General features: G+C 37.6%; 101 protein-coding genes, 3 tRNA genes, 3 rRNA genes and 4 pseudogenes (2 of these 111 cut by a window edge). 62 read left to right on the top strand and 49 right to left on the bottom strand.

Annotation, left to right across the window (positions count from 1 at the left end):
• From IPL24_10975 to allB, 5 genes are all read right to left on the bottom strand, one after another.
• Positions 1 to 1,239 carry the 5' portion of a phosphoenolpyruvate kinase gene (locus IPL24_10975; protein MBK8364173.1) on the bottom strand. Its footprint begins 189 nt before the window's first position, so only the first 1,239 of its 1,428 coding nucleotides appear in the window; its start codon is at positions 1,237 to 1,239; the stop codon falls past the left edge of the window.
• Between the two features lie 104 nt (positions 1,240 to 1,343).
• Complete coding sequence (gene uraH / locus IPL24_10970) at positions 1,344 to 1,682, bottom strand: hydroxyisourate hydrolase (protein MBK8364172.1); 339 nt, start codon at positions 1,680 to 1,682, stop codon at positions 1,344 to 1,346.
• On the bottom strand, positions 1,679 to 2,179 hold the full coding sequence (gene uraD / locus IPL24_10965; GenBank protein MBK8364171.1) for a 2-oxo-4-hydroxy-4-carboxy-5-ureidoimidazoline decarboxylase: 501 nt from the start codon (positions 2,177 to 2,179) through the stop codon (positions 1,679 to 1,681). The genes uraH and uraD overlap by 4 nt, the downstream gene beginning before the upstream one ends.
• Positions 2,180 to 3,187, bottom strand: a complete 1,008-nt coding sequence (gene alc, locus IPL24_10960) for an allantoicase (protein ID MBK8364170.1) — start codon at positions 3,185 to 3,187, stop codon at positions 2,180 to 2,182.
• A 30-nt stretch (positions 3,188 to 3,217) separates the two neighbouring features.
• Positions 3,218 to 4,567, bottom strand: a complete 1,350-nt coding sequence (allB, locus tag IPL24_10955; protein ID MBK8364169.1) for an allantoinase AllB — start codon at positions 4,565 to 4,567, stop codon at positions 3,218 to 3,220.
• 68 nt (positions 4,568 to 4,635) lie between these two features.
• Between allB and IPL24_10950 the strand changes: the two are divergent.
• A pseudogene (locus tag IPL24_10950) lies at positions 4,636 to 5,593 on the top strand (XdhC family protein).
• Here the strand turns inward: IPL24_10950 and IPL24_10945 are convergent.
• From IPL24_10945 to IPL24_10935, 3 genes are all read right to left on the bottom strand, one after another.
• Positions 5,580 to 7,031, bottom strand: coding sequence for an NCS1 family nucleobase:cation symporter-1 (locus IPL24_10945; protein ID MBK8364168.1), 1,452 nt, complete (start codon positions 7,029 to 7,031; stop codon positions 5,580 to 5,582). The pseudogene IPL24_10950 and the gene IPL24_10945 sit on opposite strands and share 14 nt — an antisense overlap.
• A gap of 111 nt (positions 7,032 to 7,142) precedes the next feature.
• Positions 7,143 to 8,495 (bottom strand): aminotransferase class III-fold pyridoxal phosphate-dependent enzyme, encoded by a 1,353-nt coding sequence (locus IPL24_10940; GenBank protein ID MBK8364167.1) that lies wholly within the window; start codon positions 8,493 to 8,495, stop codon positions 7,143 to 7,145.
• A 164-nt stretch (positions 8,496 to 8,659) separates the two neighbouring features.
• The gene (locus IPL24_10935; protein ID MBK8364166.1) at positions 8,660 to 10,129 is read right to left on the bottom strand and encodes a CoA-acylating methylmalonate-semialdehyde dehydrogenase; all 1,470 of its coding nucleotides are present in this window, start codon (positions 10,127 to 10,129) and stop codon (positions 8,660 to 8,662) included.
• A 189-nt stretch (positions 10,130 to 10,318) separates the two neighbouring features.
• Between IPL24_10935 and IPL24_10930 the strand changes: the two genes are divergently transcribed.
• Positions 10,319 to 11,935, top strand: a complete 1,617-nt coding sequence (locus IPL24_10930; GenBank protein ID MBK8364165.1) for a T9SS type A sorting domain-containing protein — start codon at positions 10,319 to 10,321, stop codon at positions 11,933 to 11,935.
• Between the two features lie 62 nt (positions 11,936 to 11,997).
• Here the strand turns inward: IPL24_10930 and IPL24_10925 are convergent, their stop codons facing one another.
• The 7 genes from IPL24_10925 to IPL24_10895 form a co-directional block, all read right to left on the bottom strand.
• Entirely contained in the window at positions 11,998 to 14,700 is a 2,703-nt protein-coding gene (locus IPL24_10925; protein MBK8364164.1) for a hypothetical protein, read from the bottom strand.
• 312 nt (positions 14,701 to 15,012) lie between these two features.
• On the bottom strand, positions 15,013 to 15,534 hold the full coding sequence (locus tag IPL24_10920) for a hypothetical protein (protein MBK8364163.1): 522 nt from the start codon (positions 15,532 to 15,534) through the stop codon (positions 15,013 to 15,015).
• A 43-nt stretch (positions 15,535 to 15,577) separates the two neighbouring features.
• Positions 15,578 to 15,907: a hypothetical protein gene (locus tag IPL24_10915; GenBank protein MBK8364162.1), complete on the bottom strand. Its 330-nt coding sequence runs from the start codon at positions 15,905 to 15,907 to the stop codon at positions 15,578 to 15,580.
• 108 nt (positions 15,908 to 16,015) lie between these two features.
• Positions 16,016 to 16,246, bottom strand: a complete 231-nt coding sequence (locus IPL24_10910; GenBank protein ID MBK8364161.1) for a hypothetical protein — start codon at positions 16,244 to 16,246, stop codon at positions 16,016 to 16,018.
• Between the two features lie 16 nt (positions 16,247 to 16,262).
• The gene (locus IPL24_10905) at positions 16,263 to 17,327 is read right to left on the bottom strand and encodes a response regulator (protein MBK8364160.1); all 1,065 of its coding nucleotides are present in this window, start codon (positions 17,325 to 17,327) and stop codon (positions 16,263 to 16,265) included.
• A complete protein-coding gene (locus IPL24_10900) occupies positions 17,324 to 18,421 on the bottom strand; it encodes a PAS domain-containing sensor histidine kinase (protein MBK8364159.1) in 1,098 nt (365 codons plus the stop codon). Before IPL24_10900 ends, IPL24_10905 begins: the two co-directional genes overlap by 4 nt.
• Before the next feature lie 20 nt (positions 18,422 to 18,441).
• On the bottom strand, positions 18,442 to 19,224 hold the full coding sequence (locus tag IPL24_10895; GenBank protein MBK8364158.1) for a PAS domain S-box protein: 783 nt from the start codon (positions 19,222 to 19,224) through the stop codon (positions 18,442 to 18,444).
• Positions 19,225 to 19,378: 154 nt separating this feature from the next.
• On the opposite strand from IPL24_10895, the gene IPL24_10890 reads away from it, so the two are divergent.
• The 12 genes from IPL24_10890 (at position 19,379) to IPL24_10835 (ending at position 32,081) form a co-directional block, all read left to right on the top strand.
• Positions 19,379 to 20,254 carry a universal stress protein gene (locus IPL24_10890; protein ID MBK8364157.1) on the top strand — a complete coding sequence of 292 codons (876 nt, stop codon included), beginning with the start codon at positions 19,379 to 19,381 and terminating at the stop codon, positions 20,252 to 20,254.
• Positions 20,255 to 20,302: 48 nt separating this feature from the next.
• Positions 20,303 to 21,658, top strand: a complete 1,356-nt coding sequence (gene hemN / locus IPL24_10885) for an oxygen-independent coproporphyrinogen III oxidase (GenBank protein MBK8364156.1) — start codon at positions 20,303 to 20,305, stop codon at positions 21,656 to 21,658.
• Positions 21,659 to 21,727: 69 nt separating this feature from the next.
• Positions 21,728 to 22,825 (top strand): BamA/TamA family outer membrane protein, encoded by a 1,098-nt coding sequence (locus tag IPL24_10880; protein MBK8364155.1) that lies wholly within the window; start codon positions 21,728 to 21,730, stop codon positions 22,823 to 22,825.
• 108 nt (positions 22,826 to 22,933) lie between these two features.
• Entirely contained in the window at positions 22,934 to 25,333 is a 2,400-nt protein-coding gene (locus IPL24_10875) for a heavy metal translocating P-type ATPase metal-binding domain-containing protein (protein ID MBK8364154.1), read from the top strand.
• A 241-nt stretch (positions 25,334 to 25,574) separates the two neighbouring features.
• Positions 25,575 to 25,748: a cbb3-type cytochrome oxidase assembly protein CcoS gene (gene ccoS / locus IPL24_10870; GenBank protein MBK8364153.1), complete on the top strand. Its 174-nt coding sequence runs from the start codon at positions 25,575 to 25,577 to the stop codon at positions 25,746 to 25,748.
• Positions 25,745 to 27,868 carry a cytochrome-c oxidase, cbb3-type subunit I gene (gene ccoN / locus IPL24_10865; protein MBK8364152.1) on the top strand — a complete coding sequence of 708 codons (2,124 nt, stop codon included), beginning with the start codon at positions 25,745 to 25,747 and terminating at the stop codon, positions 27,866 to 27,868. Before ccoS ends, ccoN begins: the two co-directional genes overlap by 4 nt.
• Positions 27,869 to 27,886: 18 nt before the next feature.
• Positions 27,887 to 28,075 (top strand): cbb3-type cytochrome c oxidase subunit 3, encoded by a 189-nt coding sequence (locus IPL24_10860; GenBank protein MBK8364151.1) that lies wholly within the window; start codon positions 27,887 to 27,889, stop codon positions 28,073 to 28,075.
• 4 nt (positions 28,076 to 28,079) lie between these two features.
• Positions 28,080 to 29,069, top strand: a complete 990-nt coding sequence (locus tag IPL24_10855) for a c-type cytochrome (protein MBK8364150.1) — start codon at positions 28,080 to 28,082, stop codon at positions 29,067 to 29,069.
• Positions 29,070 to 29,071: 2 nt separating this feature from the next.
• Complete coding sequence (gene ccoG / locus IPL24_10850) at positions 29,072 to 30,472, top strand: cytochrome c oxidase accessory protein CcoG (GenBank protein MBK8364149.1); 1,401 nt, start codon at positions 29,072 to 29,074, stop codon at positions 30,470 to 30,472.
• A 12-nt stretch (positions 30,473 to 30,484) separates the two neighbouring features.
• Entirely contained in the window at positions 30,485 to 30,934 is a 450-nt protein-coding gene (locus IPL24_10845; GenBank protein MBK8364148.1) for a FixH family protein, read from the top strand.
• Positions 30,935 to 30,944: 10 nt separating this feature from the next.
• Positions 30,945 to 31,604: a sulfite exporter TauE/SafE family protein gene (locus IPL24_10840; GenBank protein ID MBK8364147.1), complete on the top strand. Its 660-nt coding sequence runs from the start codon at positions 30,945 to 30,947 to the stop codon at positions 31,602 to 31,604.
• Positions 31,605 to 31,667: 63 nt separating this feature from the next.
• A complete protein-coding gene (locus IPL24_10835) occupies positions 31,668 to 32,081 on the top strand; it encodes a DoxX family protein (GenBank protein ID MBK8364146.1) in 414 nt (137 codons plus the stop codon).
• Positions 32,082 to 32,207: 126 nt separating this feature from the next.
• Here IPL24_10835 and IPL24_10830 read toward each other — a convergent pair whose 3' ends face one another.
• The 11 genes from IPL24_10830 to cdd form a co-directional block, all read right to left on the bottom strand.
• Positions 32,208 to 32,771, bottom strand: coding sequence for a YceI family protein (locus IPL24_10830; GenBank protein MBK8364145.1), 564 nt, complete (start codon positions 32,769 to 32,771; stop codon positions 32,208 to 32,210).
• Between the two features lie 23 nt (positions 32,772 to 32,794).
• Positions 32,795 to 33,214 (bottom strand): hypothetical protein, encoded by a 420-nt coding sequence (locus tag IPL24_10825; GenBank protein MBK8364144.1) that lies wholly within the window; start codon positions 33,212 to 33,214, stop codon positions 32,795 to 32,797.
• 93 nt (positions 33,215 to 33,307) lie between these two features.
• The gene (locus IPL24_10820; protein MBK8364143.1) at positions 33,308 to 33,685 is read right to left on the bottom strand and encodes a hypothetical protein; all 378 of its coding nucleotides are present in this window, start codon (positions 33,683 to 33,685) and stop codon (positions 33,308 to 33,310) included.
• Positions 33,686 to 33,688: 3 nt separating this feature from the next.
• A complete protein-coding gene (locus tag IPL24_10815) occupies positions 33,689 to 34,444 on the bottom strand; it encodes a hypothetical protein (protein ID MBK8364142.1) in 756 nt (251 codons plus the stop codon).
• A gap of 225 nt (positions 34,445 to 34,669) precedes the next feature.
• A complete protein-coding gene (locus tag IPL24_10810) occupies positions 34,670 to 35,434 on the bottom strand; it encodes a response regulator transcription factor (protein ID MBK8364141.1) in 765 nt (254 codons plus the stop codon).
• On the bottom strand, positions 35,431 to 38,322 hold the full coding sequence (locus IPL24_10805; protein MBK8364140.1) for a histidine kinase: 2,892 nt from the start codon (positions 38,320 to 38,322) through the stop codon (positions 35,431 to 35,433). Before IPL24_10805 ends, IPL24_10810 begins: the two co-directional genes overlap by 4 nt.
• A complete protein-coding gene (locus IPL24_10800) occupies positions 38,319 to 38,873 on the bottom strand; it encodes a YceI family protein (GenBank protein MBK8364139.1) in 555 nt (184 codons plus the stop codon). Before IPL24_10800 ends, IPL24_10805 begins: the two co-directional genes overlap by 4 nt.
• A gap of 79 nt (positions 38,874 to 38,952) precedes the next feature.
• Entirely contained in the window at positions 38,953 to 40,251 is a 1,299-nt protein-coding gene (locus IPL24_10795; protein ID MBK8364138.1) for a 3-deoxy-D-manno-octulosonic acid transferase, read from the bottom strand.
• Positions 40,252 to 40,253: 2 nt separating this feature from the next.
• Entirely contained in the window at positions 40,254 to 41,006 is a 753-nt protein-coding gene (locus IPL24_10790; protein ID MBK8364137.1) for a hypothetical protein, read from the bottom strand.
• 8 nt (positions 41,007 to 41,014) lie between these two features.
• Complete coding sequence (locus IPL24_10785) at positions 41,015 to 41,551, bottom strand: DUF1572 family protein (GenBank protein MBK8364136.1); 537 nt, start codon at positions 41,549 to 41,551, stop codon at positions 41,015 to 41,017.
• On the bottom strand, positions 41,548 to 42,045 hold the full coding sequence (cdd, locus tag IPL24_10780) for a cytidine deaminase (GenBank protein MBK8364135.1): 498 nt from the start codon (positions 42,043 to 42,045) through the stop codon (positions 41,548 to 41,550). The genes IPL24_10785 and cdd overlap by 4 nt, the downstream gene beginning before the upstream one ends.
• A gap of 264 nt (positions 42,046 to 42,309) precedes the next feature.
• On the opposite strand from cdd, the gene IPL24_10775 reads away from it, so the two are divergent.
• From IPL24_10775 to IPL24_10755, 5 genes are read left to right on the top strand one after another with little or no spacing between them, the layout of a single operon-like run.
• The gene (locus IPL24_10775; GenBank protein MBK8364134.1) at positions 42,310 to 42,750 is read left to right on the top strand and encodes a hypothetical protein; all 441 of its coding nucleotides are present in this window, start codon (positions 42,310 to 42,312) and stop codon (positions 42,748 to 42,750) included.
• A 5-nt stretch (positions 42,751 to 42,755) separates the two neighbouring features.
• Positions 42,756 to 43,325 carry a hypothetical protein gene (locus tag IPL24_10770; protein MBK8364133.1) on the top strand — a complete coding sequence of 190 codons (570 nt, stop codon included), beginning with the start codon at positions 42,756 to 42,758 and terminating at the stop codon, positions 43,323 to 43,325.
• 1 nt (position 43,326) lies between these two features.
• Positions 43,327 to 44,082 (top strand): polyphosphate polymerase domain-containing protein, encoded by a 756-nt coding sequence (locus IPL24_10765; GenBank protein ID MBK8364132.1) that lies wholly within the window; start codon positions 43,327 to 43,329, stop codon positions 44,080 to 44,082.
• Positions 44,079 to 44,705: a DUF4956 domain-containing protein gene (locus tag IPL24_10760; GenBank protein ID MBK8364131.1), complete on the top strand. Its 627-nt coding sequence runs from the start codon at positions 44,079 to 44,081 to the stop codon at positions 44,703 to 44,705. The genes IPL24_10765 and IPL24_10760 overlap by 4 nt, the downstream gene beginning before the upstream one ends.
• On the top strand, positions 44,702 to 45,373 hold the full coding sequence (locus IPL24_10755; GenBank protein ID MBK8364130.1) for a DUF2490 domain-containing protein: 672 nt from the start codon (positions 44,702 to 44,704) through the stop codon (positions 45,371 to 45,373). The genes IPL24_10760 and IPL24_10755 overlap by 4 nt, the downstream gene beginning before the upstream one ends.
• Before the next feature lie 341 nt (positions 45,374 to 45,714).
• On the opposite strand, the gene IPL24_10750 is transcribed toward IPL24_10755, so the two are convergent.
• From IPL24_10750 to porU, 3 genes are all read right to left on the bottom strand, one after another.
• A complete protein-coding gene (locus tag IPL24_10750; GenBank protein MBK8364129.1) occupies positions 45,715 to 46,188 on the bottom strand; it encodes a 2-C-methyl-D-erythritol 2,4-cyclodiphosphate synthase in 474 nt (157 codons plus the stop codon).
• 78 nt (positions 46,189 to 46,266) lie between these two features.
• Complete coding sequence (gene porV, locus IPL24_10745) at positions 46,267 to 47,505, bottom strand: type IX secretion system outer membrane channel protein PorV (GenBank protein MBK8364128.1); 1,239 nt, start codon at positions 47,503 to 47,505, stop codon at positions 46,267 to 46,269.
• 55 nt (positions 47,506 to 47,560) lie between these two features.
• Entirely contained in the window at positions 47,561 to 51,397 is a 3,837-nt protein-coding gene (porU, locus tag IPL24_10740) for a type IX secretion system sortase PorU (GenBank protein ID MBK8364127.1), read from the bottom strand.
• Positions 51,398 to 51,727: 330 nt separating this feature from the next.
• Here porU and IPL24_10735 point away from each other — a divergent pair, with 330 nt between their 5' ends.
• From IPL24_10735 to IPL24_10725, 3 genes are all read left to right on the top strand, one after another.
• A complete protein-coding gene (locus IPL24_10735) occupies positions 51,728 to 52,684 on the top strand; it encodes a type IX secretion system membrane protein PorP/SprF (protein MBK8364126.1) in 957 nt (318 codons plus the stop codon).
• Between the two features lie 68 nt (positions 52,685 to 52,752).
• On the top strand, positions 52,753 to 54,204 hold the full coding sequence (locus IPL24_10730; GenBank protein MBK8364125.1) for an SUMF1/EgtB/PvdO family nonheme iron enzyme: 1,452 nt from the start codon (positions 52,753 to 52,755) through the stop codon (positions 54,202 to 54,204).
• A gap of 231 nt (positions 54,205 to 54,435) precedes the next feature.
• Complete coding sequence (locus IPL24_10725; GenBank protein MBK8364124.1) at positions 54,436 to 55,737, top strand: outer membrane protein transport protein; 1,302 nt, start codon at positions 54,436 to 54,438, stop codon at positions 55,735 to 55,737.
• Between the two features lie 237 nt (positions 55,738 to 55,974).
• On the opposite strand, the gene IPL24_10720 is transcribed toward IPL24_10725, so the two are convergent.
• Positions 55,975 to 57,354 (bottom strand): amino acid permease, encoded by a 1,380-nt coding sequence (locus IPL24_10720; protein ID MBK8364123.1) that lies wholly within the window; start codon positions 57,352 to 57,354, stop codon positions 55,975 to 55,977.
• Between the two features lie 60 nt (positions 57,355 to 57,414).
• Here IPL24_10720 and pyrF point away from each other — a divergent pair, with 60 nt between their 5' ends.
• The 18 genes from pyrF (at position 57,415) to IPL24_10630 (ending at position 71,658) form a co-directional block, all read left to right on the top strand.
• The gene (gene pyrF / locus IPL24_10715; GenBank protein MBK8364122.1) at positions 57,415 to 58,242 is read left to right on the top strand and encodes an orotidine-5'-phosphate decarboxylase; all 828 of its coding nucleotides are present in this window, start codon (positions 57,415 to 57,417) and stop codon (positions 58,240 to 58,242) included.
• A gap of 51 nt (positions 58,243 to 58,293) precedes the next feature.
• Positions 58,294 to 59,571 (top strand): DUF2851 family protein, encoded by a 1,278-nt coding sequence (locus tag IPL24_10710; GenBank protein MBK8364121.1) that lies wholly within the window; start codon positions 58,294 to 58,296, stop codon positions 59,569 to 59,571.
• Positions 59,568 to 59,795 (top strand): hypothetical protein, encoded by a 228-nt coding sequence (locus IPL24_10705; protein ID MBK8364120.1) that lies wholly within the window; start codon positions 59,568 to 59,570, stop codon positions 59,793 to 59,795. The genes IPL24_10710 and IPL24_10705 overlap by 4 nt, the downstream gene beginning before the upstream one ends.
• A gap of 175 nt (positions 59,796 to 59,970) precedes the next feature.
• Positions 59,971 to 60,891, top strand: coding sequence for an NAD-binding protein (locus IPL24_10700; protein MBK8364119.1), 921 nt, complete (start codon positions 59,971 to 59,973; stop codon positions 60,889 to 60,891).
• A gap of 3 nt (positions 60,892 to 60,894) precedes the next feature.
• Positions 60,895 to 61,812 (top strand): SDR family oxidoreductase, encoded by a 918-nt coding sequence (locus IPL24_10695; protein ID MBK8364118.1) that lies wholly within the window; start codon positions 60,895 to 60,897, stop codon positions 61,810 to 61,812.
• A gap of 34 nt (positions 61,813 to 61,846) precedes the next feature.
• Entirely contained in the window at positions 61,847 to 62,737 is an 891-nt protein-coding gene (locus IPL24_10690; protein ID MBK8364117.1) for a helix-hairpin-helix domain-containing protein, read from the top strand.
• Positions 62,738 to 62,792: 55 nt separating this feature from the next.
• Positions 62,793 to 63,932, top strand: a complete 1,140-nt coding sequence (locus IPL24_10685) for an acyl-CoA dehydrogenase family protein (GenBank protein ID MBK8364116.1) — start codon at positions 62,793 to 62,795, stop codon at positions 63,930 to 63,932.
• 54 nt (positions 63,933 to 63,986) lie between these two features.
• Entirely contained in the window at positions 63,987 to 64,181 is a 195-nt protein-coding gene (locus IPL24_10680) for a 30S ribosomal protein S21 (protein ID MBK8364115.1), read from the top strand.
• Positions 64,182 to 64,312: 131 nt separating this feature from the next.
• Positions 64,313 to 65,191, top strand: a complete 879-nt coding sequence (locus IPL24_10675) for a tyrosine-type recombinase/integrase (GenBank protein MBK8364114.1) — start codon at positions 64,313 to 64,315, stop codon at positions 65,189 to 65,191.
• An 18-nt stretch (positions 65,192 to 65,209) separates the two neighbouring features.
• Positions 65,210 to 65,509 (top strand): ribosome-associated translation inhibitor RaiA, encoded by a 300-nt coding sequence (gene raiA, locus IPL24_10670; protein ID MBK8364113.1) that lies wholly within the window; start codon positions 65,210 to 65,212, stop codon positions 65,507 to 65,509.
• Between the two features lie 83 nt (positions 65,510 to 65,592).
• A complete protein-coding gene (locus IPL24_10665; protein MBK8364112.1) occupies positions 65,593 to 66,990 on the top strand; it encodes a transglycosylase SLT domain-containing protein in 1,398 nt (465 codons plus the stop codon).
• Positions 66,991 to 67,073: 83 nt separating this feature from the next.
• Positions 67,074 to 69,008, top strand: a complete 1,935-nt coding sequence (locus IPL24_10660) for a hypothetical protein (protein ID MBK8364111.1) — start codon at positions 67,074 to 67,076, stop codon at positions 69,006 to 69,008.
• 36 nt (positions 69,009 to 69,044) lie between these two features.
• Positions 69,045 to 69,206 carry a hypothetical protein gene (locus IPL24_10655; GenBank protein MBK8364110.1) on the top strand — a complete coding sequence of 54 codons (162 nt, stop codon included), beginning with the start codon at positions 69,045 to 69,047 and terminating at the stop codon, positions 69,204 to 69,206.
• Positions 69,182 to 69,451 (top strand): hypothetical protein, encoded by a 270-nt coding sequence (locus IPL24_10650; protein ID MBK8364109.1) that lies wholly within the window; start codon positions 69,182 to 69,184, stop codon positions 69,449 to 69,451. The genes IPL24_10655 and IPL24_10650 overlap by 25 nt, the downstream gene beginning before the upstream one ends.
• A 5-nt stretch (positions 69,452 to 69,456) precedes the next feature.
• A complete protein-coding gene (mtgA, locus tag IPL24_10645) occupies positions 69,457 to 70,143 on the top strand; it encodes a monofunctional biosynthetic peptidoglycan transglycosylase (GenBank protein MBK8364108.1) in 687 nt (228 codons plus the stop codon).
• A gap of 101 nt (positions 70,144 to 70,244) precedes the next feature.
• Positions 70,245 to 70,964, top strand: coding sequence for a hypothetical protein (locus tag IPL24_10640; protein ID MBK8364107.1), 720 nt, complete (start codon positions 70,245 to 70,247; stop codon positions 70,962 to 70,964).
• 41 nt (positions 70,965 to 71,005) lie between these two features.
• Positions 71,006 to 71,392, top strand: coding sequence for a hypothetical protein (locus IPL24_10635; protein MBK8364106.1), 387 nt, complete (start codon positions 71,006 to 71,008; stop codon positions 71,390 to 71,392).
• 17 nt (positions 71,393 to 71,409) lie between these two features.
• Entirely contained in the window at positions 71,410 to 71,658 is a 249-nt protein-coding gene (locus tag IPL24_10630) for a hypothetical protein (protein MBK8364105.1), read from the top strand.
• A gap of 22 nt (positions 71,659 to 71,680) precedes the next feature.
• Here IPL24_10630 and IPL24_10625 read toward each other — a convergent pair whose 3' ends face one another.
• Positions 71,681 to 72,259 carry a hypothetical protein gene (locus IPL24_10625; GenBank protein MBK8364104.1) on the bottom strand — a complete coding sequence of 193 codons (579 nt, stop codon included), beginning with the start codon at positions 72,257 to 72,259 and terminating at the stop codon, positions 71,681 to 71,683.
• 81 nt (positions 72,260 to 72,340) lie between these two features.
• On the opposite strand from IPL24_10625, the gene IPL24_10620 reads away from it, so the two are divergent.
• From IPL24_10620 to IPL24_10550, 15 genes are all read left to right on the top strand, one after another.
• A complete protein-coding gene (locus tag IPL24_10620; protein MBK8364103.1) occupies positions 72,341 to 73,072 on the top strand; it encodes an SDR family oxidoreductase in 732 nt (243 codons plus the stop codon).
• Positions 73,073 to 73,882: 810 nt separating this feature from the next.
• Positions 73,883 to 75,405: ribosomal RNA gene (locus IPL24_10615) — 16S ribosomal RNA — on the top strand.
• 157 nt (positions 75,406 to 75,562) lie between these two features.
• Positions 75,563 to 75,637 (top strand) — tRNA-Ile (locus IPL24_10610).
• A gap of 18 nt (positions 75,638 to 75,655) precedes the next feature.
• Positions 75,656 to 75,729 (top strand) — tRNA-Ala (locus IPL24_10605).
• A gap of 76 nt (positions 75,730 to 75,805) precedes the next feature.
• A tRNA-Ile gene (locus tag IPL24_10600) sits at positions 75,806 to 75,877 on the top strand.
• Between the two features lie 84 nt (positions 75,878 to 75,961).
• A 23S ribosomal RNA gene (locus IPL24_10595) occupies positions 75,962 to 78,837 on the top strand.
• A 70-nt stretch (positions 78,838 to 78,907) separates the two neighbouring features.
• A 5S ribosomal RNA gene (gene rrf, locus IPL24_10590) occupies positions 78,908 to 79,019 on the top strand.
• Together the 16S, 23S and 5S rRNA genes with 3 tRNA genes alongside form the textbook arrangement of a ribosomal RNA operon.
• A gap of 235 nt (positions 79,020 to 79,254) precedes the next feature.
• Entirely contained in the window at positions 79,255 to 79,656 is a 402-nt protein-coding gene (locus IPL24_10585) for a hypothetical protein (protein ID MBK8364102.1), read from the top strand.
• A 62-nt stretch (positions 79,657 to 79,718) separates the two neighbouring features.
• Positions 79,719 to 80,480, top strand: coding sequence for a pseudouridylate synthase (locus IPL24_10580; GenBank protein MBK8364101.1), 762 nt, complete (start codon positions 79,719 to 79,721; stop codon positions 80,478 to 80,480).
• Positions 80,481 to 80,621: 141 nt separating this feature from the next.
• A complete protein-coding gene (locus tag IPL24_10575; protein MBK8364100.1) occupies positions 80,622 to 81,014 on the top strand; it encodes a hypothetical protein in 393 nt (130 codons plus the stop codon).
• 79 nt (positions 81,015 to 81,093) lie between these two features.
• Positions 81,094 to 82,008: a hypothetical protein gene (locus tag IPL24_10570; protein MBK8364099.1), complete on the top strand. Its 915-nt coding sequence runs from the start codon at positions 81,094 to 81,096 to the stop codon at positions 82,006 to 82,008.
• Between the two features lie 11 nt (positions 82,009 to 82,019).
• The gene (locus tag IPL24_10565) at positions 82,020 to 82,547 is read left to right on the top strand and encodes a DUF3267 domain-containing protein (protein MBK8364098.1); all 528 of its coding nucleotides are present in this window, start codon (positions 82,020 to 82,022) and stop codon (positions 82,545 to 82,547) included.
• Positions 82,548 to 82,762: 215 nt separating this feature from the next.
• Entirely contained in the window at positions 82,763 to 83,590 is an 828-nt protein-coding gene (locus IPL24_10560) for a methyltransferase domain-containing protein (protein MBK8364097.1), read from the top strand.
• 235 nt (positions 83,591 to 83,825) lie between these two features.
• Positions 83,826 to 85,229 (top strand): T9SS type A sorting domain-containing protein, encoded by a 1,404-nt coding sequence (locus IPL24_10555; protein MBK8364096.1) that lies wholly within the window; start codon positions 83,826 to 83,828, stop codon positions 85,227 to 85,229.
• A gap of 225 nt (positions 85,230 to 85,454) precedes the next feature.
• Positions 85,455 to 87,014: a T9SS type A sorting domain-containing protein gene (locus tag IPL24_10550; GenBank protein ID MBK8364095.1), complete on the top strand. Its 1,560-nt coding sequence runs from the start codon at positions 85,455 to 85,457 to the stop codon at positions 87,012 to 87,014.
• A gap of 83 nt (positions 87,015 to 87,097) precedes the next feature.
• Here IPL24_10550 and IPL24_10545 read toward each other — a convergent pair.
• From IPL24_10545 to IPL24_10530, 4 genes and pseudogenes are all read right to left on the bottom strand, one after another.
• Positions 87,098 to 88,191 (bottom strand): annotated as a pseudogene (locus tag IPL24_10545) (Ldh family oxidoreductase).
• A gap of 9 nt (positions 88,192 to 88,200) precedes the next feature.
• On the bottom strand, positions 88,201 to 88,764 hold the full coding sequence (locus IPL24_10540; GenBank protein ID MBK8364094.1) for a GNAT family N-acetyltransferase: 564 nt from the start codon (positions 88,762 to 88,764) through the stop codon (positions 88,201 to 88,203).
• A gap of 129 nt (positions 88,765 to 88,893) precedes the next feature.
• Positions 88,894 to 91,217, bottom strand: a pseudogene (locus tag IPL24_10535) (FdhF/YdeP family oxidoreductase).
• Entirely contained in the window at positions 91,214 to 91,588 is a 375-nt protein-coding gene (locus IPL24_10530; protein MBK8364093.1) for a hypothetical protein, read from the bottom strand. Before IPL24_10530 ends, IPL24_10535 begins: the two are co-directional and overlap by 4 nt.
• Before the next feature lie 130 nt (positions 91,589 to 91,718).
• Between IPL24_10530 and IPL24_10525 the strand changes: the two genes are divergently transcribed.
• Positions 91,719 to 93,356: a hypothetical protein gene (locus tag IPL24_10525; protein ID MBK8364092.1), complete on the top strand. Its 1,638-nt coding sequence runs from the start codon at positions 91,719 to 91,721 to the stop codon at positions 93,354 to 93,356.
• A gap of 26 nt (positions 93,357 to 93,382) precedes the next feature.
• Here IPL24_10525 and fdhD read toward each other — a convergent pair whose 3' ends face one another.
• The 7 genes from fdhD to IPL24_10490 all read right to left on the bottom strand — a co-directional run bounded on the left by fdhD (position 93,383) and on the right by IPL24_10490 (position 99,010).
• Positions 93,383 to 94,186, bottom strand: a complete 804-nt coding sequence (gene fdhD, locus IPL24_10520) for a formate dehydrogenase accessory sulfurtransferase FdhD (GenBank protein ID MBK8364091.1) — start codon at positions 94,184 to 94,186, stop codon at positions 93,383 to 93,385.
• An 81-nt stretch (positions 94,187 to 94,267) separates the two neighbouring features.
• A complete protein-coding gene (locus tag IPL24_10515; protein MBK8364090.1) occupies positions 94,268 to 94,858 on the bottom strand; it encodes a molybdenum cofactor guanylyltransferase in 591 nt (196 codons plus the stop codon).
• Positions 94,859 to 94,946: 88 nt separating this feature from the next.
• Complete coding sequence (locus tag IPL24_10510; protein MBK8364089.1) at positions 94,947 to 95,663, bottom strand: oxidoreductase; 717 nt, start codon at positions 95,661 to 95,663, stop codon at positions 94,947 to 94,949.
• A 1-nt stretch (position 95,664) separates the two neighbouring features.
• Entirely contained in the window at positions 95,665 to 96,696 is a 1,032-nt protein-coding gene (locus IPL24_10505) for an aminotransferase class I/II-fold pyridoxal phosphate-dependent enzyme (protein MBK8364088.1), read from the bottom strand.
• 167 nt (positions 96,697 to 96,863) lie between these two features.
• The gene (locus IPL24_10500) at positions 96,864 to 97,244 is read right to left on the bottom strand and encodes a hypothetical protein (protein ID MBK8364087.1); all 381 of its coding nucleotides are present in this window, start codon (positions 97,242 to 97,244) and stop codon (positions 96,864 to 96,866) included.
• A 196-nt stretch (positions 97,245 to 97,440) separates the two neighbouring features.
• Positions 97,441 to 98,094 carry a class I SAM-dependent methyltransferase gene (locus IPL24_10495; protein MBK8364086.1) on the bottom strand — a complete coding sequence of 218 codons (654 nt, stop codon included), beginning with the start codon at positions 98,092 to 98,094 and terminating at the stop codon, positions 97,441 to 97,443.
• Positions 98,095 to 98,098: 4 nt separating this feature from the next.
• Positions 98,099 to 99,010 carry a hypothetical protein gene (locus tag IPL24_10490; protein MBK8364085.1) on the bottom strand — a complete coding sequence of 304 codons (912 nt, stop codon included), beginning with the start codon at positions 99,008 to 99,010 and terminating at the stop codon, positions 98,099 to 98,101.
• A 119-nt stretch (positions 99,011 to 99,129) separates the two neighbouring features.
• Here IPL24_10490 and IPL24_10485 point away from each other — a divergent pair, with 119 nt between their 5' ends.
• Positions 99,130 to 99,726 carry an OmpH family outer membrane protein gene (locus IPL24_10485; protein MBK8364084.1) on the top strand — a complete coding sequence of 199 codons (597 nt, stop codon included), beginning with the start codon at positions 99,130 to 99,132 and terminating at the stop codon, positions 99,724 to 99,726.
• A 111-nt stretch (positions 99,727 to 99,837) separates the two neighbouring features.
• On the opposite strand, the gene IPL24_10480 is transcribed toward IPL24_10485, so the two are convergent.
• Positions 99,838 to 101,085 carry a geranylgeranyl reductase family protein gene (locus IPL24_10480; GenBank protein ID MBK8364083.1) on the bottom strand — a complete coding sequence of 416 codons (1,248 nt, stop codon included), beginning with the start codon at positions 101,083 to 101,085 and terminating at the stop codon, positions 99,838 to 99,840.
• Between the two features lie 83 nt (positions 101,086 to 101,168).
• On the opposite strand from IPL24_10480, the gene IPL24_10475 reads away from it, so the two are divergent.
• Complete coding sequence (locus IPL24_10475) at positions 101,169 to 101,630, top strand: NUDIX domain-containing protein (protein MBK8364082.1); 462 nt, start codon at positions 101,169 to 101,171, stop codon at positions 101,628 to 101,630.
• Here the strand turns inward: IPL24_10475 and IPL24_10470 are convergent.
• From IPL24_10470 to IPL24_10455, 4 genes and pseudogenes are all read right to left on the bottom strand, one after another.
• Positions 101,627 to 102,310 carry a septal ring lytic transglycosylase RlpA family protein gene (locus tag IPL24_10470; GenBank protein ID MBK8364081.1) on the bottom strand — a complete coding sequence of 228 codons (684 nt, stop codon included), beginning with the start codon at positions 102,308 to 102,310 and terminating at the stop codon, positions 101,627 to 101,629. The genes IPL24_10475 and IPL24_10470 overlap by 4 nt on opposite strands.
• 77 nt (positions 102,311 to 102,387) lie before the next feature.
• Positions 102,388 to 102,954: a hypothetical protein gene (locus tag IPL24_10465; protein MBK8364080.1), complete on the bottom strand. Its 567-nt coding sequence runs from the start codon at positions 102,952 to 102,954 to the stop codon at positions 102,388 to 102,390.
• A gap of 89 nt (positions 102,955 to 103,043) precedes the next feature.
• Complete coding sequence (locus IPL24_10460) at positions 103,044 to 103,853, bottom strand: N-acetylmuramic acid 6-phosphate etherase (GenBank protein ID MBK8364079.1); 810 nt, start codon at positions 103,851 to 103,853, stop codon at positions 103,044 to 103,046.
• Positions 103,854 to 103,900: 47 nt separating this feature from the next.
• Positions 103,901 to 106,320, bottom strand: a pseudogene (locus IPL24_10455) (transketolase).
• Positions 106,321 to 106,441: 121 nt separating this feature from the next.
• Between IPL24_10455 and IPL24_10450 the strand changes: the two are divergent.
• The 4 genes from IPL24_10450 to IPL24_10435 all read left to right on the top strand — a co-directional run bounded on the left by IPL24_10450 (position 106,442) and on the right by IPL24_10435 (position 113,757).
• Positions 106,442 to 106,717 (top strand): YHS domain-containing protein, encoded by a 276-nt coding sequence (locus IPL24_10450; protein ID MBK8364078.1) that lies wholly within the window; start codon positions 106,442 to 106,444, stop codon positions 106,715 to 106,717.
• Positions 106,714 to 107,349 (top strand): SCO family protein, encoded by a 636-nt coding sequence (locus IPL24_10445; protein ID MBK8364077.1) that lies wholly within the window; start codon positions 106,714 to 106,716, stop codon positions 107,347 to 107,349. Before IPL24_10450 ends, IPL24_10445 begins: the two co-directional genes overlap by 4 nt.
• A 37-nt stretch (positions 107,350 to 107,386) precedes the next feature.
• A complete protein-coding gene (locus IPL24_10440; GenBank protein ID MBK8364076.1) occupies positions 107,387 to 109,282 on the top strand; it encodes a T9SS type A sorting domain-containing protein in 1,896 nt (631 codons plus the stop codon).
• Positions 109,283 to 109,437: 155 nt separating this feature from the next.
• Entirely contained in the window at positions 109,438 to 113,757 is a 4,320-nt protein-coding gene (locus IPL24_10435; GenBank protein ID MBK8364075.1) for a proprotein convertase P-domain-containing protein, read from the top strand.
• Between the two features lie 57 nt (positions 113,758 to 113,814).
• On the opposite strand, the gene IPL24_10430 is transcribed toward IPL24_10435, so the two are convergent.
• Positions 113,815 to 114,663, bottom strand: a complete 849-nt coding sequence (locus tag IPL24_10430) for a UbiA family prenyltransferase (GenBank protein ID MBK8364074.1) — start codon at positions 114,661 to 114,663, stop codon at positions 113,815 to 113,817.
• Between the two features lie 132 nt (positions 114,664 to 114,795).
• Positions 114,796 to 115,343, bottom strand: the end of a protein-coding gene (locus tag IPL24_10425) for a S8 family peptidase (protein MBK8364073.1). Its footprint extends 1,666 nt past the window's final position; only the last 548 of its 2,214 coding nucleotides appear in the window; its start codon lies off the right edge, out of view; its stop codon occupies positions 114,796 to 114,798.

Raw genomic sequence — 115,343 nt, 5'->3', positions numbered from 1 at the left:
TTTGTCTACAAAGTTCTTCAAACGCAAAGCAGCATCTTCATAACTTTCAAGAAAGAATGTGTATGTAGCTGCATACCGCATCGGTAACTGTGCCGGATTCAAGTCCCAGCCCTGATAAAATCCGTTGATCAATGAATGCATAGTATGACCATAGCCAAGTTTCCATGCGCTATGTACTACAGTTCTGTTTTCGATTTCCTGATCAAGCGTGAGGTTTTCTCCACGGTGTGGACCAACAGGCATAACATTCGTTGCTCCATCAGAAAGCATAATTCCTGTTCCGCCTAAGGCAACCCTTGTCATGTGATGCGCAAAGTCGCAAACAGGATGATCCATCGTCTGGAATTTTGCTGTGATATTACATGATGCAGTATAATCGTACGTTCCAAAATGTGCAGCAATACATCTTCCTTTACCTGCTCTGATCAAACCTAGAAGTGGATTCTTTCCATTTTCATCCATGACCGCTTGTGTTGCTTCAACCATCATTTCCATTTTCAATGTGCCGGACGGAAGACTGTGAACTTTTTCAAGTGCTTCGAACAGTTTCACCAATGCTTCTATCTGTTGAGGTATTGTTACCTTCGGAAGCATTACAACAAAATTATCCGGAATTTTATTTCCTGAATTTTCAAGCAATGTAGTGATGAAAATATCAAGTGTTCTGATACCTCTTGCTTTAAGATCTTCAGTAAAAGGTTTTATCCGGATCCCAATGAAAGGAGAAACAGTTTTGTCTTTCATTCCTTTTGCAAGTTCTTTCGCCGCATTCACTGCTGTTTCATCTTCTTCTTTATCGGGACGATTTCCAAATCCATCTTCAAAATCGATCCTGAAATCTTCAACAGCTTCACGCTCCAGTTTAGCAGAGATCTTTTTATAAACTGTATATGGTAACCACGCACTTTCTTTTTTTCTGTCGTCGTCCGACATTTTATCAAGTTTGCTTTCCAGTATCTGAATATCTGAAACTGTCGTTGGTAACGATTCGTGTCCTGTTAACTCCAGAACTTTTGCCAGAACCGAAAAATTAGGTGCATTTGTTTTAAAGCTCTTCAGTGCAATCTGACCCATTTTTACAGTGGTATCAGATTTAAATAAATTCGCGCCACCATAAACTGTATGCACCGGCTGTCGGTCTGAATTTTCTCCAGGATAAACTTTCTGAAAAGCCAGGTTTGCTACCTGCAATTCATTTAATACTTTTTCTGTAGCTTCTGTAGGAATTGATAATTTCATCTTTATGGTTACTTTGATTTTGATGTACGTTTATTCGTAATTCGTATTTCGTAATTCGAGGCGCAATTCGAATCTCGAATTACGAATCTTGAATTACTTAAAGCTTAACTCCCTCTATATGTCGAATATCCAAAGGGATTCAACAATAACGGAACATGATAATGTGAATCTTCACTGATCTCAAATTCAACAGTAACACTTGGATAGAAACTTTTTATATTTTGTTTTTCAAAATAGGATTTTACTTCAAAGATCATTCTGTAATTTCCATGTGCAAGTTTTTTTTCTTTTGGTAACAGATCGCTGATTCGGCCATCATCATTTGTAACTCCCGATGCTACTGCTGACCAGTTTTCAAATGTGCTTTGTTCGAGACGGATCAGAATTCCTTTTGCAGGTTTTCCCAGTGAAGTGTCAAGAATGTGTGTAGTTATCTGACTCATGAAAATAATTTGTTTATTCTAAGATGTGTAATTTTGTTTTGCTCCCGGGCAGCGATCTTAATTTCTGTGTCCGGTGTATTAGGAAGTCTCTTGTTTAAAAGCTCCAGCATTTCGCTTGCCGACTTACCCGTTGCACAAACAATAAAAATGAATCCGAACTTTTTTTCATATTCTTCATTTCTGTTTGCAAGTTCATTCAGAATTGTATCACTCGCTTCATTCACGCCTGATTGTTCATTTGATGCCCATTCTTTTGTAGCGAATTTTTTTTGCAAAGAACTTTTATCTCCGATTTTCGGATGATGTGAAAACGCCTCTAAAAAGTCGTCTACAGAACATGCAGACCAAATTGTGTCTGATGTAATTCTCAAGTCATCAATAGTTGTAAACGGACGATTATCTGTTAATTTTATTGCCCAATTTGTACTTCCACAACATTTGAAGATCTCTGCTTGTGCTTCTTCTGATCTCAGTTGATTGAATTCTTTTATTGTCATCTATGCTTTCTTTCCAAAAATTCTCATTCTGCTTATTCCGCCATCGGGGAATATAGTTAAACGGACATGTGTAAACGGTCCGGTCGCGCTCAATGATTCGAAGTAATGTTCATGATCTGCCTGCAATTTTGTTTGTGGTAAAATTGTCGTCCATGAAATATCACCGGATTTTAATTTTTCCTCACTTGCCATATCAATATTACATCCTTCTATCATACAACTATCAGGATAATTTCCTTTGAAATGACATGTATCGACTAGAATTTTATCAACTGTTCCTTTATGAGCAAGTCTGACAATAACCCAATCTTTATTGTTTGGAGTTCTGTTTCGTTTTGTTTCCCAGCCATCGCCCATATTAATTCCTCTGCCGGGCATAATGAGATTGTCCATATGAGAAAAGAACATATCGTTGCAAAGTACGGAACGAGCGCCATTGATTGCTGCAGCAAGATCGATTTGTTCATCTGCTTTTATCAGTGACCAGTTTTTACTCACTTCACCATAAACTTTCAAACGCGCTACACCACCATCAGGATAAATATGCAAACGAATGTGAGTAAATGCTTCTGTGTTTTTTATTTCATAAAAATTCTGACTCCCGGGATTCAACGGAGATTTTGTCAGAATCTCTTTCCACTCGATTTTATTATTCAACACATCATCATCATTCATTCCTGCAGCATTGCATGCTTCAATTGATGCAAATGGCGGATGATTACCAAGAAAGAAGTTGGTGTCAATATCAACACCTGAGATCTTACCTTCGGTAGCCAGTCGTATAACACACCAGTCATGCCCCGGAACTCGCTTACGCCTTGATTCCCATCCATCCATCCATTTACCGCGATCTGTATATTTGTCTGCAATGAATATTCCTCGTCCCGGCTTTAACAGATTTTCTTTCTCAGCAAAAAAATCATCACTACAAGAAAGAGCCTTTCCACCTAATCTTTCTGCTGCCAGATCGATCATTTTTGTAAAAGCGGGTGCATTTGTTTCATTCATATTTTTCATTTTGTAAAGGCAGTAAATGTCTTAAAAATTTCCGAGCAAAATAGAACCTTTATGAGGCTTTACAAGATTTTTATTCTCATAAATAACTTCACCGGCCAGATAGGTTTTAATTACTCTTCCTGAAAAAGGTTTATTTGCGTATGGACTGATCTTATGCCTGTGGTGAATGTCTTCTGAGCTAAAAATTGTTTCACCTTCAGGGTCCCAGATGAAAATGTCGGCATCAGCGTCAACTTCAATTTTTCCCTTATTGTTTAAACCTAGAAATTCTGCAGGAGAAGATGACATCCATTTCGCTATATCCTGTGCACTGAAATTTCTTTTTTTCGCTTCTGTCCAGAGTGAACAAAGTGCAAATTGCAACCCTGCAATTCCGCCCCAGGCTTTTGATAGGTCACCGGATGATATTTCTTTAAGATCAGGTGGAGCAGGTGAGTGGTCAGTTGCAACAAAATCGATCAATCCTGATTTTAAAGCTTGCCATAACTTGTCATTATTTGCACGCTCACGTATTGGTGGAGCACATTTAAATATTGTTTCGCCGTTTGGAATATCTTCTGCATTTAAAACCAGATAATGTTGCGCAGTTTCAACTGTCAGATTCAAACCTTCTTCTTTTGCAGATGCAATCATTGGCAGTGCTTCAGCAGAAGACAAATGCACAATGTGAACACGTGAACCTGTTTCCCTGCACAGATCTATCATCATAGCAATGGCTTTGTTCTCCCATTCTTTCGGACGGGATCCAAGATACGCCATGTAGTCACTCGGATTTTTATTATGATTTTCAATTCCCGGATGATCATCTGTCAATTCGCAATGAACAAGAAGTGGTTTGTCATATTTCTTTATTATATCGAGAGCATTTTTCAAATCAGCACGTTCTGTATTTGGAAAATCATCGATGCCGGAATGTGTAAGAAATGCTTTTAATCCAAGAACACCTGCTTTCAGTAATTCATCCAATTCTTTACCATTACCGGGAATTACTCCACCCCAGAATCCAACATTTACATTAAGTTTGTTTTCAGTAGCTGCAAGTTTCAATTTAAAGTTGGCAACATTTGTAGTTACAGGAGCGGAGTTCAAAGGCATATCCACAAGTAATGTAATTCCGGAAGCAGCAGCAGCCATGGTAGCCGTTTCAAATCCCTCCCAGTTTGTCCGTCCGGGTTCATTGATATGAACATGCGGATCAATTAATCCGGGCATTACATAATTGCTTCTCACCATATCTACCTCGCCATCGAAATCGCCTGGTAATACTGAATCGATCTCAGTGATCTTACCATTTTCAATGATTACACAACCGGAAATTATTCCCGATGGAGTTACAATATGATCACTGATAATGGCTAATTTTTTCGACATCTCCTTTATAATAATTGTGATTGTAAACAAAAATAGAATTAATTTCGATTTCTGAATGTAATTCTTCTATGACAGAATTAAAACTATGGCAATTTGTTCTAAGTCAACTGGAAACAGGTGAGCCTGTCATACTCATGTGTGTCCTCGAAAGCCATGGAAGCAGCCCGGGACGAAGAGGATTCAAGATGGCAATCTCACATAACAGACTTGTCGGTTCAATCGGAGGTGGTATGATGGAACATAAGTTCGTGGATCTTGCAAAGGAAAGACTGCTTGAAGAAGATGATGATGTGATCCTTCGAAAACAAGTTCACAGCAAATCTGCCAAACTGAACCAGAGCGGAATGATCTGTTCCGGTGAACAAACAATTTATCTTGCTCCAATAAAAAGTGATGATATCGATACCGTAAAATTGCTGATCAGTTCTCTGCAAAGAAGTCAGCATGGTACATTAACATTAAGTCCGATAGGTTTTACAATTCTCAATTGTTCCTATTAAAGAGAATTATTTTTTTGAAATGAAAAGTGAGACTGAATGGAAATACAAGGAGCGGACCGGATATAAAAATATTATACACATTATTGGAGGCGGACATTGCGGACTTGCTTTATCGGAGTTAATGTCGAAGATGGATTTTTATATTCACATTTACGATGACCGCCTCGCCTTAAATACGATGTTAGAAAATGATTTTGTGCATCAGAAAACATTTTTGAAAGACTACTCTGAACTTTCTGAATTGATTTCCGGTGGTGAAAATGTTTATGTGGTAATTATGACTTTCGGATATAGAAGTGATAATCTTGCTCTTCGTTCTGTGATCAATAAAGATTTTAAATATCTGGGAGTCCTCGGAAGCCAGACAAAAATGGATGAACTTTTTAAAGAATGGAAAAAAGATGGATTGAAATTGAAACAACTCGAGAAAATTCATTCACCAATCGGTCTTTCAATAAAAAGTCAGACACCGATGGAAATTGCTGTGAGTATTGCGGGGGAGATCATTAAAATCAAGAATGCTTAAACATTGAACCTTGAACTTTTTTATTTAAAAAAAGATAAACAAAAAACGAAACCCCAAATCCCACAAACCACGCATAGTTGTAAAGTCCGGAGATCCATTCATAAACAGATTCAGTTGGAATGACGTGTATTGCTACCAGAAATCCGGGAATGTTTGGAATGATGCCAAGTAAAAGTGCTATGATAGCTGCACGGTTAAAACCATTCTGATACGTATATCGTGCTTTGGTTTCATACAACTCCTTCACAACAAGATTTTGTTTTTTAATGTAGAAATAATCTGCTATCATAATTCCGCCAACAGGGCCAAGTAAAGAAGAGTAGGCGATAAGCCATGTGAAAATATATCCGTTCGGATCAGCGATGAGCTTCCACGGAAAAATTAAAATGCCGATAATTCCTGTAATGTAGCCGCCGGTAGTAAATGAAATTCTTGAAGGGGATAAATTAGCAAAGTCGTTTGCCGGACTAACAATGTTTGCAGCAATATTTGTTGCTAATGTAGAGAGTGCAACTGCTATCATTGCAAAACTTACCAGCCACTTGCTGGTGAATTTTCCTGCAAGTACTAACGGATCCCAGATCATACTTCCGTAAATAATAACAGTAGCTGATGTTACAACTACTCCGATAAAAGAAAATAATGTCATTGATGTCGGAAGTCCAATCGCTTGTCCTACAATCTGCGCTCTCTGACTTTTTGCATATCGTGTAAAGTCAGGAATGTTCAATGACAATGTTGCCCAATATCCGACCATGCCTGTAAGCCCCGGAAAAAAATATTTCCAGAATTCAGCATTCGTTTCAAATTTTGAAGGCTGTGATAAAATTGGTCCCAGGCCATTACCTGCTGAAATTGCCCAGAACAATAATGCAAGTGCTGCAATAGGAAGAAAGAATGCTTTAAAGATCAACAATTTTTTAATACTGTCGACACCAAGTTTCACAACATACATATTGATCAGCCAGAAAATAAAAAATGTTATTGCAGGTCCTGTTTCCAGACCAAAGGATGCCGGAAAAATCTGTGGTAAATTTTCTACTGACGGCATCCAGACTTTCCACATCTGAAATAAAGCAAACCCTCCGATCCAGGTCTGTATACCAAACCATCCGCAAGCTACAATTGCACGTAACATTGCAGGAATATTAGCTCCTCTTGTACCGAAACTTGCTCTTGCTAAAACAGGAAATGGAATACCAAATTTAGCTCCGGCATGTCCATTGAGGATCATTGGAAGGAGTACTATTGTATTGCCAAGAAAGATTGTAAGAATAGCCTGCCACCAATTCATACCGCCCCCGATCAATGAACTGGCAAGCATATAAGTTGGAATACATAACGACATGCTTATCCATAAAGCAGCATAGTTCCAGGTATTCCATGATCTTTTCTCTTGTGGTATGGGAGCAAGATCTTCACTGTAGAGGTCAGACATCTCTGTTGATTTCTGGTAAGGGTTATTAAGGGTAAGAAGTTTCTATTTTAACGTTGGGGTGTAGTCTGCAGACTACACCCCAACGAAACTTGTAAACCTATCATCTACAACCTAGTTACAATATTCATCCGCAATAGAAATTGCTTTCGAAATTATATCCAACCCTTCATCCATTTCATCCTGTGTAATGCAAAGCGGTGGAGCAGTAAAAATATAATTCCACCGAACGAAAGTGAATAATCCCAACTCAAGTAATTTGGCATTCACTTTATTCATGACTTCCATTTCATTTGCATTTGCATTCCATGGAGCCATTGGTTCTTTTGTTTTTCTGTTCTTCACAATTTCAATGCAACCCAATAACCCTGTATTTCTATAGTCACCGATGCTTTGATGTTTATCCATCATTGCCGCTACGCGTTTGTCCATGTAAGCACCCATCTTTGCAGCATTTTCAATCAGCTTTTCATCTTCATAGATCTGTAATACTTCAACAGCTGCTGCACATGCTACTGCATGTCCTGAATAGGTGAGCCCTAACGGCAAAGGTTTATTATCAAAAGCGGCTATGAGTTCTTCTTTAATAATAATTCCACCTAATGGAATATACCCGCATGTGAGTCCTTTTGCAAAACACATTATATCCGGTACCACATTATGATGATTCACTCCGAACCATTTTCCTGTTCTTCCAAAGCCACTCATCACTTCATCGCAAATGAGAATTATTCCATAACGGTCTGCGATCTCTCTGATCTTTTGCCAGTAACCCGGTGGATATTTTATACATCCACTTGATCCGCTTTCGCCTTCCATTAAAATTGCTGCAACATTTCCCGGGCCTTCAAATTTGATGATCCGTTCCATATGATCAGCAGCATTCTGAGCGCACTCCTCTTTTGTTTTGCTATTCCATGGATCTCTGTAAAAATATGGATTCTCTACATGGATAAAGTTGGGTGCACCCTGTGAGTCATGTGGATTTCCTCTTGGATCTCCACTTGCACTCATCGCTCCATAAGAAGCACCATGATAACCCTGATACAATGTGATCACTTTATGACGACCGGTATAAAGTCGGGCAAACTTAATTGCATTCTCAACAGCTTCTGCTCCGGCATTTGTAAAAAATGTTTTCTTCAATGAACCGGGAGTGATCTCTGCTAATTTTTTACCTAATTCACCACGGGCTTTTGTGATCATTCCCGGATGTACAAACGATACTTCATCCATCTGACGCATCACTGCATCCTTTACTCTGGGATGTCCATGACCAATATTCATGTTCATCAGCTGGGAAGAAAAGTCAATGTATCTTTTCCCACTTCGGTCATGCAGATATACACCTTTTGCATCAGAGATATTCAATGGATTCAATCCTGATTGTTTCTGCCATGAAAAAATTGTATACTCTAAATTATTCTGAAGAATTATTTCTCTTTCGTTTAATGTTTTTGTTTCCATTTCTTTTTTCGTGATTCGTAATTCGTAATTCGATTCTTATTTAATTCTTTTCTTACTAATTTAAATTTAACCCTATGGTTCGTTCCGAGGAATGTCCCGTGACCTTTGACCTCTGACCTTTGACCTCTTAAGTTGTAGTGCGGCTAAAACCTGCATCGTCTCCACTAACTCATCCAATTCGTCTTCGCTTCCGGATTCCACTTGATAGAAGTCTTTTTAAGATTTGTCCAGAATTCAATTGATGAATCTCCTGTAATATCTCCGACACCAAATTTGGAATCATTCCATCCACCGAAAGAAAATGGCTCTCTTGGAACCGGTACTCCGATGTTAACCCCGATCATCCCGGCACTAGCTTTTTCCATCACTTGTCTTGCAATACTTCCACTTTGTGTAAAGACGCTTGCAGCATTTCCATAGCTCGATCCGTTTTCAATTGTCAGTGCTTCGTCGATCGAACTTGCACGCATAATAGCTATCACCGGACCAAAAACTTCTTCTCTTGCAATTGCCATATCAGGTGTAACAAAATCGATTACAGTTGGCCCGACATAATTTCCGTTTTCCATCCCATCAACTTTTGCATTTCTGCCATCGACAAGAATTTTTGCGCCGGCTTTTTCTGCTTCGGTGATATATCTTTCAATTCTTTCTTTCGATTCTTTTGTGATAACCGCTCCAAGATTTTTTCCCGGAATAATTTTGCGTGCTTCATCACAGATCTTCGCAATGATCGGATCAACATTTCCAACGGCTACCATTGCCGAAGCTGCCATACAACGTTGTCCGGCACAACCACTCATCGATGCTGTAACATTACTGGCAGTCATATCAGGATGTGCATCCGGCATTACGATCAGATGATTTTTTGCTCCACCTAAAGCCAGACATCTTTTAAGGTTTGAAGTTGAACGGATATAAACAAGTTTTGCAATTTTAGTTGAGCCTACAAATGATACTGCCTGAATGCCCGGATGATCACATATTGCTTCAACAATTTCTTTATCTCCATTTACAATATTGAAAACTCCATCAGGTAGTCCTGCTTCCTTCAGCATTTCTGCAATTCTCATAGAGGAAATCGGAACTTTTTCTGATGGTTTAAGGATCATGCAATTTCCCAGCACAATCGCATTTGGAATAGTCCAGTGTGGTACCATATGTGGAAAGTTGAATGGAGCAATCGATGCTACGACACCAATAGGTTTGTGATCTAATCTGCATTCAACGCCACGACTAACTTCCATTACTTTTCCTGCAACTAATTGCGGCATACTGCAAGCATACTCTGTAAGTTCTATACTTTTTTCAACTTCAGCTGTTGCTTCATCCAGTGTCTTGCCGTTTTCTTTTTGTACAAGTAAAGCAAGTTCCTTCAGATTTTTTTCCATCAGTGTTTTATACCTGTAGAAAATCTGAACTCTTTCTTTTATTGGTGTCGAGGACCATGTTTTAAATGCTGCCTGTGCAGATTCTACAGCTGCATTTAATTCCGTCATCGTGGAAAGTGGTACATTTGCTATCGTTATTCCGTCAAGTGGTGAAGTGATATCCATTGACTTTTTTGTTCCATTGGTAAATTTTCCCGAGATGTAGTTTTTGACTTCGGGCACCTGAAGTGTGGTAGTTGACATGGTCTTGATTTAAATGATTTCTTTAGATTGCCTTTTACAAATAGCGTATTTACGGCATTCAACCTTCAAATATAGCTTTAGATATTCAAAAATGCTAATTATGCATAGCCGATTTTGCATACCCACATGTTCACAATTTATGCCTTCATCACTACATTTTTGTGTACTAAAAAACTGTATTTTTATTCTATGAAAAACCTACTAACTCTTCTTTTGATCTCCTTGAGCACATTTTCGCAAGCTCAGTTTCGTTTTCAACATTTGTATGGCGGCGTTAATAATGAACGCGGACAAACACTTCTTGAAACTTTTAACAACAAATATATTTTTAATGGAGCAACAACTTCCTATGGACAGGGTAGCGCTGATGCGATTTTAATTAAAAATGATAATGATGGACAGATCATCTGGTCCAAAGTTTATGGCACTTCAGAGTATGATAATTCAGAATATGTTGTGGAAGCGACAGATTACGGATATGTTGGAGTAGGGCGGAGTATTGTAAATAATGGTAGTACTACCCATGACGCATGGATCTTCAAAACTGATTCGGCCGGTACACTTCAATGGTCGAAAACTTTTGGTAGTCCGGGTGTGAATGATGCATTTATTCACGCAATTAATACTTCAGATAATGGTTATACTTTCATTGGAAATACCCGCTCGTTAGGTCAAGGTTCGGATGATGTCTTTATGGTGCACACTGATTCCAACGGTGATACAGTCTTTACACGTACTTTCGGCTCTCCGGAATCTGAATCAGGATTAAGTGTTTTCCAGACTGCTGACGATGGGTATGTAATTTGTGGCCGTCAACAGACTTTTCCAAATGGCTTAGCAGAATCAGATGGACTGATCATTCGTACCGATGTAAATGGTGATTTGCTTTGGGCAAATTTGTATGGTGATACAATGTGGGAGGAGTTTGAATCGATAGAAGAACTTCCCAACGGAAGATTGATCCTTGCCGGATCTACAGTTTCTTTCGGAGAAGGAAATTATGATATCCTCATGATGATGACAGATGAAATGGGAGTACCTATTAATGCCTATTCTTATGGTGGTGAGAAAGGCGATGCTTCCTATAGTATAAATGTAAATCCTGATTATACTTTTACCATTTCAGGATATACTGATAATTTTGGGCATGGACATAGTCTCATGGGTGATGATAGCACCAATATATTTCTTCTGAAAACAGATACAACAGGTGCAGTTCTTTGGATGGTTGCCTACGGCGATGGATTACAAGACGAAGCTTTCCGAAGTGCAAAAAGTTCAGATGGCGGCTATTTGATAAGTGGCTTCACAGTTAGTTATACTCCTCAGGATAGTACACAAATGCTGTTCATTAAAACGGATTCAGCAGGTCTCACGGGTTGTCATGAAGAACTGGTTGCTCCTGCCACAAGTTCGGATACGATGGATTACAGAGCATCAGGATTTATTCAAAGCAGTGGTATTACCGTAACATCACTTTCGATAACGGAGACTTCAATCACCACAGTGAATAATGATGCATGCCTTTTTGCTGAAATTGAAAAGGGAATCCTAGCAAGCGAAGACCTGATTTCTGTTTATCCTGTACCTTTCACTACGGAAATAAATATTGATACAGAAAATTTAAAAGGAAATAGCTTTAACGTTCAGCTGATAAATTCAAGTGGACAAATTGTTCTCTCGGAAACTTATTCTTCCGGGATAAAAATTAAAACAACAGAACTTTCAGAGGGATTTTATTGTGTAGTTGTTTCGGGAACAGAAGATAGAGTAGTAAAAAGAATGCTAAAAGTAGCAGACAATTAATACGAATCAGAAATTTCATCTTATTTGCGATTAATACTGTTCAGGTTATTTATTTCAAGTCTCTAGTTTACTTTCGTGATAAACTGTCTGGTCGCTCCATTAGAGTTCGACAGTCTTATCATGTATTCTCCGGGCTTCAACGAACTTCCTTTGTTGTATGTAAACGTGTTGTAGCCTTTCAATGAGTATTGATAAGTCTTGAATATTGATTTTCCTTCCTTCGAAAGTATTTCAATTGCTACATCGCCATTACTCTCTGCATAATATTCTGCAGTAACCATAGAGTTGAAGGGATTTGGTCCGACACGCTGAAGATTTACAGAAGATGCTACAGATTCTCTGGCTCTTAAGTTTACTCTCTCAACATTGCTGAATGTGTTTTTTCCTTCAAAGTTTATTTGTCTCAACCGATAGTACGATGTTCCTGACATTGGTTTATAATCGACGAACTGATAGCTTTGTTGTACCTGTGAATTTCCTGCACCTTTTATTGTTGAAATTGAAGTGAAGTCGTTGCCATTATCTGATCTTTCAATTGTGAATGACTCATTGTTAATTTCACAAGCCATTTCCCAGTTAAGTTCTACACGCTGATTTTTAGATCGTGCACTGAAATAAACCATATCTGTAGGTAATGAATTCGCAGATGTAGATGTAATTCCGAAGATTCCCAATTGTGATACGTCGCGTCTGACAACAATTGGATTTTCGTTAGTGCCAAGTGCTTTCTCGTGTTTTCCAATTGCTCTCCATGGACTGGAAAGATCTTCTCGTTGACTAATGTGCAGTTTCTCGAAATTCTGAATTCCTGGAAATCCTGCAGCAGATAAACTTATATCGAAAGTTCCACCTTCGTAGCCATTTCCCGGAATTAAATTCCAATACGCATATCCTGCATTCATGCAAACATCGCCACCGTCTGTCATTGGTAATCCAATCTTATTTACATTTCCAATTCCCAGGTTGCAGAGAATTGTTCCACCTCTGGCAGGAGATATTTTGTATACGATACTTGCAGGATTCTCCGTGTTTTGATTTCCAACGGGAAATTCTACTTTGCCAATTGTAGTCGAACTGATCCATCTCCGGAAATTTCCCTGGATGTACCCATGTTCTCTTTTCAGACTTCCGATAGAAATTTCATTTTCACCAAGAGTCAGCAAATTTTTTCCTGTGATTATTCTGCCTGATTCAAGAATTAATTGGTTGCTTACAACAAGTGAAGAGTTTAATTTACAATTCTCCTCATTGCTTACATTTAGTGCATACACAACCGAAGGCAAACCGGTTCCTGTTTGTTGTTCAACACCGCCATTGTAAGTATAAGTAGCCCGTGGGCTGAAATTTCTGGCTCCTTGATTCTGTATGTTCCCACTCATTTCTGATTTTGCTATTCCTTCAGGTGAGCCAATCATTAATCCAGCTCCGGCACTTAAGTTGAAATCTCCGTTTCCTGTAAGAATATAATTGTCCATTCTTAATGTCGATCCCGGCTTTACATTGTAGTCAATTCTGTTTTTGATATTGCTGTTCGCAACAATGAACTGAACCTTTTTCATTCCTGAAAAATTTAGTTCAGCGCCCTTTGATCCTGAAATTTCAGTTATCAAACCATTTCCATTTACAGAAAGATTACCAAGTAAATTAATAATTCCTTTTGTTGCTGATGGAGAAGCATTCATATTAATTATTCCACCGGTGATATTTAAATCGCCACCAACAGTCAAACTTGAATTCATCTCTGAATTTCTGCCATTGAATGTCAATTCACCTGAATTTAAAACAACATTGCCGGCAACATTTACCTGGTTTGAACCATTTGGATTTATACATACAGTTCCACCCAGAATAAATAAATTTCCATTAAGTTTTATTTCATTTTGCTTTCCTGATTTATCAAAGAAGATATCTCTTGTTCCGGTTGAACTGATATAAATATCATTCTGAACTTTTGAAATTGTGGTTCCAAGATCTACCGGAATGTTTTGTGCAGTGCAATTCCATTTGAAGTTGCCAAAGTTTTGATCAAGGTTTTGTGGCAATAGCATACTTACACCTGTTACTTCACAATAAGAATTTTTTTCCCAGTTTGCTATTGGAAGTGCGCCACCATCGAATGTATGTTCATAGGTTGCTTTATCCTTAACTGTTATATGGTCTCCATCAACTTGCATCTTTCCGCCATTATTGACGAACTTTCCTGTGATAAAGACTTTTCCCTGAAGATCGAAAATTCCATCAGTAGCAAGTGTGCAATTATTGATCTCTGCTTGCGCGTCTTTTGATATTTCTATTTCGCTAGTAATTTCAAGGTTTCCTTTAACAATAAGATCGCTGCCTGAACCATTGGCAATTTTTAATGAACCTTTTTCAACGACCAGTTGTGCACCTTCAGAAACTAATATCTGATCAGCAGTAATTTTTGTGTTGATTATAACACTATGTCCCTCACGGATCTCTATTACATTTGAAGAAGCGGTAGGTGAGTTGTCGGAAATAACCCATTCAGATCCATCAAACGTTTCCCATATTCTTGGTGTGTGCCAGTTTCCTGAACTCACTGTCCGATAGTCACCTTGAAATGCAGCTTTTGCACTATCACTATGACCGATCTGAAAATAAATTAACAATCCTGTGATTGCAGCGGCCATTATTGAAGATGTGCCAATGAAGATCTGCTTTGCAGTTAATCGCTGACGTTGCGTTTGACGTTGTCTGCTTCTTCTGACTCTCTTTAAATCCGGATTTGTTTGGTAGGACTTCATGGTAATCTCTTATTATTTTGAGATTTTTTACGCCCATGCGCGCGGATAAATTCACTTAACTATGCGATCTCATCTCAATTGTAAGATTGTCGCACTTTCCCCCAAATACAGATAATTCCATCGGAAAAGAATACAAAACATGTATTTTTCGCTTAAAAATTGTATTCTATTTATGTAAGATATTATTCGGATTGCATCAAAAAACTCATTTTTCACAAAAAAGCCTCAAATTGTCCCTGATTTTTTTAAGCCTATTAAAGTACTATATAATTGCAATAGAGTTTTTCTGATGTAATTAAAAAAAGAAAATCATTATTCAATCAACTCATCAATCCTGTCAAACTTATCTTCCGTATACCCGCCATTGGTTCTGTAAATGATCCTGGCATCTTTGTCAAGTAAAAACAAATAAGGAATTTCCCCGCTAGTCATCTTTAATGAAGAAATTAATTGTTCTGTATTCGATTCACTGAACAGAACATGAGGTCTCAAATCTGATTGCGCAGTTTCCCTGAATTTACGTTTCATGTTTTCTGCAAACATCTGGTTACTGCCTTTAACCAGAGGAATGAAGAAGACGTTTACGTCATAAATATCATCCATAATTCCTGTCTTGGCAATAAATTTCTGATAAACCGGATCGAGCCATGTTTCCAGATCTTTTTGGGCCTTAGTTGATGATGCAAAACAAAGAAGGGTGTATTTGCCTTTTACATCCGCAGGCATTGTGATCCGTTTCTGATCTATTGTCTGCCCGGTGATATTATCTATTTCTTGTGATTTACCTTCTATTGAAAGTAGGCTCAAACCGATTACTATTAATAAATACCGCATATGATTTTTATTTAGACTATGCAGGAATCTTGCCACGGTTTTATTATTCTTTCTTAGATTTAAAATCCTTTAGCCGATCAATAAAATTTTCAGCCCATGAAAATATTTTTTTCTCCAGAACAGATTCCTGCTTGGTTATCAAACGGTGCACGATTATGGATATTGTGGCCATTATCCCACTTTTCAGAAAATCACCTTTCACAAAGTTTATTCCTGTAACATTGGAAAGAGCCCTGATTGCTATATTTTCAGGTTTAAAATCATCACGCACTTCTTTGAATTTTGCTTTCAAATTTTCTTCCTTCTTATCCAGCTCTACCTGAAGACGCAAAATTTCTTTTCTCAGCTGATTTGAGTTCTCTATCTTACTCATCTTCTTTTAACATTTTATGGATTATGGCATTTGAAATAGGTTTTTTTATCCAACTCTCCCGGGCCAGATAAACTATTAACCCTATCGTAAGATATATTCCGGCTACTGTTAAAAATCCTGTTGAATAATGTCCGGTTTTTTCTGAAAGATAAAATGCCAAAGCAACACTGCCAAACAAAAATACCATGGTGAAAAAAGTAGGAGCAATAGTCCCGTAACTGCAGAACCTGCTATCTCACTGCTTTTTTCAACAGCTTGCAATTTCGCAAGCTCAATCCTTGTTTCCAGATATTCTTTCGAATCTGCAAAAAGATCTTCAATATTTTTGTTCTCTTCCATGGATTCTAAGATAGACTTAATTTTTTAGTTTACTCAACTTTTCAAAATTCAGGATATAGATCTGCTTTTCTCTGATATCTATTAATTTCTCTTCTTTGAAATCTGACAAGGTCCTGATCACTGATTCTGTGGCTGTACCAACAATGCTCGCAAGATCTTCGCGACTTACAGAGAATGGTGTTTTCTCTCCATTTTTCTGATAACGTTCCTGCAAAACAAGCAAAGCATCGGCTACTCTTTTGCGAACAGAATTGTAAGCAAGATTGATCAGACGTTCTTCAGTTTCCTGTAAATTGTTTGAAAGCATACGAATGAATTTGGCTGCAACATCTCTGTTACTATATAATAATGCAAAAAAGTCTGTCCGGGGAATAATTGAGATCTCACATTCTTCCAGCGTTTCAGCAGACTCTTTGTATTCTGCATTCTCGATGAGATCAGAATAACCAATAAACTCACCTTGCTGATGAATTCCTGTGATCAGCTCTTTACCGTCTTCATGAGTCTTAAATGTCTTGAGCTTTCCTTTGTTGATGAAAACAATTCCATTTGGTTCATCACCGTCCATGTAAACCATTTCTTTCTTACGGAAGTGAAGCACTTTTCTGTCTTTCGAAAGTTTTTCTAATTCTCCCAAACCTTTCGCAGCCGCAAGGAATTCGTCGAGCCCTTCAACATTTTTACTGAACTCTTTTTTGAAAAGAGCATTCTTTTTTAATCTTGTGTCAACTGCATTCAGCAATTCCATTTCTTCAAATGGTTTTGTAATGTAATCGTCAGCACCCATACTCATACCTTTTCGCAAGTCAGATTTTTCTGCCTTAGCTGTAAGAAATATAAATGGAATTCCCGCAGTGGATGCATTTTTTCCTAATAGATAAAGAACTCCGTATCCATCAAGGTCCGGCATCATAATGTCGCAGACGATCAGATCCGGAATTTCTTTCAAAGCAGCTTCTACACCTGCTTTGCCGTTAGCGGCTGTTGAAACTTTATAGTTTGCCAGTTCAAGGATCTCAGCGGTGTTTTCCCGCATTTCCTGATTGTCTTCAATCAGAAGAATTTTTTTGTCAGTATTCATTTGTTTGGTAGTGTTATTTTAAAAGTAGTTCCTTCGTTTTCTGAACTCTTCAGTGAAATATTTCCGTTTAGTTTATTTACATAACGTTGAACAATATTCAGACCCAATCCCGTTCCTTGTATTGCAGTAACATTGGCAGCCCTGAAAAATCGTTCAAACAAATGTTGTTGATCGTCTTTGGGAATGCCAATTCCGTAATCAATTATTGTAATGCTGATCTCAGAATCATTTATAACTTGAAAGTCAATTTTAGAGTTCTCAGGTGAATATTTAATCGCATTGTTGATCAGGTTGATCAGAATATGACGCATCAGTGTTTTGTCAACTACTGCTTCGGTTTCTCCCGTATAGCTCAAAATTATATGCTGATCAGGTTTTGAAACAGATTGCATTTCTTCTGTAATATCCTCGCAGAATTGTTTAAAGTTTAAAGTTTCATACCTTATTTCTACTTTTCCTGCTTCAAGCTTTTCAAGAGATAGAAAGTCGTTTAAGATATCAGTCAGATTTTTTACCGAACCTTTGATACGCTCAATATGTTTTTTTCTTTTGTCCAGTAAGGAATTGTCATCATACTTGCCAATAAGTGATACGGATGTTAAAATTGTACTCAAAGGAGTCCGGAATTCATGCGAAGCAATAGAAACGAATTTCGATTTCATTTCATTCAACTCTCTTTCTTTTTCAAGTGAAATAAGAATTTCTTTTTCTGCTTTCTTTACTTCCGTTACGTTTTGAAGAACAAGCAAGATCTCTTTGATAAATCCTTTTGCGTCGGGTAGGGGGACAGCGTTGATCACATAATGTTCATCATTAAGACTTACATCGATGTGTGTGCTTTCCCAATTGAATACGTTTAAGAGTTTTGCTTTATCGACATCCGTGAAATTAAATACATCCAGCGAACTTGTTTTTTTTCCTTTCAGTGTATCTCTTTTCAAACCGAGATTGTCGAGTTCTTTTCCATCGATGAAAACAATATTGAATTCTCTGTTTGTTACACAAATTATTCCATCAGGAAAATTTCTGGCAATGGTGCTATACAATCTTTCACTGTCCCGCAAAGCTTCCTCGATCTTCCGGCGTTCGAACATTTCTTCATGAAGATTCTTATTTACTTTTCCAGTGAATTATTTGCCGATTCAAGTTCTTTTGTTCTGTCAAGAACTCTTTGCTCTAATTCTTCCTGAGCTTTGTTGATCTGGTCGTCCTGCTTCTTTCTTTCAGTAATATCAATAATAAAACTGATTACGAATAATTCATTTTTATTTCTGAATGAACTTAAACTGATCTCTACAGGAAACTCATCGCCATCTTTTTTCTTTGCAAACAAATTCATTCCTTGACCCATTGACCGGTTATGAAGTTCCTTATAATATCCCTTCCTGTGATCAGAATGTTTATGAACAAATTTTTTGGGAATCAGATCTTCAATTACCATTCCCTGAAGTTTACCTCTTTCATATCCGAATTGCTCGCAGGCACGCGGATTCGCCATTACTATCTCGCCTTTGACATTACTGATAATTATTCCTTCAGTAGCATGATTGAACATTGCATTTAAATTCTCGGTACTCTTTATTAAATTTTCCTGAGATTGTTTGTATTTGATAATTGCATATGTAAACGCCCAGATAAACAGAATCGGTAAAATGAAAAATGGTAGGCTTTCAAAAGAATATTCCAGATTGTTATTCAGAAAATAACCAAGCATGATCAAAACACTCATGATCACACTTACATCAAAAGTACTTCTGTTGCCGGGTGACCAGATCGTCAATAAAACAATCAGTGAATAGACAAATTCAATATGGTACTGTGAAGGAGTGATCAGAGATAATCCAAACAATGCCACACTGGCAATAATGCCTATTATCTGAATTTTCTTTTCTTTCATTTACTGATTCTCAAATATTAACTACAAATTAAGACCCCAAATCTAATTTTCAGTTCGCTGAATTAACATGCTATGAATCCTATACAAATATGATGAATATCATGTAATGTAGCAATAAGCAGAAGTAATTTCGTCTTTCTAATAGAATAAATTGATGACCCTTCCTATTTCAACCCAGTTAAAGAAGATTTTAGTGCCTCTTGACTTCTCTGAAACTTCACTTCATGCAATGAGATATGCAGCTTCATTGGCTTTGAAACTCAATTCGGAAATTGTATTATTTCACACTGTTGGAGTACCTGTGGTTACCAGCGGTGACATGGTTTTCACTACTGATGTTTCTGCCCTTCAGAAGGATGCTATCGTTCAATTGGAAAAAGCAAAGGCTGAATTACTGAATATTGACCATAAATTAAACGTTTCAATCAGCTTGGCAATCGGTGTTCCGGCTAATGAGATCAATCTCAAATGTAAGGAGGATGGAATCGACCTCGTTATCATGGGTTCGGATGGTACATCGGGAGTAATTGAAGTGGTTTTTGGAAGTGTCACAAGATCTGTAATTGCAAATTGCCCATGTCCGGTTCTGACAGTTCCTTTAAATGCTCCAAATACTTTTCCGGGAAAAGTTGTTTTTGCAACTAACTTCGATGATCATGAATTGCAACCTCTCTTTCTTCTGACAGAAATGCTTAAGCCACTCAGGACTGAGATCCACCTTATTCATGTTGATTCTACCGCTGATATGAAAAGTCAGGATGAACTGCTAACATATTTCAGAGGACAAGTAACTGCAAATATTAATTATGATAATATAAAGTTTCATCTTCTTAAGGGAGATGATGTTGAAGATACAATTGAAAGTTTTATTGTAGGAAACAAGATTGAATGGCTTGCAATTGCTAAGCGAAAAAGAAATTTCTTTGATTTTGTCACCTCAAAAAGTCTGACCAATAAATTACATCACCATTCATACGTGCCTTTGCTCGTCTTTCATACTGCAGTTCATTCAGGAACTCCTTTATTTTAAGTTCTGAATTTAATAATTGTCCTAACCTTGCTTCAATCATAATACTAAATGCCGGAATCAGAACTCATCAGGAAATATAATGTTGCCGGACCAAGATATACCAGTTATCCAACTGTTCCTTTTTGGAGCAATTCGCCAACAGAAGAACAATGGCTGGCTTGCATAAATAAACAAATGGAAACGGATCGCTCTATGAGCATCTATATTCATTTGCCATTTTGTGAAAGTCTGTGTACATATTGTGGATGTAATACAAGGATAACAGTTAATCACGCCGTCGAAACTCCATATATTTCAGCTTTACTTAAAGAATGGAAAATGTATGTTGATAAGATGGAAAAAATTCCACTTATCAAAGAGATTCATCTTGGAGGTGGTACACCAACATTTTTTTCTCCGGAAAATCTGGGTCGATTGCTTAATGGTATCTTTTCTTTAGCGGAAAGAGATCCGGATATCGAATGCAGCTTTGAAGCACATCCGAATAATACCGATGAAGAACATTTAAAGTTATTATACGACTGGGGATTCCAAAGAGTCTCTTTCGGTATTCAGGATTTTGATCCGGAAGTACAAAGAGTGATCAACCGGAAACAATCCTTTGAGAAAGTAAAAGAAATCACGGCGAAAGCTAAAGAAATAGGATACACTTCTGTTAATTATGATCTGATCTATGGTTTACCAAAACAAAACAAAGAAAGTGTTATTGATACAATAGAAAAAGTAAAATTATTGAACCCCGACCGTATTGCATTTTATAGCTATGCTCATGTGCCATGGATAAAACCCGGACAAAGAAGTTTTACAGAAAAAGATCTGCCCGTAGGATTGGAGAAAAGTATACTTTATGAAACTGGTCGACAACTCCTCGAAGAAAACGGGTATAAAGAAATAGGAATGGATCATTTCGCACTTGAAACAGATTCATTATACACATCAATGCTCGAAGGTAACTTGCATAGAAATTTTATGGGCTATACTTCTTCAGGAAGAAATCAACTAATGATTGGTCTGGGTGTTTCTTCAATCAGTGATTCATGGACAGCTTTCGCTCAAAATGTGAAAACGATTGAATCATATTATGAGTTGCTTGACAAAGATCGTTTCCCAATTTTCAAAGGTCATCTTTTATCACAGGAAGATCTGATCATCAGAAAACATATTTTGAATATCATGTGTAACTTCGAAACTGATTGGTCAGATGTTGCAATGCAGTTTGCAGAACTTGATCTTGTCAGAAATTCACTCATGGAACTTGAAAAGGATGAATTCATTTTGCTTACCCCATTTCATTTAAAAGTAACGGATAAAGGAAGAGCATTTTTGAGAAATATCTGCATGTCTTTCGACCTGCTTCTCTTGCGTAAACAACCGGATACAGTTATTTTCAGTACTACCGTTTAGTGAAGGAATAAGACATTACGGCTCATCTATTTCCTTGAAATTCTGTATTTTGTATATTGCGCATCCCTTATGCGGAATATTCTCGTAACAATCATATTATCAACTATTTGCGCTTTTAATTTAAAGGCGGGCGAAGCAATTCCCGATGATACACTGGCTAAGGGTCAGAATTCAAAGTTTCTTGCATTCCCATTTGTATTACGTTCGCCGGAAACCAGCTGGGGATTTGGTTTAGCTTCAGCATATTTTTTTAAGGCAAAACTGGATGATAAAGACATTAGAACTTCTGATGTGAATCTGATTTCATTGTATACATTGAAAAAGCAATTAGTCGTTGTAATTGGTTCTACAATTTATTTTCCAAAGGAGGATTATATTTTCAGGTGGCAAAGTTCATACAGTTACTATCCTGATAAATTCTGGGGAATCGGAAATGATACTAGAACCGGTGCTGAAGAAAAATATAGCATCAAGCAATTTTATTTCAATCCGCAATTTCTGGCAAGGCTATACAAGAAATTGTATATCGGGGGAAATGCAGAATTTCAAAGTGTAAGCGATTTTACTTATACTTCAAATGGTGTGTTTGATACACAAGCGATCGTAGGACGATATGGTGGCAAAGCCTCAGGACTTGGTTTTTTAATTACACTTGATTCGCGAAACAATGCTTACTCTCCCAGTAAAGGTGGATTTATTGAATTTAATCTGACAAGATTCGATAAAAAATTTAGCAGTGATTTCAACTTCACATATTACTCTCTCGAACTAAAAAAATTCTATCGTATCGGAGTTAATCGCGTTCTCGCCGTTCAATTGTATGGTAAAGTAAATGCCGGTGAAGTTCCCATTCGAAACTTATCAATGCTTGGAGGCTCTGAAATGATGCGCGGCTTTTACAAAGGTCGGTACGCTGACAAAAATATGTTTACCACACAGGCTGAAATCAGACAATATCTTTTCTGGAGAATTGGAGTAGTAGCTTTCGCAGGAAGCGGACAAGTATCAAATAGCTTTGATGATCTCCGCTGGGACAGAATGCATTTTTCATACGGCGGAGGATTACGCTTAATGGTCCAAGAAAAAGAAAAACTAAACCTCCGGATCGATTATGGAATCGGGGAAGGGAAGAGTGGGGTTTATGTTATTCTCAAAGAAGCTTTTTAATTATTCATTATTATTTAAAAATCCCTGACTTAAATCACCTCCCTCACCTGACCATCCTCATTCGAAAAAGACGCCTAAAACATGACTTTTGTTTCATAACGATATGTCATGCAAAAATTGGTAGAGACGGAAGTCAAATGTTTTCATTGCGGTGAACTTTGTGTTGATGAAATTATTTTAGTTAATGAAAAGCAATTTTGTTGTGAAGGTTGTAAACTCGTTTATGAGATACTCAATGAGAACAACTTGTGCACTTATTATAACTTCAACGAAACTCCCGGAATATCTCCTGCTAAAAGCGGTAATGATAAACGATTTGCATATCTCGATGATAACAATGTAAAACAAAAGTTACTTCAGTTTTCAGATGGTAATACAGCTTCGCTCACGTTTTTTATTCCTCAGATGCATTGCAGTAGCTGTATCTGGTTACTTGAAAATCTGACGAGGATAAATGATTCTATACTCCGGTCAAGAGTAGATTTTCTAAGAAAAGAAGTTCACATATATTATAATGAAAGTACTTTCTCGCTCCGTAAACTTGTTGAATTGCTTTCTGCAATTGGTTATGAGCCACAGATCAATCTTGATGATCTGGAGAAAGGCCGTAAAACTAAAAAAGACCGGTCAGCTGTTTACCGTATTGGAGTCGCAGGTTTTTGTTTTGGAAATATCATGCTTTTCAGTTTTCCGGAATATTTTTCTCTCGCAGATTCTGCTGAAAGACATTATGGAAATGTCTTCAACTATCTGAATTTGGTGCTTTCACTTCCTGTTTTGTTTTATTGCAGTGCGCCGTTTTTCCGGTTTGCATTTCAAAGTCTGAAACAAAAATATCTTAATATTGATGTACCCATAGCCCTGGGAATTTTTATTATGTTCGTAAGAAGTAGTTACGAAATTATCTCGGCAACAGGCGCCGGATATATGGATACTATGGCCGGACTTACATTTTTTATGTTGCTTGGCCGGCAATTTCAGAATAAAACGTATGACACTCTTTCATTCGATCGAGATTACAAATCGTTCTTTCCTATTTCCGTTATGGCCAAAAGGAATGGAATAGAAACTTCAATTCCTGTATCTGATATTAAAGTAAGTGATCGTATCATCATCAGAAATGAAGAGCTGATTCCTGCTGATTCAATTCTTATAAAAGGAGATGCTTCTATTGATTATAGTTTTGTTACAGGGGAAAGCGCTGCTGTCTATAAAAAAGCAGGCGATCTGCTATATGCCGGTGGGAAACAAAAAGGTTCAGCTATCGAAATGGAAGTTGTAAAGCAAGTCGAGCAAAGTTATCTGACACAACTCTGGAACAATGATGCTTATGTAAAAAAGCAAACTGATTCTACTTTTCAGCAATTGGTAAATAAGATCAGTCATTATTTTACAATAGTAATACTGGGAATTGCATTAGTTTCACTCGCATATTGGATCATTGCCGGACATCCTGAAATCGGTTGGAATGCTTTTACTGCTGTCCTCATTATCGCTTGTCCTTGCGCACTAGCGATCTCATCCCCATTTACTCTGGGCAATATTCTGCGGATTTTTGGAAAGAATAAATTTTATCTGAAAAACTATGCAGTAATAGAAAAACTGGCGAAAGCGGATTCTATCGTGTTTGACAAAACAGGAACTCTTACATCAAATGATCGGTCTGACATTATATTTAATGGCGATCTGACTGAAGAAATAAAGTATCTGATCTCATCAGCAACTTTTCATTCTTATCATCCATTGAGCAGAATGATCTATGATCAGACAAAGTGCGGGAAAAGAGGCAAGGCTGAAAACTATTCTGAGCAAAGTGGTAAAGGATATCAGGTAACAGTTGACGGTAAGAACATCAAAATTGGTTCTTCAACCTATGTTAAAGGAATTCCTTCTCTCTCTGCGGAAACAGAAGTTCACATTTCTATTTCAGGCAATTATATCGGATACTTCTCCTTGAAAAATGTTTACCGTTCCGGAGTAGATACCATGATCGCCTCTTTGAGAAAAGAAAAATATGATCTGTTTGTAATTTCAGGGGATCACGCAGGAGAAAAAGAAAAACTGCAACAACTTTGCGGTAAGGAAAGCATGATTTTGTTTGAACAAACCCCAACTGATAAACTTGCATTTATTCAGGACCTGCAAAAACTTGGGAAAAATGTTTTGATGATCGGCGATGGATTAAATGATGCCGGAGCACTCAGCCAGGCTGATATTGGAATTTCTGTTTCCGATAATGTAAATAATTTTTCACCGGCATGTGATGCAATTATTGATGCAAAGCGATTAAATTCATTGTCTAATATCCTCAATGTTTCCAGATCAAGTAAGCGAATCATATTCGGAAGTTTTATAATAGCTCTTATATATAATGCTTTCGGAATTTATTTTGCCGTCAGAGGTGAATTAAGTCCACTCTTTGCTGCCATATTAATGCCTATCAGCAGCGTTACGATCATTTCGTTCACAACTCTTCTGTCAAAATGGGTAGGAAGAAATAAAAACTGAAATTCAAATATTTTACAATTTTGAAGAGAGAAAAGAGTATTAAAAATAAATACCTTTTTCTCTCTTTATTTTCTCCCTTTTTTTCTCATTTTTCTCCATGTTAAAAACTGTATTTCCACATTTTGTTGACTTTTTACAATTAATCCCGCTTTTAAACTGACAAACATCATACTCGCTATTGACCCGAATCATTAGAAGTCAGAAGCCATGAAATTACTTTTATCCAAGAATTTTAAAACAAATGAGCATAATTTTCCTCCTTATTTTATTCAGTCTTCTGCTGGCAATAGCCTTCCTTTTCGCTTTTATCTGGAGCGTGAAGGATGGACAGTTCGACGACGATTATACTCCATCTGTCAGAATTCTCTTTGATGATGAAAAACAAAAGAACCAGAAAACACAAGAAGAATTATGAACATAGAAAAATTTAGTTACGACAATAAGATTGTCCGCAATTTTGCAGTTGCTACTGTCATATGGGGAGTCGTCGGAATGCTTGTTGGGTTGATCATCGCCCTTCAATTAACAAGTGCGAAATTCAACTTTGGTCCGATCGGAAACTTTGGACGTTTAAGACCATTGCATACTAATGCAGTGATCTTTGCATTTGTAGGAAATGGTATTTTTATGGGCGTTTATTACTCGCTTCAGAGATTACTGAAGGCCCGTATGTTCAGTGATGTACTTAGTAAGATACATTTCTGGGGCTGGCAACTTATCATTGTCTCCGCAGCGCTGACTCTTCCGCTTGGCATTACTACCAGTAAAGAGTACGCAGAACTTGAATGGCCGATTGATATCATGATTGCTATCGTTTGGGTGATCTTTGGTATAAACATGTTTGGAACGATCCTCAAGAGACGTGAAAGACATTTATATGTAGCGATCTGGTTTTACATTGCTACAGTTGTTACTGTTGCCGTACTTCATATCGTTAACTCTCTTGCATTACCTGTTTCATTGTTTAAAAGCTATTCAATATTTGCAGGTGTTCAGGATGCTTTGGTTCAGTGGTGGTATGGACACAACGCTGTTGCGTTTTTCCTGACTACTCCGTACTTAGGTTTGATGTATTACTTCGTTCCTAAAGCAGCTAACCGTCCGGTTTATTCATACAAACTTTCTATCATCCATTTCTGGGCTCTGATCTTTTTATATATCTGGGCAGGTCCGCATCACTTGTTATATACTTCTCTTCCTGATTGGGCACAATCTCTCGGTGTTGTATTCAGTATAATGTTGATCGCTCCTTCCTGGGGTGGTATGATCAACGGATTACTTACTCTTCGTGGTGCGTGGGATAAAGTCCGTGAAAGTACAGTACTTAAATTTATGGTCGTTGCTATTACTGCATATGGTATGTCAACTTTTGAAGGACCTATGCTTTCATTGAAAAGCGTAAATGCAATCTCTCACTTTACTGACTGGATAGTTGCACACGTTCACGTAGGTGGACTTGGATGGAATGGAATGTTGACTTTCGGTATTCTATACTGGTTGATCCCACGAATGTATAATGTAAATATCTTCTCAAAGAAACTGGCAAATTTCCATTTCTGGATTGCAACCTTAGGAATTATATTCTATGCTGTCCCATTGTATTGGGCAGGATTTGCACAGTCTCTTATGTGGAAAGAATTTACTCCGGAAGGTGTCTTAAAATATCCAAACTTCCTTGAAACAGTTGTGCAGATCGTCCCTATGTATCGTCTCCGTGCTTTCGGTGGATCTTTATACCTGATCGGTGCATTGGTGATGGTTTATAATCTTTACAAAACTGCAGCATCAGGAAAATTTGTTGCCAATGAAGAAACTTCTGCTCCTGCACTTGAGAAAAATGCTGTTGTACATAAAGGTCACTGGCATCGTTGGATTGAAAGACGTCCTGTTCAAATGCTCATCGTAAGTTTAGTTATGATTCTGATCGGAGGTATGATTGAAATAATTCCAATGTTGACTGTGAAATCAAACATCCCGACTATCGCTAGCGTGAAGCCTTATACTCCTCTTGAATTACAAGGCCGCGACATCTATATCCGTGAAGGTTGTTACACTTGTCACTCACAAATGATTCGTCCTTTCAGAAGTGAGACCGAACGTTATGGTGAATATTCTAAAGCAGGTGAATTTGTGTATGATCATCCTTTCCAATGGGGTTCTAAACGTACCGGACCTGATTTAGCTCGTGAAGGTTCAAAATATCCGAACTCATGGCATTATAATCACATGCTCGATCCAACTACAATGTCTCCCGGATCAATCATGCCTGCTTATGATTTCCTGATCGAAGATGATCTCGATACTTCATTAACTGCAGCAAAAATTAATGTAATGAGAAAACTTGGTGTTCCTTATGACAATGACTTTGATAAAATAGCAAATCAGGAATTAGTGAAACAGGAAATTCTGATCGCTGATGATCTTGCAAAAGCAGGTGTTAAGGTTGCTCCAAATAAAGAGATAGTTGCCATAATTGCATACTTGCAAAGACTTGGTACCGATATCAAGGGCGAGAAATTTTCTTCAGTTAAATAATTGTAAAAAAAGATCATCATGTTTAAAAATTATTTCAAAGGAATAGAAGGGATAGCAACTTATCCAATGTTCTCACTGCTTGTCTTCTTTATCTTCTTTATGGCTGTTTTCATCTGGGCATTAAGAACAAAGAATTCCAGTCTCGAAGAAGTAAGCAGAATACCGCTTGAATCAGAAAATAATAATAACCCTAATTCAATATTGTAAGAGTATGAAAAGGATAAATAATTCCATAAAGCTGATCGCTGCCACAACTGTTTTGCTTTTCATGCAATTCACATCATATGCTCAGGAAGTAGCAACAGAGGTTAAAAAACCTGAAGTTGTTCAGATTCCAAAAATGTTTTTTGATCCTGTAACTTATATCTGGATCTTATTAGGATTCATAGTCCTTTTAACAATCTACACTATGTCGCATACTATTCGTGCGCTGACAAAAATTGTGGAAGGTAAATATGCTCCAACAGGTAGTACTCAGGCGGAAGCCGCTGAATTGTCACCGGAAATTGTAAGGCCTTCTCTTTACTCCAGAATCATGCACAGTCTTGTGAAAGCTGTTCCTATTGAAAAGGAGAAAGATGTTATGCTGGATCATAATTACGATGGTATTCAGGAACTGGACAATCAATTACCACCATGGTGGAAGTACGGTTTCTATATCACTATCGTATTCGCATTTGTTTATCTGTTCAATTTCCACGTCTCAGGTTCAGGAAAATTGCAACTTGCTGAATACAACGAAGAAATGAAAAACGCAGAACTTGAAAGAAAAGCCAGAATGGAAAATGATGCGAACTACATTACTTCAGCTTCTGTAGTTACTTTAACTGAAGCAGGTTCTATTGCAGCAGGTAAAGAAACCTACATAAAAAGTTGTAAGGCTTGTCATGGAGATTTTGGACAAGGTAATGTTGGTCCGAATTTAACAGACGAATTCTGGATTCATGGCGGAGGTATTAAAAACATTTTTAATACCGTGACCGAAGGTGTTCCCGCAAAAGGAATGATCAGCTGGAAAACTCAGTTAACCCCAAAAGCTATACAGGAAGTAGCGAGTTATATTCTCACACTTCAGGGAACAAATCCTGCAGCTCCAAAGGAGCCTCAAGGTGACAAATGGGTTGAAGTAACTGATAGTGTAGTGGTGGCAGATTCAGTTGTCGTAGATAGTGTTCAATCAATTGCCTTAAGCAAAAAGTAGAAATGAGTAGTAATATAAAGGATGAGTCGTTTCGCGACAGCATTGCGACAATAGGTGAAGATGGGAAGCGGGCGTGGATTTATCCGAAGAAACCTCATGGTAAACTTTATAATAAGAGAACAATAGTCAGTATTATCTTACTGACTCTTCTCTTTTCAGGTCCGTTCATGAAATGGAATGGCCATGCCATGTTTCTTTTTAATGTCATTCAGAGAAAATTTATTTTATTCGGTATTCCTTTCTGGCCTCAGGATTTTTTCCTGTTTGTGCTCGCAATGCTTACCTTTTTTGTATTCATAATATTATTCACAGTTGTATTTGGGCGAGTGTGGTGTGGCTGGGCTTGTCCCCAGACGATCTTCATGGAAATGGTATTCAGAAAAATTGAATACTTTATCGAAGGGGACTCTGCTCAGCAAAAACTTCTGCACAAATCTCCATGGGATGGGACTAAAATCCGAAAGAAACTTTTAAAACACAGCATCTTTTTTGTCATTGCATTCATTATTGCAAATACATTTCTTGCCTATATCATTGGCGTTGATCAGATGAAACTTCTGGTAACAGAAGGACCAATGATGCACCTGGTTGGATTTGGAGCTTTGGTAGTTTTTACAGCTGTTTTCTATGGTGTGTATGCACGGTTCAGAGAGCAGGCGTGTATAGTAGTTTGTCCCTATGGTCGTTTACAAGGAGTTTTACTTGACAGAAATTCTGTTGTCATTGCTTATGATTATTCAAGAGGTGAACCACGTGCGAAAATACATAAGGATGAAAAGAGAACTGCCGGCGATTGCATCGATTGCCATCAATGTGTAAGCGTTTGTCCTACCGGAATTGATATCCGCAATGGAACCCAACTTGAATGTGTTAATTGCACCGCTTGTATCGATGCATGTAATTCTATCATGCAAAAAGTAAATCTGCCTGAAGGATTGATCCGTTATACAAGTGAAAACAGCATTGCTGATAAAAAGAAATTCAAAGTCACCTCAAGGATCATCGGCTATGGTGTTGTATTGCTCTTGTTGTTAACTTCCCTTATCATTTTATTGTCACTGCGTACCGATGTCGAATCTACGATCATGCGTACTCCGGGACAGCTTTACCAGATGGTAGATAGTACACATGTAAGTAATCTCTACAATATTCAACTCGTTAATAAAACTTTTGGTGATCTTAATCTTGAAATCGTTCTCGATCATCCAAAAGGCGAAATTAAATTTGTCGGTGAAAAAGTATCATTACTGAAGAAGGATGGTACTATCGATGGAGTGTTTTTTGTTATTCTTCATGCTGAAGATTTAACAAGTATAAAAACTCCTGTTCATATAAAAGTTCTTTCAAATGGTAAAGTGGTAAGTAATATTAAAACAAACTTCCTCGGACCATCACCAAATTAAAAAGCAGAGATCATGAAAATAAAATTTAACTGGGGATTTGGAATTGCAGCCTTCATAGGATTATTCATAGTATTCATTTCTACATTGGTCTATAAATGTTCTCAACACGAAGTTGATCTTGTTTCTGCGAATTATTATGACCTGGAAATTCAATATCAGAATCAGATCAATAAAATGAATAACTCCGCAGCATTAGATCAGCAAGTGCTGATTTCATCTGTTAATGATCAGGTAGTATTTCAGTTTCCTGAAAAATTTAAAGGCTCGAAGTTAGAAGGACGAATCACTTTTTTCAAACCCGATAAATCTGCCTATGATTTTGAAGTTCCTTTGCAATTGAATGAAGAACTTTCTCAAAGTCTTTCATCAAAAGAAATGGCATCCGGTCGCTGGAATGTTAAGGTGAATTATAGGGATGGACAACAGGAATACTTTACCGAAGAAAAAATTAATCTGAATTAATTAAATTGATATGTGGATCCTGACAGCATTTCTTTTTGGCTTTATGGGAAGTTTCCATTGCGCCGGTATGTGCGGACCAATTGCTCTTACGTTGCCAAAGAAAGGAACAGGTCTTGCTTTACGTGGGAAGATCTTCTATAATCTCGGACGTATCGTAACTTATTCTGTATTGGGAGCTGTTATTGGATTATTCGGAAGATCTTTATCATTGACAGGCTTTCAGAAAACTGTTTCCATTGTATCCGGAGTATCGATTTTGTTGATTGCCGGAATTCCTCTGATCAGCAAAAAGTTTAAACCCTTCAATGGTTTTTTGTACAGCCTGACAAATTCGATTAAAAAAATTTTCCGAAAAATGCTGCAATCCGATTCAAAATATTCATCACTGGGAATCGGACTTGCAAACGGAATTCTTCCATGCGGTTTTGTTTATCTTGCCTTAGGAGCATCGTTGGCAATGGGCAGCGTAGGAGGGAGCGCCGGCTATATGGCGCTGTTTGGTTTGGGAACAGTTCCGATGATGTTATTCCTGACTTTAACCGGGCAAGTGTTGAATTTTAAATTTCAGAGGTACGTGCGTCAGGCTATTCCATACATTGCACTTGTAATGGGCGTCTGGTTGATCTTCAGGGGCATCAATTATCAGCCACATTCTTGTTGCAGTCATTGAAAAGTTAATTGAGCGGGATTTAGATAAATCTTTTTTTGTAGCTTTGACTAAATCAATTTATAAATGGAAAACCTTGACATTGTAACCTTAATGCTGAGACTGGTCACAGGCTCGCTTTTTTTCTTTCAGGGTTACGACAAAATTTTCCGCATAAAAATTTCCAACGTCGTCCGCACCTTCGACGATCCGATGAATCCTACCATCTGGCCCAAGTCCTTACTAAAGCCACTGATCACCATCTCATCCTACGCAGAACTCATCGGCGGCTTATTCCTGTTCATAGGCCTCCTGAAATTCCCAACCCTCGCCATCCTCTCTGTTGATCTCCTGTTCGTAGCAATTTCATTCTCCTCCATCAAAGCTATGTGGGACATGCAACACTACTTCCCGCGTTTTATTTTTGTTCTGATGTTGTGGGCAATTCCTTTTTCGGTGGATGTTTATTCGGTTGATAGGTTAATTGGGAAGTTATTTTAATTTCTTGCAATATAATTTGTTCAGGCGTCTAAGCCGGGGTCACACTTTAATCGACATAAAAAACCCGCCCAACATTTCTGCCGAGCGGGTCAAACCACATGAACACCTAATTTGTAAACCCTGTCTTTATTTAGCAGCCATCGGCTGGAAACTTAGATCAACAGTGATCTTTGCTTCTTTTGATACTTTGTCTTTTACTACTGATGGAACTTCGATCTTATAATCTGCAAGCATTAAACTGAATTCCGATTTTGCTGCAGTGATACTTCCACCTTTTACTGTAATGTTTCCTGTTGCACTGATCTCTTTCGTTTCACCGTGAAGTGTCATTTGTCCTTTCACAGTTGCAGGATACGTCCCGTCTTTCTTCAGATCGATACTACTCATATTTGTGATCGTACCTTTGAAAGATGCTTTCGGAAATTTATCTGACTCAACATAATTCTCGTTGAAATGTTCCTGCATAAGTGCTTTTTCAAAACTAAATGCTTTCATTAATAGCGCAAATTCAATCGCACCTGTTGAAGCATCAATCACACTCATTGTTTTGTCGTTTGTAGCATCGATTTTTTCTGGAGAGTTTGGACTTGTCGCATCAAAATGAACCTTACCGTTCTTTGTCAAAACTTTCTGTCCGAAAACAGCTGATGTCGAAATTAATAATGCTATTGCAAAAATTACTTTTTTCATAGTTATATTTTAAGTTTGTTTGATTAATTATTTTCTACTACTACACAGTCTACCATTACTACATCCATCAATATGCCTGTGCAGATTCCTTTTATTCTTACTTGTTGACCTTCTGCGAGTGCTGCTGCTTTGGATTGTGCTGCCTTTTCAAATACACATCCGATTCCTGCTATATCAGCTCCCTGAAGTGTAATGTTCAGCTTGCCTTGTTCGTCTTTTGTTTTTTCGGATACGATTCCTGCTACTTCAATGACCTTGCCATTAAATTTTTTATTGGCTGCATCTTCATTCGTTTCAAATTCATTGATGATGGCAGCTGATTCAACCACGAAATCCGGTTTGTCATTCAGGATACTCTGATGCGGCTTATTGAATAAGTAAAAGCCGAATGCAGCACCGGCTAAGGCCATTATGCCTAACGCTAAAAATATTTTCTTTTTCATTGACACAAATTTAGAGTTGAAAACTGAATTAATTTTGGTTTGACCTTGACTTTTATATTATTAGACCTGTATTAAACAGGAATTCATCTTTTCTTAATTATTCTGAGAACCTTCACGAACCCATTTTTCAATCAACTTAATATTGCAAGCCGATAATTTGGGAAGATTCTGAGGCATTGCCCTGAAACCTGCTGCGTGTGTGATACTTCCAATTAACGTACCATTATCTGCAATCCGCTTAAGGTCCTGATAAGTATCGGTAATTATTCCGCCGGATGCTGATGCAGTGCTATGACAAGAACTACAATTATTCTGCATAATTGTTTTGATCTGTCCTGCATATTGTGCTACACTTGTGTCACAGATCTGTGATGCAAGCTCCGGATGAATGTCTTCCTGAATATCATAGTAGCAAGATGACAATCCGAAAACTACCAGACAAACAAATATCGTTCGATTAATGTTTTTCATAGGTTAATTGTTTGGCGCTCCCGCATCTATCCAGATCCTGATCATATCGATCTGACATGTGCTCAACTTATTTCCACCTTTTGGCATCGCCGAAAATCCTGTTGAATGATTTACACTGCCAAATAATTTTCCATTTGTAGCCTGTGTAAATACTCCTGCGTATGTATTCAGACTGATATTTCCACCCGGTGTACTTCCGCTATGACAACCAATACAAGAATTCTGAAGGATAGGAATTATACTTCCGCTGTAAGTAACATTCGTTGTATCACACGTATTCTGACAAGAGTTGTTTTGTGCTCCTTGCTGGATCCATGTTCTGATCAATGCAATTTGTGCAGATGTTAATGGACTGTGAGGCGGTGGCGGCATGATATCATCCGGATCTGTTTCTGTAATCACTTCGTATAATTCACTGTTGCCTGGGTTTCCTGCAGAAATTTCTCCATCACTCATAATAGAACTGTAAGAATTCAATACAATATCTTCTTCATGGTCTATTGAGTTATGACAACCGCTCTTTGCGCAGTTACTTACAATAATTGGCAGGATCTGTTGTTCAAAGTAAACTACATTTGGATCACAATTATTTTCGTTTCCAACTGTTCCTCCACCCGGATTTTCATTTCCTCCGGTTAAATCAGCAGGCAAAATTTGTGGCTGATGTTTACATGAACTCAATGCAAACATCATTAACACCAGCAAGAATATTACTCCTGCGAGCATGAGATCAAGAAATATTTTTTTTGTCCGTTGCATCTATTCTTTATTGATAATCTTATTTGATAGAACAAATTTACAACGACATTATTGTTCTATATTATAAATGATGCTGAACAGGAAAAATTGAGTTCCGAAGCCGATTTTCGGCGAAAATAAACTAAAAACAAAGAAAAAATATGTAATGTATAACTTGGATTAAGCAAAGAAAAAATGTCAAATTCATTTTACTTCCAGACTTGCAAACTTAATGTATGGCATTATTTATTCTTTACCTGACAACCATTCTTTAAAGAGTGGTGATCGCTCTGTACTTACGATCGTGTCCAGATTGATCGGTGGTTTCAAATTTATTTTTACTCTGGATTTCGAAAAAGAGAACATCTGATCGATCGCTTCATAATTTATTATAAACTGACGATTGATCCTGAAAAATTTTGCAGGATCTAATATGCCTTCAAGTTTATCAAGGTTATATTCTATATGATAAGAGTGATTGTCTTTTGTTCTTAAAAAATTTATTTTTTCCTCCGTATAAAAATATGCTACGTTTTCTGTTTCTACAGCTTTGATATGTTCTCCGTAACGGATCAAAAATCTTTTTTTATAAGTCGAGCCGGGATCTTTCAGATTCTCCATTATTTTACTCAGATCCGGAAGCTGTGTATTTTTATTAAAGTATGTTTTAAACTTATTTAATGCCCCAACTAATTCTTCCTGCTTGACCGGCTTCAAAAGGTATTCTACACTATTTACTTTGAATGCCTTTAGCGCGAATTCATCATATGCAGTTATGAAAATTACCGGAGCAGTAATGTTTACCAATTCAAAAATGTCAAAACTGTTGCCATCGGAAAGATGAATATCCATAAATACAAGATCCGGCTGACTGTGATTTTTAAACCAATCTACAGCTGATTTAACACTCACGATCTCATCCAGAATTATTGCCTCAGGCTCAGCTTCAAGTAATAGTTTTTTCAGTCGGGTAGAGGCAGGCTGTTCGTCTTCGATAATTAAAATTCTCATGCAGATTGTGGATTTAACATTGGCAATGATACAGTAAAGGTAGAAACTGTTTCATCAATTTCAACTTTTTCTTTTGTAAGCAATCTGTATCTGTTTACAATATTCTGAAGTCCCATTCCGGAACTTCTTTCTTTTGATATTTTTCTGTTGATATTATTTCTAATTACTAACCGGCCGTTTTCAGAAATTAAACTGATTTGAAGCGGAGTTTCTTTTGAAATAGCATTGTGCTTCAAGGCGTTTTCTGCAAGTAATTGAAGAGTCAATGGTGGAATGGTAAAAGTTGACATTGTTTTTTTATCGAGGTCGATCTTTATTTTTAAGTTATCGCCGTATCTTTCCTTTTGTATAAAAATGTAATTTTCAAGTAAAGAGATTTCTTCTTCTAAGAAAATTAAATTTTTGTCTCTGTAGTTAACTATCGAACGGAAAAACTCTGATAATTTTTGAACATACTGAACGGCCGATTTTGAATCGGTCTCTATTACATTCACTAAGGTATTGAAACTATTAAAAAGAAAGTGAGGATTTACCTGATTCTTTAATGTTTCAAATTGAAATTCTATTTTTTCTTTTTGTAAAAGGTCAAGTTTTCTTAATCTGTTTTCTCTTCTGCGAATGATCAATACCAGTAAAAGCGCAACTACAAAAGCAAAAAGACCTCTGAACCACCAGGTTTGCCAATAGGGCGGGGTTATTTCAAAAGTATATGTTATTTCTTTCGATAAATTAAAGTTGCTGTTCAAAGAAGAACGAACTTTCAATGTATAATTCCCCGGTGATAGTTTTGAAAACACAATATTCTTGTCTTTTGTATTCTCCCATTTATTGGAATATCCTTCCAGATAAAAAGAATAATTTACTCTTTGTGGATCTGAATACCATAATCCGTTTAGGTCAAACCGCAGATTATTTTCTTCATGAGAAAATTTCTTTTGATTTGTTTCGATGTTCTTTAAAAAAACGGACACACCGGAGAATGATAATGCAGGCTCTGAAATGTTCAAGTCTGAGAATGGCTGATAGTTTATCAAACCTTTTTCTGTTCCAATCCAAATTGAACTATCCGGTGATTGCGCAATTGAATTGAGATCGGAATTTATATCTGCAAGATTTTCTTCACTACTATGATAGATGATCTTTAATGTTTTTGGGTCGAGAATGTCAAAACCATTGGAATGTACAATGATCAGTTTTCCATTTTTCATTGATAAAAGAGAAACAGGAGAGGGGTCAGATAATCCATCTTTTGCAGAAAAGAAATTTATCTTGTTATCATAAAAATAACCAAGTCCGGCATCCGGCATAGAGAACCAGATCTTTCCGTAAATATCTTCAGTGAACGAATGAACCGAATTGTGATTCAAAGGAAGATTTACCACTTCGCCATCTTTTAAATAATAAAGTCCTTGCTCATCTGTTCCAAACCAAATTCTTTTTTTTGAATCAATAAACACAGAATAGACATAATCGTTGGTCAACCTTTTAGTTGACAAAGTATCCTTTACAATAACTGCTTTTTCTGAAGCGCCATCTGAAACAATTCGAAACTTGCTGACGCCGTTGAAACCACCGATCCATATTTCATCACCATCACCTGTAATAGATAAAATACTTGACTCTTCAATATTTGTCTTTTCATTAAAACGCCTTACTTTACCTGTTGCTGGGTTGAATCGATACACTCCCTCACCAAGAGAGCCAACCCAGATGAATCCGTAAATGTCTTCGTAGAGTGTAACAATATCAGCAGGTTCTTTGGATTCTATAATCTTAAAATTTTCAATTTCCCATTCTCCATTTTTATCTCTATACATATGTGAAAGCTGTCTGTCCGGACAAAACCAGATTCCACCTTTTTTATCTGTAATTACACAATGAATAAAATTGATCTTTGTATTATCAATGGAATTGATAGAAATTATTTTATCGCCACTCGTTCTTGTTAAATGAATTGATTCGGCCAACCAGATATTGTTCTCAAGGTCAGCAATAATATCTATTGCTCTGTTTTGTAAATTATTTTCGCTGACCAACCGTGAGCTTTTTCCATATTTATCATATTTCAGAATGCCATTTTCTTCAGTGTTCACCCACAAAATATCGCCGCTTGAAAGAAGAGAATTTATCTGACCTTTAGAAATCTCTTCCGGCTGGAAAGAAATTTTATTGTTTACATAATCGAAAATACAAATGCCTTTGTCCTGAAACCCGAGCCACAATCTATTTGATTTATCCATTGTTAATGAACGTACAATGTCATCCGGCAGACCTTGTGAATTTCCAAACGATGTAACTTTCTTAACTCCATTCGAAAATTCTATGAAATTAATTCCTTCATCTGTGCCAACGCAAATACGGCCATCCGGTAAGAGGATCATTGCATAACAATAATCGTCGGAAAGATTATCGTCATGGTCAATGTTGTACATTATACCTTTTTCAATACAATAAACGCCCTCACCTTTTGTTGCAAAAAATAAAACTCCGGATTTGTTTTCAGCAAATGCAGTGATCGCAGATTTTGGGAAGCCTTCCTGAGGATTATAACTTGAAATTGTTCTTCCTCCGATTTTAACGAGTTTGCCGTTATCAAAACCAACCCAGATGAGCCCGGACCGATCTTCATACATTGCAGTTACAATTCCTGGTGCTAAGCTATCACTGCCACTTAATTTGGAAAAATTAATTCCATCAAAAGTAAAGATCCCCTTGTCAGTTCCTGTCCAGATCAATCCCTTATTATCGCAAAAAAGTTTTGTGAACTTTGGCCTGACACCTTCTGTCCGGATATCAAACGATTTAGAAAGTGTGTGTTGTGCACTCGCCTGAATCGATAGAAAGGAAAATAAGATCCCTGTCAGAAATCCTTTGATATAATCGTTCAATTTGCAGTTTTTTTCTTCAGTTGTGCTGATATCTCGACACTGATCTCACTTGATACTTTTTCATGCACAACTTTTGGTACTTTTATATTGTGATCAGATAAAGCTACTGTGAAATGTGACTGGATATTAATAATTCCGTTTTTTATCGTAACCTCTGATCTGATAATTCTTTCATTCTCCACTCCATGAATCCATAATTTCCCTTTTGCCCTGATCTCAAAAACTCCATCTTTTTTAAGATCTATGTCTTCGATGATCTTGCCCATAAATGTAGCCTGAGGAAATTTTTCTGACTCTAAAAACTTTTCATTAAAATGCTCCTGTTGTAATGCACTGTTAAAGCCATTAAATGTTCTGATCTTAACCTTGAATACAAAAGTTTTTTTCTCTTCATCGATGATGCCTTGCATTTCATCAGAACTTGCCGCAATCAATTCTTGCTTGGATTCCGATTTAAAAGAGATCTTACCTGTGTTTGTATAATAGAGCGAATTTATCTGCGCATTGGCAGTGGCATGGATCAGAAATAAAAGTAAAATAATTCTACGCATGGTTTCCCTGAATTCTTCGTCTTACAAAAATACTACTTTTAAAATGAACACTCACTATCATCTCGTTTTATCATAAAAGTCAATATTCAATAATTTGTTGTGCTCCCGGCTTTTTTCTTTCTTCTGATTTTTGGAAAATATGAAAGAAAATCTTTTCTGTTGCACCAGTATTTTTTTGGACATAATCGGATGATAATTGACCAGTCTTTTCCAGCAATGACTTATCGAGTAATAACTTTTGCATTAATCGTTTTCCATCAATTGGATTCTTTACACTGAAAGCGCTCTGAATACCGATCAGATCGTGTGCTTCTCTGAACTTTTGATATTCCGGTCCAAAGAAAACTGGTTTGCCATGGGCAGCAGCTTCCAGACTATTATGTATCCCATTGTTAAATCCACCGCCAATCCATGTCAGTGTAGCGTATTTATATACTGAGGAAAGAAGCCCTATTGTATCAACGATCATAATCGAAGAATTTCTATTCAGAATTTTATCTGAATACAATGCTACACCTTTTGAATTTGCCTGACGGATAATTTTATCTTTCAGTTGTAATATTCGTTGTTCGGAAACTTCATGCGGAACCAGGATCAATTTTAAATTGTTGTCGTCTAATGAGTGAAAAATTTGTAAAAGTATTTCTTCATCATCGGGCCAGGTACTGCCTGCAACAATTGAGTTTTGGTTTCCGAGAAATTGTTCAATTGCCGGTATCGGTTTTGTTTCATGAGCAATTTTGTAAACCCTGTCAAAACGAGTATCTCCTGTTATAGAACAATTGTTTACACCCAGGTCTGATAATAGCCGCATTGAATTATTATCCTGTAAAAAGATATGGGTGATCTTTTTCAAAATACTTCTGAAAAAAGTTCCATACCATTTAAAAAAGACCTGCTGCGGCCTGAATATAGCTGATGCTATAAATAGTGGTTTGCCGGCTTTTGAAAGTTCATTTATATAGTTGTACCAGAATTCATACTTTATAAAAATTGTTTTCGATGGATTCAGAATTCTTACAAATTGTTTGGCATTTCTTTTAGTATCCAAAGGTAAGTAGCAGACGAAGTTTACATCCGGATAATTTTTTCTGATTTCGTAACCGGAAGGGGAGAAGAAGGTCAGCAAAATAAATGCGTCCGGAAATTCTTTTCTGACTTTTTCAATCAATGCTCTTCCTTGTTCAAATTCGCCTAATGAAGCACAGTGAAACCAGAACCGTTCTTTACCTGAATAGCCGGCAAGTTTTTCTTCGAGAATTTTATGCCATTTCCTGCGACCGCTGATCCATAATTTGGCCTTACTATTTCCAAACAAAGCAGCAATGGCTATTGTAAAATAATAACTCCGAATGGCCAGGCTATAAATGATCTGCATTTCTAGTCAATATAGAATTTATCTGCAACTCTTTTATAGAGTGGAAATACCCATCCTGCCTTAAAGCCAATTAAAATGTCTGTTCGGTTTTTATTGTCTTTCAAACCGGTATCGAAATTGTAATCTCTTTGATTTTTCGTAAACCCTTCTGTAAATTCAAATCCGGCAAAGAAATTGACTAGTCTTTTATTACTGAAATTTATGTAACCGACAAATTGGTTTATAAAAAGTCCACTGGACATTCTGTCAAAACCTCTGCGTTTGTCACCTTCCAGCCATGGTATTGGACTACCTGGAGTATCAATGTAAATTCTGTGTTGTAAATATCCTACACCCAGGCTTGTCAATAAACCGCTGTTCTTGTTTGGTCCGATGAAAGAAAATATTTTTCCTGCTTTCAGATTGAAGCGCATTCCTCTTTCACTCAATGTAACAGATGCAAATTGGCCTGCTCCATCAATTAAATATCCGTCCGGGGTTTTATAACTGTCAAGAATATTGTTCTCTCTCACAACATCACTGAATAAAAAATTCCCTTCAACGCCAACAAGCCAGTTAGATTTTAATTTCCATTGAAATGCTCCACCGATCGAAAAATTTGGTCCGAAACGATCCGCCATATCTCCTGCAGGAAATTCATAGCTGAATGTTGCTCCTATCATTGGAAAAGAAATCGAAGAATCACGGATACTGTATTGTGCATGTACTGACGTATAAAATACTAATACGAATATAAGTGACAATATTTTTTTCATCAGTAGAGTTATTTTTTATCAGGTGTAATCGTCTTAAATTTTTCAGATTCACCTCGTGGAATAGAAAGTGATTTGAATTCTTTCTGCTTTAAATGCTTGCAAAGAAAAACAATTTGTCCACAGTGATATGCGTAATGAGTCAGTTGACGATGAATAGCGCGTAATACTGTATGCTCTTCGTTTCTGATTGTTACAATTTTTTGAAGGTCATTCTGGTCAAGTGATTTCAGAATATTTAAAACACATGACCAGCCTTTTTCCCAATAATCCATTATTTCTTTTCTGGAAGTAAATTCGTCGATGAATTCACTGTCTCTGTTTCTGTCAGACTTCTCTCCGTCACTGGTAAGAAAATCGGTAAAACGACTTAGCATATTACCAGCTAAATGTTTTACAATAATTGCAACATTGTTCGATTCTTCATCGGGATGTTCATGAAATTGCAGATCAGAAATTTGTTCCATCGCTTTTTCAGCATTGGATTTTAAACCCTGAAAACTTTTTACTGATTCAATTAAATACAATTCTCCAACTGTTGTGTTCATGTTGTTTTGATCTTCAGATCATCAGCATTGAATTGATACGGAAGCATATTACTGATACTGTTTGCAATGAGAACTTTTCCTGCTTCACCTGCCATGATCAGTCTGATATCTTGCTTATAACGATGTTCGTATTCAGCTATTGCTTGTCTGCAAGCTCCACAAGGAGTTATAGGTTTATTGACATGGAAATGGTCGGAATTAGCAGTTATAGCAATTGCCCGGATCTTAACATTCGGGTAATTGGCGCCTGCTGCAAAGATGGCAACCCGTTCAGCACATAGTCCAATCGGATATGAAGCATTTTCTTGATTATTTCCCCGTAAAATAATTCCATTTTCAAGCATTATAGCCGCTCCAACATGGAAATGGGAGTATGGGGCGTATGCTTTATTCATACTCGCCTTTGCCTCAACCAGCAATTCCTGATCTTCTTTACTTAGTTCATCCGGGCTATCATATTCAGTCAAATTGCAATGAATTTCTACGTTTTTCATATATTTTTAATTAAAAAAGGAGTTAAATGTACAAAATAGAAATGTCTTTCCGGCTTTTGGAATAGGAATTTATATATACATCAAAGCCATTCCTGATTCAAAGGAAGATTAGATGAAATATAGCAAAAAATTACAGAAAAGGCACTGTAATTGATAAACCGGAAACAACATTTTATCCTTCTTTACGTATTGTGGAATACTCAAGTCAACAGCTCAGTTTTTAACCAAATTAATTGGCATCTTTGTGCCCTTAAATTCAAATAAATGAAATCAATAAACACATTCAGTATCCTGATTTTCATGTCTTTAGCAACAGTTTTTTTAAACGGTTGTAAGAAGGATGCCGGAGAAGGCGGAACTAGTACTATCAGGGGAAAAGTTTTAGTGTATGATTTTGATGCCAGCTTTCAGACGGTAGTCGATACTTACCCTGCTGTAGATGAGGATGTTTATATCATTTATGGGGATGATCATTCAACTTATGATGAGAACTATAAAACATCATTTGACGGATCTTTTGAATTCAAATTCTTACAAAAAGGAAAATATAAATTGTTTGCCTATTCTAAAGATTCGACCGGAGCTGCTTCCGGAAATCTCAATTCAAACAGTCCGGATATAGCCAAATTTGCCGAAATAGAAATCACAGCAAACGGTTCCATCGTCACAACTTCGGATATCATCATTTTAGATAACAATTATTGATAACTATGAAATTGAAATTTGCTGTCGCAATACTATTTGCATCTTTTGTGGTTTTGTCCGTTTCGGCTCAAAGTAAAAAAGACCTGAAAAAGAATAAAGTAAAATCTGTAAGGGAAACTGAAACAACGCTGGTTAACGGTAAAGAACTTACTGCTGATAATTCATTTTACAGATATGATTCTAATAACGAGGTCATAGAGGAAATTGATTACGATTCTGAGGGAAAAGTAAAAATGCATAATACTTATGTGTATAATAAAAATGGTGACAAGATTGAAGAAGTAGTTTACCATAGCGATGGTAAGATCAAGAAGAAGAAAGTATTCAAATATAATTCAACGGGTGATAAAACAGATGAAACGCAGTATGATGCTGCCGGTAATCTGATTCAGAAATCAACTTATGCATATAATGCAAACGGTGACAGAATTACTGAAGTAACAGTGGATGCAAAAGGAAATGTAATTGAAAAAGCATTTCTTATTTATGATAAACGCGGAATGAAAATTCAACGCAAAGCTGTTGATGGTAAAGGTACTTTGATCTCTGATAAAAAATATATTTACGAATATTAATTTGGAAAATTTAGATAACATACTTTCCGGTTTTGATCCTATCACTCTGAAACAGATGGATGGTGTTGCTCTGCAAGACAGATTGGACACCAAATTTATGTTCAAGGAGGATCTTCTTCCGGCTCTGCTCGAAAGAATGAAGAAAAATTATTTCGTACTCGAGATCAAAGAGAAACGATATAATCACTACGAGACGTTATATTTTGATACGGCTGAATTCGGACTGTATCTAAGACATCATAATGGCAGGGTAAACAGATATAAATTCCGCTCTCGTAGATATGTAGAGTCAGACCTTAATTTTTTTGAGATAAAATTCAAGAACAACAAGGGCAGGACAATAAAAGAGCGGATCAAAAATAATGAGATTGTTAAAACGATCTGCGATACATCAAGTGAGTTTGTAAAAAACATCTCCAATATAGATCCAAATACACTTGAACCAAAACTATGGGTGAACTATCGACGTATGACGTTTGTGAATAAACACTCCGCAGAACGTCTTACTATTGATACAAATCTGACTTTTATTGATGAGAGAAATAATGTATTGTATAAAGGATTGGTTATCGCTGAATTAAAGCAAGGCGGAGCGAATGAGAAAAGTCCTTTTAATACATTAATGCGGGAATATTCTGTTCAGCAGAAATCTATCAGTAAATATTGCCTTGGAGTTATCACATTAAATGAAACAATTAAGAAGAATAATTTTAAACCCACACTTTTGTACCTTAATAAACTACTGAAAGCATCATGAACGACGCAATGAATCAATTTGAATTGTTTGACAAATTGTCGGACAAATTTTTCTGGAGACTACTAATAGACGTATTATCAATGGTTGTATTGGTACGATTTATTTACTTCCGGATCTATAAGAAGAAAGATTATCTGTTTACTTTCTTCCTCTTTAATATCATCATCTTCATCATTACATATTTAATGAATAAGGTGGATATGTCATTAGGAGCTGCATTTGGTTTATTCGCTGTGTTCTCCATGTTGCGTTACAGAACAGAAGGGATCTCCACAAAAGACATGACTTACTTGTTCATAGTAATTGCAATCGGATTGATCTGTGCAGTTAGTAAAGGAACATATTTCGAACTGTCACTGATCACTGCTATTCTCATTGCATTTACTTATGCACTGGATGGAAACTGGTTAGTGCGCAACGAACTTGTGAAGACCATTCAATATGAAAACATTGAATTGATCAAACCGGAAAACTATAATTCTTTGATCGACGATCTGAAAAAACGTACCGGCTTGAATATTCACCGTGCTAGCGTAAACAGAATTGATTTTCTGAAAGATATTGCGGTAGTAAAAATTTATTACTACGAAGACAGCATGCCTAAACTTTCTGTCAAGAGATGAAATTAAAGCAATCGCTTATAGTTATTTTCTCTTTGTGCTTACTGGTGAATTCCGGTAAAGCACAGATTGACGATACGCGATTGTGGACAGGAATTACTCTAAAGCACAAATTCACAAGAAAATTATCAGCTTCAGTTACTCAGCAGTTGAGACTTGATCATGATATTTCTCAGGTTGATCAGTTATTATCTGAAGCCGGATTAGAATATGAACTGAAGAAAAATTTTAAGGTTTCTCTCAATTACAGGTTCATTAATAAGAATAAAGTTACTTACTACGGAAAGTCGCATCGGTTTTATGCAGATGTTTCCTATAAGTTTAAACCAAAGCGTATTTCATTTACACTCCGCGAAAGAATTCAGGAAGAATTTACTTCTATCAACAGTTCTGAAAACGGTAAAATTCCTGAATGGGTCCTCCGTTCGAAACTTGCAGTTTCATACGATACAGAAAAAAGGTATAAACCATATCTGTCAATGGAAATGTATTATCTGATCGATAATGCAAAAGAAGCCGGTGAAGGAATCAACAGATTAAGATATGGAGCAGGAGTGGAGTATGAATTCAATCGTATCCATGCATTAGATATCGGTATCATTTTTCAAGACTACCTGATCGACCAGTCGAATAATTTTATTTATTCTATTGGTTACACTTATACTTTGTAACTAGTAAATCTGTTGTTCGAAAATCAAAACATTCGCCCTTCGACTTCGCTCAGGGACCGTGGCTTTTGGGCAGATATGTGTGAATTTTTTGCGAAGAAAATTCCCTTAAAATTAAAGTTAAATTTTCTTCGCAAAAAATTCACACATTACCTCTTATAAGACGGTCCCCGAGCGAAGTCGAGGGGCATCCTAATCCTACTTACGTTTCAGTTTCTGCCGGATCTTTTTCTGATTCAATCAATCACATCAATCCTGCAATCCACTAATCAAGGGCTGAATGAATCTAAATCTAAATCATAAAAATCATTTGTAATCCCTTAATCCCGGTCATAATCCTAATCCTACTTACGTTCGAGCAACGTCACCGCATAGCAACATACACCTTCTTCACGCCCGATAAAGCCAAGCTTTTCATTCGTCGTTGCTTTGATTGAAATATCGTCTTCCGTGATCTCCATAACTTTTGCAAGTACAGCCTGCATCTGTGGAATGTAAGGAGCGATCTTAGGTTTCTCCAGGCACAGAGTAATATCAATATTCCCGATCTTGTAATTTTTCAGATCGATCAGTAAACATACTCTTTGCAGCAAGACTTTGCTGTCAATGTTTTTATAATCTGATGAAGTATCCGGAAAGTGTTTTCCAATATCACCCAGATTCGCTGCTCCCAACAGAGCATCGCATATCGCATGAATCATTACATCTGCATCAGAATGTCCTACTGCACCTTTGGAATGTGCAATTTTTATTCCGCCCAGACTAAAATCCCGGCCTTCTTCCAATTGATGTACATCAAATCCAAATCCAACTCGCATAGTGTGTGTTATTTATTATGCAAATAAAAAAAAAGCGGATGAATCATCATCCGCTTTTAAAATATTTTTAATTATTTTTTATTCAGTTGGTTCACTATCTTCCTTCACTGCATCGAAATCGAAAGTGAGCGTGAAACGAAGAGTGTTTTCTAACGGATTCCGTTGTGTAGTAGGGATCAGATAAGCAAAATCAAGTCCGAATACATTATAACGCAGTCCTGCACCAATAGTGAAATACTGACGATTACCTTTTGTTGCTGCTTCATGGAAGTAACCTGCACGAATTGCAAACTGATTATCATACCAGTATTCAGTACCTATTGAATAGGTAAATTCTTTGATCTCCTCTTTAAATCCTGCCGGAGCATCGCCCCAAGAACTGAATAATGCCTGAGGAACAGAAATATTATTAGGATCTTTACCTGCAGCAATTACTCTGTTTCTATCTGCATCAAGAAGGTAATTCCCTGATGAATCTTTTGCATATACAGGAGGAGTTGGAACCAGTAATTTGTTAATGTCAAATCCGAATGAAATTGTATTATACTTGTCAAGTTCCATTTTCAGGTTTGTTCCCAGACGGAAATTGGTTGGAATGAAATCTTTAGTTTTAGTATCTGTGTAAGAGATCTTTGTTCCAATATTGCTAATGTTCAAACCGAAGGCAAGAAGAGATTTCTTTTTAGAGACATCAATTTCTTTTGTGTAGTATCCTGAGATATCAGCTGCAACCGATGTTCCCGCGTGAGTGTTAATCGTTCCGTTCTGAATTGTTACTCCACCCGTAAGATTTGAATAGATGTAACGTAATGCTAAACCTCCTGAAAAATTTTCACCTAGCTTTCGGGCATAAGCAAGATCTAATGCCCATTCACTTGGACTGAAAGTATAATATTTTGTCGCAGCTTCATCTGTAAAATCTATACTTCCTAATGAGAAGTAGAGCAGGGATGCAGCAAAAGTCTGGTCCTTATTCAGTTTTTTATAACCTGATACATAAGCGAGATTGATATCACTTACCAAGGCTCTTAACCATGGAGTATAGGATATAGAGAACCCGCCATTTTTTTCTATAAAGGCTAATTTAGCAGGATTCCAATGGATTGAATTAGCATCCGGTGAGGTTGCTACACCATAATCACCCATTCCGCCTGCTCGGGAGTCCGGTGCAATCTGTAAGAAAGGGACTGCAGTTGTTATGGTATTGATTTGTCCTAAAAGAGAATCTCTGAAGGATGAAAGCTGTGAACTCGCAGATTTCGAAATCAAGATCATTGCCAATACAGGCAATACGCATTTTTTGAAGTTAAATTGCATTTTTATGTTAAATAGTATAAGCCAAATATACGGGAATTAATAAATTTTGTTCAGTTTAACGGAGAATTACAAGCTTCTCGAATTTGTCAGCATAATCACCATCGTAAGTCCTGACTCTCAGCTTGTAAACATACACACCTTTTCCGATTTTATCACCAAAATCATCCAAACCATCCCATTCCATATCATCCGAACGATATCCTGTGGGAGTTATTTTATTTGAAAGGGTTTTGATCAATTTTCCCGAAACCGTAAATACCTGTACCTGCACATCCATTGGTACAAATGGTCTGTTATGTTCAAACATAAACGTTGTATGTGTGGTAAACGGATTTGGATAATTTAAAACATGTTCCAAAGCCAGAGTTGCACTTTCACTTACGATAAAATCCGTTGACGCTTCACTGGAGTTATTGTAAACATCCCACGCTTTCAGATTCAGCGTATGAGGACCACTTGAAAGGTTCTTGAACGGATAATTCAATTTCCCTTTCTGATAACTGTTCAGATCATTCTCATAGTAATCGTTCAGGATATAACGTTTGTCTGTCTTGTTATCAAGTTCTGCACTCATATCGTGCCCGATGCCGGTACCTACAGTATTAACGCCACTCGTATCAGAGATCACTGCGTAAAGAATCGGATCTTTGTTTGTCATTCCGCCGCGAACGAAATTTTCATCGTTCATGTAAATCCGGATAACAGGTCCTTCATTATCTGCTGTTGCGTTTTGATTTACTCCACCTATAGTAACCAATGTATCACTTCCGCTTGCATCAATAGCACCATTTTGTGCGTAGTAACTTAACTTACCATTTCCATATTGATATGCAATATCTTTAGGAACATAGAAAGAGTAGGAGAAATCTCCGTTTACAACACTTGATTTTCCGGAATAAATAACATTTTTCTGAAGTGTGAATGGTTGTGGATTGGAAGGATTTGATACGTCATTGATATCGTTTCCTATTGTTGAATAAGTTGCCATCTTATCGTACACTGTCGGATAAATAATTCCATTAAAATTAGAAAGCTTAACTCCGGAATTATCCTGGACTTCACCTGAAATAGTGACCTTACTTAATGCTTTTAATGTATCGGTATTCAGTCCGATCGCAATTCCGTTTATTGTTTTTGTTTTCACAGAATATTCAGGATAAGCAAGCTTTAATGCAGGATCTCCTAAATAAAGAAAGTTTCTTACATAAGGATCAACATACATATCAGATTTCGTCTTTTCAAAAATGTCGCCTGTACGTTGATATTCACCACCAACTTTTTCGAATATGTGAGTGAAAAAACGTGTACATAAATTATTGTTTGAACTGGAATAAGCTAAACGCGAAGTTGTAAACATGCAAATTGCTCCACCATTAGGATTAAGAAAAACATATTCTCCTGACGAAACACGACCCGGATCATCAACTCTGGTAAACTCACAGGTAGCAGTTAAAAATGCCGCAAGTTTACTGAAGTTAGTCCAGCCATTGATGTCGCTGTTCTCCAAAACACGCTCATGTGCCCAACCTAACTCACCACCGTGACCAATGTAGGTCATTAATAAAGTTCCTCTCTGAATCCGGTCAGTGATGGCCTTCTTTACTTCGGGATAACGTTGTCCTCCGGGAGTAGACTCTTGTTGGTAAGCATCAAAATAGATCTTATCAATATTGAAAGTCGAATATGTATTGCGGATGCGGTTAGCAAGAGTATCAGACTGACGGAAGTGGATATTGTAATCCTGGTCATCACCAACGAAACTGATATTGTTTCTCCAACTACCCATGACCGCAGAGCCTCCCTTAACATACGATCTGATCTTATTCATGTGCTGCGCTGCTTCAGTAACTGTGCCCACAGGAATTCTTCCAACGCTCATGTCAACAATTTCACTGTTGGTCCATTCTCCTTCTGAATCATCCAGAAGCGCAAAGAAGTCATCGGAAATATAAGTTTGTGTCTGATTGATTGAACCGGGAGACTGGTAAGAGGTAACGAAATTTGTATTTGCTGCAAGTCTGTATTTGTTATCGTATGATGCATCTCCAAACAGCAATAAATATTTTGGCATATCTGCAGTAGAAGTTGCACGATCATAGAACATTTTAGCAAAATCACGGATCGCTGAGACATCCTGCGCACCGCTGCTGAATTCATTAAATACTTGTTGAGTTGTAACAACTGTTACGGACATGTTATCGTTTGCTCTGTGAAAATCTGCAAGTTCATTAGCTGCAGAAAGAAATAGCGGATTGGTAACGATCAGATAATTCGTAACAGGAAGACTATGAAGATTCTGATTTTCTATTCTTCCAATACTTTTTGGTGTAAGTAACATTGTGTTATCAAACAGTACAAACGTTTTTAATTCCGGTGTTGGAGTAGTGAAAGAAACAGTTCCATTTGAAAACGTTATTTGTTGATCAACTATATTAAACAAATCAGAAACATCCCATACGAATTTCGTATTTCCCTGAACTGCAGTAATGTTAAACTCACTGATGTTTGTACTTCCTATAGATCTTGCATCACGGAAAATCATTTGTCCTGTAACATTTGAAGCTGTTAAACCCCGACGGAATTTAAGATCAATATAATTTAACCAGCCTTGAGCTGAAGGGTCACCTGAATACATGCTGACACCAACATTGAATACAGGACTTGAACTCGAAAATGTTTTTGTAAATGCAACGAGTGAAGCATAATTATCCTGAGCCGTTGTTCCAACTCTTAAGAATGGCTGATTCCCGATCAGATTATTGTTTATATTTACAGTGAAATAATTATTAGTCGAGTTAGTCGATCTCCCTGCAAACGCTCCTGAAAAAAAAACGGTGTCGGATCCAACTATATTTGGAGAGTTAATATTAAAAGAAATTGAACTGTTTAAATTATCCATAGATTCTCCAAACCACTCACGACCTGATTTTAAAAAATTCACTGCTTCAATTTCATGTGAAGCATAATCGTCAAATGAATTAACTGTGTAATTAGCTCCGCTTACTGAATTTCTGTTTTGAATGCGCTTTCCATTTTGTTGTCCGTACGTCAGGAAGAAATAAGTTGTATCGGAATAATAATTAATTTGTCTTCTGTAAACTGCCAGGCTATCGTCATATGTCCATTTAGTCTGAGCTGTTCCATAAAATAATAAATAGTCGGTACTGTCAAACTTTGCATCACTTTCTCCATTCACAAATATTGCATTTTCTGCAAGATCATCAACTCTTGGTTTGCTGTTCAGAAACGGAAGCATTCCGCCACCATTTCCGTAAAGTTGAATAGTACGTGGATCCAGACTATCGATGTCAAGTCCCAATCCTTTTAAAAAAGCATAATCAACTTTGTAAACTCCATCCTGAACAACTCCGATCTTAAACCATTCGCCATTCGCAAGAACGCTATTTGATGCATACACTCTTGATGCAACTCTGTTCACATTATTACTTGAAGTGACAACATCAATATCAAAAGATTTCAGACGTTCAAATTGACCGGTAGAATTTTTTCTGATCGCAAGAATCAGGATAGAAGAGTAAGGCTGTTTTTTCTTAAATGAAACAGAAGCATTGATCTTAAAATCACTTGTAATTGTTTCTTGTTTCTTTATTAGGGCAACATCAGTAATCGGTTCCGTGACTACATTTTTCAATGTAACATTTATTGAAGTGGTGCCGTTTGGTAATAATTCTGTAATGAAGTATTGCGGATTGAAATTTTCATCCGGAATCGAATTGTTAAATTGAAGTGCTCTTAATGTTGATTCATCTTCAAATCTGATCACAGCCGGATCCATCCATTGAACAGAAATTGATTTCTTTGGATCAGCTGCCTGTGTACTTACAAAAAACAATAAAAAGTAGAGGCAAGGGAGAATTTTTAGTTTGCGCATGTGTGGTTAATAGAATTTCAATTGGTGCGAGTTGTTAACGAATGTTATTGACCAATATTGTAGCCTTAACTACAAAATTACCGATTTATTACAACTTAATACTACCAAATTGAACATTCCAATGTCATTTTTTGTTCAACTTAACATTTAGAAAACTTTCTTTTTCAAGTAAAACTAAATTATTTATCTTGCTGCGGGTTTTTACACTAAATTTGAAAGTGTAAAATGTGAACAAATCATACATAATACCGGAACAGCCTGAAAATAGTAACTTCTCCAACCGTAACTCTGTATCTTCACTACCGTATTACAAAGTCTAAAAAACCAATAATGCTCAGGAAGTTTCTGATTTTTATTTTCATCGGTCTTTCCGGTTCTGCTTTTGCACAGGATCCTGAGTTCACGCAGTTTTATGCGAACCCTCTCTATCTGAACCCTGCATTTGCAGGATCTGTAAGGTGTCCGCGCGTTGCATTGAATTATCGAAATCAATGGCCTGCTTTAACCGGAACTTTTGTTACCTCAAGCGCTTCATATGATCAGCATGTTGAAGCTTTAGGTGGCGGAATTGGTCTTTTGGTGATGAACGACAAAGCCGGTGAAGGAACACTTACTACAACAAATATTAGTGGAATCTATTCCTACCAACTTAACATAAATCGTGAATTCAGTGTCAAGTTTGGAATGCAGGGGACTTATGTACAGAAAAATGTTGACTGGGATAAATTAACATTTGGGGACATGATTGATCCAAGGTTTGGATTCATTTATCAGTCACAGGAAAATCGTCCGAATGAAAATAAAAGTTTCTGGGACTTCTCCGCAGGAATATTAGGTTATAGCAATCGTTATTATGGCGGAGTTGCAGTTAATCACTTGACTGAACCGGAAGAGTTTTATATTAAGGCTGCGAATGGAAGTAAGCTTCCCATGAAAATAACTGCACATGCAGGTGCTATCATTCCAATAGCCGGAAATCGGGACGGAACGACTTATATTTCTCCTAATTTTATTTACCAGCAACAACGTGACTTCAAACAATACAACATCGGATTCTATGTTGCTAAAGCTCCTCTTGTAGGAGGATTGTGGTATAGAGGCGGTGATTCATTCATTGCTTTAGTCGGAATTCAACAAGGAATCTTTAAGTTTGGTTATAGTTATGATATCACTGTAAGTAAACTTGCCAATGCATCGGCCGGTTCACATGAACTTTCTCTTGGATTACAATTTGCATGTCATCCAAAAAAGAAACGCTTCAGAACCCTTAAATGCCCTTCATTCTAATTATATTAAATAAAATAAATATATTTGGCTTTCGTTTTAGCTCAATAAATAACAACGACCTCCCGAAAATGAAAATGATCTCTCGGAATTATTTCAGCCTCATGGCATTAGCTCTTCTTCTTGCTTCGTGCGGAAAAGAGAAATCGTCTGTTACAGGCTGGAATTATAATGATCCGGCAAATGGCGGATTTGAAGTTGCTCCTTATGATGAACAAGAGACCGGTCCCGGACTTGTTTTGATCGAAGGTGGTACTTTCTCCATGGGTAGAACAGAACAAGACATTACACAAGATTGGAATAACATTCCACGTCGTGTAACGGTTTCTTCTTTCTATATCGATGAAACAGAGGTTGCAAATGTGCATTACCTTGAATACCTGTATTGGGTATCCCGTGTATTCAGCGCAGATTATCCTGAAGTCTACAAAAAAGCATTACCTGATACATTAGTATGGCGTGACCGTCTGGCTTACAATGAACCTTTGGTTGAACTTTACTTACGTCACCCTGCTTATCAGCAATATCCTGTTGTCGGTGTGAACTGGTTACAGGCATCTGATTTCTGTGCATGGAGAACTGATCGTGTAAATGAACAGATCCTTATTCGCGAAGGTATCCTCCGCGTGAATCCGAATCAGATCAATGAAGATAATTTCAATACTGATTCATATTTAAGCGGTCAATACGAAGGTTTAGTTAAAACTGATATGGCTGACTTGAATCCAAGCTCAGGTAATAACGGAACTCGTAAAGTTAGAATGGAAGATGGTATTCTTCTTCCACGTTACAGACTCCCGACAGAAGCTGAATGGGAATACGCTGCACTTTCACAAGTAGGAAATACAGTTTACGAACGCGTAACTGATCGACGTTTATATCCTTGGAATGGTCACATCACACGTAATAAAGATGAGAAGTATAAAGGTCAGATGATGGCCAACTTTAAAAGAGGACGTGGTGATAATATGGGTACTGCAGGTTTCTTAAATGATAATGCAGATATTCCTGCACCGGTTCATTCATACTGGCCAAATGATTACGGTCTTTATTGTATGGCAGGTAACGTTAACGAATGGGTAATGGATGTTTATCGTCCACTTTCTCCTGAAGATAAAAGTGATTTCAATCCTTTCCGTGGTAACGTCTTCTCTACACAACAACGTGATGAAGAAGGTTCGATCATTGAAAAAGATAGTCTTGGACGTATCCCGCAACGTGAAGTAACTCCTGAAGAGAGTGCAGAACGTCGTAACTATACTAAAGCTGATAACATCAATTATCTTGATGCGGATGAAGCAGAATTTATTAAATACGATTACGGTGTTACTTCTCTTATCAATGACAAAGCCCGTGTTTACAAAGGTGGTTCTTGGAGAGATCGTGCATACTTTATGAATCCCGGTTCTCGCCGTTTCACTGACGAAAGACAAAGTACTAATGACCTTGGTTTCCGTTGTGCGATGACAAGAGTAGGTAGTCCGGTTGGATTAGGTTCTAAACCGAAGACCAGAACAAAATAAACCTGCATTAAGCAGTTACAATATTTTTTTTTTTAGCCCCGCACTTGCGGGGCTTTTTTTGTGAGCAACCGGGACTCTGTCCCGGTTGACACGCGGAGTGTGTCTCGGTAGCCTCCCGCATTTCCTACCGCAGAGTCCCGATAGGCGCACACACTGTAAGAAACCCTGCGCTTTTCCTTAACTCAACTACTTGCAAACGTGTATAATGGGTACATCAAATAACTCTCAAAAATGAAGAAAATCACCATTTTATTTATTCTACTGGTATCCGGTATTATAAATTCAAATGCACAAATTGATAACCTGAGTAATTTAAGCGCAGAATGGATGCGTTCAGGTGTTCGAAATGCTGCAACAGATGCTGCAGATATCGTTGTGTACAATCCGGCTGGAATTACTTCCATGAAAAACGGCATACATATCAATTTCAGCAATCAATCGTTGTTCAGAAATCCAAATCATACCTATGATCTTGGTATGGGCGAAGGACAAAAAGAATACGAACAAAGCAGTCCGGATCTTTTCCTTCCAAACCTTTACATCGCATATAAGAAAGACAACTGGGCATTGTACTCAGGAGTTTTCTTTTCAGGCGGAGGTGCAACGATCGACTATAAACAAGGATCTATCACAACTGATCTGATTGGATTGGGAACATTAGGTGCTGCTCAAGGTGCTTACACTTCTATTAAAGATCCATTCATTAAAGCAAGTTCAATGTATATGACAACTACGTTAGGTGGTTCATATGCTGTTAAACGTGGTATCTCATTCTCTGCAGCGATCAGATATTTATCTGCTGCAAATTCTTCTGAATTAGGAATGACACTTGCTTCATCTCCATATGAATTTCCGGATGCACCAATGAGTCTTAAAACTAAAGACAATGCATCAGGAATGAGCGGTGTTTTCGGTGTTAGCCTGACTGCATTAGATAAAGTAAGTATCTCAGCACGTTATGAAACAAGAGTAAAATTGAATTTCAAAACAACTCAGGATCATGATGATTTCGGTTTAACAACTGATGGTGATATGAATCGCAGAGACCTTCCTGCTGTACTTGCATTAGGTATTGGTTTCGACGTAACTTCAAAATTCAAAGTAATGGCAGATTATAACTACTACTTCCAGGAAGATGCTGACTGGGGAAAATCTACTGTTGCAACCAATGAAGTTCCTTTGTCACAACTTGCAGGTAATTCAACAATTCTTGCATTCGGATTTCAATACAAAATTAAAAGTAAAGTTACTGTCAGTTCAGGGATTGGATTTACAAAAATGGACTTCCAGGACAAAGCAGGTTACTATGCTAACTTAGGTACATTTGAAGTTGTTCAAAGCGACAATACTAATCTAAATCTTGGTTTTGCTTATAAGCCTATCAAAAACATAACATTAAACTTTGGTTACATGCATGTATTCTATCCTTCTGATCAACAGATCAAAGTGGTAAATGCACAGCCATTAGATGTTACGATCAATGCAAATAATTCGATCAATGCTTTTGCATTGGGTGTGAATCTTTCTTTTTGATTTTGTAAATCGTAATTCGGGAATCGTAATTCGAATTATTAGATATAGAAAGGGTTTGACTGAAAGGTTGAACCCTTTTTTTACTTTATTAGAAACAGATTGAATACAATTCTATGAAATTTTAACACTAAGATCACTAAAATTCTTCACAAGGACACATGATATACACAATTTAAGTTGTGCTCTTGTGCTAAAAACTTAGTGATCTTAGTGTTTTATTTTTTTGAACTTTTAGGATCAATTTTCAATACTCTTTTTTTTACCTGCAATAAAGTAAATCGGCAACCCAATCAAAATAATCAGCAACCCATAAAGACTGGCATCTCTCTGAAAGATCAGCATGTTCAAGGCTACCAATGTTGCAAGAATAATATAGATGGCAGGAATGTATGGATAGCCAAATGCTTTGTATGGCCTTTCCATGTCAGGTCTTTTCACGCGGAGGACGAACAGTCCTGAAATAGTCAGAATATAGAACAGCATCACTGCAAACATGATGTATTGTAGCAGATCATTATATGTTCCGGAAAAGCATAACAAACATGCCCAGATACATTGCATCGTAATTGAATTTGCCGGAACATTGTTCTTATTCAGTTTCGCTGCCGGTTTTAAGAACATACCATCTTTTGCCATTGCATAATATACGCGCGCTGCTGTAAAGATGCAGCCATTCAGACATCCGAATGTAGAGATCATGATCATGGCAGCTATAAAATATTTTCCTTTCACACCAAGGATCGTTTCCATCATCAGTGTAGCAACTCTGTCGTTTTCTGCTGTCTGGATCTGACCAATATCTAATACCGCTAAGTAAGATATGTTTGCAAGAAGATAAAGCACTATCACTGTTCCTGTACCAAGTAGAAGTGATAACGGCAGATTCTTCTGTGGATTCCGTACTTCACCGGCGGTAAAGGTGATATTATTCCAGGCGTCGGCAGAAAATAATGAACCTGTAAGTGCTGCTCCAAAGACGCCAATTGTTGTCAGTGTCATCACATCCGGAAATGCCGGCGAAAAATGAGAGAAATTCAATCCGCCTGAAAGTCCATAGTATAAACCTGCACCGATCAGGAATATCAATGCGCCGACTTTTGCAACAGTAAAAATGTTTTGCAGAAAAGCGCCGGACTTAACTTCCCTGTAATTATAGATACTAAGAAAAATGATGAGTGATACGCCAAGAAGTTGTTGCGTATTTATTCCGAGACTTCCAATCGTAAATACAACATTGGATGCAGAAATGACAGGGAAAAATACGCCCGCAAATTTTGCAAAAGCAACACTCACAGCTGCAATAGTTCCTGTCTGTATCACTGAAAACAATGTCCAGCCATAAAGAAAGCCGAACATTTTTCCAAATGCTTCCCTGATGTAAACATATTGACCACCTGCTTTTGGCATCGCTGCTGCAAGTTCTCCGTAACTCAATGCCGCAAGAATTGTCATCACACCGGTGACTAACCAGGCCATTAACAACATTCCCGGAGTCTGTACCTGCCTGGAAATATCAGCGGAAACAATGAAGATTCCCGAACCGATCATTGAACCGATAATGATGGCAGTGGAATCAAAAAGCGACAATTTCTTGTCAGATGGTGTCTGGTCTTTCATGCTGAAAATTTCTTATTCAAATAAAGAAAAATATTTCAATACAATGGCTATTTTCGTCGCATGACTCGTCAACAATTATATGAACAAATTCAGAAGAAGAAATCCTACCTCTGTGTCGGACTCGATACTGATATCAATAAGATCCCTAAACATCTTCTGAAATTTCCTGATCCGATCTTTGAATTCAATAAGCAGATCATCGATGCTACATCAGATTATTGTGTCGCTTTCAAACCGAATCTTGCCTTTTATGAAGCAATGGGACCGGATGGACTACGGAGTCTGAAGCATACTGTCGACCATATTTCACCTGATATATTCACTATCGCTGACGCAAAACGCGGGGATATCGGCAATACCTCTGAAATGTATGCAGATGCTTTTTTTAATTACTACAATTTCGATTCGGTAACAGTGGCTCCTTATATGGGTAAAGACTCTGTTGTTCCTTTTTTGAAAGAGGGCAAATGGGTAATTCTGCTTGCACTAACCAGCAACTCCGGTTCAATGGATTTTCAGATGATGGAAGTGTGCAGTTCAATTGAACAAAAAGATACGAAGTTGTTTCAGGAAGTGATCAGACATGCACGCAAATGGGCGAATGAAGATTCGCTTATGTTTGTAGTAGGCGCAACTCATCCTGAACTTTTTAAATTGATCCGTGAAATTGCTCCTGATAATTTTCTTCTCGTTCCCGGTGTTGGTGCACAAGGCGGAAGTCTGAAAGAACTTTCTGAAACAGGAATGAATTCTATGTGTGGATTGCTTGTCAACTCTTCCCGGCAGATCATTTACGCTTCTTCAGGAGAAGATTTTGCTGAGAAAGCACGCAAAGAAGCTCAATATATGCAGAAAGAAATGCATGAATTACTAGATCGTCTAATATAAGAAACAGAAGTCTGTCAACTTGAATTTACTTTTGAAGAAAATTCAAATCAAGTGACTGAAACCTTTCTTCATTACATCTGGAAAAACCGGTTGTTCAATTTTAATCAGCTAAAAACTGTTGATGGACAAGAAGTAGAAATTCTTAATCCGGGAATTTACAATACGAATGCAGGGCCTGATTTTTTCAATGCTCAATTACGTATTGATTCTACTCTTTGGGCGGGAAATGTTGAGATTCATATTCTCGCTTCCGACTGGATCAAACATGATCATCAGAAAGACGCTTCTTATGATAGTTGTATTCTCCATGTCGTTCATGAAAATGATGCAGTGACAAGAAGAATGGATGGATCAATCATTCCTGCTATCGAACTCAAAGGAAAGTATCCTAATTATCTGTGGGATAATTTTATTCAGTTGATTAGCGAAAATGAATGGGTGTCGTGTAGTCATCGGCTGAAGGAAATTGAACACGATGTTTGGATACAACTTTTTGAAGATAAATCAGAAGAACGATTACGTCTCAAAGCACAGCATATACTCATTTCACTCGAAGGACTGAAAAACGACTGGGAAGAATGTTTCTATCAGTATTTGTGTAAAAATTTTGGCTTTCAGTTAAATGGAATGCCATTTGAAATGCTGGCCAGAAGTTTACCATTAAAGATCGTCAGAAAGGAGCAGGGCAACTCAGCAAATCTGGAAGCGTTATTTTATGGACAAGCCGGAATGCTTGACAGAGACTTTTCAGATGATTATCCCATTGATCTGAAAAAACGCTTTGCTTTTCTTCAGTCAAAATATTCTCTCAAGCCAATTCATCCATCGACCTGGAAGTTTTTGAGGATGCGCCCCGTTAATTTTCCAACGATCCGGTTAGCTCAAATGATCCGGTTAATTCAGAATACGAATAATCTGTTTGCTATAGCACGGGATCTTGAAAACCTGAAAGACTTTTATAATCTCTTCAGTTTTCCGGTTCATGATTACTGGACAAATCATTATTTATTTGAAAAAGAGACAGCTCCCAAAGACAAAACAATCGGTAAAACTTCTGTCGATAATATAATTATCAATACAGTAAGCCCATTTCTCTACGCATGGGGGATTTTTACCGGATCGGATTCTTATAAAATGATAGCTGAAGAGCTACTTTCTAAACTTTCCCCCGAAAATAATCGTATCATTGAAAAGTGGAGCAACTGTGGTGTAAAAGCCGAAAATGCCGGGCATTCGCAAGCCCTTATCCAACTCAAACAATATCATTGCTCAGAAAAAAAATGCTTAACTTGCAGCATTGGAATGAAACTAATCAATACCCTGCCATGAAATTAATAGAAACCGTCCGTGGATACTTCGAGCGACAAGCCTTTGGAGTCTGTACCTGGTTAGGTGACAAACTTCATATGCGTTCGTCCAATATCAGGTTATTTTTTATTTATGCATCGTGTCTTACTGTTGCTTCCCCATTGATCATTTATATGATCCTTGCTTTCTGGCTAAAAATGAAATCTTATGTAAGGGCGAAACGTACATCCGTATTCGATCTTTAAACCTTAAAACATAACTTTTATCCTTTGTGCTTTGAACTTTTTGTAATAACCTTACAAAAAAATTACCTCTTTTGTGACTCAGTCCATTTTACACATTAATCTCCGCTACTTTAAGAAGCTATACATTGCTATCGGATTGATCGTATCGGCTTTGATCATTGGCATTGCGGGATATATGTGGATTGAGGATTACAATTTTATTGATGCTGTCTTTATGACAATCATCACTATTGCAACAGTAGGGTATCGGGAAGTAAAAGAGTTGAATACAGGAGGAAAGATCTTTACTTCCTTTCTCATTATTTATAGTATCAGTACATTTGCTTATGCAATATCAGTGATCACCAGGTATGTGATCGAAGGAGAATTTCAAACCTATTTCAGACATTATCAAGTGAACAAAGAAATTCAGAAACTTAAGAACCATATCATTGTTTGTGGCTATGGAAGAAATGGTAAGCAAGCCTGTGATCAATTACGATCTGAAGGTGTACGCTTTGTCGCAATTGAATCTAATCCTCAGATCATCGCTGCAATGCAGGAAGAGCAGGACCTCTTGTTCATTGAAGGCGATGCAACAAAGGATGAGGTATTGATTGAAGCAGGATTGGAAAGTGCAAAAGCATTGATCACCGCTCTTCCAAGTGATGCTGCAAATGTATTTGTTGTTCTCACTGCGCGAGATAAAAGTCCAAAATTAAAGATCATCAGTCGTGCTTCTGATGACGCCTCTGAACATAAATTGAAAAGAGCCGGAGCAGACAATGTGATCATGCCCGATAAGATAGGAGGTACGCACATGGCAGCATTGATTACGAAACCGGATGTTCTTGAATTTATTGATCATATCACAGGTACAATCAATATTCGTCTGGAAGAAATTTTGTTTAAAAGTTTACCTGACTCGATGCAAAATAAATCAATTCGGGAACTTGAGATCAGAAATAAAACCGGTGCAAATATTATAGGCTATAAATCTGCGTCGGGTGATTACATTATAAATCCATCTCCTGATACAGTCATGATGCAGGATGCGAAATTATTTGTGCTTGGAACGCAGGAACAGGTTTCTAAATTCAAGGAAATTTTAAAGTAATCAATGGAAACAATTTTAGTAACAGGTAGTAACGGACTTTTAGGACAGAAAATAATTTATGCACTCAGAAACAGATCTGATGTGAAATGTATAAGTACTTCAAGAGGTGAAAACAGAATGAGAGCCACTGATGGCTATGAGTATATTTCTATGGATATCTCTGAACTGAATTCTGTTGAAAGTGTTTTCGAAAAATATAAACCTGATTTTGTAATCAATACTGCTGCCATGACAAATGTTGATGCTTGTGAATCTAAAAGAGAAGAAGCATGGCTACTGAATGTTCAGTCAGTTGAAAATATAATCAGCGTTTGTAAAAAATATAATTCACATTTAATACATCTCTCGACAGATTTTGTATTTGATGGAAGAAATGGTCCATATATTGAAATAGATGAACCGAATCCATTGAGCTTTTATGCACATACAAAATATGAAGGCGAAAAACGGATCTTTGAGAGTGGGATTCCTGCTGCAATACTCAGAACGATCATAATTTATGGAGTTGTTGATGATAACAGTCGTTCAAATGTTGTTTTATGGGTTATGAATTCTTTAAAAAACAAAAAAACAATTACGGTTATCAACGATCAGTTTCGTTCCCCGACCTTGGCAGAAGATCTTGCTGATGCATGTGTTTCTGCTGCACTGAAAAAAGCAACAGGAATTTATCATGTGTCAGGAAGAGAGGTGATGAACATTTTAGATATTGCTGAAATCGTTGCCGACTATTTTGAACTGGATAAAAGTTTGATCATTCCAACCAGTTCAGCGGATCTGAAGCAGCCGGCAGTACGTCCGCCGGTTACGGGTTTTATAATCACCAAGGCTGTCAATGAACTCGATTTTCATCCGCGCACTTTTATTGAAGGACTTTCCTATTTAAAGAACCAGCTTTTATTGGTTGCAGAAAAAAATTGATTGCTCTTCATTTGCATGAATAATTTTTCTGCAAATGAAACGTAAGAAAATAAAATCAGTCTGGAAAGAATATCTCACACTTTCAATGCGGGAAAGAAGAGGTTTATCAATTCTTCTGGGAATTCTTTTGTTTCAGATTATTTTTCTCTTTTATCTGAATAATGTAGACCTGAAATATCCATATCCTGATTTAGAAACAGTAAAAAAGTTGCAGAAGGAAATTGAAATGGAAGCATTAACTCTTAAAGTGATTGAAAAGCCATTGCCTGAAATTTCCACATTGCATTCTTTTGATCCAAACAAATTAAACGCAGAACAATGGATGAAATTTGGATTGTCAGAAAAGCAATCCAATTCTGTGCTGAACTATTTAAAGAAAGGCGGTAAGTTCAGAGTAAAGAAAGATGTTCTGAAAATTTATGGAATGAATGAAAGGTTGTATGCAGAACTACATCCGTTTATTTCTTTACCGGATTCTTTTACTAAAGAAAAGAATCAATATCATCTTAAAGTCAAAACCAGTTTTGAGCGGCTTGAGATCAATTCTGCAGATTCAATTCAATTAGAAAAACTCAGGGGAATAGGACCAACTTTAGCGTCACGAATTATACGTTACAGAAACCGATTGGGAGGATTTATCAGGATCGAACAACTCAAGGAAGTTTATGGTGTAAATGATACACTCTTTAACCTGATCAAGGATCAAGTTGTTGTGAATGATAATGATGTAAGAGTAGTAGTCCTGAATGTCGACTCTTTCCCGGTATTGGCTTCACATCCATACATCGGAAAAAAGCTGGCCGGTTTAATACTCACTTACCGAAAGCAGCATAAACGTTTTGAGAGTACTGACGATTTGAAGAATCTTCCTTTGCTAACTGATGAAATCTTCCGTAAACTTGTGCCTTATCTGAAAGTCGACTGAAGTTCATTTCTTTGAATTTTCTGTTGTTTTCCCAAAAAAACATTCAATAAAACCTATGGAATTCGGTATCAACGAAAGCCAGGCAACGATTGCCGAGACTGTCAAAAAATTTGCTGAAGCACACATTCGTCCAAATATTATGGAATGGGATGAGGCCCAAACCTTTCCAGTCGAACTTTTTAAGAAGATGGGCGAACAGGGTCTGATGGGAATTCTCGTTCCTGAAAAATACAATGGTTCCGGTCTTGGTTATTTTGAATATGTAACGGCGATCATTGAAGTTGCTCGTGTTTGTGGTTCAATCGGACTTTCGATGGCAGCTCATAATTCTCTTTGTACAGGACATATAATGGCCTTTGGAAATGAGGAGCAAAAAACAAAGTACCTCACAAAATTGGCTACCGGAGAATGGATCGGTGCATGGGGTTTAACTGAAGCGAATACCGGTAGTGACGCAATGCGTATGCAGTGTACCGCTAAACAAGAAGGAGACTATTGGATTCTTAATGGCGCAAAAAACTGGATCACTCATGGAAAAAGTGGCGATGTGGCTGTGGTTCTGGCACGTACAGGGGAATTGCTCGACTCGAATGGAATTACTGCTTTTGTTGTAGAGAGAGGAACTCCCGGATTTAAAGCCGGAAAAAAAGAGAATAAATTAGGAATGCGTGCCTCAGAAACGGCAGAATTGATTTTCGAAGACTGTAAAGTCCATAAATCAGCTATTCTTGGAAATGTTGGTGAAGGATTTAAACAATCAATGAAAGTTCTCGATGGTGGCAGGATCTCCATTGCAGCTTTGTCTATCGGAATTGCAAAGGGTGCTTATGATGCAGCATTAAAATACAGCCAGGAAAGAGAGCAATTTGGTAAACCAATTTCTCAATTTCAGGCGATTTCGTTCAAATTAGCTGATATGGCTACAAAGATCGAAGCAGCAGAATTGTTGACACTTCAGGCAGCCGATTTAAAGAATAGAGGCGAAAAATGTACAAAACAGAGCGCTTTCGCAAAATATTATGCTTCGGAAGTGGCAGTAATGGCCTCGACTGAAGCAGTTCAGATCTTCGGCGGGTATGGCTATACAAAAGACTTCCCGGTTGAGAAATTTTACCGCGATTCAAAGCTATGTACCATCGGTGAAGGTACAAGTGAGATTCAAAAGCTGGTTATTGCCAGAGAAATCTTAAAATAATTTGTTTATCCAAAAGAAATCAATACTTTTGCCGTCCAAATCTTAAAATTAACAATGATCATCGTTCCGATTAAAGAAAACGAGTCAATCGACAAGGCTCTTAAGAAATTTAAAAAGAAATTCGAACGCACAGGTGTAGTTCGTGAATTACGTCGTCGTCAAACATTTGAAAAACCATCTGTTGAACGTCGTCAGGAAATCATTCATGCGAAATATATTTCGAACATGAAACGCACAAATACCCTGTAATAGGTCGATTGTAAGGAATAATTATGCTACCTTTACTGTTGCTGTAACCTTTCGGTCGCATGACAGATATAAGAACATAAATGTGAAAGAGAAACGAATGTCATGCATTTGTTTCTCTTTTTTTATTCAATATGATCATACAAAGTTTTCTCCAATATCTCCGTTTTGAAAAACGATTTTCTGCCAATACAGTAATGGCGTATGAAAGTGATCTCAATCAATTTTTTGAGTTTCAGAAAAAACTTTATGAAGTAGAAAAACCTGATCAGGTAAGTCAGTCAATGGTTCGTTCCTGGATGGTTAGCTTAATGGAAAGTGGAGTAGGTGCACGTTCAATCAATCGGAAAATTACTGCACTAAAAACATTCTATAAATTTCTTCTGCGCAGGGATGAAGTAAAATTAAACCCTCTTCTGAAAGTGCAATCACCAAAGATCTCTAAAAGATTGCCGGTATTCGTTGAAGAAAGTAAAATGCAACTTCTCTTTACCGATGTGAATTTCGGTGATGGGTTTGATGCAATAAGAGACCGTTTAATACTGGAGTTGTTATATGCCACCGGTATGCGGAGAGCAGAACTGATAGGGCTTACAGATGAGCGTATTGACCTGTATCAGTGTCAGGTAAAAGTTTTAGGAAAAAGAAACAAAGAGCGTATTATACCGTTTACTTCTAAGTTGAAGGAATTAATAGAAGCATACCTTGTGGCCAGAAAAGAAATTGCGCCTTTTCCAGCTTCTTTTTTTGTATCTTCCAAAGGTATAAGCATGTATCCAAAAATGGTTTATAGAATTGTAACAGAACGACTCAGTGCCGTAACCACTTTGGAGAAAAAAAGTCCGCATATCTTAAGGCATACTTTTGCCACACACATGTTAAACAATGGGGCAGACCTTAACAGTGTTAAGGAATTGCTTGGACATGCAAATCTAAGTGCTACTCAAGTTTACACGCATAATACAATAGAGAAATTAAAAGAAGTTTATAAACAAGCTCACCCACGGGCTTAAAAAATCAGGAGGATTTCTATGAAAATCAGAGTACAGTCAATTCATTTTGATGCAGACAAAAAGTTGTTGCAGTTCATTGAAGAAAAAGTAGATAAACTGGTTCATTTTTACGACCATATTATTGGAAGTGAAGTGACTTTAAAAATTGATAAAGCCAGTGACAACAAAAATAAAATCGTGCAAATAGTCATTCAGATTCCGGGTAACGATATTATCGCTAAGGAACAATGTCATACTTTTGAAGAAGCAACAGATCTTTGTATTGAAACGCTTTCCCGTCAGATCAAAAAATACAAGGAAAAACTAAGGGGAGTTTAACTAAAAGAAATTGTAAGATATATAATGGAATTACGCTAACCCCGTTCTAAACGGAGCGTAATTCTATTGTATTAAAGAACCAAATGAAAGGCATTTTTTCAGTCGTATTCGCAGTATTTTGTCTAAGCATTTTCAATGCTCAGGCTGACCGCAACTTTAATGTGGTCAACAAGACTGTAATTACATATAATGACACTCTGCAATTGCATTTTCTTCAGGATTCAACTATGCACACGCAAGGTTGGGACACTTTGCCGCAAGCAATTTTCTGGCGTGATGTCATCAACATGACCAGCGATACCTGTATCGTTAACATTTCATATTGCAGAAAGCCAATCAACCGCGTTAATCGCTCTGTATGGATGAGCCAGACTGAACCGCAAAAACTTTGTTACAAAGACAGTCTCTGCAAGATCTATGAAGTTGAAAGTGCTGATCACTTATTTGTGACTGCCGGAAAAGGTGAGTTCTATGAAGTGAAGAAAGTACTTCCAATTATCAGTCGCGCAATCACTGCATTTGAAAAAAATAGTTGCGACCCTTGGTATGCACAAGCGATCATGTTGATCGAAAGTCCCGGGAAATTAAAATCCAAATCATCAGTAGGCGCAAATGGTCCGTTTCAGTTAATGAAATCTGTTGCGATTCGTTATGGCCTAAAGGTTAATAAATATGTTGATGAGCGTTCTGATATTGATAAATCAGCAAAAGCAGCTTCATCACTGATAAAAACCAGTTGTATACCATACATCAGAAAGTTTCTGGATGAAAAAGGTGTTACATATAGTGAAACAGATCTTTGGTTCCGACTGCTGGTGCTTCATGCTTATCATGCCGGACCCGGGAATGTACGTTGTGTTATTGATGCAATCAATCCAACTGCCGGCGGCGTAAAGCTGTTTGAAAAGATCTGGCAAACTACCTGTGGTGGCTTCAAGAATGAATCTCAGAATTACTCACAAATTGCATTGGCATCACTGATCAACTTTAATGGAATCATCGAGCAAACCGGAGATACTGTTTATCTGGTAAAAGGCGATGTGATCATGAAGAATTATGACAGAAAGAAAATGAAGCCCTGGGAAGCATTCGATTATCTGAATACTTGTCTGGAAACATATGAGAAGGACTTTATTGATGATATGATTCCATACGATTACTTCCTGAAAAAAGTAACTTTTATCCGTAAAGAGTTCGTTCACCTGGCATCGGTTGTTACCCAGTCTCAGAAAGATGTTGTACTTCGGAAATACCCTGCCAGTGAACTGCATGTGAATAACCTGGCGAATCAATTGACAAAGAGACAAAGGTATGAAGATGCTATCAAGATGTTCAAATTGAACCTCGATGAAAATCCGACAAACCTGACATCACTAGACAGTCTGGCGAAATTGTATCGCATTACCGGCGATCACAAAAATGCCGAGTTTTATACCAGTAAAGCTGTCAATACAAAGGTTGTTCAGAAAAATTCTGAATAACGTTGTTTGCAATCTGTCTTTAAGTATTTTTGAGGCCACATCCAATTGTGGTGAATGAAAGGTAGACTACTTCTTTTTATATTATGTTCCTCCCGATTCTGGCCATAGCCGGTAATCCTCCTGTAGTTTTTAAAAATAATCTGGATGGTGTCAGAGATTCTGTTAACTGGATCAATGAATCTACTAAAACGTTCGATAGCCAGACGAATAATCATTTTTCCAGAGTTGATACCCAGATCTATGCAATAGGATATAAAGGAAGTTTTCCGGAAAATGTACTGGGCTCAAATATTTATGTAGAGGTAAAAGTAAAATTCAGGAATCTAAAACTGCCTGATGCTGGTGGTTTAGCTTTTTCTGTTCAAAGAAATGATTCTACAATGATCTGGGATTCAAAAGACCTTGAATCAAATAATGGAGATTGGAAAACTAATAAAGTTCCATTTTTTTTACCGTCTAACTTCGTTGATAGTGCCAATACTTTGTTGATCTATTGCTGGACTAAAGATAAAACTGTTACGTGTGATTTCGATGATGTTGAAATTTCGATTGGCTTACTTCCATACAAAACTACTGTCATTCCATATGGTGAAGATGATTCAGAAAAAATTTTCTTGAATCCTGTAAGACTCCAGGGGTCTAAATATATCGTCGAAATTGATTCAATAGCAAAAAAAATTCGTCTGTTATCGAACTCAGGTGATACAATTATTTCGTCACCAAAAGTAATTATGGAAACTTATAGAAAGACAAAAGCAGATTGGAGTTCAGCTGACTTAGTCCTTGAAAATGCATCTTCCATATCTTTCAATGTTGCAAGTGAATTGGTAAAGGTGAAAATCGGATTTAAGTCAGACGAAGCTGATGCAGATTTAGAATTACTCATAAATAATCTTTCCGGTGATATTTCTATTGATTCAAAAATAGTTTTTAATAAAAATATAAGTGTGAAAAGGATTGCCCTTTTCCTTCAATATGGTATTCCGGTACGATCTGTTATAAATGAAAATTCAGATCTCATTTTTTATAAATCCAGGGATTATTGGATAAAGAATGGTCAGATTGTTTTTGAAACAAAAGGGTATGATCTTATTACTGACAAGAATGGACAAAGATCGTCATTGGAATTAATAGGAGAACGATTGATTGTGAATCTTGATTTTGCAAGAGATCATCCATTAAATTATTTTCCTCTAAAACGAAAAAATGAAAATTTCTATAATGATGTATCAGAAAAAATATATCTGAAAGGTTCAACCTTGTCCGGACAAATTAAACTCTTAGCAATAGACAGTGAACGACCACTTATCAGGTTAATGAATAATCCTGACGGAATTCCTGCATCAATGGTGTGGACTGAGCATGCTGATTTTTCAGATATACGAACTCAACGTGCAGTTATGTTTGGTAGTGAAGAAATTGTAAGTGCTGATTCAGCAATAAGTGGTTTTGCCGGACATGGGATTCCAGTCACAAAAAGTGTTTTCTATGATAATCCAACGAAAGAAACGAATTCAATCAAAGATCAGAGATTTAATAGTCCATCGATTTCAGTAAAACAATCACCGGAGTTTTTGGAAATGTTGAAACAGTTGAAGAGAAAAGATTTTGAAATTTGTCTTCATACACCTGATCCATATACAACAAACCGTAAACTTGCGGAGGAAGCGATGAGTTTCATGAAAGAAAATTTCGCAAGTGTAAACTGGATCGATCATGGCTATGACAATTCTCCTAATTCGAATCGTGAAGATATTAATTGTGACGGGCTTGATAGTACTTCAAAATATTATATGTCCGATCTTTTCAAAAAGTATGGAGTGAAATATAATTGGAGTAGCTATTATGAAGACAATGGAACTTTTGCAAATACTTCTTTCAATTCATTTTTTACTAATCCTTATTCCGGTTGGAATGATCCATATGCCGCACGTGAATATTTTCGAAATCCTAAAAACGAATCGCTTATTTCATGGCGGACTACATACACGTTGGATCCACCTGATGGATCTTTATAGAATTATTACTTTGATGATGCCCGGTTAAATGATCTGGTGCAAAGTAAAGGCAATTGTATTCTGCATTGTTATCTGGCAAGAGTTGATTCAACAACAGGATTCTATTCTTATGAGAATGGGAAAATTGTAATTAATCCTGATTTCGATAAAGTGCTTGCGAAACTCAGAGATATATGGATGAAAATAAAATCTGGTTGACTACAGTTGAAAAATTGCTTGACTACCGATTGCAATTGGAGAATGTGAAAATGCAATACTTGAAAAATAATCAGGTGGTAGTTTACAATGCAAATGTCAATACAGTTAAAGGATTAAGTGTTGTAACCAAATCAGCAAACATAAGTGCAGGAGAGAAAAATATACGATTGAAAAAAGTGGGCGAAGAAACCATTGCAATATTTGATCTTGCTCCACAAGAAAAACTTATCCTTGATTTAAGATAAACAGAATGCTCAAAAAGATATTACGGATTTTATTTAAAACTGCACTCTGGTTTTTTGCTATAAGTATTCTTTCAGTGATTATATTCAGATTTGTTCCGATTCCTGTTACACCTTTAATGTTGATCCGGTGTGTTGAACAGAAGTGGGATGGGAAAGAAATGAAACTTAAGAAAGATTGGGTTTCATTGGATAAGATCAGTTCAGCGATGCCACTGGCAGTCATGGCTGCTGAAGATCAGAAGTTCGAAGAGCATTTTGGTTTTGATCTCGAAGCGATCAGAAAGGCTGAGAATTACAATAAGAAGCATCAGGGAAAGCGGATGAAAGGTGCAAGTACGATCAGTCAGCAGACGGCAAAAAATGTATTTCTCTGGCAGGGAAGAAACTGGATAAGAAAAGGGTTTGAAGTTTATTTTACATTTCTGATCGAGATCTTCTGGAGTAAGCAAAGAATAATGGAAGTTTATCTGAATGTAATTGAAATGGGAAATGGAATTTATGGAGTGGAGGCAGCTGCGCAGGAATATTTTCATAAACCTGCTTCTAAGTTAAGTGTCAGAGAAGCATCGCTGATCGCTGCAATCCTTCCAAGTCCGTTGAAATGGAGTCCGGTCAAGCCAAATGCAAGAGTTCAGAAGAAGGCCGGACGCATCATGCACTTTATTAGCAGATTAAAATTAGAAGATTTTTGATCTAATTGTTTGTTTTACTTGATTTGCAAATATCTTTGGCACATATTTGAAAATCAGAAACAAGCATTTTTTATTGCAGTTTCGAAGCATAAATACCAACTGTGGAAATCACCAGACGTAAAGAATTCAATAAGTATCTGCTTTTTGCAGTGGTGATTTTTCTTTCACGGATACCATTTATTCAATACGGGTATGGACTTGATGGCGATTCATGGTCTGTTGCTATTTCTGCTAAACACTTTTTTGATACCGGTGAATATATTCCATCACGACTTCCCGGATACCCTGTACATGAATTTCTTTGTTCATTGGTGAGTCCATTGGGATCATTTGGAATGAACATGATCTCAGCAATATTTACAACAATTGCTGTCACCACTTTTGCATTAATACTCAGGTCGCTTCGGTTCAAATTAATATTTCTTGCGGCAACAACAATGGCGTTTGTTCCTGTGATATTCATTCATAGTACAACAACCATCGATTATAATATTGCATTAGCTTTTATAATGCTTGGTATGTTCTTTATGCTGAGAGATAAACTGGTGCTTGCAGGTTGCTTCTTAGCGCTTGCAATCGGGACAAGACTTACTTCCGGTGCAATTTTACTTCCGCTTTCAATTATATTAACCCGAAACGATGGCTTGAATAATAATGTCAGAAGGATTTTGAAGATGGCTTTGCCTGCTATTATCGGAGGCTTGTTATTCTATATTCCACTGATGAGTAAATATGGTTTTGGATTTTTTACCTACTATGAAGTTCCATATCCTGCTATTCCAAAGGTTCTGTATAAATTATCAATTGAAGTCTGGGGCTGATCGGAATTTTAGGAATTCTGATTTCAACTATCCTTTTCTTTTTGCCACACAATCTTTCAAAGAATAAATTTTTATTTCCAAGATCTATCAATGAGAAGTATGTTATTGCATGGCTTGTTGCAGTTGATATTTACATTATCGCCTTTCTTAAATTGCCAATGGAATCCGGTTATCTGATCCCAATTGTTCCGTTTATCATTCTCATTTATGGCAAATACCTTTACAACAGAGCATTTATTTTCTTCTGTGCAACGCTGATCATTTCATCATTATGTTGTACAATTTCCCCTACAGATCGCTTTGATGCTGCAAGTTTTTCGAAAGTAAGTACAACATTTAATGCCGGCGGAGAAAAGTTGACTTTGGATCTTTTGGAAGGTCCCGTTTATTCTTATCACACAAGAAGAAAAATGGTATCGACTTTGTAAATTCATTGATCGTTTCAATGGATACGATTACTATTCCTTCTGTAATTGTAAGTGGTCGATGGTATAATCAATTGATCGTTCAATCGAATGATACTTCAAAATTAAAAGCGAAGATCAGAGACTACATCTCTGAACCGGAAGCATTGTATTTTTATGCAAAAGGGTATCTGATCTATTACCTTCCTAAACAGGAATACTACAACAAAGTTATGCGAAATGTTGACCTGGATATTTATAGGGCGATACCTTACCTTAAAGAGAATTAATTATTATTTCATTCTTATTTCGTTACAATCCAAAGTCAAACCCGATCCTGATCTGTGGGTTAGTATATGGTGAGTATTTGTCCTCAATTACATCAAAGAGCAACATTAGATTAAGGGAGCTATGGTCACCTATGAATTGCCGGTATCCGGCACCCAGGAAAAGTCCTGAAACAATTCTTCTGTTCGTTTCATAAACAGAAAGTGGGACTTCCATTGACAGGGCTTCGAATTCGGCGTGCAAAAATAATTCTTCCAGGACGTTGTAACGCGTGAATAATCCTCCGCCATAAATATTTGTCTTATAGTCAAATCCGGCATAGTCGTCTTTTAAACTATAGTAAATATATTTTCCGGTGATACCCGCTGAAAATTGTTCTGTGATCCTATATCCAAGCAATGGAGCAATTTGAATATAAGTTGAGGATCCAAACTGTAATCCAAAATCACCGCCTGTAAAAAATCTGTTTTCAAAACCGCCGGATCCTGAACTTGAACGTGCAGGAGGTTCGCTTTCTCTCGGAGTTGGTTCCTGTGAAGGATCTTGTGCTTGTATAGTCAGACAAGAGATAAAAAAGACAGATAACAAGAATGAATTTTTCACGTGTTTTTTTTTGTAAATGTAAAGATCAATTGAATTAGTTAAGCACAAATTGATTTTCTTTACAACTTAATTTACAATTTTATGAATATTCTCATTACCGGAGCCTCCAGAGGAATTGGTTATTATACTGCATTGAGTCTTGCATCAATTGTTACCAACCATGTTTTTGCTGTCAGCAGGGATGAAGCCGGTTTAGATCGTTTGATGGAGGAGTACAAACAAGTTTCAGTGAAGGGAAAACTTACGATTTGCATAGGGGATTTTCAGAATGAAGAATTTTTGAAAGCTCTTAGTCAGAAGATAGAAAAAGAGGTTTCTGTTTTGAATATTCTCATTAACAATGCAGGTTATCTTAAGTATTTGCCGTTTGAAAAATTAACAGGTTCTGATTGGAAAGAAATTTATGAAGCAAACGTATTTGGTCCTGTAAACCTGATCAGAAGTATGTTGAATTTACTTATGAAAAGTGATAGTAATTCTTCCGGTGGAATAAAAAATCACATAGTTAACATTAGCTCAATAGGAGGCGTACAGGGAAGTGTAAAGTTCAAAGGGTTGTCGGCCTACAGTAGCAGCAAGGGAGCACTGTGCGTTCTTACAGAGTGTCTGGCAGAGGAATTTAAGGAAGAAAATATAGCAGTGAATTGTCTGGCGCTGGGAAGTGTACAAACCGAAATGTTTACACAGGCGTTTCCCGGTTTTTCGGCATCACAACAACCATTAGAAATGGGAAATTACATAGCGAGATTTGCTATGGAGGGGAGTAAGTTTTATAATGGGAAAGTGCTGGAGGTTTCGGTGAGTACTCCTTAACTTTTAGCGAATAACCAGTAGTGAAAAGTGAAAAGTGAAAAATGTGGGCACTGAAAATGCGGGGAGATTTTATTTCTTAGGTACCGGGAAATTTTCTAATTTTCATAGGTAAAACACATTTAATTTTTTTTATTATTTACCTTCTTCTGGACGCTTTAATTTTTTTTAAAACACTTAAAACACCTTAAACACTTTAAACCTAAGAAACCAATCATGAAACCTGTCGCCTGACATTAAACTTTAAACATCAGACATTAAGCAAAAGCACTCTCAAAACCCCGAAACTCCATCAATTTTCAACTTTTTTCAACTATATCCGGCTGGCTTCGAGGAATCTAGTTCAAAAAGGGCAAATTGTTTATAAAAAAGATGAAGAAATATTTGGAGGTTTTGATAAAGGTAGTACATTTGCATCCCCAATAACAAAGTTCTTTAACACAAGGGGACGCTGAAAGGCGGATAATTCAAGTGTCGGAGTAGGATGAAGAGGTTGAAAAACGAGTGTTTTTAAACTTTTTCAACTGAAAATGTGAAGGTTAACTGATCTTGAAAAAATAATAAAAATGTGTTGGTTTGTAAGAAACGGTTAGTATCTTTGCAGCCCGAAAAACAAATAGAATAAGCATTAATTCAACGGAATTGATGGAGTACAAAAAGGATTACTTGATTTTGCTCGCAAGAGTGAAATAGAATATATAAGTAAGACGTTCTTTGAAGAATTGAACAGGAAATAACAAGCCCTAATTAAACGTTGACTAAGTCGACATAATTTTGAGTAACAAATCCTATACAGAGACAGAAATCAACTTTACAATGGAGAGTTTGATCCTGGCTCAGGATTAACGCTAGCGGCAGGCCTAATACATGCAAGTCGAACGGCAGCGGGTGTAGCAATACATGCCGGCGAGTGGCGCACGGGTGCGTAACGCGTATGCAATCTACCTGTAACTGGGGAATAGCCTTCCGAAAGGAAGATTAATACCGCATAATATCATGAAGTGGCATCATTTTATGATCAAAACTCCGGTGGTTACAGATGAGCATGCGTGACATTAGCTAGTTGGTGAGGTAACGGCTCACCAAGGCTACGATGTCTAGGGGGTCTGAGAGGATGATCCCCCACACTGGTACTGAGACACGGACCAGACTCCTACGGGAGGCAGCAGTAAGGAATATTGGACAATGGCCGCAAGGCTGATCCAGCCATGCCGCGTGCAGGATGAAGGTGCTCTGCATTGTAAACTGCTTTTGTTCGGGAATAAACCCTTTCACGTGTGAGAGGTTGAATGTACCGAAAGAATAAGGGACGGCTAACTTCGTGCCAGCAGCCGCGGTAATACGAAGGTCCCAAGCGTTATCCGGATTTATTGGGTTTAAAGGGTGCGTAGGCGGGTTATTAAGTCAGTGGTGAAAGCTCCCAGCTCAACTGGGAAACTGCCATTGATACTGATAGTCTTGAGTATGATTGAAGTGGGCGGAATGTGTCATGTAGCGGTGAAATGCTTAGATATGACACAGAACACCGATTGCGAAGGCAGCTCACTAAGCCATAACTGACGCTGATGCACGAAAGCGTGGGGAGCAAACAGGATTAGATACCCTGGTAGTCCACGCCCTAAACGATGATCACTCGATGTGTGCGATAAACTGTACGCGTCCAAGCGAAAGCATTAAGTGATCCACCTGGGGAGTACGACCGCAAGGTTGAAACTCAAAGGAATTGACGGGGGCCCGCACAAGCGGAGGAGCATGTGGTTTAATTCGATGATACGCGAGGAACCTTACCAGGGCTTGAAAGTTAGAGAAGGATGTGGAAACATGTCCGCCCGCAAGGGCTCGAAACTAGGTGCTGCATGGCTGTCGTCAGCTCGTGCCGTGAGGTGTTGGGTTAAGTCCCGCAACGAGCGCAACCCCTATCATTAGTTGCCAACAGGTTATGCTGGGGACTCTAATGAGACTGCCCGCGCAAGCGGTGAGGAAGGTGGGGATGACGTCAAGTCATCACGGCCCTTACGTCCTGGGCTACACACGTGCTACAATGGTCGATACAGAGGGCAGCCACATGGTAACATGGAGCTAATCCTAAAAGTCGATCTCAGTTCGGATCGAGGTCTGCAACCCGACCTCGTGAAGCTGGATTCGCTAGTAATCGCATATCAGCCATGATGCGGTGAATACGTTCCCGGGCCTTGTACACACCGCCCGTCAAGCCATGGGAGTTGGGGGTACCTGAAGTCGATAACCGCAAGGAGTCGCCTAGGGTAAAACCAATGACTGGGGCTAAGTCGTAACAAGGTAGCCGTACCGGAAGGTGCGGCTGGAACACCTCCTTTCTGGAGTGGTTTGTTACACTGCTAAGTAAAATTGGCATTCATGCTTGTTATTTCCTTTCATTTTCTTCTATTCTTAAAAAGATTATCCCAAACGAGCTTTTAAGGTGGTCTCACCATCTGAGAAGAAGGTAAATTCTTCCGCCCAGGCGGAGAACATAGTCCCGTAGCTCAGCTTGGTTAGAGCACTACACTGATAATGTAGGGGTCAGCAGTTCAAATCTGCTCGGGACTACACATCAAAATCTGTCTCGGGGAATTAGCTCAGCTGGCTAGAGCACCTGCTTTGCAAGCAGGGGGTCATCGGTTCGACTCCGATATCCTCCACTAATATTGCCTGTTCAAGGGAAAAAAAATTAAAGAGTACCAGTCATTACAACGGTAACGACTAAATTGAAATAATTAAGAAGTAGCTCAATGGAAGAGCATTCTGCCAATGGCGGAAAGGTAAACGGTTCGATTCCGTTGTTCTTGACGAATCCTAAGTAGTAGGATTACGTTCTTTGACATATTGAAAGAAAACATAACAAACAAGAATTAAGAATTTTATCGAAACGATAAGAAAGTTATTAAGGGCACACGGTGAATGCCTTGGCTCTCATAGGCGATGAAGGACGTGATAAGCTGCGAAAAGCTTCGGGGAAGTGCAAACGACTTTTGATCCGAAGATATCCGAATGGGGCAACCCGTAACATTGAAGATGTTACATCCAATGCGAAGCTAACCCGGAGAACTGAAACATCTAAGTACCCGGAGGAAGAGAAAACAAATAGTGATTCCCTAAGTAGTGGCGAGCGAACGGGGAACAGCCCAAACCATAGTTGTTAAGGCAACTACGGGGTTGTAGGACTGCAATATGATATGTATGCGTGAAGCTGAAGTTTCTGGAAAGAGGAACCATAGAGGGTGATAGTCCCGTAAGCGAAAGCAAGTACATTCTAGCAGTATCCTGAGTACCGCGAGGTCGGAGACGCCTTGTGGGAACCAGCCGGCACCATCCGGTAAGGCTAAATACTAATGAGAGACCGATAGTGAACTAGTACCGTGAGGGAAAGGTGAAAAGAACCTCGAACAGCGGAGTGAAATAGAACCTGAAACCGTGTGCTTACAAGCGGTCGGAGTCCCGTAAGGGATGACGGCGTGCCTTTTGCATAATGAGCCTACGAGTTACTCCTCACTGGCAAGGTTAAGGACCTAAGGTCCGTAGCCGAAGCGAAAGCAAGTCTGAATAGGGCGTATAGTCAGTGGGGGTAGACGCGAAACCTTGTGATCTACACATTTGCAGGATGAAGTGACGGTAACACGTCATGGAGGTCCGAACCGGTAAGCGTTGAAAAGCTTTCGGATGACATGTGTGTAGGGGTGAAAGGCTAATCAAACTGGGAAATAGCTCGTACTCCCCGAAATGTCTTTAGGGACAGCGTCAAATGTATTGTCATAGAGGTAGAGCTACTAATAGGGCTAGGGGGCTTCACCGCCTACCAAACCCTGATAAACTCCGAATGCTAATGACAAATATTTGGCAGTGAGGCCTGGGGTGCTAACGTCACAGGCCGAGAGGGAAAGAACCCAGACCATCAGCTAAGGTCCCAAAATCTATGTTAAGTTGGTTAAACGTGGTCAGATTGCATTGACAGCTAGGATGTTGGCTTGGAAGCAGCCATTCATTTAAAGAGTGCGTAACAGCTCACTAGTCGAGCGATCTGGCGTGGATAATAAGCGGGCATTAAACATAGTACCGAAGCTATGGCATCGAAAGATGGGTAGGGGAGCATTCTAACTGCACCGAAGGTTCTTCGTAAGGAGGGCTGGAGCGGCTAGAAAAGCAAATGTAGGCATAAGTAACGATAAGGCGGGTGAGAAACCCGCCCACCGAAAGACTAAGGGTTCCTGATCAACGCTAATCGGATCAGGGTTAGTCGGGACCTAAGGCTCATCCGAATGGAAATGCCGATGGACAACAGATTAATATTTCTGTACCGGTGCAATCAGTGATGGAATGACGGAGTAGTGAAAGGTCCGCGCACTTACGGAATAGTGCGTTGAAGCCCGTAGATATAAGACCTGTTGGAAAATCCGCAGGACTTGTCGAAGGTGACAGTACCATGAGTCTTCGGACAAATGGATAGTGACCCTAATCAGACTTCCAAGAAAACTTCCTAAACTTATGATTGTACCGCCCGTACCGTAAACCGACACAGGTAGTCGAGAAGAATATTCTAAGGTGCTCGAGTGAATCATGGCTAAGGAACTCGGCAAATTGACCCTGTAACTTCGGGATAAAGGGTGCCCCTCATCATGGGGGGCCGCAGTGAAATGGCTCAGGCGACTGTTTAACAAAAACACATGGCTATGCTAAATCGAAAGATGATGTATATGGCCTGACACCTGCCCGGTGCTGGAAGGTTAAGAGGAGATGTCAGTCGCAAGACAAAGCATTGAATCGAAGCCCCAGTAAACGGCGGCCGTAACTATAACGGTCCTAAGGTAGCGAAATTCCTTGTCGGGTAAGTTCCGACCTGCACGAATGGTGTAACGATCTGAGCACTGTCTCAGTCATGAGCTCGGTGAAATTGTAGTAACGGTGAAGATGCCGTTTACCCGCAACGGGACGGAAAGACCCCGTGCACCTTCACTACAACTTTACATTGATTCTGGATAAATGATGTGTAGGATAGGTGGGAGACTTTGAAGCGGTGGCGCTAGCCATCGTGGAGTCAACCTTGAAATACCACCCTTTATTTATTCGGAGTCTAACCCCGATCATTCGGGGGACATTGTATGGTGGGTAGTTTGACTGGGGTGGTCGCCTCCAAAAGAGTAACGGAGGCTTTCAAAGGTACCCTCAGCACGCTTGGTAACCGTGCGCGGAGTGCAATAGCATAAGGGTGCTTGACTGTGAGACTTACAAGTCGAGCAGGTACGAAAGTAGGATATAGTGATCCGGTGGTTCCGCATGGAAGGGCCATCGCTCAAAGGATAAAAGGTACGCCGGGGATAACAGGCTGATCTCCCCCAAGAGCTCACATCGACGGGGAGGTTTGGCACCTCGATGTCGGCTCGTCACATCCTGGGGCTGGAGAAGGTCCCAAGGGTTCGGCTGTTCGCCGATTAAAGTGGCACGCGAGCTGGGTTCAGAACGTCGTGAGACAGTTCGGTCTCTATCTGTAGTGGGCGTGGGAAGTTTGAGTGGACCTGACTTTAGTACGAGAGGACCGAGTCGGACGTACCTCTAGTGTACCAGTTGTTCCGCCAGGGGCATCGCTGGGTAGCTATGTACGGTTGAGATAAGCGCTGAAAGCATCTAAGCACGAAACTCGCCTCAAGATGATACTTCCTTTAAGGGTCGTCAGAGACTATGACGTTGATAGGTTGCAAGTGTAAAGTCAGTAATGACAAAGCTGAGCAATACTAATTGCCCGTAAACTTTTTATCTGATAATCTCCACTGATTTTTGTTTGTTTGTTTTCTTTCTCTAATATGTCATAATTGTATCTAAGACTTTTATGGTGATTTTAGCGTTGGTGTCCACCTCTTCCCATTCCGAACAGAGAAGTTAAGCCCAACTGCGCAGATGGTACTGAAGTAACTTTCGGGAGAGTATGTCGTCGCCGTAAATTATAAAAGCCTCGCTCGAAAGAGTGGGGCTTTTTTTTTGTCTCTGCCTAATTAATATTCTTTAGATATTTACCTGCATTTTGCCTGTTAGTTTCCAAAATTAATTCCTGTTACTTTCACCATCATTTTTTAAAATGGCGTCGTGATTTTTTCCTTTTCTAAAGTGATGTATTTGAAATTATCCTAAACTTGCATCTGCACCAGTGCTGTCTCTCCACCTCATAATCAATTCAAATGAAGTTGTTTCTCATTTCCGTTTTCATATTATTTACCTCACTTAACTGTGCCCGGGCACAATCAGATACAATGTCGATTATAGGTTCCTGGCAATGGATCCATATAGTCAATTCGGAAACAAATGAGATAAGTCCTGTAGAAACGATTACCATGGGTTTATCAAAGGAGGTAAAAACAGAATTTAAAACCGACAGCATTTTCATTGAGTATAAACAAAAGCTTTCCGGTGAAGGCTTCGCTTCTACTCAAGGACTGTGGTACATTGACACAATATCGAATACGCTTATGATGAAGCCTAAAGCAAAATGGATCGCTTCAAAGATCATTCATCATACAAAAGATTCTATTGTGATTGAATTAATGAAACCATTGAATCTGCTCATGATCAGAATTGACTGATCGAACTGAAAGATTTGATTTAACCGGTCTTGTAAATCAGCTGTTATTTATAATTACAAACTATGTATGACAATTTATTTTATCCGCTTAAGCATACATATGACTTAGGTCAATTGCCTTCAAAATTGATTTTTTATCCTGAAAGTATTACCAATCCCTGGCTGATTGCTGCTGTTAAAGATCTTCAGGAATATCTGCAGATCCAGAAGGAGTGGACACATAATTTTGGCTTCAATACTACAATCGATTCCCCGGTTTCCGGTAAAATGTTTGGCGTTCTTTTGGTAGAAACGGTGAACAACAGCATTGGTTACCTGTCAGCATTTTCGGGGAAGTTAGCAGGCACTAATCACCATTCCCGTTTTGTACCTCCGGTTTTTGATACTCTTTCAGGAGTAACTTTTGTTAACACAGGAATGCAACTGATTACTTCGATGGGTTCGGAAATTGATTCCCTTAAGTTAATTAACGCTCAGAAAAATTCCGAAGAAATAGAATTTCTCAGAGCCGAACGTCGTCATCTTTCTATTAAATTACAGAATGAAATTTTTGATCGCTATATTTTTATAAACCATTCCGGAAAAGAAAAAAAGTTGCAGGCAATATTTCAGGAAGCTGGCTACAAAAATCCCCCTAGTGGAGCAGGAGAATGCACCGCTCCTAAACTGCTGCAATATGCATTTCTGAATAAAATGAAACCGCTGGCAATGGCTGAATTCTGGTGGGGAATGTCTCCAAAATCAGAAACATGGAAACACCGTGAATTTTATCCCACATGCAAGGAGAAATGTGAACTGATTTTGGAATTTATGCTTGGTCAATAAATAAATCAGGACAAACTACTTTTTTCGGGAAAGTGATTTTTCTACTTTGAAAAATTTGAAATTCCTTGTCATTCGTGATTCAAGTTTAAATCTAAATAAATTAAAATTTCCGGAAGGAATGATTTTGCCTACAGACCTGTTTTGGTTTGGTGTAAATGTAAATTAAGACAAATCTGGAAAGCTATTCACTATTATGAAAATCTTATTTCTGAAAAACCAACCATTCTCATCGGAGATCTTAATAGTATTACGGTCTGGGACAGAAAGAGCAGACTAGGTAATCATTCTTATCTGGTTCATCGATTAGCAGCTAAAAATATTAAGAGCGTGTATCATCATTTTTTTTCGCAGCTGCATCGAAAGGAATTTCATCCCACCTTGTTTCTTTACCGTCACAGGAATAAACAGTATCATCTGGATTATTGTTTTGCTTCTGCAGATCATGTAATTAAAGATGTAAAAGTGGGTGCATTTGAAGACTGGGCTAAGCATAGCGATCATGTGCCGGTATTTGTGTGTTTCGAGAATGTTTAGTATTGTTGTAGAAATTAATTCTTTAGAGAGGTTGGTACCGATTATGTCGAATTATTAATAATTGAATTTGAAAATTTAGATGAAATTAACCGGTTGTTCCGATTGTAAAAAAGTAGTTCCGTTAAATGATACGTTGATAATTGATAACGTATACTATTGTTTTCAATGTGTTGAATCAAAATATCCAAATGAAGGAGAATTGTTTAGTCATGATGTAAGAAAGCATTACGATGACACTGTTTGTAATACCTGTAAGAATGATTTTGGTGATGAAGTATTGAAAATGAATTCTCATTATCCTATATGTGATTCTTGTATTGTTTTGCTAAGGGAAAAAATATTTCCAAAATGGGTAAAGGCGTTTTTTGCAGTTCTAGTCCTTATAATTTTGTTTTCCTTTTTCTGGAATTTAAAATATTATCAGGCGTATAAGGAATATAATCAAGCTAACGAATTTTATTCACATGGAGACTTTACAAATGCTTCAAAATTGGCTTTAAGTGCAAATAGCAAAGTACCGAATGTTAAAAGACTGGAGTTTTCCTCCTCCTATTTTCATGGAGTGGATTTATTATACAAGGGTGTAAGTACAGAAGCATATAATGAATTTTATAAGTTGCAGAATGAATATCCGGATGACAACGTTGTAAATTCGTTATTGTATTATGCTAAGGCGGGTATGGCCTTTGATTCCGGCAATTACCAGGGTTTTCTTGATGCTTCAAAAAAGAGTCTTGAAATGGATGGTGCAAGTCCGGCAATTTTGACTGCTATAGCTTCTGCTTACGCCTGCATTTATGTTTCAAAAGATGATGAAGAGGCGAAAAGTAATTGTATTGCATATCTTGACAGTGCAAAGGCTATGAATGATACAAGTGCAGCTGCCCTGGCTTATTTTAATAAAGTAGAATACAGATTGTTTAGTAAGAAAATTATTTCCAGCGAAGAATTTGACAAAAAATTTCCGAACGGCTGGCAAAAAACTGAGAACTAAAAATATCCAAAATGATTCTTATTCCCGGTCACATAATCGCAAAATTTACTTTTCCCGGTGTCGTCGTTCATGAATTTGCACATATGTTATTTTGCAAAGTCAGAAAGGTCGCAATAATTGATGTGTGTTATTTCAGGGACGGAGATCCTGTAGGTTACGTTCAGCATGAAGGGTCAACGAGTTTCTTTACTACATTTCTTATTTCAATGGGGCCTTTCTTTGTGAATAGTTTATTGTGCTTATTAATTTGTATGCCTGCTTATATTCCTCTTAAATTTTTTGAAATCGAAAATATATATTTCTACTTTTTACTCTGGCTGGGAATATCAATAGGAATGCATGCAATTCCTTCGAATCAGGATGCAACAAATGTTTACAATGAAGCGAAGATACATGCCAGGAAAGGAAATCTTCTGGCTATAATCTCATTTCCTATTGTTGGCCTGATTTATATTTTTAATTTGCTGCGTGTTCTCTGGGCAGATGTGTTTTACGGTGTTGGTGTGGGACTTGGAATTCCGTCTCTTATTTTCGGATGAAATTTTTATCTGTAGATTACGATTTTTAAATAAAATGAAGCCCATTGCTCCTTCAGATTTCCGGTGAGGTCTGTCTCCAAAATCTGGAACACGGAAACATAAAGCTTTTTATAAGCCCTGTAACGAGAAGTGTGAACCGATTCTTAAACACATGCTTGAAGGTTGTGATGATATTATTCTAAAGTAATTTCCTATTTTGCACATAAAGTTTCAGTATGACCGATTACCTCAAATATAAATTTAAGGACACACCGGAATTCGTAAACACCTTCGATGAACTTCCACTCTGGAGTGCATCATTCGGACTCCTATTATTGAAGCACGTAGAATTAAAACCCAATATTAAAGTAATCGATATTGGATCAGGAGCAGGTTTTCCTTTGCTTGAACTGGCTTCACGACTCGGTAATTCATGTCAGCTTTATGGAATTGATCCATGGCACAATGCAAATAACCGAGCAAAGGCGAAGATCCGCAACTACGGACTGACAAATGTTGAAATCATTGAGAGTAGTGCTGAGCAAATTCCTTTTGAAGATGGATCGGTCGACCTGATCGTTTCAAATCTTGGAATCAATAATTTCAGTAACCCGCAGCAGGTTTTTAAAGAATGTCACCGTGTCTTAAAACAAGATGGTAAACTTTCGCTTACCACAAATCTGTATGGTCATTGGAAAGAATTTTATAATGTATTCTATTCAACACTTGAAGAATTGAAACTCGAGAAATATATTTCTATCTTAAAAGCAGAAGAGGAGCATCGGGGTACGATTGAAAGTGTATCAGAGTTATTTACTTCAAATGGATTCAAAGTAGATAGAGTTGTGAAAGAAAGTATTGAAATGAAATTTCTGGATGGAACTGCATTTTTGAACCATCATTTTATTAAACTTGGCTGGCTTTCAGGCTGGATGAAATTGTTTCCGGAGAATTTACATGAGATAATTTTCGCAAAGCTTGAGAAAAATTTAAATACTCAAGCAAACACAGAAAATCTTAACTTGAATGTCTCAATGGCATTTTTTCAGAGTATCAAAATTTGATTTTTATGGCTACTAAAGAATGTCCTTCCTGTGCAATGAATGTTGATGAGAAATCAACAGTTTGCCCAATTTGTGGTTATGAATTTCCGGTAAGAAATAAATGGTTTGTCCTTATTGCAATTATTCTACTGATTATTTCTTTTTTGTACTTTGTTTTTTGAAAATTAACCAACAGAATACAAGGAATTCAGATTTAATTGTAAATTAGCATAACCATTCCTAAATTTCTTTATATATGATCAAATTTGTTTTTACATTATTGTTATGTTTTATTTTTCATTCGCAAGTAAGCGCGCAGGTTCTACAGTTATATGGTTTAACTCCAGGGGGAGGATCAAGAGGGCAGGGGAATATTTTTAAGATAAACTCAGATGGCACCGGTTATGAAGAAAAATTTGCCTTTGATTCATTAACTGGTTTCGAAGCTTGGGGTACACTGATACAAGCTTCTGATGGTTTGTTATATGGAGTAACCGAAAGAGGAGGTCCTAATAATTTGGGTGTACTGTTCAGTTTTAATCCGCTTACAAATGTTTATCGTCATGTTCAGGATTTCGATAGTACTACAGGATGTCTAGGTGCAGCGGAACTTTTTGAAATGAATGATGGAAAACTTTATGGAATGTTACCTGTTTGCGGCAATGAAAATTCCGGAGTAATATTCTCTTATGACCCGTTGACAGATATGTATTCAAAACTTTATGATTTTGATAGTGTGACTACCGGGAGATATTTCACCGCTTTTATTAAAGGTAATAACGGTAAATTAATCGGTGCTACCGGTAATCGTCAATGCAGTGCGGGTCTAATTTTTGAATTTGATATTCTTAATAGCAACTTTAATGTCTTGACTGATTTCTGTTCTACATCCGGATATCCGGTAGGAAATGTGATTCAGGATTCCCATGGTAATATATATAGTTTTACAGGGATGGGAGGAACAGCTACTTGGGGTTCTCTTTATGTTTATCCGCCGAATGGTAATTTGACAGAAATTATGATTATGGCATCTACCAATTTTGGAGTTCGGCCTGTCAGTGCTCCGTTGTTGATAAACAATGAAATTTATGGTATGACAAATTTGAATGGTTCATCTGGAGGCTCAATATTCAAATTTAACAAGGTTACTTATGCTGATTCACTATTATATACTTTTAATGGGATTTCAGGGAAGTGGCCAAACGGTTCTTTGAGATTACTTTCTGACGGTAGAATATATGGAGCGACTTGGGTTGGAGGTATTAATAATCGTGGTGTCCTTTTCGCCTTTGACATAAATACAAATTCCTATACAAAGTTGCATGATTTTAATGGAGCAGATGGCGCAAATCCTACTGGTAATCTAATTGAGGTAGATACATCACTATTTTATCTTTCACTTGAAAATTTAAAAGATCCTTTTGACTTAAAGATATTCCCAAATCCGGCGATGGAAGTTCTAAATATTAAAATCAAAATGGAAATAAAGAATCTTGAAGTTTTAATAAGTTCAATTGATGGGAAAAGCGTATTCAAAGGTGTTTTTTCAGGCACTCATTTATCTGTTTTTACCGGTGAATTTGAACATGGAGTTTATTTTTTGACTTTACGATCGCCTGAAACTTCTGTCACAAAAAAAATTATTGTATATCATCAGTAATTAATTTTCAAAATAGATATTATTTTTTGAAGGAAATAGTGGATTAGTTACAATTTTGTTGTCTCATTCATTTTTTCAACGGGTGCTTTGATTCATCTAATCCAAATTGAGTATTTCCCAAAAGTTGGCACCAGGCTACCTTTGGAAAAAACCAATTCTATGAAAAAGTTACTTTTTACCATAGTGTCTATGGTATTCTTTCTCCAAGGTTATGGACAATTAACAATGTCAACCGCAGAAAATCTGGCGGAAGGCGTTTCAGTTTCCGGAACTGTTACTGATAACAATAATGGTCCGGTAAACATCCCATTCCACTTTTACAAAACACAGTTAACAGGGAATGGTGTTATACAGATCATTTCTCAAATCACTAATTCAAGTTCTTCCTCAGCTGGAGAGATCATTATTAACGTACGATTCAAGGATTCAACGCTCTTGGCAAGAAAGCCAATTTACATTCTTGAGAATACGACTGTCATAGATACTTTTTCAATTTCCGGAGCTGAACAGGATGAGATCTACATAGCTTTTCAGAATTACGGAGTCGTTTATGGCGGGCCATTTAATTATACTACTCGCTACGATCTTTTATACGTTGAGCCTAATAATGAACTTGAGCCAAATGATTTCCATTATGAAGCTCAGTCATTACATCCGGGAGATGTAGTAAACGGACATATAAGTTTCAGGAGTGATCAATATTACCTGGATCTGAATGATTACTTTGATATTATCATTCCAGAGAATGGACAAGTTGATCTTGAATTCTCATGGAAGAATATTTGCATTAATTCAGGTTTCATAGTTCCGGGTTGCCAGGTTTATCTCTATGGAAAAGACAGTGTTTCCAGAGGAAATCTGGATCATACTTCTTCAAATTATACTACGGTACAACATATTGCAAATAATGTTAATTCACCATATGGTGTCACGATTTATGATACCATGCACATTTATGGTAAGTCAGCAGATACTGTACGGATCGATCTTTACAATTATTTTTCCGGCTGGGGAATTAATTTTACCGGTGCTTATACTTTGCGATATCTGATGAGCGATCTTGCTCCTTCTAATGAATTGGAACCAAATAATGATCTAGCAACGGCGAGTGAACTCAGTGCAGGAGATACAATTCATGGTTTGATTGCATACACCAATGGTAATTTCGTAACTGACCTTAGTGATTACTATAAATTAGTAAAGCCTGCCGGAGACAGCATGAGATTTTATATTTCAGTCGTAAATAAATTTAAATATGATTCGCTTGCAGTGAATCCTACTGTTTATGCATATGATAAAAACGGAAATCGACTGATTGTTTACAGTGCAAGCGGAGCAGCTTCAAGTACCGGACAGTTAATTGCAAATGTCTGGATGCAACCTGTAGATGTTCTTTTATCAGATACAATGACGATCAGAGGAATTCCAACTGATTCTTTTTTTATAGAAATCTACAATCCAAGTTATGCGTTTAAATATGAATTGATGCCATTGTCTCCATTTACAGGTATAGAAGATTTAAACGAACAAAATTTATTTAGTGTTTATCCAAATCCGGCTACCGATAAAATTAATATATCACTTCAAAACAGAATCAATGAAGAAGTAGTTGTTAATCTGATTTCTTTCTCCGGAGCAAGAGTTGCAACATTGTTTGAAGGTAAATTAACAAGTGAAGTCAAATTACTTGACCTGCCCAAAGTTCCTTCAGGAAATTATTTTGTGTCGGTCCGGTCTAAAAATGGAATAGAGTCATTCAGAAAGATAATGATCCAGAATAAATAAAGTTTCAAAGTTTCAATGATAAAGTAACAATTGATTAGGGAAGATTGATAGAGCCACAAAACGAATTTAGTTTTGTGGCTTTGTTATTGATTGAATATCGATGTATCAATTCCGAGTTTTGTTCCAAGTGCGTTCAAATCTTCCTGAACAACCGGTAGAAGAGGAATTCCTTCTTTCATACGGATTATTTCCATTTCTCTTTCCGGATCTCCGGGAACTAAAACTTTTTCTTCACCTTGAATCGTTTTTGCTTTTCTGAATCCTTGGATCCAGTGATCCATATCTTTTTGAAATTATCTGCCGGACGAAAAGCATCAATTCTCATTGCACCTAAAAAATGTCCGATTCCTTTGCCGGGTTGTTGTGTTGGCATCGGAACATAGGCAGGAAAAGGAGGGACCCACGGTGCATAATTTGCTCCGCTCAAAAGGGCAGAGAAGATATCTACAATTGCCCCTAAAGCATATCCTTTATGACTACCATGCTCTCTATCACCGCCAAGTGGAAGCAGAGCTCCGCCATTTTTTAAAATGTTTGCATCATTACTTGGGTTACCGTTTACATCCTGTACCCAGCCATCAGGAGTTTCCATATTTTTCCTTTGCAGGATTTCAAGTTTTCCATTGGCAGCAGTAGTCGTTGCAAGATCCGCAACAAATGCAGATTGTTTCCCTGCAGGTGCAGCAACAGCAATTGGATTTGTCCCTAACATCTTATCGATAGAAAAAGTTGGCGCAACTAACGGACTAGCATTGGTCATTGCAATGCCGATCATATCGTGTTCAAGCGCCATCATTGCATGATAACCTGCGATTCCAAAATGATTACTGTTTTGAACACTAACCCAACCTGTTCCGACATTCTTTGCTTTTTCAATTGCAATTTTCATTGCAAACGGAGCAACGACTAAACCTAGTCCGCTGTCACCATCGACAACAGCTGTTGATGGTGTTTCGTGAATCACTTTTATTTTTGGAGTTGCATTTATTCTTTTTACTTCCCAAAGTCGGACGTATCCAATAAGTCTGGCGATACCATGTGAATCGATTCCTCTGAGATCTGCAGATAGGAGCGTAAGGGTTGCTATTTCTGCATGTTCTTTTGAGCATCCAATTTTTGTAAAAACCGCTTTTGTAAAAGCTTCAAGTTTTTTATAACTGAAAAGAGTACTTTTCATTAATTAAATTTAATTGGTTTTGAAATTCTTTGAGAGCAAACTATATATTGCAGAATCGGTATAATATCCATTGTAATAATAATTTTCTACAAAGTGAGCTTCTTTCACAAACCCGGCTTTTTCAAGAATGGCTCGTGAAGGAATATTTAATGGATTAATATTGGCTTCAACACGGTGCAATTGCATTTCATTAAATCCATATTTCAAAGATGCAATCATTGCTTCATACATCAATCCCTTTCGCTGGTATTCATTCAGCAAGGAATATCCTATTTCTGCATAATGATGTTCCGGAACTGTTCGCCATAGTCCAATGCTTCCAATTAATTTCGATTCGTTTTTCAAATACATACCCCATGAAATTCCTCGGTTCTCATCGATCTCTGCATCTACTTTTGTAAGCCAATCATAAATTTCTTCAATCGATTTTGGCGGATCACGATCAAGGTATTCTGTTATTTTTTTATCGGAGCGTAAAGTATAGATCTCATTTGCATCAGCTAAAGTCATACGACGAAGTTGCATGCGTTCTGTATCGATGTTAGGGAAAGGAGAGAAGTTGAAGGTGAGCATTTGTGGGTTGATTATGGGGGCAAGTTGAAGATTGTGGGTTTGCAGGTTTACAGGTTTGCAGGTTTGCAGGTTACAGGTTAGCTTCGTAGATGAATACAAGGCTAACCTGTAACCTGCAAACCTGTAAACCTACAACGTTTTCCACAGTGACTTTCTGATTTGAATAATGACAGACTTCGAAGTAGGTGTGTTTGATTTAGCAGCCGTACTATCAATCGGCACAAGAACATTTGTTTCCGGAAAATAAGTTGCAGTACATTTTTCCGGTATACTGAAGGGAACAATGATAAACCGATGCGCGACTCTCTCTATGTTATTGTCGAAATTAAATAGGTCGACGACTTCTCCTGCTTTAAATCCGGCTTTTGAAATATCATTTTCATTCATAAAAATAACCCGGCGTTCATTGATCACACCACGATAACGATCGTTCAATCCGTAAATAGTAGTATTGAACTGATCATGACTTCTGATAATCATCATGATGTATTCATCCTTTTTCAAATCAAATTCTTTGACTGTTGCAATGTTGAATTCTGCTTTGCCTGAAGGAACAGGAAATGATTGCTCGCGTGAAGAATTCGGTAAATAAAAGCCTCCTAATTTTCGCACTCTTGTATTATAATCCGTAAAACCGGGAATGGTTCTGGCAATATCATCGCGAATATTGTCATAGTGCTGCAGATATTTTTTCCAGTCAACTGCTGAATCATTTCCAAAATACTCAAGGCCCAGACGGGAAACGAGATTTGGTTCGCTCATCAGATGTTCCGAAACAGGTTTCAGATTTCCTTTCGACATCTGAATGACTCTCATAGAATTTTCAGTTGTAATAAATTGATCTTCCGAATTCAATTCATCTTTGTCGCTTCTTGCAAGCACAGGGAGTATCAGTGCTTCTTCTCCTGTGATCAGATGACTTCTGTTCAGTTTAGTTGAAATCTGAACTGTCAGTTTGCATTTACGAAGTGCTTCTGCAGTGTATGTTGTATCAGGCGTAGCAGATAAAAAGTTCCCGCCCATTGCCATAAATACATTTACTTTTCCCTCGTGCATTGCATGAATGCACTCGACTGTATCGTATCCATGTTTTCTGGGTGCGGAAAAACTGAATGTGTTTTCAATAGCATCCAGGAATTTATCCGATGGCTTTTCGTAAATGCCCATTGTACGATCGCCTTGAACATTACTATGACCACGAACAGGACATGTGCCTGCACCGGATTTACCAATACTTCCTTTCAGCAATAATAAATTTACAACTTCTTTTATAGTATCAACAGCATTCTGATGTTGAGTAAGACCCATTGCCCAGCAAGCGATGATCTTACTTTTGATTTAAAGATTCCGGCAACTTCTTCAATCTGCTGATGGCTAACTCCGCATGCAGTAACTAGTTTTTCAAGATCAAGACTTTTTAGATGCTCAATAAATTCTTTTGAGCCGTTGGTCTTTGAATTTATAAAGTCATTATCAAAAATACTTCCCGGTTTTTTAACTTCTTCATCATAAAGCATTTTTTCTATTGCCTGAAGCAATGCCATATCTCCATTGATCTTCACCTGAAGAAAAATATCGGTTAGTCTTGCTTTTATTCCCAAGGCTCCTTTTATACTTTGCGGATCATTGAAAGCGATCAGACCGGTTTCAGGAAGTGGATTGACAGAAATAATAGTACAACCATTTTCTTTCGCTTTCTGAAGTGCACTCAACATTCTTGGATGATTCGTTCCTGGATTTTGCCCAAGAATAATAATTACTTCTGCTTTGTAAAAATCATCAAGAGTGACTGAGCCTTTACCTATTCCCAGACTTTCGCTGAGTGCTACGCCACTTGATTCGTGACACATGTTGCTACAGTCGGGAAGATTGTTAGTCCCAAACTGCCTTACGAAAAGCTGATATAAAAATGCAGCTTCATTGGAGGTCCGACCACTGGTATAAAAAACAGCATTGTCAGGTCCGGGACAATCTTTTAATTTTTGTGCAATCAGTTCGAATGCTTTGTCCCAGGAAATAGGTTGATAGTGAGTTCCACCTTTCGGTAAATAAACAGGTTGTGCAACTCTTCCTGCTTTTCCGATCTCGTAATCATTCAACTGTGAAAGAGATGCTACACTGTTCTTTTGAAAAAAATCTGCTGTAAGTTTTTTTGTAGTGGCTTCTTCAGCAATTGCCTTAACGCCGTTCTCACAATATTCTCCAAGAGAACTTCTTTCGCCATCGGGGTCAGGCCAGGCACAGCCCGGGCAATCGTATCCGTTTTTTTGATTTAGGGCGAACAAAGCTCTCACCGCACGACCAGCTCCCATTTCACCGAAAATATGTTGAGCACTGACGAAAATTGCAGGCATTCCTGCAGCAGCGATCTTTGGTTTTATCAACTTAAGACCGGTAAACCGCTCAGGGTTTTCGGCATTTGCTTTTTCTTTGTCTATTGAATCTGAATTCATTTCAGTTTAGAGGCCAAAGGGTTTTCGTAATTATCACTCTGGTCTTCTATAGTCTCATCTAAACATTGAAAATCTTTTTCGATCAGAATATAAAGTTTCTTACCATCTGATAATGGCATTTCTTCTGAAAGACCAACCTGATTACTAGTTGTCCATTGTTGAGATACGCTTATTGGAATATTGATGATCATCGCATCATTCAAAAATTCTGCACTGATCCGGTCAGTGTTTTCCGACATTTTTAATCCATATGTAAATACTTTGTTGCCGAAGTCTGTAGTTTCATGAATGTATCTATTCTCAGAAAAAATTGATACATCTGTTTTTGATAATCTGAATCGAATTGTATTTCCTTTTAACCGTAGTTTCATACAGGTAAAATAAACAAAAATTTTCCTTTTTTGCTAGTATTTTGTTTGATTTTAGGACAAATTAGTATACATTAGGTAGACAAATACCTTTGATCAATTGTTTGTCGCATTTGTTCACCATATTTGCATTATGTCAATAAATTTTGAAATTGTAATGGAGCTACGCAGGGTATTAATGCTCCTCCTTTTTTTATTTATTGCGAATACGGGCAAAAGCCAGAATTCAAAAACTCTGATCGATAGCGGCTGGGCAGAAATGTTAGTTGACAATGATGTTGAAGCATTTATTGCATTCAATGAAGCATATAAATCCGCTCAACTTGAAAAGGATACCGAGAATGTGGGGTTGTCTTTATTGTACATGGGAATTTGTACTTATAGTTCAAGTTTTACTGAAGGATTGGATTATAGTGTCCGGGCTATGAATGAATTTAAAAAATTTGAATCCGGCAGACCAGAGAAAGCATTAGAGGGCCGGAGTAAATGTCTTCAACTTATAAGTACAATAAATAGCAGGCAAGGAAATTACAGAGAATCTATCCGCTTAAGTAAGGAAGCAACTTTAGGTTTCCCTGATGAAAACGATAAAAGCGGGTATCTTGGTTTGATCTATAATACACTCGGAATCGCTTATGCAAATTTAAGCATGCCGGATTCGTCAGCATACTTTCATCGAAAAGCATTGGAAGAAAGATTGCTTACCAAAAATTTCATGTATTTGCCGGTTTCTTTTTCTGCTGTGGCAAAGATTGAAATGAAAGCAGGAAACAAAGATCTTAGCAGAGGTTATATTTCTAAAGCAATACAGATTGCAGATAGCACTAAAAACCGTCAGGCACTAGTAACTGCATATTTGGTATTAAGCGATTGGTATAAGGAGTTTGAACCAACAAGTAAAGAAGTTGAGTTTTCAATATTAACTGCGAAAGAAATTGCCAAAGATTTGAGTGATCGGTCTTATTACCTGAAAAGTCTTGAAGCACTGATCCAAATAAAAAAGCAAAAAGATGATTTCAAATCTGCTTTGGCTTTGGAAGAGGAGGCATCGATTGTACGGGATTCACTGTTTTCGTGGGATAAACAAAAGATTCAACACAGTCTTGAAGTTCAATTTGATGTTTCTGAAAAAGAACGGCTTTTAAAACTTAGTCAGAGAGAAAATGAGATTGCAAAATTGACTCAGTATCTGCTTTGGGCAATCATAGGATTTGTAATAGTTATTGCGACAGGAATAATTATTTTCCTGAGAAGAAATATTGAAAGGAACAAGTTGCTTTTGCAAACAAAAGAATCATTGTTTAAAGCAATTGAGGTTCAAAAGCAATTGCGGGAAAAGCAAATGCAGAATGAAATTGAATTTAAAGAAAGTCAACTAACAGCAATGACAGCCCAGATGCTTCAAAAGAATGAACTTATGCAAGAGTTGAAAAATAAGCTCGAAGAAGATAAGAACATTTCTAAAGACAGTCCGATATCAAAGATCATCAACAAAAGTCAGAACCAGGATCGAGACTGGAATGATTTCAATACTCATTTCGAAAGTATAAATAAAAACTTCTATACGCGATTAAAGCAATCATACCCTGATATCAGTCCAAATGATCTAAAAATCTGTGCTCTGATAAAATTGAATTTGTCGATCAAGGAAATGGCTTCAATATTGAATATTTCGCCTGATAGTGTCAAGACGGCCAGATATCGTTTGAGGAAAAAATTGCAGATGAATACGGAAGATAATCTCACAGATTTTATTCTGAATTTAGAATAAATCAATTGTAAAATTAATTAAGCCTTTTAGCAATACCGATTATATTTTTCCCCTCTTAAAAATCCGATCAATGTAATGCCTGATTCTTTCGCAAGTTCAAGAGCAAGACTGGAAGGTGCACCTATTGCAACAACAACAGGAATGCCGGCCATACTTGCCTTTTGAATCAGTTCAAAGCTGGCACGTCCACTAAGTAAAAGAATAGTGTCATTCAATGGAATGATGTTTTTTAAAAGGCGAGATCCGATCAGTTTATCCAGAGCATTGTGTCTGCCTACATCTTCCCGTAATTCTAAAAACATTCCGGATAAGTCAAAAAGAGCAGAAGCATGAAGTCCGCCGGTGCTTTTGAAAATTTCTTGTTGTTTGCTGAGTTTTTCAGGCAGAGAAATTATAATATCAGGACCGATATTTTTGAATTTATCGGTGATCTTGAAATTCGAAACCGTAGCAATTGCATCAATGGAAGCTTTCCCGCATACACCGCAACTGGAGGTTGTATAAAAATTTCTTTCCAGTTTGTTTTCTGAAGGTTTTATATTTTCATTGAGTTGTATGCAAATTGAATTTTCTGAATTTTGTGTGACACTTTTTATTTCAGCAGAGTTTTTAATAATTCCTTCTGTAAACAGAAATCCACATGCTAATTCATCATCGTTCCCCGGAGTTCTCATTGTAACCGAAATATTCTTTTCTACAATAGAACCTTCCTCTGAATATTTAATTTTTATTTCCAATGGCTCTTCAACTGCAAGTTGATCTTCCAGCTTTTGAAAACTTCCGTTTTCGTAACGATCAATTGGTGTCGATATAGTTGAAACAGGTTTCATATTCATTAAAAGTAACTAATTTCCGGAATATTATTTAAAGCTGATTGTTATTTTTTCACTTTTCACTTTTCACTTTTCATTTTATTCCAGCCTCCCGGATAGTTTAATCTTCCTTATTGCATTTTCATAATCACTGGGAGTGTCTATACTTCTTATTCTTTCCTTCGAATCAGGTTTTACTTTTACCGCTTCAATATCGGAAAGAAATTTACGAAGAGAATCATTTCCGGATTCAAATTCTTTTTCTAGAAGATCCAGGCTTTCTACACTATAGAAGGCAAGTATTGGTTCGTATTGATCTATATAGAAAGCACATGTAGATGTTGTATCAGACACTAATTTTAAAATGTCTTCAGGTAAAAGCAAGGGGTAATCGCAGCCTATGTACAGGATTGCCCGGCCTTTGAATTTCTCTTTACAGCTTAATAGACCACTCACAGGACCATGACCGGAATATTTTTCTGAATCAATGATCACATTTGGAATAGAACTGAAAAAAGATTCTTGTTTTTTCTGAATGGAAAAATAGATGTCAGCAAAAACCGGCTTGAGTAATTGTTGTAAGTATTGAAACTGAGGCAATCCATGATAATTCAATTGACTCTTATCAGTACCCATACGTTCACTGTTACCACCGCAGGCGATGAGTAGGATGGGAGGGGAAGTGGTCAAGTTTTTTTTTAACTAATAACTATTAATGAATAATGGTAGCTCGGAAACTCTTTTCTAATTTCTAATTGCAAATCAGAACTTCAAAAAATCAATCATACGACTCGAACTTGATCTTTTTCCTGTCATAACCCATTGCTTCGAGACGTTGTCGTGCTTCGTGAAGCATGTCGCGCCAGCCGCACATATAAAAGGTGGCCGGACGTTTATCGGCGAAAATTTCTTCGTAGATTGGATGAACGTAACCTTTCTTTCCTGTCCAGTTTTCGCTGTCTCGTGAAAGAACAGGAATATATTCAAACGAAGGCATCGTTTTGGCGAGGTCTTCCATATCCTTGCGGTAAATGATATCCTTTTCCCAACGGTTTCCAAAAACCATATAGATCTTTTTGTGTGGAATGTTTTTGTTTTTGATGTGATGCAACATAGAGCGAAGCGGTGCAATTCCTGTTCCTGTACATACAAAACAAATGTCGTCTTCGATAGGATCTTTAAGAACAAATTTACCAAGCGGTTTAGAGACATCGATCTCTGAGCCTTCTTCGATATTTTCCCATAGATATGGAGTGCCTAGCCCTTTTGGGTTCAGAACTATTGCAAGTTCAAATGTATTATCGTCTGATGGTGCGGATGCAATGGAATAACTTCTGTTTGTAAATTTTGAAGCAATAGGCAGATTAAGCATGATAAATTGTCCTGCATTAAAACTGAATGGAATTTCATCCGGAACTTTAAAAAAAAATCTTTTTACCAGTTCAGTTTCCTGGACGATCTTATAGACGGTACTCTTATTGTATTTATAAGACATATTAACTGTATTTTTTCAGTGTGTGTGATAGTTTTTCAAGCATTGGATCAGTGAAGTCAAGGTGCGTGACAAACCTTACGATTTGTTTTCCAAACTGCACAGCTTTAATATTATTATCTGAAAGAAATTCCAGAAACGATGTAATGGGTTTGTCGTCTGAAATCTTGAATACAATAATATTTGTATCAACAGGAAGAATATTTTCTACATAGTTTAATTCTTTTAAAATTGTTTCAATATTTTTAGCTCTGACATGATCCTCTTTAAGTCGTTGAATATTGTTGTCAAGTGCATATATTCCGGCTGCTGCAAGAAAACCTGATTGACGCATACCGCCGCCGAAAGCTTTGCGTACACGTTTGGCTTTGGTGATATTTTCTTTGGATGCAATCAGCAGGGACCCAACAGGGGCTCCAAGGCCTTTTGAAAGACAAATTGAGATCGTGTCAAATAATTTTCCGACTTCCTGGGACGAATCTTTTGTTTCTACCAATGCATTAAATATGCGGCCACCATCGAGATGTAATTTCAGATTATGCTTTCTCGATTCTGCTGCAACATCTGAAAGCTGATTCAGATTGTAGTAGCTTCCACCACCTTTGTTGCTCGTATTTTCAATTGCAACAAGAGATGTAAAGGGTTGATGGATATTTTCAGGAGGATTGACGTTATCTGCGATTTGTTGCGCAGTCATTCGACCACGATCTCCGTCTACAAGTCGCATTGATATTCCTGAATTGGAAGCAACGCCTCCGCCTTCATAATAATAGATATGCGAAAGTTTGTCACAAATAACTTCTTGTTGTGGCTGGGTAAGAACTCTGATTCCAATTTGATTGGTCATTGTACCGCTGGGACAAAAAAGAGCAGCTTCATGATTAAAAAGTTTTGCTGCTTTTTCTTCCAGTGCTTTTACTGTGGGATCTTCATCAAACACATCATCGCCGACTTCTGCACTGAACATTGCATCCCGCATGGCCGGTGTTGGACGAGTAACGGTATCGCTTCTTAGATCAATTAATTTGTCAAACATGCTCAAAGAAAGCAAGATTTTTCAGGAATCACTAGTGTGACACGGATTTTGATGATTCCGGAAGGAATATTATGGTGTAAAGTGGTTGAAATTAAGTTACTTAAATTATAATTGACAAGTGGTCAAAAAAAAGAGGATGTTGAATTCAACATCCTCTTAAAATCTGATTATTCTTTTGGTATATCGTCTGAAGGTGAATCAGGACGATTTCGCTTTCCTTTCATCATTTCTCTTCTTTGTGCCTGCATATCCTTTAATTGTGAATACTGCTCAGGTGTCAAAATCGATTTCATTTTTGCATCGTGATCTTCACGTGCTTTTTTCATTTCATCACGTTGTGCCTGAATTTTCTTCTCATTGCTTATAAGTTGAGTATACACCTGATCATATTGCGCATCTGTCAACTTTAATTTTGCTTTTAACGTTTCAGCTCTCTTCTGAGCTCTCTCTTCCGGACTACCATCTCTACCAGCACGTTCCTGACGCTGGCCCATTGCAACAGTACTGATCAACAAAACAATTGCAAGGAATTTTATTTTTAGTTTCATGTTTCTATGACTGAAGGAATCGGGGTGGGTTTAATCAGAGATTTAATGATTTAAGATTAAAGTTGAGGCATTTCTTCAGGCAAAATTCATTTTATAGAAAAAATTTCACTTTTCACTTTTCACTTTTCACTTTTCACTTTTCACTTTTCACTTTTCACGTTTCACTTTTCACTTTTCACTTTTCACTTTTCACTTTTCACTTTTCACTTTTCACTTTTCTCATCACCATCACCCCATCCCTCACAGGTAGCAACACTTTCTCAAGTCTGTTGTCATGTGCAATTCGTTCGTTGAATTGGTGTAATGCTAAAGTGTCTTTATCCATTTCAGATAAGGGAGCAATAATTTTTCCGCTCCATAAAACATTGTCAGCTAAAATGTATCCACCTTTATTTACTTTGTCAAAAACAAGATCGAAATAATTTGTATAATTTATTTTATCTGCGTCAATAAAAACAAGATCAAATGGACCATTCAAAGTGGGAATAATGTCGAGAGCGTTGCCGGTATAGATTCTGAATTTTGAATCAAGTCCGGCCAGACTGACATATTTCTTTACCATCGGAGTCAATTCATCGTTGATATCAATTGTATGAATGATTCCGTTGTCCTTTAAACCTTCAGCAAGACATAGCGCAGAGTAACCGGTATAAGTTCCGATTTCAAGAATGGATAAAGGTTGAATCATGCAACTGATCATACTTAACATCCGGCCTTGCAGATGACCGGAAAGCATGCGTGGCATTAACACATTCGCATGTGTTTCGCGATTTAAATTTTTCAGTATTTCTGACTCAGGTGAACTGTGTAGTTCAGAATAGATATTAATTTTTTCGTCAATAAAATCCATTGAATCAATTCCAGTCTTTAGTAGCACCAATTTCTACTTGCTGTACATTCTCTATCCAATGTGAATCTGAAGTTGTACCGTATTTGTCAACAAAGAAAATAATAAAAGAATTTGCAGTGTTAATTCCATTCAGATCTATGACATAAGATTTTACATATGAATTTCCACGGGTCATAATTGCTGCAGGAATTGGATCACCGATCAAACCATTATTTGCAATCAATTTCTTCAATTGATATTTTTGATTGTAGCCTCTGATCGTATCATTCAATGCATAGAAAGGTAAAGTTGTGTCCGGTGACAATCCTTCAAAGCTGAAATCGTTCATTTGATCATAAACAGAATCATTGCTGATGAAATTTCTTTCGACGATGTATCCATGTAAACGATAATCGCCAAACATATCAGCGCTGAATCCTGTGTGTACTGTCAGGTTAAGTTTATTTAATGCAGTGATCTCAGAAGCTTCAATTGCTAAACCACATGAAGGTACCTGACCAATTTTTGCCTGTACTGAAGTAACCCAATAGTCAGGTGCAAAATCAATTGCTGAAGTGTTAATTCTGTTTATTGGACCGCCGGGATAAAAAGCGCTTGTGTTAAACATACTATCAAGTAAGTTAACTCCTGTCAAAGGGTTTACAAGTGCACTTGATTCAAGTGTGTCGCCAACATGTATGTTAACTGCAAAAACACGGTCCGGCCAAAGTCTGATCAAAGAATCGATCAAATAGTGTGCTTTCGGGCACTGACCGCAAGATAATTGTGTATAATCTTCTATGAGTATTTTTTGCTTAAAAATTGTTGGAACTTCCGAAATATCAGGAGCATTCCCCGGGTTTGGGATATCCTGCCCATTTTCAGAACAAGAAGCCAGGAATGCGAATAGGGCAATAATAAGATATCTGCTTTTCATAAGTGCTTAATTAACGCTGAAAAGTAAGCAATCTCCCTAATTAAATAAAATATTTTTGGCCTGTGTTTTTTCCTTAAAATGTGGATGAATCCTTTATATTTGCGGCCAAATCGAAGAATATGAAAAATCTATCCCTTGCTCTGAATGGCGTTTTAATCGTTGCAGTCGGAATTTTATACTATTTACACTTTAATGGTAAACAAACTCCGGATTCAGGATCTGCATCAGCTTCCGGATCTATAAATGTTTCATCAAAAGGGATCGTTTATGTTAATTCTGATTCGCTGCTGGACTCGTACGATTTTTACAAAGATCAAAAGACAAAATTTGAAGCTGAACAAAATCGGATTCAAATTGAATTAAAAAGCGAAAGCGATAAACTTCAGAAAGATGCTGCATTATATCAGCAACAGGCGATTGGTATGACCGATATGGAACGCCAGCAAAAGGAACAACAATTGGGAATGCGTCAACAAAATTTGATGGAAAAGAAAGATGCAATGCTTGGAAAACTCGATCAGTTGCAGGCAAATTCATCTGAAGAACTTTATACAAAACTGAATAATTACTTACGTGAATTCAATGCTGATAAAAATCTGCAATTTGTTTTAGGTTATCAAAAAGGCGGTGGAATTCTTTTTGCAAATGATAGCTTGAATGTGACCCGTCAGGTTATTGAAGGGTTGAATAAGGCATACGCTGCGGAAAAACAATAAAAGATTTCGGAATGCGGATTTCGGTGTTGTGATAGACCTCTGCATTTCTCAATTTTGATTCGACTTTCCAGGTTGCATATTCCGCAATCCGAAATTCGAAATCCGCAATGCCTATGGTTTGTTGAACAGAAGTTTAAAATAAAACGAAGGCTTTTTCAGTCTGGCACGAATGTCAAGGTCCTCAAACATACAGGTGATGGTTTCCCGTAAGGTTTGATTCCTGATCGCTTTGTTGACTACAAAATTGAAAAGAATTTCATAGCGTGCAAGTTTTTGCATTTTGTGACTCAGATTAATTTCGCTTTCGAGTTGACTGTAAACATTCTTGTGATAACTATATAAGAATTCGGAATCAAAACGTTCTGCTGCGATCGCTTTTACAATTGTTTCGCCTGCAATTCTTCCACTTACAAGTGCATTTCCGATACCTTCGCCTGTGAATGGATCTATCAATGATCCTGCATCACCTACAAGAAGAAAATTGCTGCCGGAAATTTTTCTCTTTACACTTCCTAATGGCAATCCCCAGCCTTGAATTGGTGTGATGGCTTTCGCATTTTTAAAGCGCTTTGAAATTGTGGGATGCGATGCGATTATTTCTTCAAGTGACTTTTTCAGATTCACTTTTCGTTTTGATACATATGAACTCAACATTCCAATCCCAACATTTACACGGCCATCGTTCATCGGAAAGATCCAGAAATATCCCGGTAATAGTTCTTTCAGAAAATGTAATTCAATAAAATTGTCGGGGTGAGAGTCAGAAACATTTTCGTAATACACACGCAAACCCGCACAGTAATGTTCGTTTTCTTTTTTATCTCCGGATAATTCTTTACCAACTATAGATCTGTCTCCTTCAGCTCCAACTACGATATCAAATTCATCCTCCGAAATTTGTCCGTTTTTATTAATTGTGACTTGCAGCCTGTTATTTTTGCGGATAATATTTTCTATGGAAGTATTCTGCCGGATGTCTGCGAATTCCGGATCTGCTTTTGAAAAAAGAAAATTGTCGAATTTTAGTCTGGGAGAAATAAACCCGGGAGCATGCTTCAGTTTTTCAGGGTTATTTGAAAAAGGTACATCCAGCATTTTTCCTTGTGGTGAATAAAAACGAACTCCGTAACTTCCTGAATTATCATTTGTATTAACAGCGATTTCTTTTATAAATGCCGGATCGATCTTGTTCAATTCGCTTACAACTTTACCACTCAAAGCATCTCCGCATATTTTATCCCGCGGGAAGATCTGCTTTTCAATTATCATATGCCTGATCTTGTTTTTACTCAGGATCATTGAAGTTGCCATTCCCGCCGGACCGGCACCGGCTATGAGTATTTTATATTTTGAATCCAAACTAATTATTCTTTTTTGTGTAATTGAGTATGATCGTCTAAAGATATATCTTTGAATTGAAAAATCAGTCAGCAATAAATTATATGGGCAAACATCCATTCATCATCAGAGTTTATGGAATCTATATCGATCCCGATAAAGGAATTCTTGTAAGTGACGAATTAGTAAACGGACAATATATTACAAAATTTCCGGGTGGTGGACTTGAATTCGGTGAAGGAACGATCGATTGCCTGAAAAGAGAAATGATGGAAGAAACAGGGCAGGAGTTTGAAGTTGGTGAACATTTTTATACTACGGATTTTTTTGTTCCATCTGCATTTGATAGTAATTCGCAAGTGATAAGCGTTTATTATTTTATTAAACCCGTTGCTGCATTTCTTCAAACTATCTCCACCAAAAAATTTGATTTTTCAGAACATAAACATGGGGCTCAGTCATTTCGTTTTGTCAGGATTACTGCAATTCTTGCTGAAGAATTTAACCTGATCATTGATAAAAATGTTGGAAAATTGATTTTTGAATCTGGTATTATAAACAATTAATTTTTCAATATCCGTGAATGTATAAACCCCATTTTTTTAAATTTCCATACCAATACTTCAGCATCCTTTTTTGATTTAATGCCGGTAGCAACAAGAATGTACATCTTTTTTTCTCCGGTATCAATAACCCGGACTCCTATCGAGTCTAATTTAGTTTCAAGAGCCAAAGTTGAGGCCATATAAAAAGCGTGCTTCCAGAATTCTGTTCTCCAGATAAATATAGATTTGTCTTTAAGTGAAATTTTATTTGCATAGCAATCCCACACTTCATCATTCACAAAGATGGAATCATTTATATCCAGACGGTCAAGGTAGGTAAGTATCTCTACCTTTACCGGAACGACTCCAAAAGGAACCATGTCGATTTTGATAGCAGCTGAACGAGTCAGATCAACAACCCGGCTTTTTTTAAACGGACCTCTGTCATTGACTCTGACAACAACTGATTTATTATTCAATTGATTGGTCACCAATAAAAACGTATTAAAAGGTAAAGTTTTATGTGCTGCCGTAAAATCGTTTTTATTATAGGTCTCTCCACTGCTTGTTTCCTGCCCTTGAAAACGATCATGGTAGAAGGAAGCATTCTCTGAATTTTCCAGTGAGTCACTTACCGACTGACAGAAGATCTTTGAAGTGCTTAATGATAAAAGGAAGACAAGAAAAAATAAACGTAGCATTTGGCAAACATATAATTATTTGACAAGCGAATCAAGTCGAAATAAAGTTTTCGATTTGATATGGCATTTAAATGAACTTAATTTAAGCGTTTTGTAAATATGCTTTCTATTCTATGAAGTAAATCGACAGGTAAATAATTTCTCCAGTTCAGATCATCAAGTTCGCCACCCATGATCATGTAATAATCAAGATTGAAACGTTGCATTTCTAAAGCAACATGCGGACGGAAATTTATTGCAGCGATCCAGCCTTCATCAATTTCCTGAAACCATTCTTCATAATAACAATCATCGCTGCCATGAAAGTTCAGAACATTTTCCCCAATAAGAATAAATTTATTGATCCCTTCATTTATCATGGGTTCTATTATCTCCCTTTTCAAAAACATAATGTCATTGTACAAAGCATCATTCCATTCACCGATAAATTCAATAATTGCATATTGCTTTTCGTAGTCTGCAAATAAAATTTTTAAATAAAGAGTCGCACTTCCAAATACATCCCATTGCGGATGAATATAAAAATTGTAGATAGTATTGGAATACTCGAGTTCACTATAAACATTACCATGCAGTGGAGAAAGTTCGTCCTCTGCTGCTATGTATAATTCACGCCATAAATAAAAGGGCTCGAGGTCCTGCATTTCCTATCGGATGATTTTTGTAAAGATAAGAAATTGCGGAAAGATTTCGAAATAGTAAAATTCAAACTACAGTTCGACAAACTAAAGTCTTACTTCTTGTAATTTTCAATTGCTTTTCTGACGTTACCAAATTTAGTAAGTAGTTCGCCGGCTTCATTCGCAGTAACGTTAAGTTCTTTCATGATCATCTTCGTACCGCGTGTGATCAATTTTCCATTTGTTAATTGCATGTCGACCATCTTATTTCCTTTAATACGACCAAGTTGTATCATTATAGAAGTAGAGATCATATTCAAAACCAATTTCTGCGCAGTGCCGGCCTTCATTCGTGTGCTTCCTGTTACGAATTCAGGACCAACGATCACTTCAATGGGATAATGCACATTTTGTGCAAGTAAAGATCCATGGTTGCATGTTAATCCAATTGCTAAAATGTTATTCTCTTTGCATTTTTTTGCAGCACCAACTACATAAGGAGTACTGCCGGAGGCTGCAATGCCAAGTACTACATCTGCAGTTGTGATATTATGTGTCTGTAAATCTTTCCAGCCTTGCAATTCATCATCTTCCGCAAACTCAACTGCCTTTCGGATTGCATTATCGCCGCCTGCAATCAATCCTATTACTTTACCATGTTCCAATCCGAAAGTAGGTGGCAATTCAGAAGCGTCTACAATACCTAAACGACCACTTGTGCCGGCACCCAGGTAAAATAATCGACCGCCGGTGCGCATCTTTTCTGTGATAAGTATCACAACTGTTTCAATGCGATGCAATACTTTCTCCACTGCTTCTGGTACAGATTTGTCTTCTGTATTCATAGCAGATAGTAAATCATAAACACTCATTGATTCCAATGAGCTGTAATTGGATTCTTTTTCCGTAACTTTTTCTGTCATGTGAATCAGCAGCGAACTGCAGTGTGTGTGTGAAAATTTTGAACGGGTTAAATATACAACGGAAATTGCTGCGGATTATATTCGTTAAAAATTCTATAAACAGAGTTAACAACATCTTCAACTGATGGTTTGGAGAAAAAGTCTCCGTCTGATCCATATGCAGCACGATGATCTTTAGCTGTGAGTGTAACAGGCGCAGAATCAAGCCATTGAAAGGCGTTTTGTTTCTCTAATAGTTGTTGTAAAATATAAGCACTCGCACCACCGGGTACATCTTCATCGAGCACAAGAAGTTTATTGGTTTTCTGAATACTCTTAGAGATAATTTCTTGAGTATCAAAAGGAAGTAATGTTTGGCAATCAATCAACTCAACAGAAATTTCCAATTCTTTCAATAGTTGAATGGCCTCCTGGGCTATTCTTACACATGAACCATAAGTGACAATTGTCACATCATTCCCTTCCTGAATTATTTCCGGAACGCCTAATGGGATTCTGAATTCTCCAATGTTTGCTGGAAGCTTTTCTTTTAACCGATAACCATTTAAACATTCAACGATCAAACCCGGTTCGTCACTTGCCAATAATGTATTATAAAATCCTGCTGCCTGTACCATGTTACGAGGAACCAAAACATGAATACCACGAATCGCATTTATGATCATTCCCATAGGAGAGCCACTATGCCAGATCCCTTCCAGACGATGACCACGGGTCCTGATGATAACAGGTGCTTTTTGTCCACCTTTAGTTCTGTATTGCAAAGTAGCAAGGTCATCACTTAAGATCTGCAATGCATAGAGTAAATAATCAAGATATTGAATTTCTGCAATCGGTCTTAGCCCACGTAAAGCCAGTCCTATTCCTTGTCCTGCAATGGTAGCTTCACGTATTCCAACATCCGTAATTCTGATCTCACCATATTTTGCCTGAAGTCCGGCGAACCCTTGATTCACATCACCGATTTTTCCGAGATCTTCTCCAAAGGCAACAAGCCTTGGATCTTTTGCAAAAAGTGCATCGAAATTGGCCTGCAATATTTCGCGGCCATCTATCATAGGAGAATCATCATTATATACCGGTGCAATCGGTTCGATATTAAAAACTGACTCATTAGATGTGCTATGTAGTCCGGCATTATATCTCTCTGCATTCAGCTTCTGATAATTTGAATGCCATTCCTGCAAATTAGTTTTAGCGGCAGAATTTTCGTTTCTCAGTAATCGAAGAACTTTCTGAATTGCAGAAACAATATCTCTTCGCGCCGGATCAATAACTGTATTCAGATCAGATTTAATTTTTTGAATGAAAGAAGATTGTCCGGTTGTCTGACTAATGGCATCAAACATCTCCGATACTTCTCTGATCTCATTCTTTACAGGTGTCATGAATTCAGTCCAAGCTGCTTTCTTACAATCCTGTGCATATTTTTTGCTTCGCTTTCAATTTCATCGAGTTCAGCTTCTGTAGCAATTGCAGAACTTAAAATCCACTCGCGCATTTTTTTTATTCCGTCATATTCAACTTCAAAATCCAACCGCTCTTTTGATTTATATCTTTCGTGCGAACCCGAAGTACTGTGACCTTGCGGTTGAGTAATTTCCGTGATGTGAAACAATACAGGAACCTGTTCTTCTCTGCAGATCTTAATTCCTTTAGCATACATTTCGCATAGAGCAGGGTAGTCCCAGCCTTTTGCTCTGAGGATCACATATCCTTCGCCTTTTTCATTTCTTTCAAAACCCTTGAGTACCTCAGAAATATTTTGTTTCGTTGTTTGATACTTTGATGAAACTGAAATTCCGTATCCATCATCCCAAACTGAAATTGCCATTGGTACCTGAAGTACACCGGCAGCATTTATAGTTTCCCAGAATAAGCCCTCAGATGTACTTGCATCACCAATTGTTCCAAAAGCAACTTCATTTCCTTTCGTAGTGAAGTTGGTCATGTGATGCAGATCCGGATTGTTTCTGAATAATTTCGATGCCCATGCTAATCCTAAAAGTCGCGGCATTTGTCCTGCAGTCGGACTGATATCAGATGATGAGTTTTTTATTTTTGAAAGTTCCTTCCAGCTACCATCTTCGTTTATCGTTCTTGTAGAGAAATGACCATTCATCGATCTTCCGCCTGAACTAGGTTCTGCATTCAGATCGGGAGTTGCATAGAGCTGCGCGAAAAAGGCTGTAATATTCGATTGTTCAATGGCAAACATAAATGTTTGATCCCGGTAATATCCGGCTCTGAAATCACCGGGCATAAATTGCTTTGCCATAGCAATCTGTGCAAGCTCTTTACCATCACCAAAAATTCCGAATTTCGCTTTGCCTGTCAATACTTCTTTTCGTCCGATCAAACTTGCCTGACGGCTTGAGTTTGCTAAACGAAAATCATTAAGAACTTCTTTCTTGAAGTCTTCAAAACTCAATGCATTGGAAGCCTGACTTTCAGGAGATGGTTTCATAAAACGTACTGATATTTGGTTATTGACAAATATAAGAAATATTTAGTTCAAAGGATTTTCTGTTTTCATTTGATAATGCTTTAAAACTACCTAAATTTGCAACCCATTCAAAAACCAGAAAATGAAGAAATTAATTTTAACAATATCGGTGTTCTCCTCCATAGTTGCCTGTTCTAACCCTCAACCTGAACGAGCTGCTGTCCCGGAAAAAGTATCTATGTCGCAGGAAAGTGGAATTCTCCTTGCCGAAGGTTTATTGGTTTCTACCAATGATACAATGTGTGGTATGTCAGTAGGAAATGAGCCGGCAGATACCGTAACATATGACGGAAAACTATTCGGCTTTTGCAGCACCGGTTGTAAAGAAGCTTTTCTTGCAGAAAGAATAACTAAATGAGAAAACATTTGATGTTAAGGTGGGGGGTAGTAGCATTACTGGTAATGGTGTCTATTGCCTGGGCTTATCAAATTCTTACCACTGAAAGACAACAAGCACCTTCATTACCGGTCTATGGTGAAAAGGCGGACGACAGCACCGATCATAGAATCGCATCCTGGAAATTCATCGATCAGAATGGGGCGCCAATTTCTCAGAGCGATCTTGATGGAAAAATATATGTTGCCGATTTCTTCTTCACAACATGTAATGGCATCTGTCCAAAAATGTCAAATCAAATGGAGAGAGTTGCAGAACGATTTAAAGGTACAGAACAAATTCATTTTTTATCACATACAGTTAAACCTTCAGAAGATTCTGTTCCTGTGCTGAAAAAATATGCTGAATTTCATAATGCTGATTCTAAGATATGGCATTTTGTGACAGGAGAAAAAAAGGATATTTATGAAATGGCAAGGACTTCCTATTTGTCTGCCGTTTCAGAAGGTGATGGCGGACCTGACGATTTTGTGCACACTCAGTTTTTCACATTGATAGATACTGAACGAAGAATTCGTGGTTTTTATGATGGAACGGATTCTGTAGAAGTAAATAAACTTATTGATGACATTTATGTTCTAATGAATGAGTAATTTCACTTCATGAAATTTACTTCTGCATTTTTATTGATTGCATTCTTTTTTAATCCATTTCGATTCTCTTGCGCAGAATCAGATTGATGTGATTTCTGATTTAGAAGCAAAGTCGTTTCGTGCAGCAAAATCTTTTTCTTCAACTTATAATTATGAAAATGCAGACATTCACTATACAAGATGCGAATGGAAAGTGGATCCGGCAGTAAATTTTATTTCAGGAAATATTACTTCATATTTTCAGGCTCATTCGTTTCTTGATTCTATTACTTTTGATTGCTCACAATATCTTACCATTGATTCAGTAACTTATCATGGAAGTCAAATTTCATTTTTGCATGATTCTGATCTGATAAAAATTTATTTCCCTGCTTTTTTGTCTGCCAATTCTCTTGACTCGCTTTCTGTTTATTATCATGGTGCTCCTGTATCGACCGGCAATGGTTCATTTGAACAAAGTCTGCATAATGGTGATCCGGTGATGTGGACACTTTCGGAGCCTTATGGTGCAAAAGACTGGTGGCCTTGCCGGCAGAATAATGCAGATAAAATAGATTCGATCGATGTGTGGTGTGAAATTCCATTGGGAACGAAGTGCGCTTCAAACGGAATTTTAGTTTCTGCCGAAACAGCAGGAGTAAATATGCTGTACCACTGGAAAAGTAATTATCCTATTGCGCCCTATCTGGTAGCAATTGCTGTAACAAATTATGCAGAATTCTCCGATTCAGTTGTATTAAGTAATTCTGATACACTTCCTATTCTGAATTATATATATCCCGAGCAAATCAGTGTTGCTCAACCTGCTTTTTCAGTGACTGCATCATTGATCAGTTATTATGATAGTTTGCTGGTTTCTTACCCATTCTCAAAAGAAAAATATGGACATGCCCAATTTGGCTGGGGTGGAGGTATGGAACATCAAACTATGTCTTTTGTTGGAAGCTTTGGATATGAACTGATCGCACATGAATTAGTTCATCAATGGTTCGGTGATAAAATTACCTGCAGCAGCTGGAGAGATATCTGGCTTCATGAAGGCTTTGCTACATTCTTTGCAGGAGCTGCAATTGAAAGATTCAAACCGGAAGAATATTACGCATGGAAATATTCTGCATTGCAAAGTATTATTTCCAAACCCACTGGTTCAGTTATCTGCAGTGATACCACTGACAGAACTCGAATCTTCGATGGCCGTCTATCTTATAGAAAAGGAAGTTATGTTTTAAATATGTTGCGCTGGAAATTTGGCGAAGAACTTTTTCTGGAATCAATAAGAGATTTTCTGAATAAAAATTCTTTGCAGTATAATTATGCAACCACGGAAGATCTTAAATTATCTTTTGAATTTATTACCGGATCTGATCTGACGGAATTTTTTGATGAATGGGTTTATGGAGAAGGATATCCTTCGTTTAAAATTGAATGGAGTAAATCAGGAAATTCAGTTACAATGATCGTTGATCAGGTTTCTTCAGATCCGGGAATTTCTTTTTTTCATATTCCGCTTCCGGTTCAGATTGGAAATGCGGAGCGTGATTCAATTGTAATTATTGATGCTACATCTTCCGGACAGCAATTTAATTTTGAACTTGATTTTGAACCTGATTTTATTTCAATCGATCCAAACCTTGAAATCATTTCAGGTAACAATAAGTTGTACGAAAATTTACCGCCCGGAAGTATTGAAGATCTGATTGCAATTTTCCCAAATCCAAGCAATGGAATTCTGGATGTCTTTGCTAAGAAAAACAGCTTGATGATGAAGTCGTTTTCTGTCTTGGATTATTGCGGGAAATTATTGTATTCTCAGAATGTAAAAAATGGCTTTAACGATACATTTGATTTAAGTTTTCTGAACAATGGTTTATACATTTTAAAAATAAGTACTGATTTGGGTTTTGTTCACAAAAAAATAATTATCCAAAAGTGAGAAATTTTAGTTTAAAGTAAGATACTTTGGAGACACTCTAAACTTCTGCCTCAATTACTTGAAATCATTGGTTTTCTGACGTATTTTAGTCACCCGCAATTCTGTGGAAAGTCTATTTACTGCGCTTAATCATGAAATTTAAATTGTACTTAAAAATGTTCCTGTTGACAGGAGCGCTATTAACCCTATTCAATCAGCTTTACGCACAAAACGAATCGGTATGGAAAGATGCTTCAGTATCTGAGTTCTCAGAGGAGTGTTATTTGAAAAGTATGCCGCGTAATTATCGATTGCTTGAACTTGATCTGAATAAAATAAAAGCAGAATTAAATACTGCTGTGTATGATTCGGATCCCAATGCATTTAAAACTGCGCCAATTATTTCTTTACCATTGCCTGAAGGAGGTTTTGGAAGATTTAAAGTAGTTCGTTCAGAAGTTTTACCGGATGATACTAAGCCATCGTATTCAAATATTATCAGAACTTTTTCAGCTGTGGGCATAGATGATAAATATGCGACAGCGAAACTTGATTATACTATTTTTGGTTTTCATGCTATGGTCATGACTCCAAGCGGATGGTTTATGATTGATCCTTATTCTCTTTCGAATTCATCTCATTATATTTCTTTTTATCGTCGTGATAAAACAGGAATGTCTGACTTCAATTGTGAAACAGAGGCCAATGATATCAGAAGACTAAATCCCATTGAGCATTCTGCTCCCTCTGTAAACAGAACTTCCGGAGCGAATTTAAAAACGTTCCGTCTTGCTTTATCATGTACAGGTGAGTATGCAGCATTTTATGGTGGAACGCAAGCCGGAGCACTTTCCGGAATGGTTACATCTGTAAACAGGGTAACAGCAGTTTACGAATTAGAGCTTTCAGTTCGATTGGTTTTAATTGCGAATACAACAAAGTTGATCTTCTTAAATTCAGCAACAGATCCATTTACAAATAATAATGGAAGTACGATGCTTGGTCAAAATCAAACGTTAACTACCGATTCAATAGGATCTGCGAACTATGATATTGGCCACGTATTCAGTACCGGTGGTGGAGGAGTAGCAGGACTTGGTGTTGTTTGTAATTCGAGTAATAAGGCACGCGGTGTAACAGGTTCCGGTTCACCGGTTGGTGATGCATTTGATATTGATTACGTCGCTCACGAAATGGGACATCAGTTTGCAGGAAATCATACTTTCAATGGTGCCTTGGGTTCATGTTCCGGTGCGAACAGAAATGGTTCAACAGCATATGAACCAGGTTCAGGAACTACGATCATGGCCTATGCAGGAATTTGTAGTACAGACAATACTCAAAGTAACAGTGATCCGATATTTCATGTAAAAAGTTTAGATGAGATCTTAACGTTTGTTACATCAGGTAGTGGAAGCGGATGTCCAACTTCTTCAGCAACCGGTAATTCAGCACCGGTAGTTACAGTTCCCGGAAATTTCACAATTCCATATTTAACACCTTTTTCATTGACCGGTTCTGCAACTGATGTGAATGGAAATTCTCTGACATATATCTGGGAAGAATACGATTTAGGAACTCAAGCGCAAGTGAATGCAACTCAAACTGCAGGATCAACTTTTCCTTTGTTCAGAGTGTTTACTCCTCAGACAAATGGTACAAGGATATTTCCAAAGATCAGTGACATCGTAAATAATACTTCTACAATAGGAGAACGACTACCTTCTGTTGCAAGATCATTGAACTTCAGAATGACCGTTCGCGACAATCGATTGAACGGAGGTGCAATATCTAACAATGATACTCCTGTCTTATTAACAGTCGTTGCAACACCTGATACATTTCTTGTGAAGCAACCTAACACAGCTTTAACATGGAATGCCGGATCGACTCAGACTGTTTTGTGGGATGTGTCGGGGACCGATGTGGCACCGATCAGTTGTGCGAATGTCAATATTTATCTTTCAACTGATGGTGGATTTACTTATCCGACAACACTTGCTTCAAACGTTCCAAACAATGGTTCTGCAACGATTACAGTTCCCGGAACTCTTACTACAACGGCAAGAGTAAAAGTTGAAGGTGCAGGAAATATATTTTTCGATATTTCAAATGTGAATTTTACAATTGCAGCAGGAAGTGCTGTACTTACAACACTCTCTACACTACCACTTGGAAGTACTTTTCTATGTGCAGGCGGAAGTTCTTTCAATGTTAGTTTTAGCGGTGATGGTCCGTCCAATGCAGGGAATATTTATACTGCACAATTATCAACAGTAGGTGGAGCTTTTCCCGGAACTACAATTGGAACTCTGAGTTCAACAGCTTCTTCGGGAACTATTTCATGTACTGTACTTGCAGGAACAACTCCGGGAAGTATTTACAGGATCAGAGTAATTGCATCAAATCCTTCCGTGACGGGATCAAATAATGGAACGAACCTGACAGTTCAACAGTCAGTTGGTGCTGCAGGTTCTGTTACCGGTACTGCTACAGTATGTGCAGGTCAGAATTCAGTTGCTTACTCTGTTGCTGCCATTACTAATGCAACTACATACAACTGGAATTTACCTTCGGGAGCTACAATTGCATCAGGAGCTGGGACAAATTCGATTCTTGTAAATTACAGTGGTGCTGCAATTTCCGGAACGGTTACTGTTGCCGGGGCAAATAATTGTTTCAACGGAACAACATCACCTGCGTTTAATGTCACAGTCAATCCACTACCAACGGCATTATCTGCTATTACAGGAAGTGCAACTTGTGTTGGGCAAACAGCAACATTCAATGTCTCTACTAATCCTACAGCAGTAACTTACAACTGGTCGTTAACCGGCGGTGGTACGATAGCTTCAGGAAATGGTACAACTTCCATTACTGCAAATTTCAGTTCGGCATCGACAGGAACATTAAGTGTTTCCGGAGTAAACTCATGTGGAAGCGGAAGTCCATCGACATTAGCAATTAATGTGATCGCTCAACCGGCTTCACCAACAATAAGTGCAGGTGGTCCTACGGCAATTTGTGCAGGCGGAAATGTTTCGCTTTCGTTTACACCTGTCGGTGGTAATTTATATCAATGGAGAAAAGATGGAACATTGATCGGAGCTACAACAACATCACCGTTGTCTGCAACTACAGCAGGAACATATGATCTTGCATCATGGGCACCTCAAACCTATTCAAATACCACACCGGTGGCAATACCTGATAATGTTTGTGCAGGCGGAGTTGCCAGTCCGATTTCAATTTCAGGTTATACCGGCGCTGTTACCAGTTCCGGAATTTCGATCTCTATAAATATAACACACACGTATGATGGAGATCTTATTCTTTCGTTACGTGCACCGAATGGACAGATGCTGGCATTAACCAGAAATACAGGTTCATCAGGTGATAATTTTACGAATACTGTTTTTACAGATGCTGCAGCTGCATTGATCACTACGGGAACTGCTCCTTTTACAGGAAGTTTTAAACCAATTGCAACAACTGCTACGACTTGTACAACTACAACGATCACTACTTTCACAGCAATAGGCGCGGGTGCAATCAATCCAAATGGAACATGGAATTTAATTGCAATTGATAACGCTGCAATTGATTCAGGAATGATCAACAACTGGTCGATCACAATTCCGACAAGCACCTTTGCGCCTTGTTATGGAACCGGAAATTCTATTGCAGTAACAGTTACACCTGTGCCTGCGATCGGTTCATTTGCTCCATCAACGGGAACAGCAGGGCAGACTGTAACGATCAATGGAAGTGGATTTACCGGTGCAACTGCAGTTACTTTCAACGGAATCAATGCGACTTCTTTTACAGTTGTAAATGCTTCTCAGATCACAGCAGTGGTACCAGCCGGTTCAACCACAGGATTAATATCAGTCATAACCCCATGTGGAACTGCGAATAGTGCTTCTAACTTTACCTCAGAGATCACATTAAATCTGAAACTCTTCATCGAAGGATTTTATTCAGCAGTCAATACAATGAGATCACCATTGTTAACTTCGAATTGTGATAGTATTGATATTCGACTTTGCTCTTCAACTTCACCGTACTCGATTCTATACACTTCAAGAAATGCATTCAATACATCAGGTAATGGTGTATTTACTTTTCCCGGAGCAGCTTTGGGAAGTTCTTATTACATAGTACTGAAGCATAGAAATTCATTAGAGACATGGAGCGCTAGTCCGGTTTCATTTGCAACTTCGTCAACGTTGTATGATTTTACTACTGCTGCAAACAAAGCATTTGGATCAAATCAGATACAGATGTCGGCAGGAGTTTGGGCGATTCGTTCCGGTGATGTGAATCAGGATGGATCTATCAATCATTCTGATTTTACAGTATTGCAGGCAACGCTTCCAATCTTCTTTATGGGATACCAGATCAGGGATATTACAGGGGATAATTGCAATGAATCTGCAGACTACTCTCTGATGGAAAATAACTCGAAACTAAATCTCGTGGTGTTAAAGCCGTAGTGTTTTTAAACAAAGTATAATAAAACTGTCATTCACAAATGGCAGTTTTTTTTTGCTTTAACGTAAGAGATCTGCAATAACAAATGCCGAAAAAACAATACTTGCAATTCCATTTGTAGTAAAGAAAGCAAGATTGACTCTGCTCAGATCATTTGGCTTTACAATAATGTGCTGATAGGTAATGAGAATTGCAAAAACAGAGAAGCCAATCCAATATATAATTCCAAATGGCAGATAAAGTCCTGCTACAAAAACAAAAGCAACGGATAATAAATGCAGAAGTATTGAAATATTCAATGCGCCTTTTTTTCCGAAAGCAACGGGCATTGAATTCAGTTGTAAATTACGATCAAACTCTTCGTCTTGCAAGGCATAAATTATATCAAAACCACTTACCCAGGTGATAACAGTGAAGCTGAAAAGTAATGGAAGCCAATCAAATTTTCCGGTTACAGCAAGATAGGCGCCAATTGGAGCGAGAGACAAACCAATTCCCAGGATCAGATGACAAAGCCATGTAAAGCGTTTAGTGAGAGAATAGCCTAGTACTACGATGAGGGCTACAGGAGAAAGGTAAAAACAGATCTGATTAATAGTGTAGGTAGTAATGATAAATGCTACAGAAGAAAGAATCACTAACGTAAGTGCTGCGACCGGACTAACAACTCCTTTTGGAATTTCTCTGACAGCAGTCCGGGAGTTCTGAGCATCGATGTTTCTGTCGATGTACCGGTTAAAAGCCATAGCTGCAGTTCTTGCGAAAATCATGCAGAGAATTACCTTGAATAAAAGCAGTAATTCGAAATGTGATTCAGGACGAGTGATGGCAATTGTAAAACCAATCAAGGCGAAGGGCATTGCAAAGACAGTGTGACTGAACTTTACCAGTGAAAGATAATTGTTTATTTTATTTAAGAACACAAAGGTTTCCTCCGGTGCAAATGTAATTAAAAATTAATACCCGCAGACTTATGAAGATGGCATAAAAAAAACCGGCATTAATAAAAAATGCCGGTTTCGTTTTGTATAATATAATTCTTATAGAATAATAAGTTTTTGTGTTCTTATAGTTTCTCCATCAATTTTTAAAGTGCAGAAATAAATTCCGGAATTCAGTTCACCGTAAGGTATCTCCAGGCTGTTGCTGATCAGTTTTAATGAAATGTTCTTTACAACAGATCCAATTGAATTTGATATTGTGATCGAAGCTTTTCCGAATTTACCTATAGAAGCAAGATCATATTGAATACTTGTATTTGCTGAACTCGGGTTCGGATACAAAGAGAAGTCAATGCTTTCGTACATCTCATCAATTCCGATATTGCAACCTCTGACTGAAGCATAGGCATTTACTTTTCCATAACCCCAGTTATTATCCGGTAGAGTGGAGCCGGTAAAATTATCATGATCTGCACAATTCAAAATTGCAGTTTTAACATCCAGCCATGTAGCAGTCGGATTTTTCTGAAGATAAAGCGCGCAGATTCCTGCAACCATTGGTGAAGACATTGAGGTTCCACTGCTTCGTTTGTGTTTTTTTCCCGCAGCAACTTTTGTCGGTTCTGTTGCCGATAAAATATTTAATT

Source organism: Bacteroidota bacterium (assembly GCA_016711505.1).
GTDB lineage: Bacteria > Bacteroidota > Bacteroidia > AKYH767-A > 2013-40CM-41-45 > JADKIH01.
This window is presented reverse-complemented; position numbering and strand designations above follow the sequence as displayed.

What these genes read in the sequence shown, in the direction of transcription:
- uraH (MBK8364172.1), bottom strand. Translation starts at nt 1,682, where the DNA reads ATGAGTCAGATAACTACACACATTCTTGACACTTCACTGGGAAAACCT.
- uraD (MBK8364171.1), bottom strand. Translation starts at nt 2,179, where the DNA reads ATGACAATAAAAGAATTCAATCAACTGAGATCAGAAGAAGCACAAGCA.
- alc (MBK8364170.1), bottom strand. Translation starts at nt 3,187, where the DNA reads ATGAATGAAACAAATGCACCCGCTTTTACAAAAATGATCGATCTGGCA.
- allB (MBK8364169.1), bottom strand. Translation starts at nt 4,567, where the DNA reads ATGTCGAAAAAATTAGCCATTATCAGTGATCATATTGTAACTCCATCG.
- IPL24_10945 (MBK8364168.1), bottom strand. Translation starts at nt 7,031, where the DNA reads ATGTCTGACCTCTACAGTGAAGATCTTGCTCCCATACCACAAGAGAAA.
- IPL24_10940 (MBK8364167.1), bottom strand. Translation starts at nt 8,495, where the DNA reads ATGGAAACAAAAACATTAAACGAAAGAGAAATAATTCTTCAGAATAAT.
- IPL24_10935 (MBK8364166.1), bottom strand. Translation starts at nt 10,129, where the DNA reads ATGTCAACTACCACACTTCAGGTGCCCGAAGTCAAAAACTACATCTCG.
- IPL24_10930 (MBK8364165.1), top strand. Translation starts at nt 10,319, where the DNA reads ATGAAAAACCTACTAACTCTTCTTTTGATCTCCTTGAGCACATTTTCG.
- IPL24_10925 (MBK8364164.1), bottom strand. Translation starts at nt 14,700, where the DNA reads ATGAAGTCCTACCAAACAAATCCGGATTTAAAGAGAGTCAGAAGAAGC.
- IPL24_10920 (MBK8364163.1), bottom strand. Translation starts at nt 15,534, where the DNA reads ATGCGGTATTTATTAATAGTAATCGGTTTGAGCCTACTTTCAATAGAA.
- IPL24_10915 (MBK8364162.1), bottom strand. Translation starts at nt 15,907, where the DNA reads ATGAGTAAGATAGAGAACTCAAATCAGCTGAGAAAAGAAATTTTGCGT.
- IPL24_10910 (MBK8364161.1), bottom strand. Translation starts at nt 16,246, where the DNA reads ATGGAAGAGAACAAAAATATTGAAGATCTTTTTGCAGATTCGAAAGAA.
- IPL24_10905 (MBK8364160.1), bottom strand. Translation starts at nt 17,327, where the DNA reads ATGAATACTGACAAAAAAATTCTTCTGATTGAAGACAATCAGGAAATG.
- IPL24_10900 (MBK8364159.1), bottom strand. Translation starts at nt 18,421, where the DNA reads ATGTTCGAACGCCGGAAGATCGAGGAAGCTTTGCGGGACAGTGAAAGA.
- IPL24_10895 (MBK8364158.1), bottom strand. Translation starts at nt 19,224, where the DNA reads ATGAAAGAAAAGAAAATTCAGATAATAGGCATTATTGCCAGTGTGGCA.
- IPL24_10890 (MBK8364157.1), top strand. Translation starts at nt 19,379, where the DNA reads ATGACCCTTCCTATTTCAACCCAGTTAAAGAAGATTTTAGTGCCTCTT.
- hemN (MBK8364156.1), top strand. Translation starts at nt 20,303, where the DNA reads ATGCCGGAATCAGAACTCATCAGGAAATATAATGTTGCCGGACCAAGA.
- IPL24_10880 (MBK8364155.1), top strand. Translation starts at nt 21,728, where the DNA reads ATGCGGAATATTCTCGTAACAATCATATTATCAACTATTTGCGCTTTT.
- IPL24_10875 (MBK8364154.1), top strand. Translation starts at nt 22,934, where the DNA reads ATGCAAAAATTGGTAGAGACGGAAGTCAAATGTTTTCATTGCGGTGAA.
- ccoS (MBK8364153.1), top strand. Translation starts at nt 25,575, where the DNA reads ATGAGCATAATTTTCCTCCTTATTTTATTCAGTCTTCTGCTGGCAATA.
- ccoN (MBK8364152.1), top strand. Translation starts at nt 25,745, where the DNA reads ATGAACATAGAAAAATTTAGTTACGACAATAAGATTGTCCGCAATTTT.
- IPL24_10860 (MBK8364151.1), top strand. Translation starts at nt 27,887, where the DNA reads ATGTTTAAAAATTATTTCAAAGGAATAGAAGGGATAGCAACTTATCCA.
- IPL24_10855 (MBK8364150.1), top strand. Translation starts at nt 28,080, where the DNA reads ATGAAAAGGATAAATAATTCCATAAAGCTGATCGCTGCCACAACTGTT.
- ccoG (MBK8364149.1), top strand. Translation starts at nt 29,072, where the DNA reads ATGAGTAGTAATATAAAGGATGAGTCGTTTCGCGACAGCATTGCGACA.
- IPL24_10845 (MBK8364148.1), top strand. Translation starts at nt 30,485, where the DNA reads ATGAAAATAAAATTTAACTGGGGATTTGGAATTGCAGCCTTCATAGGA.
- IPL24_10840 (MBK8364147.1), top strand. Translation starts at nt 30,945, where the DNA reads ATGTGGATCCTGACAGCATTTCTTTTTGGCTTTATGGGAAGTTTCCAT.
- IPL24_10835 (MBK8364146.1), top strand. Translation starts at nt 31,668, where the DNA reads ATGGAAAACCTTGACATTGTAACCTTAATGCTGAGACTGGTCACAGGC.
- IPL24_10830 (MBK8364145.1), bottom strand. Translation starts at nt 32,771, where the DNA reads ATGAAAAAAGTAATTTTTGCAATAGCATTATTAATTTCGACATCAGCT.
- IPL24_10825 (MBK8364144.1), bottom strand. Translation starts at nt 33,214, where the DNA reads ATGAAAAAGAAAATATTTTTAGCGTTAGGCATAATGGCCTTAGCCGGT.
- IPL24_10820 (MBK8364143.1), bottom strand. Translation starts at nt 33,685, where the DNA reads ATGAAAAACATTAATCGAACGATATTTGTTTGTCTGGTAGTTTTCGGA.
- IPL24_10815 (MBK8364142.1), bottom strand. Translation starts at nt 34,444, where the DNA reads ATGCAACGGACAAAAAAAATATTTCTTGATCTCATGCTCGCAGGAGTA.
- IPL24_10810 (MBK8364141.1), bottom strand. Translation starts at nt 35,434, where the DNA reads ATGAGAATTTTAATTATCGAAGACGAACAGCCTGCCTCTACCCGACTG.
- IPL24_10800 (MBK8364139.1), bottom strand. Translation starts at nt 38,873, where the DNA reads ATGCGTAGAATTATTTTACTTTTATTTCTGATCCATGCCACTGCCAAT.
- IPL24_10795 (MBK8364138.1), bottom strand. Translation starts at nt 40,251, where the DNA reads ATGCAGATCATTTATAGCCTGGCCATTCGGAGTTATTATTTTACAATA.
- IPL24_10790 (MBK8364137.1), bottom strand. Translation starts at nt 41,006, where the DNA reads ATGAAAAAAATATTGTCACTTATATTCGTATTAGTATTTTATACGTCA.
- IPL24_10785 (MBK8364136.1), bottom strand. Translation starts at nt 41,551, where the DNA reads ATGAACACAACAGTTGGAGAATTGTATTTAATTGAATCAGTAAAAAGT.
- cdd (MBK8364135.1), bottom strand. Translation starts at nt 42,045, where the DNA reads ATGAAAAACGTAGAAATTCATTGCAATTTGACTGAATATGATAGCCCG.
- IPL24_10775 (MBK8364134.1), top strand. Translation starts at nt 42,310, where the DNA reads ATGAAATCAATAAACACATTCAGTATCCTGATTTTCATGTCTTTAGCA.
- IPL24_10770 (MBK8364133.1), top strand. Translation starts at nt 42,756, where the DNA reads ATGAAATTGAAATTTGCTGTCGCAATACTATTTGCATCTTTTGTGGTT.
- IPL24_10760 (MBK8364131.1), top strand. Translation starts at nt 44,079, where the DNA reads ATGAACGACGCAATGAATCAATTTGAATTGTTTGACAAATTGTCGGAC.
- IPL24_10755 (MBK8364130.1), top strand. Translation starts at nt 44,702, where the DNA reads ATGAAATTAAAGCAATCGCTTATAGTTATTTTCTCTTTGTGCTTACTG.
- IPL24_10750 (MBK8364129.1), bottom strand. Translation starts at nt 46,188, where the DNA reads ATGCGAGTTGGATTTGGATTTGATGTACATCAATTGGAAGAAGGCCGG.
- porV (MBK8364128.1), bottom strand. Translation starts at nt 47,505, where the DNA reads ATGCAATTTAACTTCAAAAAATGCGTATTGCCTGTATTGGCAATGATC.
- porU (MBK8364127.1), bottom strand. Translation starts at nt 51,397, where the DNA reads ATGCGCAAACTAAAAATTCTCCCTTGCCTCTACTTTTTATTGTTTTTT.
- IPL24_10735 (MBK8364126.1), top strand. Translation starts at nt 51,728, where the DNA reads ATGCTCAGGAAGTTTCTGATTTTTATTTTCATCGGTCTTTCCGGTTCT.
- IPL24_10730 (MBK8364125.1), top strand. Translation starts at nt 52,753, where the DNA reads ATGAAAATGATCTCTCGGAATTATTTCAGCCTCATGGCATTAGCTCTT.
- IPL24_10725 (MBK8364124.1), top strand. Translation starts at nt 54,436, where the DNA reads ATGAAGAAAATCACCATTTTATTTATTCTACTGGTATCCGGTATTATA.
- IPL24_10720 (MBK8364123.1), bottom strand. Translation starts at nt 57,354, where the DNA reads ATGAAAGACCAGACACCATCTGACAAGAAATTGTCGCTTTTTGATTCC.
- pyrF (MBK8364122.1), top strand. Translation starts at nt 57,415, where the DNA reads ATGACTCGTCAACAATTATATGAACAAATTCAGAAGAAGAAATCCTAC.
- IPL24_10705 (MBK8364120.1), top strand. Translation starts at nt 59,568, where the DNA reads ATGAAATTAATAGAAACCGTCCGTGGATACTTCGAGCGACAAGCCTTT.
- IPL24_10700 (MBK8364119.1), top strand. Translation starts at nt 59,971, where the DNA reads ATGTGGATTGAGGATTACAATTTTATTGATGCTGTCTTTATGACAATC.
- IPL24_10695 (MBK8364118.1), top strand. Translation starts at nt 60,895, where the DNA reads ATGGAAACAATTTTAGTAACAGGTAGTAACGGACTTTTAGGACAGAAA.
- IPL24_10690 (MBK8364117.1), top strand. Translation starts at nt 61,847, where the DNA reads ATGAAACGTAAGAAAATAAAATCAGTCTGGAAAGAATATCTCACACTT.
- IPL24_10685 (MBK8364116.1), top strand. Translation starts at nt 62,793, where the DNA reads ATGGAATTCGGTATCAACGAAAGCCAGGCAACGATTGCCGAGACTGTC.
- IPL24_10680 (MBK8364115.1), top strand. Translation starts at nt 63,987, where the DNA reads ATGATCATCGTTCCGATTAAAGAAAACGAGTCAATCGACAAGGCTCTT.
- IPL24_10675 (MBK8364114.1), top strand. Translation starts at nt 64,313, where the DNA reads ATGATCATACAAAGTTTTCTCCAATATCTCCGTTTTGAAAAACGATTT.
- raiA (MBK8364113.1), top strand. Translation starts at nt 65,210, where the DNA reads ATGAAAATCAGAGTACAGTCAATTCATTTTGATGCAGACAAAAAGTTG.
- IPL24_10665 (MBK8364112.1), top strand. Translation starts at nt 65,593, where the DNA reads ATGAAAGGCATTTTTTCAGTCGTATTCGCAGTATTTTGTCTAAGCATT.
- IPL24_10660 (MBK8364111.1), top strand. Translation starts at nt 67,074, where the DNA reads ATGTTCCTCCCGATTCTGGCCATAGCCGGTAATCCTCCTGTAGTTTTT.
- IPL24_10650 (MBK8364109.1), top strand. Translation starts at nt 69,182, where the DNA reads ATGGATGAAAATAAAATCTGGTTGACTACAGTTGAAAAATTGCTTGAC.
- mtgA (MBK8364108.1), top strand. Translation starts at nt 69,457, where the DNA reads ATGCTCAAAAAGATATTACGGATTTTATTTAAAACTGCACTCTGGTTT.
- IPL24_10630 (MBK8364105.1), top strand. Translation starts at nt 71,410, where the DNA reads ATGGATACGATTACTATTCCTTCTGTAATTGTAAGTGGTCGATGGTAT.
- IPL24_10620 (MBK8364103.1), top strand. Translation starts at nt 72,341, where the DNA reads ATGAATATTCTCATTACCGGAGCCTCCAGAGGAATTGGTTATTATACT.
- IPL24_10585 (MBK8364102.1), top strand. Translation starts at nt 79,255, where the DNA reads ATGAAGTTGTTTCTCATTTCCGTTTTCATATTATTTACCTCACTTAAC.
- IPL24_10580 (MBK8364101.1), top strand. Translation starts at nt 79,719, where the DNA reads ATGTATGACAATTTATTTTATCCGCTTAAGCATACATATGACTTAGGT.
- IPL24_10570 (MBK8364099.1), top strand. Translation starts at nt 81,094, where the DNA reads ATGAAATTAACCGGTTGTTCCGATTGTAAAAAAGTAGTTCCGTTAAAT.
- IPL24_10565 (MBK8364098.1), top strand. Translation starts at nt 82,020, where the DNA reads ATGATTCTTATTCCCGGTCACATAATCGCAAAATTTACTTTTCCCGGT.
- IPL24_10560 (MBK8364097.1), top strand. Translation starts at nt 82,763, where the DNA reads ATGACCGATTACCTCAAATATAAATTTAAGGACACACCGGAATTCGTA.
- IPL24_10555 (MBK8364096.1), top strand. Translation starts at nt 83,826, where the DNA reads ATGATCAAATTTGTTTTTACATTATTGTTATGTTTTATTTTTCATTCG.
- IPL24_10550 (MBK8364095.1), top strand. Translation starts at nt 85,455, where the DNA reads ATGTCAACCGCAGAAAATCTGGCGGAAGGCGTTTCAGTTTCCGGAACT.
- IPL24_10540 (MBK8364094.1), bottom strand. Translation starts at nt 88,764, where the DNA reads ATGCTCACCTTCAACTTCTCTCCTTTCCCTAACATCGATACAGAACGC.
- IPL24_10530 (MBK8364093.1), bottom strand. Translation starts at nt 91,588, where the DNA reads ATGAAACTACGGTTAAAAGGAAATACAATTCGATTCAGATTATCAAAA.
- IPL24_10525 (MBK8364092.1), top strand. Translation starts at nt 91,719, where the DNA reads ATGTCAATAAATTTTGAAATTGTAATGGAGCTACGCAGGGTATTAATG.
- fdhD (MBK8364091.1), bottom strand. Translation starts at nt 94,186, where the DNA reads ATGAAACCTGTTTCAACTATATCGACACCAATTGATCGTTACGAAAAC.
- IPL24_10510 (MBK8364089.1), bottom strand. Translation starts at nt 95,663, where the DNA reads ATGTCTTATAAATACAATAAGAGTACCGTCTATAAGATCGTCCAGGAA.
- IPL24_10505 (MBK8364088.1), bottom strand. Translation starts at nt 96,696, where the DNA reads ATGTTTGACAAATTAATTGATCTAAGAAGCGATACCGTTACTCGTCCA.
- IPL24_10500 (MBK8364087.1), bottom strand. Translation starts at nt 97,244, where the DNA reads ATGAAACTAAAAATAAAATTCCTTGCAATTGTTTTGTTGATCAGTACT.
- IPL24_10495 (MBK8364086.1), bottom strand. Translation starts at nt 98,094, where the DNA reads ATGGATTTTATTGACGAAAAAATTAATATCTATTCTGAACTACACAGT.
- IPL24_10490 (MBK8364085.1), bottom strand. Translation starts at nt 99,010, where the DNA reads ATGAAAAGCAGATATCTTATTATTGCCCTATTCGCATTCCTGGCTTCT.
- IPL24_10485 (MBK8364084.1), top strand. Translation starts at nt 99,130, where the DNA reads ATGAAAAATCTATCCCTTGCTCTGAATGGCGTTTTAATCGTTGCAGTC.
- IPL24_10475 (MBK8364082.1), top strand. Translation starts at nt 101,169, where the DNA reads ATGGGCAAACATCCATTCATCATCAGAGTTTATGGAATCTATATCGAT.
- IPL24_10470 (MBK8364081.1), bottom strand. Translation starts at nt 102,310, where the DNA reads ATGCTACGTTTATTTTTTCTTGTCTTCCTTTTATCATTAAGCACTTCA.
- IPL24_10465 (MBK8364080.1), bottom strand. Translation starts at nt 102,954, where the DNA reads ATGCAGGACCTCGAGCCCTTTTATTTATGGCGTGAATTATACATAGCA.
- IPL24_10460 (MBK8364079.1), bottom strand. Translation starts at nt 103,853, where the DNA reads ATGACAGAAAAAGTTACGGAAAAAGAATCCAATTACAGCTCATTGGAA.
- IPL24_10450 (MBK8364078.1), top strand. Translation starts at nt 106,442, where the DNA reads ATGAAGAAATTAATTTTAACAATATCGGTGTTCTCCTCCATAGTTGCC.
- IPL24_10445 (MBK8364077.1), top strand. Translation starts at nt 106,714, where the DNA reads ATGAGAAAACATTTGATGTTAAGGTGGGGGGTAGTAGCATTACTGGTA.
- IPL24_10435 (MBK8364075.1), top strand. Translation starts at nt 109,438, where the DNA reads ATGTTCCTGTTGACAGGAGCGCTATTAACCCTATTCAATCAGCTTTAC.